This window comes from Streptomyces sp. NRRL WC-3605 (assembly GCF_001509795.1).
GTDB lineage: Bacteria > Actinomycetota > Actinomycetes > Streptomycetales > Streptomycetaceae > Streptomyces > Streptomyces viridochromogenes.
This window is the reverse complement of sequence record NZ_LLZN01000052.1, coordinates 1-98,040: the sequence shown is the minus strand read 5'-3', so window position 1 is coordinate 98,040 and position 98,040 is coordinate 1. Positions and strand designations below refer to the sequence as shown.

The 98,040-nt window shown below is 73.8% G+C and carries 90 protein-coding genes and 2 pseudogenes; 48 read left to right on the top strand and 44 right to left on the bottom strand.

Annotated elements, in window-relative coordinates:
* Positions 1-47: 47 nt before the first annotated feature.
* Together ADL34_RS15600 and ADL34_RS15595 are read right to left on the bottom strand one after the other, a co-directional pair.
* On the bottom strand, positions 48-710 hold the full coding sequence (locus ADL34_RS15600) for a response regulator transcription factor (protein ID WP_062739789.1): 663 nt from the start codon (positions 708-710) through the stop codon (positions 48-50).
* 229 nt (positions 711-939) lie between these two features.
* A complete protein-coding gene (locus ADL34_RS15595; protein WP_079034190.1) occupies positions 940-1,617 on the bottom strand; it encodes a DUF3000 domain-containing protein in 678 nt (225 codons plus the stop codon).
* A gap of 105 nt (positions 1,618-1,722) precedes the next feature.
* Here ADL34_RS15595 and hemE point away from each other — a divergent pair, with 105 nt between their 5' ends.
* Positions 1,723-2,778 carry a uroporphyrinogen decarboxylase gene (hemE, locus tag ADL34_RS15590; RefSeq protein ID WP_062668631.1) on the top strand — a complete coding sequence of 352 codons (1,056 nt, stop codon included), beginning with the start codon at positions 1,723-1,725 and terminating at the stop codon, positions 2,776-2,778.
* Between the two features lie 45 nt (positions 2,779-2,823).
* Here the strand turns inward: hemE and ADL34_RS15585 are convergent, their stop codons facing one another.
* Positions 2,824-3,642: a rhomboid family intramembrane serine protease gene (locus tag ADL34_RS15585; RefSeq protein WP_062668630.1), complete on the bottom strand. Its 819-nt coding sequence runs from the start codon at positions 3,640-3,642 to the stop codon at positions 2,824-2,826.
* A gap of 124 nt (positions 3,643-3,766) precedes the next feature.
* Between ADL34_RS15585 and ADL34_RS15580 the strand changes: the two genes are divergently transcribed.
* Complete coding sequence (locus ADL34_RS15580) at positions 3,767-4,090, top strand: hypothetical protein (protein WP_079034189.1); 324 nt, start codon at positions 3,767-3,769, stop codon at positions 4,088-4,090.
* Positions 4,091-4,110: 20 nt separating this feature from the next.
* On the opposite strand, the gene ADL34_RS15575 is transcribed toward ADL34_RS15580, so the two are convergent.
* A complete protein-coding gene (locus ADL34_RS15575; protein WP_062668629.1) occupies positions 4,111-5,508 on the bottom strand; it encodes an FAD-dependent oxidoreductase in 1,398 nt (465 codons plus the stop codon).
* Between the two features lie 27 nt (positions 5,509-5,535).
* The gene (locus tag ADL34_RS15570) at positions 5,536-6,540 is read right to left on the bottom strand and encodes a DUF4349 domain-containing protein (protein WP_062668628.1); all 1,005 of its coding nucleotides are present in this window, start codon (positions 6,538-6,540) and stop codon (positions 5,536-5,538) included.
* Positions 6,541-6,727: 187 nt separating this feature from the next.
* Between ADL34_RS15570 and hemG the strand changes: the two genes are divergently transcribed.
* Entirely contained in the window at positions 6,728-8,209 is a 1,482-nt protein-coding gene (hemG, locus tag ADL34_RS15565) for a protoporphyrinogen oxidase (protein WP_062668627.1), read from the top strand.
* A gap of 4 nt (positions 8,210-8,213) precedes the next feature.
* A complete protein-coding gene (hemQ, locus tag ADL34_RS15560; protein ID WP_062668626.1) occupies positions 8,214-8,945 on the top strand; it encodes a hydrogen peroxide-dependent heme synthase in 732 nt (243 codons plus the stop codon).
* Positions 8,946-9,009: 64 nt separating this feature from the next.
* Here the strand turns inward: hemQ and ADL34_RS15555 are convergent, their stop codons facing one another.
* The 12 genes from ADL34_RS15555 to zapE all read right to left on the bottom strand — a co-directional run bounded on the left by ADL34_RS15555 (position 9,010) and on the right by zapE (position 22,172).
* Entirely contained in the window at positions 9,010-10,653 is a 1,644-nt protein-coding gene (locus ADL34_RS15555) for an alpha/beta hydrolase (RefSeq protein WP_062668625.1), read from the bottom strand.
* Between the two features lie 104 nt (positions 10,654-10,757).
* Positions 10,758-11,573 carry a TIGR04222 domain-containing membrane protein gene (locus ADL34_RS15550; protein WP_062668624.1) on the bottom strand — a complete coding sequence of 272 codons (816 nt, stop codon included), beginning with the start codon at positions 11,571-11,573 and terminating at the stop codon, positions 10,758-10,760.
* A 102-nt stretch (positions 11,574-11,675) separates the two neighbouring features.
* Positions 11,676-12,485 carry a DUF4142 domain-containing protein gene (locus tag ADL34_RS15545; RefSeq protein ID WP_062668623.1) on the bottom strand — a complete coding sequence of 270 codons (810 nt, stop codon included), beginning with the start codon at positions 12,483-12,485 and terminating at the stop codon, positions 11,676-11,678.
* Between the two features lie 154 nt (positions 12,486-12,639).
* Positions 12,640-13,947: a DUF692 domain-containing protein gene (locus ADL34_RS15540; RefSeq protein ID WP_062668622.1), complete on the bottom strand. Its 1,308-nt coding sequence runs from the start codon at positions 13,945-13,947 to the stop codon at positions 12,640-12,642.
* Positions 13,948-14,115: 168 nt separating this feature from the next.
* Entirely contained in the window at positions 14,116-14,847 is a 732-nt protein-coding gene (locus ADL34_RS15535) for a peptidyl-tRNA hydrolase (RefSeq protein ID WP_062668621.1), read from the bottom strand.
* A 42-nt stretch (positions 14,848-14,889) separates the two neighbouring features.
* Positions 14,890-15,069 carry a hypothetical protein gene (locus tag ADL34_RS15530; protein ID WP_062668620.1) on the bottom strand — a complete coding sequence of 60 codons (180 nt, stop codon included), beginning with the start codon at positions 15,067-15,069 and terminating at the stop codon, positions 14,890-14,892.
* A gap of 18 nt (positions 15,070-15,087) precedes the next feature.
* Positions 15,088-15,948, bottom strand: coding sequence for a polysaccharide deacetylase family protein (locus tag ADL34_RS15525; protein ID WP_062668619.1), 861 nt, complete (start codon positions 15,946-15,948; stop codon positions 15,088-15,090).
* Between the two features lie 125 nt (positions 15,949-16,073).
* Positions 16,074-17,471, bottom strand: a complete 1,398-nt coding sequence (locus tag ADL34_RS15520; RefSeq protein WP_062668618.1) for a PhoX family protein — start codon at positions 17,469-17,471, stop codon at positions 16,074-16,076.
* A gap of 95 nt (positions 17,472-17,566) precedes the next feature.
* Positions 17,567-18,496: a slipin family protein gene (locus ADL34_RS15515; RefSeq protein ID WP_062668617.1), complete on the bottom strand. Its 930-nt coding sequence runs from the start codon at positions 18,494-18,496 to the stop codon at positions 17,567-17,569.
* Between the two features lie 97 nt (positions 18,497-18,593).
* On the bottom strand, positions 18,594-20,060 hold the full coding sequence (locus ADL34_RS15510; RefSeq protein ID WP_062668616.1) for a SulP family inorganic anion transporter: 1,467 nt from the start codon (positions 20,058-20,060) through the stop codon (positions 18,594-18,596).
* Positions 20,057-20,635 carry a carbonic anhydrase gene (locus ADL34_RS15505; protein ID WP_062668615.1) on the bottom strand — a complete coding sequence of 193 codons (579 nt, stop codon included), beginning with the start codon at positions 20,633-20,635 and terminating at the stop codon, positions 20,057-20,059. Before ADL34_RS15505 ends, ADL34_RS15510 begins: the two co-directional genes overlap by 4 nt.
* Before the next feature lie 427 nt (positions 20,636-21,062).
* On the bottom strand, positions 21,063-22,172 hold the full coding sequence (gene zapE / locus ADL34_RS15500) for a cell division protein ZapE (protein WP_062668614.1): 1,110 nt from the start codon (positions 22,170-22,172) through the stop codon (positions 21,063-21,065).
* A gap of 151 nt (positions 22,173-22,323) precedes the next feature.
* On the opposite strand from zapE, the gene ADL34_RS15495 reads away from it, so the two are divergent.
* From ADL34_RS15495 to ADL34_RS15470, 6 genes are all read left to right on the top strand, one after another.
* Positions 22,324-23,130: a pyrimidine reductase family protein gene (locus tag ADL34_RS15495; RefSeq protein WP_062668613.1), complete on the top strand. Its 807-nt coding sequence runs from the start codon at positions 22,324-22,326 to the stop codon at positions 23,128-23,130.
* A gap of 141 nt (positions 23,131-23,271) precedes the next feature.
* Positions 23,272-23,745, top strand: coding sequence for an indole-3-glycerol phosphate synthase (locus ADL34_RS15490; RefSeq protein ID WP_199835578.1), 474 nt, complete (start codon positions 23,272-23,274; stop codon positions 23,743-23,745).
* A 102-nt stretch (positions 23,746-23,847) separates the two neighbouring features.
* Positions 23,848-25,239 carry a UDP-N-acetylmuramate--L-alanine ligase gene (murC, locus tag ADL34_RS15485; RefSeq protein ID WP_062668612.1) on the top strand — a complete coding sequence of 464 codons (1,392 nt, stop codon included), beginning with the start codon at positions 23,848-23,850 and terminating at the stop codon, positions 25,237-25,239.
* Positions 25,240-25,252: 13 nt separating this feature from the next.
* A complete protein-coding gene (gene msrB, locus ADL34_RS15480) occupies positions 25,253-25,660 on the top strand; it encodes a peptide-methionine (R)-S-oxide reductase MsrB (protein WP_062668611.1) in 408 nt (135 codons plus the stop codon).
* 124 nt (positions 25,661-25,784) lie between these two features.
* Positions 25,785-26,531, top strand: coding sequence for a PP2C family protein-serine/threonine phosphatase (locus ADL34_RS15475; RefSeq protein WP_062668610.1), 747 nt, complete (start codon positions 25,785-25,787; stop codon positions 26,529-26,531).
* Positions 26,532-26,582: 51 nt separating this feature from the next.
* The gene (locus ADL34_RS15470) at positions 26,583-27,584 is read left to right on the top strand and encodes an N-acetylglucosamine kinase (protein WP_062668609.1); all 1,002 of its coding nucleotides are present in this window, start codon (positions 26,583-26,585) and stop codon (positions 27,582-27,584) included.
* Positions 27,585-28,045: 461 nt separating this feature from the next.
* On the opposite strand, the gene ADL34_RS15465 is transcribed toward ADL34_RS15470, so the two are convergent.
* Positions 28,046-28,933 carry a MurR/RpiR family transcriptional regulator gene (locus ADL34_RS15465; RefSeq protein ID WP_062668608.1) on the bottom strand — a complete coding sequence of 296 codons (888 nt, stop codon included), beginning with the start codon at positions 28,931-28,933 and terminating at the stop codon, positions 28,046-28,048.
* 90 nt (positions 28,934-29,023) lie between these two features.
* Between ADL34_RS15465 and ADL34_RS15460 the strand changes: the two genes are divergently transcribed.
* Both ADL34_RS15460 and ADL34_RS15455 read left to right on the top strand, forming a co-directional pair.
* A complete protein-coding gene (locus ADL34_RS15460) occupies positions 29,024-29,794 on the top strand; it encodes a sugar isomerase domain-containing protein (RefSeq protein ID WP_062668607.1) in 771 nt (256 codons plus the stop codon).
* A gap of 113 nt (positions 29,795-29,907) precedes the next feature.
* Complete coding sequence (locus ADL34_RS15455; protein ID WP_062668606.1) at positions 29,908-30,489, top strand: hypothetical protein; 582 nt, start codon at positions 29,908-29,910, stop codon at positions 30,487-30,489.
* A 33-nt stretch (positions 30,490-30,522) separates the two neighbouring features.
* Here the strand turns inward: ADL34_RS15455 and ADL34_RS15450 are convergent, their stop codons facing one another.
* Positions 30,523-31,278, bottom strand: coding sequence for a DUF4142 domain-containing protein (locus tag ADL34_RS15450; protein ID WP_062668605.1), 756 nt, complete (start codon positions 31,276-31,278; stop codon positions 30,523-30,525).
* A 138-nt stretch (positions 31,279-31,416) separates the two neighbouring features.
* A complete protein-coding gene (locus ADL34_RS15445; protein ID WP_400093339.1) occupies positions 31,417-32,790 on the bottom strand; it encodes a hypothetical protein in 1,374 nt (457 codons plus the stop codon).
* A gap of 113 nt (positions 32,791-32,903) precedes the next feature.
* Between ADL34_RS15445 and ADL34_RS15440 the strand changes: the two genes are divergently transcribed.
* From ADL34_RS15440 to ADL34_RS15420, 5 genes are all read left to right on the top strand, one after another.
* Positions 32,904-34,130 carry a molybdopterin-dependent oxidoreductase gene (locus ADL34_RS15440; RefSeq protein WP_062668641.1) on the top strand — a complete coding sequence of 409 codons (1,227 nt, stop codon included), beginning with the start codon at positions 32,904-32,906 and terminating at the stop codon, positions 34,128-34,130.
* Positions 34,130-34,588 carry a hypothetical protein gene (locus tag ADL34_RS36095; protein ID WP_062668604.1) on the top strand — a complete coding sequence of 153 codons (459 nt, stop codon included), beginning with the start codon at positions 34,130-34,132 and terminating at the stop codon, positions 34,586-34,588. Before ADL34_RS15440 ends, ADL34_RS36095 begins: the two co-directional genes overlap by 1 nt.
* Before the next feature lie 81 nt (positions 34,589-34,669).
* A complete protein-coding gene (locus ADL34_RS15430) occupies positions 34,670-35,359 on the top strand; it encodes a response regulator transcription factor (protein WP_062668603.1) in 690 nt (229 codons plus the stop codon).
* Positions 35,356-36,810 (top strand): sensor histidine kinase, encoded by a 1,455-nt coding sequence (locus ADL34_RS15425; RefSeq protein WP_062668602.1) that lies wholly within the window; start codon positions 35,356-35,358, stop codon positions 36,808-36,810. Before ADL34_RS15430 ends, ADL34_RS15425 begins: the two co-directional genes overlap by 4 nt.
* 52 nt (positions 36,811-36,862) lie before the next feature.
* Positions 36,863-37,873, top strand: a complete 1,011-nt coding sequence (locus tag ADL34_RS15420) for an NAD-dependent epimerase/dehydratase family protein (RefSeq protein ID WP_062668601.1) — start codon at positions 36,863-36,865, stop codon at positions 37,871-37,873.
* Between the two features lie 32 nt (positions 37,874-37,905).
* Here ADL34_RS15420 and ADL34_RS15415 read toward each other — a convergent pair whose 3' ends face one another.
* Together ADL34_RS15415 and ADL34_RS15410 are read right to left on the bottom strand one after the other, a co-directional pair.
* Entirely contained in the window at positions 37,906-39,018 is a 1,113-nt protein-coding gene (locus tag ADL34_RS15415) for a sensor histidine kinase (protein ID WP_062668600.1), read from the bottom strand.
* 1 nt (position 39,019) lies between these two features.
* A complete protein-coding gene (locus tag ADL34_RS15410; protein ID WP_062668599.1) occupies positions 39,020-39,748 on the bottom strand; it encodes a response regulator in 729 nt (242 codons plus the stop codon).
* Positions 39,749-39,852: 104 nt separating this feature from the next.
* On the opposite strand from ADL34_RS15410, the gene ADL34_RS15405 reads away from it, so the two are divergent.
* The 6 genes from ADL34_RS15405 to ADL34_RS15380 all read left to right on the top strand — a co-directional run bounded on the left by ADL34_RS15405 (position 39,853) and on the right by ADL34_RS15380 (position 44,478).
* Complete coding sequence (locus ADL34_RS15405; RefSeq protein WP_062668598.1) at positions 39,853-40,590, top strand: glycosyltransferase family 2 protein; 738 nt, start codon at positions 39,853-39,855, stop codon at positions 40,588-40,590.
* Complete coding sequence (locus tag ADL34_RS15400) at positions 40,587-41,198, top strand: TIGR04282 family arsenosugar biosynthesis glycosyltransferase (protein ID WP_062668597.1); 612 nt, start codon at positions 40,587-40,589, stop codon at positions 41,196-41,198. The genes ADL34_RS15405 and ADL34_RS15400 overlap by 4 nt, the downstream gene beginning before the upstream one ends.
* Positions 41,195-41,914: a class I SAM-dependent methyltransferase gene (locus tag ADL34_RS15395; protein ID WP_062668596.1), complete on the top strand. Its 720-nt coding sequence runs from the start codon at positions 41,195-41,197 to the stop codon at positions 41,912-41,914. Before ADL34_RS15400 ends, ADL34_RS15395 begins: the two co-directional genes overlap by 4 nt.
* Positions 41,915-41,990: 76 nt before the next feature.
* The gene (locus ADL34_RS15390; RefSeq protein WP_199835577.1) at positions 41,991-43,130 is read left to right on the top strand and encodes an ABC transporter ATP-binding protein; all 1,140 of its coding nucleotides are present in this window, start codon (positions 41,991-41,993) and stop codon (positions 43,128-43,130) included.
* Positions 43,127-43,813, top strand: a complete 687-nt coding sequence (locus ADL34_RS15385; RefSeq protein WP_062668594.1) for an ABC transporter permease — start codon at positions 43,127-43,129, stop codon at positions 43,811-43,813. Before ADL34_RS15390 ends, ADL34_RS15385 begins: the two co-directional genes overlap by 4 nt.
* A complete protein-coding gene (locus ADL34_RS15380) occupies positions 43,810-44,478 on the top strand; it encodes an ABC transporter permease (RefSeq protein ID WP_062668593.1) in 669 nt (222 codons plus the stop codon). The genes ADL34_RS15385 and ADL34_RS15380 overlap by 4 nt, the downstream gene beginning before the upstream one ends.
* A 33-nt stretch (positions 44,479-44,511) precedes the next feature.
* Here ADL34_RS15380 and ADL34_RS15375 read toward each other — a convergent pair whose 3' ends face one another.
* From ADL34_RS15375 to ADL34_RS15360, 4 genes are read right to left on the bottom strand one after another with little or no spacing between them, the layout of a single operon-like run.
* On the bottom strand, positions 44,512-45,114 hold the full coding sequence (locus ADL34_RS15375; RefSeq protein WP_062668592.1) for a GTP-binding protein: 603 nt from the start codon (positions 45,112-45,114) through the stop codon (positions 44,512-44,514).
* A complete protein-coding gene (locus ADL34_RS15370; RefSeq protein WP_062668591.1) occupies positions 45,101-45,526 on the bottom strand; it encodes a DUF742 domain-containing protein in 426 nt (141 codons plus the stop codon). Before ADL34_RS15370 ends, ADL34_RS15375 begins: the two co-directional genes overlap by 14 nt.
* Before the next feature lie 25 nt (positions 45,527-45,551).
* Positions 45,552-46,034 (bottom strand): roadblock/LC7 domain-containing protein, encoded by a 483-nt coding sequence (locus ADL34_RS15365; RefSeq protein ID WP_062668590.1) that lies wholly within the window; start codon positions 46,032-46,034, stop codon positions 45,552-45,554.
* A complete protein-coding gene (locus ADL34_RS15360; protein ID WP_420714259.1) occupies positions 46,031-48,544 on the bottom strand; it encodes an ATP-binding protein in 2,514 nt (837 codons plus the stop codon). Before ADL34_RS15360 ends, ADL34_RS15365 begins: the two co-directional genes overlap by 4 nt.
* 305 nt (positions 48,545-48,849) lie before the next feature.
* Between ADL34_RS15360 and ADL34_RS15355 the strand changes: the two genes are divergently transcribed.
* On the top strand, positions 48,850-49,806 hold the full coding sequence (locus ADL34_RS15355) for an ABC transporter substrate-binding protein (RefSeq protein WP_062668588.1): 957 nt from the start codon (positions 48,850-48,852) through the stop codon (positions 49,804-49,806).
* 73 nt (positions 49,807-49,879) lie between these two features.
* Here the strand turns inward: ADL34_RS15355 and ADL34_RS15350 are convergent, their stop codons facing one another.
* The 6 genes from ADL34_RS15350 to ADL34_RS15325 all read right to left on the bottom strand — a co-directional run bounded on the left by ADL34_RS15350 (position 49,880) and on the right by ADL34_RS15325 (position 55,526).
* Positions 49,880-50,239, bottom strand: a complete 360-nt coding sequence (locus ADL34_RS15350) for a DUF742 domain-containing protein (RefSeq protein ID WP_062668587.1) — start codon at positions 50,237-50,239, stop codon at positions 49,880-49,882.
* Position 50,240: 1 nt separating this feature from the next.
* Complete coding sequence (locus ADL34_RS15345; RefSeq protein WP_062668586.1) at positions 50,241-50,660, bottom strand: roadblock/LC7 domain-containing protein; 420 nt, start codon at positions 50,658-50,660, stop codon at positions 50,241-50,243.
* 11 nt (positions 50,661-50,671) lie between these two features.
* The gene (locus ADL34_RS15340) at positions 50,672-53,035 is read right to left on the bottom strand and encodes a nitrate- and nitrite sensing domain-containing protein (RefSeq protein WP_062668585.1); all 2,364 of its coding nucleotides are present in this window, start codon (positions 53,033-53,035) and stop codon (positions 50,672-50,674) included.
* A 189-nt stretch (positions 53,036-53,224) separates the two neighbouring features.
* Positions 53,225-54,220, bottom strand: coding sequence for a substrate-binding domain-containing protein (locus ADL34_RS15335; RefSeq protein ID WP_062668584.1), 996 nt, complete (start codon positions 54,218-54,220; stop codon positions 53,225-53,227).
* Positions 54,221-54,456: 236 nt separating this feature from the next.
* A complete protein-coding gene (locus tag ADL34_RS15330; RefSeq protein WP_062668640.1) occupies positions 54,457-54,867 on the bottom strand; it encodes a DUF6114 domain-containing protein in 411 nt (136 codons plus the stop codon).
* A complete protein-coding gene (locus tag ADL34_RS15325; RefSeq protein WP_062668583.1) occupies positions 54,867-55,526 on the bottom strand; it encodes a DUF6230 family protein in 660 nt (219 codons plus the stop codon). Before ADL34_RS15325 ends, ADL34_RS15330 begins: the two co-directional genes overlap by 1 nt.
* A gap of 605 nt (positions 55,527-56,131) precedes the next feature.
* On the opposite strand from ADL34_RS15325, the gene ADL34_RS15320 reads away from it, so the two are divergent.
* Positions 56,132-56,785: a hypothetical protein gene (locus ADL34_RS15320; protein WP_062668582.1), complete on the top strand. Its 654-nt coding sequence runs from the start codon at positions 56,132-56,134 to the stop codon at positions 56,783-56,785.
* Positions 56,786-56,803: 18 nt separating this feature from the next.
* Here the strand turns inward: ADL34_RS15320 and ADL34_RS15315 are convergent, their stop codons facing one another.
* Entirely contained in the window at positions 56,804-57,778 is a 975-nt protein-coding gene (locus tag ADL34_RS15315; RefSeq protein ID WP_062668639.1) for a lytic polysaccharide monooxygenase, read from the bottom strand.
* Between the two features lie 451 nt (positions 57,779-58,229).
* Between ADL34_RS15315 and ADL34_RS15310 the strand changes: the two genes are divergently transcribed.
* Positions 58,230-60,035: a S8 family peptidase gene (locus ADL34_RS15310; RefSeq protein ID WP_062668581.1), complete on the top strand. Its 1,806-nt coding sequence runs from the start codon at positions 58,230-58,232 to the stop codon at positions 60,033-60,035.
* A 119-nt stretch (positions 60,036-60,154) separates the two neighbouring features.
* On the opposite strand, the gene ADL34_RS15305 is transcribed toward ADL34_RS15310, so the two are convergent.
* Positions 60,155-60,892: a ScbR family autoregulator-binding transcription factor gene (locus ADL34_RS15305; protein WP_079034188.1), complete on the bottom strand. Its 738-nt coding sequence runs from the start codon at positions 60,890-60,892 to the stop codon at positions 60,155-60,157.
* A gap of 191 nt (positions 60,893-61,083) precedes the next feature.
* Between ADL34_RS15305 and ADL34_RS15300 the strand changes: the two genes are divergently transcribed.
* The 4 genes from ADL34_RS15300 (at position 61,084) to cyc2 (ending at position 66,347) form a co-directional block, all read left to right on the top strand.
* The gene (locus ADL34_RS15300) at positions 61,084-62,025 is read left to right on the top strand and encodes a ScbA/BarX family gamma-butyrolactone biosynthesis protein (RefSeq protein ID WP_062668580.1); all 942 of its coding nucleotides are present in this window, start codon (positions 61,084-61,086) and stop codon (positions 62,023-62,025) included.
* Positions 62,026-62,099: 74 nt separating this feature from the next.
* Positions 62,100-62,747 carry a ScbR family autoregulator-binding transcription factor gene (locus ADL34_RS15295; RefSeq protein WP_062668579.1) on the top strand — a complete coding sequence of 216 codons (648 nt, stop codon included), beginning with the start codon at positions 62,100-62,102 and terminating at the stop codon, positions 62,745-62,747.
* A gap of 22 nt (positions 62,748-62,769) precedes the next feature.
* Positions 62,770-63,957, top strand: a complete 1,188-nt coding sequence (locus ADL34_RS15290) for a damage-control phosphatase ARMT1 family protein (RefSeq protein ID WP_107115647.1) — start codon at positions 62,770-62,772, stop codon at positions 63,955-63,957.
* Positions 63,958-64,184: 227 nt separating this feature from the next.
* Positions 64,185-66,347 (top strand): germacradienol/geosmin synthase Cyc2, encoded by a 2,163-nt coding sequence (cyc2, locus tag ADL34_RS15285; protein WP_062668578.1) that lies wholly within the window; start codon positions 64,185-64,187, stop codon positions 66,345-66,347.
* 47 nt (positions 66,348-66,394) lie between these two features.
* Here the strand turns inward: cyc2 and ADL34_RS15280 are convergent, their stop codons facing one another.
* A complete protein-coding gene (locus ADL34_RS15280; protein WP_179199337.1) occupies positions 66,395-66,874 on the bottom strand; it encodes a nucleoside deaminase in 480 nt (159 codons plus the stop codon).
* A gap of 99 nt (positions 66,875-66,973) precedes the next feature.
* Between ADL34_RS15280 and ADL34_RS15275 the strand changes: the two genes are divergently transcribed.
* The 3 genes from ADL34_RS15275 to ADL34_RS15265 all read left to right on the top strand — a co-directional run bounded on the left by ADL34_RS15275 (position 66,974) and on the right by ADL34_RS15265 (position 69,967).
* The gene (locus tag ADL34_RS15275; RefSeq protein ID WP_062668576.1) at positions 66,974-67,546 is read left to right on the top strand and encodes a PDZ domain-containing protein; all 573 of its coding nucleotides are present in this window, start codon (positions 66,974-66,976) and stop codon (positions 67,544-67,546) included.
* Between the two features lie 309 nt (positions 67,547-67,855).
* Complete coding sequence (locus ADL34_RS15270; RefSeq protein ID WP_062668638.1) at positions 67,856-68,983, top strand: aminopeptidase P family protein; 1,128 nt, start codon at positions 67,856-67,858, stop codon at positions 68,981-68,983.
* Between the two features lie 60 nt (positions 68,984-69,043).
* Positions 69,044-69,967, top strand: a complete 924-nt coding sequence (locus ADL34_RS15265) for an aminoglycoside phosphotransferase family protein (RefSeq protein WP_062668575.1) — start codon at positions 69,044-69,046, stop codon at positions 69,965-69,967.
* Between the two features lie 59 nt (positions 69,968-70,026).
* Here ADL34_RS15265 and treZ read toward each other — a convergent pair whose 3' ends face one another.
* A complete protein-coding gene (treZ, locus tag ADL34_RS15260) occupies positions 70,027-71,772 on the bottom strand; it encodes a malto-oligosyltrehalose trehalohydrolase (RefSeq protein WP_062668574.1) in 1,746 nt (581 codons plus the stop codon).
* 182 nt (positions 71,773-71,954) lie between these two features.
* Here treZ and ADL34_RS15255 point away from each other — a divergent pair, with 182 nt between their 5' ends.
* The 3 genes from ADL34_RS15255 (at position 71,955) to ADL34_RS15245 (ending at position 74,415) form a co-directional block, all read left to right on the top strand.
* Positions 71,955-72,506 (top strand): DUF1707 and FHA domain-containing protein, encoded by a 552-nt coding sequence (locus ADL34_RS15255; protein WP_062668573.1) that lies wholly within the window; start codon positions 71,955-71,957, stop codon positions 72,504-72,506.
* A 143-nt stretch (positions 72,507-72,649) separates the two neighbouring features.
* The gene (locus ADL34_RS15250; RefSeq protein ID WP_062668637.1) at positions 72,650-74,005 is read left to right on the top strand and encodes a M14 family zinc carboxypeptidase; all 1,356 of its coding nucleotides are present in this window, start codon (positions 72,650-72,652) and stop codon (positions 74,003-74,005) included.
* Entirely contained in the window at positions 74,002-74,415 is a 414-nt protein-coding gene (locus tag ADL34_RS15245; protein WP_062668572.1) for an SSI family serine proteinase inhibitor, read from the top strand. The genes ADL34_RS15250 and ADL34_RS15245 overlap by 4 nt, the downstream gene beginning before the upstream one ends.
* Before the next feature lie 54 nt (positions 74,416-74,469).
* On the opposite strand, the gene ADL34_RS15240 is transcribed toward ADL34_RS15245, so the two are convergent.
* The 3 genes from ADL34_RS15240 to glgX form a co-directional block, all read right to left on the bottom strand.
* Entirely contained in the window at positions 74,470-75,720 is a 1,251-nt protein-coding gene (locus tag ADL34_RS15240) for a M14 family zinc carboxypeptidase (RefSeq protein WP_062668571.1), read from the bottom strand.
* Positions 75,721-75,839: 119 nt separating this feature from the next.
* A complete protein-coding gene (gene treY / locus ADL34_RS15235; protein WP_079034186.1) occupies positions 75,840-78,191 on the bottom strand; it encodes a malto-oligosyltrehalose synthase in 2,352 nt (783 codons plus the stop codon).
* A 105-nt stretch (positions 78,192-78,296) separates the two neighbouring features.
* A complete protein-coding gene (glgX, locus tag ADL34_RS15230; RefSeq protein WP_062668636.1) occupies positions 78,297-80,429 on the bottom strand; it encodes a glycogen debranching protein GlgX in 2,133 nt (710 codons plus the stop codon).
* Between the two features lie 183 nt (positions 80,430-80,612).
* Between glgX and ADL34_RS15225 the strand changes: the two genes are divergently transcribed.
* The 4 genes from ADL34_RS15225 (at position 80,613) to ADL34_RS15210 (ending at position 85,097) form a co-directional block, all read left to right on the top strand.
* Positions 80,613-81,431 (top strand): hypothetical protein, encoded by an 819-nt coding sequence (locus tag ADL34_RS15225; RefSeq protein ID WP_062668569.1) that lies wholly within the window; start codon positions 80,613-80,615, stop codon positions 81,429-81,431.
* An 80-nt stretch (positions 81,432-81,511) separates the two neighbouring features.
* Complete coding sequence (locus ADL34_RS15220) at positions 81,512-82,855, top strand: copper amine oxidase (protein WP_062668568.1); 1,344 nt, start codon at positions 81,512-81,514, stop codon at positions 82,853-82,855.
* 102 nt (positions 82,856-82,957) lie between these two features.
* Positions 82,958-84,196 carry an SAV2148 family HEPN domain-containing protein gene (locus tag ADL34_RS15215; RefSeq protein ID WP_062668567.1) on the top strand — a complete coding sequence of 413 codons (1,239 nt, stop codon included), beginning with the start codon at positions 82,958-82,960 and terminating at the stop codon, positions 84,194-84,196.
* A 118-nt stretch (positions 84,197-84,314) separates the two neighbouring features.
* Entirely contained in the window at positions 84,315-85,097 is a 783-nt protein-coding gene (locus ADL34_RS15210; RefSeq protein ID WP_079034185.1) for a 3'-5' exonuclease, read from the top strand.
* 10 nt (positions 85,098-85,107) lie between these two features.
* Here ADL34_RS15210 and ADL34_RS15205 read toward each other — a convergent pair whose 3' ends face one another.
* Positions 85,108-85,971 carry a phosphotransferase enzyme family protein gene (locus ADL34_RS15205; RefSeq protein ID WP_062668566.1) on the bottom strand — a complete coding sequence of 288 codons (864 nt, stop codon included), beginning with the start codon at positions 85,969-85,971 and terminating at the stop codon, positions 85,108-85,110.
* 167 nt (positions 85,972-86,138) lie between these two features.
* Between ADL34_RS15205 and ADL34_RS15200 the strand changes: the two genes are divergently transcribed.
* From ADL34_RS15200 to mgt, 5 genes and pseudogenes are all read left to right on the top strand, one after another.
* On the top strand, positions 86,139-87,074 hold the full coding sequence (locus ADL34_RS15200; RefSeq protein WP_062668565.1) for a carbohydrate ABC transporter permease: 936 nt from the start codon (positions 86,139-86,141) through the stop codon (positions 87,072-87,074).
* Entirely contained in the window at positions 87,071-87,904 is an 834-nt protein-coding gene (locus tag ADL34_RS15195; RefSeq protein WP_062668564.1) for a carbohydrate ABC transporter permease, read from the top strand. Before ADL34_RS15200 ends, ADL34_RS15195 begins: the two co-directional genes overlap by 4 nt.
* On the top strand, positions 87,904-89,178 hold the full coding sequence (locus tag ADL34_RS15190; RefSeq protein ID WP_079034184.1) for an ABC transporter substrate-binding protein: 1,275 nt from the start codon (positions 87,904-87,906) through the stop codon (positions 89,176-89,178). The genes ADL34_RS15195 and ADL34_RS15190 overlap by 1 nt, the downstream gene beginning before the upstream one ends.
* Before the next feature lie 278 nt (positions 89,179-89,456).
* Positions 89,457-90,236 (top strand): 23S rRNA (adenine(2058)-N(6))-methyltransferase Erm(V), encoded by a 780-nt coding sequence (erm(V), locus tag ADL34_RS15185; protein WP_062668563.1) that lies wholly within the window; start codon positions 89,457-89,459, stop codon positions 90,234-90,236.
* Positions 90,237-90,243: 7 nt separating this feature from the next.
* Positions 90,244-91,498: pseudogene (mgt, locus tag ADL34_RS15180) on the top strand (macrolide-inactivating glycosyltransferase).
* 81 nt (positions 91,499-91,579) lie between these two features.
* Here the strand turns inward: mgt and ADL34_RS15175 are convergent.
* A complete protein-coding gene (locus tag ADL34_RS15175; RefSeq protein WP_062668562.1) occupies positions 91,580-93,847 on the bottom strand; it encodes an MMPL family transporter in 2,268 nt (755 codons plus the stop codon).
* 356 nt (positions 93,848-94,203) lie between these two features.
* On the opposite strand from ADL34_RS15175, the gene ADL34_RS15170 reads away from it, so the two are divergent.
* From ADL34_RS15170 to ADL34_RS15160, 3 genes are read left to right on the top strand one after another with little or no spacing between them, the layout of a single operon-like run.
* Positions 94,204-94,752 (top strand): DUF1697 domain-containing protein, encoded by a 549-nt coding sequence (locus ADL34_RS15170; RefSeq protein ID WP_062668561.1) that lies wholly within the window; start codon positions 94,204-94,206, stop codon positions 94,750-94,752.
* Complete coding sequence (locus tag ADL34_RS15165) at positions 94,745-95,116, top strand: DUF4440 domain-containing protein (protein WP_062668560.1); 372 nt, start codon at positions 94,745-94,747, stop codon at positions 95,114-95,116. The genes ADL34_RS15170 and ADL34_RS15165 overlap by 8 nt, the downstream gene beginning before the upstream one ends.
* A gap of 2 nt (positions 95,117-95,118) precedes the next feature.
* Positions 95,119-96,138, top strand: a complete 1,020-nt coding sequence (locus tag ADL34_RS15160) for a ketopantoate reductase family protein (protein ID WP_062668633.1) — start codon at positions 95,119-95,121, stop codon at positions 96,136-96,138.
* A gap of 7 nt (positions 96,139-96,145) precedes the next feature.
* On the opposite strand, the gene ADL34_RS15155 is transcribed toward ADL34_RS15160, so the two are convergent.
* From ADL34_RS15155 to ADL34_RS15145, 3 genes and pseudogenes are all read right to left on the bottom strand, one after another.
* Complete coding sequence (locus ADL34_RS15155) at positions 96,146-96,883, bottom strand: sirohydrochlorin chelatase (RefSeq protein ID WP_062668559.1); 738 nt, start codon at positions 96,881-96,883, stop codon at positions 96,146-96,148.
* A gap of 6 nt (positions 96,884-96,889) precedes the next feature.
* On the bottom strand, positions 96,890-97,783 hold the full coding sequence (locus tag ADL34_RS15150; protein ID WP_062668558.1) for an ABC transporter permease: 894 nt from the start codon (positions 97,781-97,783) through the stop codon (positions 96,890-96,892).
* Positions 97,770-98,040: pseudogene (locus tag ADL34_RS15145) on the bottom strand (ABC transporter ATP-binding protein); the annotation flags it as partial. The gene ADL34_RS15150 and the pseudogene ADL34_RS15145, both read right to left, overlap by 14 nt.

Sequence of the window (98,040 nt, the reverse complement as noted above, 5' to 3'; positions counted from 1 at the left end):
GTTCACCTCGGTGGACGGGCGGGCGGGTCGGCCGGACGGGTGGGGGTTCAGTGGATGATGCCGGTCCGCAGGGCCACGGCGACCATCCCGGCGCGGTCGCCGGTGCCGAGCTTGCGGGCGATGCGGGCGAGGTGGCTCTTGACGGTCAGGGCGGACAGGCCCATCGAGACGCCGATGGCCTTGTTCGACTGGCCCTCCGCCACCAGCCGCAGGACCTCGACCTCGCGGCCGGAGAGTTCGCGGTAGCCGCCCGGGTGGCTCGGGGCACCCGGGTGGCGGCGGTGCATACGGGCGGCGGCGGAGCCGATGGGGGCGGCACCGGGGCGGGTGGGGAGCCCGAGGTTGGTGCGGGTGCCGGTGACGACGTAGCCCTTCACACCGCCCGCGAGGGCGTTGCGTACGGCGCCGATGTCGTCGGCGGCGGAGAGGGCGAGGCCGTTCGGCCAGCCCGCGGCGCGGGTCTCGGACAGCAGGGTGAGGCCGGAGCCGTCGGGGAGGTGGACGTCGGCGACGCAGATGTCGCGGGGGTTGCCGATGCGGGGACGAGCCTCCGCGACGGACGAGGCTTCGATGACGTCGCGCACACCGAGCGCCCAGAGGTGGCGGGTGACGGTGGAGCGGACGCGCGGGTCGGCCACGACCACCATGGCGGTCGGCTTGTTCGGGCGGTAGGCGACCAGGCTTGCGGGCTGCTCGAGGAGAACGGACACCGGGCCTCCTGGGGTGCGGGGACGGCTTTCAAGGTCACAGTCGTCTTCGGCACCAAACCTCTGGCCCTTTAGGGAAAGATCACGATTTAGTGAGTAACAATTGGGGCAATTCGGACAGGTGGTCGATCGTTCGAGACCGATATCGGTTCGATCGAGGGCGGTTTCCTGACCGAAAGTGGCCGTATCGACAAAGTGACGGGCGGGGCGGACCCCTCGGTCCGCCCCGGTGTCAGCGTGCCTGCGGGTCGCGGCGCTGCGGCAGCGTCACCACCGAGGCGTCCCCGGGGCCCGCCGGCGGCAGTCCCGCGACCTGGGCGAGCAGATCGCACCACGACGTCAGATGGGCCGCGGTGTCCGGGACGCCGCCCAGGCCCTCCCGCGGCGTCCACGAGGCGCGGATCTCGATCTGCGAGGCCGCCGGGCGCTCCGACAGCCCCCCGAAGTAGTGAGAGCTCGCCCGGGTCACGGTGCCGCTCGGTTCCCCGTACGACAGCCCGCGCGCCTGGAGCGCGCCGGTCAGCCAGGACCAGCACACCTCGGGCAGCAGCGGATCGGCGGCCATCTCCGGCTCCAGCTCCGCGCGCACCAGCGTCACGAGACGGAACGTCCCCCGCCAGGCGTCGTGCCCGTCCGGGTCGTGCAGCAGCACGAGACGGCCGTCGGCCAGGTCCTGGTCGCCGTCGACGACGGTCGCCTCCAGCGCGTACGCGTACGGGGCGAGACGCTGGGGCGCCTTGGTCTGCTCCACCTCGATCTGCGGGCGCAGCCGGCTGCCGCGCAGGGCCTCCACCGCGGCTCGGAAGGCCGGCGGGGCCGTACTCCGCGCATTGCGCTCCGCCTCTCCGCCGCCCTTCGCGTCATCCGCTCCGCCAGTGCCGTCCGACAGTCTTCCCTGAGCCGCAGCCATGCCGGGAAGATTAAGGGGAACAGGGGCCGCGTGCAGGGAGGGACACCCGGACATCACCGCCGCCCCCGGCGCCCGGCCCTCCCCGGCCGTGCGAGACTTGGGCCCGTGAGTGCCAACCAGACGCCGCCGTCCGCCCCGTACGACTCCGCCTTCCTCAAGGCGTGCCGGCGCGAGCCGGTGCCGCACACGCCGGTGTGGTTCATGCGGCAGGCCGGGCGCTCACTGCCGGAGTACCGCAAGGTCCGCGAGGGCATCGGGATGCTCGACTCCTGCATGCGCCCCGACCTGGTCGCCGAGATCACCCTGCAGCCCGTCCGCCGGCACGGCGTCGACGCGGCGATCTACTTCAGCGACATCGTCGTCCCGCTCAAGGCCATCGGCGTCGACCTCGACATCAAGCCCGGCGTCGGCCCCGTCGTGGAGCAGCCCGTGCGCACCCGCGCCGACCTGGCCCGGCTGCGCGACCTCACCCCCGAGGACGTCTCCTACGTCACCGAGGCCATCGGCCTGCTGACGGCCGAGCTCGGGGCCACCCCGCTCATCGGTTTCGCCGGCGCTCCGTTCACCCTCGCGAGCTACCTCGTCGAGGGCGGTCCGTCCCGCACGTACGAGAACGCCAAGGCGATGATGTACGGCGACCCGGAGCTCTGGGCCGACCTGCTCGACCGGCTCGCGGAGATCACGGCCGCCTTCCTCAAGGTGCAGATCGAGGCCGGCGCCTCCGCCGTGCAGCTCTTCGACTCCTGGGCCGGCGCGCTCGCCCCGGCCGACTACCGGGCCTCGGTGCTGCCCGCGTCCGCGAAGGTCTTCGACGCGGTCGCCGGGTACGGCGTCCCGCGCATCCACTTCGGCGTCGGCACCGGTGAACTGCTGGGCCTCATGGGCGAGGCGGGCGCGGACGTCGTCGGCGTCGACTGGCGCGTCCCGCTCGACGAGGCCGCCCGCCGGGTCGGCCCGGGCAAGGCCCTCCAGGGCAACCTCGACCCGACCGTGCTGTTCGCCGGGACCGAGGCCGTGGAGACGAAGACGCGTGAGGTCCTCGACGCCGCCGCCGGCCTGGAGGGGCACGTGTTCAACCTCGGTCACGGCGTGATGCCGTCCACCGACCCCGACGCCCTGACCCGGCTCGTGGAGTACGTCCACACGCGTACGGCCGTCTGACCTCGCCGCGTTCGGGCCCCCGCAGCGGGCTCGGACCGGCCGCCCTCACCAGCCGGGCCGCGCCCGCCTGCCGAACAGCAGGCCGCCCGGCTCCGGGGGCGGCGGCGTCCCCGGGCGCAGCGGCCAGGCGATGGCCATGCCCGCCAGGAAGCCCACGACATGCGCCGCGTACGCCACCGTGCCCGCGTCCGAGACGCCGTCGCCGTTGGAGTACACGGCCTGGAGCACGAACCAGAAGCCGAGCACCAGCCACGCGGGCAGCCGCAGCGGCAGGAAGACCAGGAACGGCACCAGGACCCACACCCGGGCCCTCGGATACAGCACCAGATAGGCGCCCAGCACCCCCGCGATGGCCCCGGACGCGCCGATCAGCGGTTCCGCCGAGTCGTCGTTGAGCAGAGCGAAGCCGTACGAGGCCGCATAGCCGCAGACGACGTAGAACAGCAGGAACCGCACATGGCCCATGCGGTCCTCGATGTTGTTGCCGAAGATCAGCAGGAACAGCATGTTGCCCAGCAGATGCAGCCAGCCGCCGTGCAGGAACAGCGCGGTGAACACCGACAGCACCGGGGACTTGTCGTACTCCGGCGGGCCGATCACACAGCCCGGGCCGTGCGGCCCGACGGCGACACCGCCCGTGGGGACCACACCGGGCAGCTGACCGTGGATCAGCTCCCGCGGGACGGCCGCGTACTGCTCCAGGAACGCCTGCAGATGGCACAGCTGCGCCAGGCTGCTCTCCCCGGCCACGGAGCCGGCGCCGCCGGGCATGAAGAGGAAGACCAGGACGTTCGCGATGATCAACGCGTAGGTCACACGGGGCGTACGGCTGACGGGGTTGACGTCATGGACGGGGATGACCACGACACATATGTGCCCCCGATCGGTCCGTCGAACCGGTGAACACCGGCGTGTCCCGCCGCGTATGACTCGACAACCGCCCGCGGCACGGGGAAGGCGGGCCGTGGGGACGACGTGAGGACAGGCGATGAGCGACCGAGTTACTCCTGCGATACACGCACTGCCCGACGGGGAGGCCGAGATCGCCGTGGTGCTGCGGCTGCCGTGGGAGGACGTGGCCCGGCTCGGCCAGGACGCCGGGCGTCTCGCGACGCAGATGCAGCGGCCGGTGACCCTGGACGAGGCCGTCAGCCACCGGCTGCGGTCCACGCGGCCCGCCGCGGCGCACGCCAAGCCCGCGGGGGAGCAGCCCGCCGCCATGCCGAGCAGCGCGTCCGTGTCCTCGCTGCCGTCGCGCCCGCCGGCCGAGCAGGCGCGGCAGGCCATCGAGAGGATCAACGGAAGCGCGTGAGCGGCCGGCGGGCCGCCTGCTCAGGAGACGCCGTGCACCGCCTTGGACGCCTTGCGGGCCGCCACCAGGACCGGGTCCCACACCGGTGAGAACGGCGGCGCGTACCCCAGGTCCAGTGACGTCATCTGCTCCACCGTCATCCCGGCCGTGAGCGCCACAGCCGCGATGTCGACGCGCTTGCCCGCGCCCTCGCGGCCGACGATCTGCACACCGAGCAGCCGTCCCGTTCGGCGCTCGGCGAGCATCTTGACCGTCATGGGGGAGGTGCCCGGGTAGTACCCGGCGCGGCTCGTGGACTCGATGGTGGCGGTGACGTACCGCAGGCCGGCCCTGCGCGCGTCCTTCTCGCGCAGGCCCGTGCGGGCGATCTCCAGGTCGCACACCTTGCTGACGGCCGTGCCGACCACCCCGGGGAACGTGGCGTACCCGCCGCCCACGTTGGTGCCGATGATCTGGCCGTGCTTGTTGGCGTGGGTGCCGAGCGGGACGTGGCGCTCCTGGCCGGAGACCAGGTCGAGGACCTCCACGCAGTCGCCGCCGGCGTAGATGTCGGCCTGGCCGCGCACCCGCAGGGACCGGTCGGTCAGCAGCCCGCCGTGCTCGCCCAGCGGCAGGCCCGCCGCGCGCGCCAGGGTGGTCTCCGGGCGGACTCCGATGCCCAGGACGACCACGTCCGCCGGGTACTCGGCGTCCTCGGTGACGACGGCCCGCACGTGCCCGTCGTCACCGGTGAGGATCTTGGTGACCTCGGCGTCGTCCACCATGGTGATGCCGAGCCCTTCCATGGCCTCGTGCACCAGGCGGCCCATGTCCGGGTCCAGCGTCGACATGGGCTCGCTGCCCCGGTTGACGACCGTCACCTCGTAGCCGCGGTTGATCAGGGCCTCGGCCATCTCGACGCCGATGTATCCCGCGCCGACCACCACCGCGCGCCGGCCGCGCGTGCGCGACAGCGTGTCGATCAGGGCCTGCCCGTCGTCCAGGGTCTGCACCCCGTGCACACCGGGCGCGTCGGCACCCGGCATGTCGGGCCGGATCGGCCGCGCCCCGGTCGCGATCACGAGCTTGTCGTACGACGTCCAGGACTCGTCCCCCGAGTCGACGTCACGCGCGCGTACCCGCCGCCCGGCCACGTCGATCTCGGTGACCTCCGTCCGCAGGCGCAGATCGATGTCCCGCGCGCGGTGCTCCTCGGCGGTCCGCGCGATCAGCTGCTCGCGTCGCTCGACGTCGCCGCCCACCCAGTACGGGATGCCGCAGGCCGAGTAGGAGGTGAAGTGGCCGCGTTCGAAGGCCACGATCTCCAGCTCCCCGGCGTCCCTCAGCCGCCGTGCCTGCGACGCCGCGGACATCCCCGCGGCGTCGCCACCGATCACGACCAGCCGTTCCCGCACACCCCGCTCAGCGCTCATGTCCATGCGAACACGCTACGGGCGCCGCGCATTTCACGGCCGCTCGCCACCCTGTTCGCCGCCCGCACGCGTGGCGTCCGGCGCCGGACGCGCCGCCGGCAGCGGCCCGACCGTGCCCAACGGGTCCGGCGCGGCGGACCGGGCCGGCCTGCGCGGCCGCAGGACCCTCACCCACAGCAGCACGAGCAGCGCCGCGACCGCCAGGAACGGCAGCACGGCCCCGAACACCACGGCCAGCCAGCGCAGCATCGTCACGAACGCGTCCCAGCCGCCCGCGAGCGCGTCGAGGAAGCCCGGGTCGTCGTCCTCGGGAGCCGCCTTCTTCACCGGGGTCTCCGACAGGGACAGGGTGATGGTCGCGAGGCTGGTGCGGTCCTTCAGGGACGCCTGCTGGGCGAGCAGCGCCTCCAGGTCGGCCTGCCGGCTGCTCAGTTCGCCCTCCAGCGTCACCACGTCGCTCAGCCTGGTCGCCCGGTCCATCAGCTCCCGGATCCGGGCCACGCTGGCCCGCTGCGAGGTGATGCGGCTCTCCACGTCGACGACCTGGTCGGTGACGTCCTGCGCCTTGGCGCTGCGCTCGACGAGCTTGCCCGTGCCCTCCAGGTCCTCCAGGACCTCGGCGTACTTCTCGACCGGCACCCGCAGGACCACGCGCGTGCGTTCACGGCCGTCGCCGTCCCGGCGGGTGGTCTCGTCGCCGACGAACCCGCCCGCGTTCTCCACCGTGGTGCGGGCCTCGTCCAGCGCCTCGGGCACGTCCTTCACCCGCACGGTCAGCGAGGCGGTGCGGATGATGTGGGTGGCGGCCGCCTTGGGCGCCGTGGAGGGCTGCCTGCGGGAGGCCCCGCCCGACCCGGAGTCGGCGGCGCCGCCCGGGGCGACCCCCTTGGCGTCCGACCTGGCGGCCTCGCCCCCCGCCGCGGAGTCGGAGGAGGCACCGCTGTCGCCGGCGCCGCTGCACCCGGTGAGCGCGAGCGCCCCGGCCAGCAGGAGGCCGGCGAGGGCCTGGACGGATCGTGCGGAACGGCGTGCGCGCATGGCGGGTACCCCCGAGGGCTCGTCGTGGACGACTGACGATCCTTCGACGCCCGGCCCCGCCGGAACGTTGGCGGCGAACGGTCCCGATGAGGTCACGGTCGGGACTCGGCGCGGGCACACCGGGCCCGGCCGGGGTGGGCCGTACGGCCCTGGCGGCGGGGCCGGTGCCGTTTGAGAGAGTGGGATCATGCGCGCGCACACCGAGGAGCACGAGGAGACCCGTACGGGGCCCGGCGGCCGGGTCGTCGTCATCGGCGGCGGCATCGCCGGGCTGGCGGCCGCCCACCGGCTGCTGGCCGGCGGGAGGGACGTCACCGTGCTGGAGACGTCGGACCGCGTCGGCGGCAAGCTGCTGCCCGGCCGGATCGCCGGGGTGCGCGTGGACCTCGGCGCCGAGTCGATGCTCGCCCGCCGCCCCGAGGCCGTCGCCCTCGCCCGCGAGGTGGGCCTCGCCGAGCGGCTCCAGCCGCCCGCCACCGCGACCGCGTCGATCTGGACGCGCGGCGCCCTGCGCCCCATGCCCAAGGGCCATGTGATGGGCGTTCCCGGAACCGCGTCCGCCCTGTCCGGCCTGCTCTCGCAGGAGGGCCTCGCCCGCATCGAGCGCGACGCCGACCTGCCGCGCACCGAGGTCGGCGACGACGTCGCCGTCGGCGCGTACGTCGCGGCCCGCCTCGGCCGCGAGGTCGTCGACCGGCTCGTCGAACCCCTGCTGGGCGGCGTGTACGCGGGCGACGCCTACCGCATCTCGCTGCGCTCCGCCGTCCCCCAGCTCTACCAGGCCGCCCGCACCCACGACTCGCTCACCGAGGCGGTGCGCGGGATCCAGGCCGCGGCCGCCGCCCGGCAGCAGACCGGCCCGGTGTTCATGGGCATCGAGGGCGGCGTCGGACAGCTCCCCCTCGCCGTCGCCGCGTCCGTCCGCGCGCGCGGCGGCGAGATCGTCACCGGCGCGCCGGTCACCGAACTGCGCCGCGAGGGGCCCACCGGATGGCGTGTCGTCGCCGGCGACCGGGTGCTGCGCGCCGACGCCGTCGTCGTCGCCGTGCCCGCCCCGGCCGCCGCGGCACTCCTGCGGGCCGAGGCCCCCGCGGCCGCCGCCGAGCTCGACGCCGTCGAGTACGCCTCCATGGCCCTGGTCACCCTCGCCTACCGGCGCGCCGACGCCGCCGCCCTCCCCGACGGCAGCGGCTTCCTGGTGCCGCCCGTCGACGGCCGCACCATCAAGGCGTCGACGTTCGCGTCCCGCAAATGGGGCTGGATCGCCGACGAGGACCCGGACGTGCTGGTGCTGCGCACCTCCGTCGGCCGGTACGGCGAGACGGAGATCCTGTCCCGCGACGACGCCGACCTCGTCGCCGTCTCCCGGCGCGACCTCCAGGAGGCGACCGGCCTCGACGCCACGCCGCTGGAGACCCGCGTCACCCGCTGGACCGGCGGACTGCCCCAGTACCCCGTCGGCCACCACGCGCGCGTGGCCCGCGTCCGCGCGCGCGTCGCCGAACTCCCCGGCCTGGCCGTGTGCGGCGCCCCGTACGACGGCGTGGGCATCCCGGCCTGCATCGCGAGCGCCTACGCGGCGGTCGACCAGCTGGCCGGAGACCTGAGCGGTGTGCAGCAGCTCACCGCCCACCCGGTGCAGAGTCTGCACGGAGGAGCAGGAGAATGAGGACATGAGTGACGACGCCTCCACCACCGAGACCGGCAGGATCCCGAACAAGGGCAAGCTGGCCAAGGACCTCAACGAGGTCATCCGCTACACCCTCTGGTCGGTCTTCAAGCTGAAGGACGTGCTCCCGGAGGACCGCACGGGCTACGCCGACGAGGTCCAGGAGCTGTTCGACCAGCTCGCCGCCAAGGACGTGACCATCCGCGGCACCTACGACGTCTCCGGTCTGCGCGCCGACGCCGACGTCATGATCTGGTGGCACGCCGAGACCAGCGACCAGCTCCAGGAGGCGTACAACCTCTTCCGCCGCACCCGGCTGGGCCGTGGCCTGGAGCCCGTCTGGTCGAACATGGCGCTGCACCGCCCCGCCGAGTTCAACCGCTCTCACATCCCGGCGTTCCTCGCCGACGAGACGCCCCGCGACTACGTCAGCGTCTACCCCTTCGTGCGCTCCTACGACTGGTACCTGCTGCCCGACGAGGACCGCCGCCGCATGCTCGCCGACCACGGCAAGATGGCCCGCGGCTACCCCGACGTCCGCGCCAACACGGTCGCCTCGTTCTCCCTCGGCGACTACGAGTGGATCCTCGCCTTCGAGGCCGACGAGCTGTACCGCATCGTCGACCTCATGCGTCACCTGCGCGGCTCGGAGGCGCGGAGGCACGTCCGCGAGGAGGTCCCCTTCTACACCGGCCGCCGCAAGTCGGTGGCGGACCTGGTCGCCGGACTGGCCTGACCGGCACGTGACGCACGAAGGCCCGGGGGTTCACCCCGGGCCTTCGTGCGTGTGCGGTGCCTGCTCAGCCGGCGGCCTTCGGCCGCTCACCCGGCTTCGTCGCGGCCGGCCGCTTGGACGTACGCGCGTCGGCGCGCTGCGGTTCGGGCTGCGGGCGTCCCTCGCACGACGCCCGGCGCGCCGGGAGCCGTCCTTCCAGCAGATAGGCGTCGACGTACGCGTTGACGCACTTGTTGGGCCCGTAGGCGATGCCGTGCGTCCCGGCGTTGCGCTCGGTCACCAGCACCGAGCCGGCCAGCCGCCGCTGCATCTCCAGCGCCCCGTCGTACGGCGTGGCCGCGTCCCGCTCGGCCGCCAGGATCAGGATCGGGGGCAGCTCGCCCGGCCCGGTCCGCACGTCCACCGGCTGCTGCCGGGGCGCCTTCCAGAACGCGCACGGCAGGTTCATCCAGGCGTTGTCCCAGGTCTCGAAGGGTGCCACCCGCGCGAGCCGCGTGTTGTCCCGGTCCCACACCCGCCAGTCCGTCGGCCAGGGCGCGTCGTTGCACTCGACGGCCGTGTACACGGCGTTCGTGTTCTCCTCCTCGGCCGCCGCCTCCGTCACCGGTGACGCCAGCTCCACCAGCGGCTTGGCGTCGCCCTTCAGATACGCCGACAGCGCCTGCGCCCGCGAGGGCCAGTAGTCGTCGTAATAGCCGGCCTGCAGGAACGCCTCCTGCAGCTGACCCGGGCCGATCCGCCCGCCGGCCGGCTTCGCGGCCAGCCGCGCCCGCGCCTTGTCGTAGCTGCGCAGCACGGCCTGAGCGGTGCGGCCGAGTCCGTAGTCGGCGTGGTGCCGGGCCACCCACTCCCGGAAGTCCGCCCAGCGGCTCTCGAACGCCACCGACTGGGCGAGGTTGTTGTGGTACCAGATCTGCGCGGGGTCCGGGTTCACCGCCGAGTCGAACACCATGCGCTTCACGTGCGTGGGGAAGAGGTGCGCGTACAGCGCCCCGAAGTAGGTGCCGTACGAGGCGCCCATGAAGTTCAGCTTCGGCTCGCCCAGCGCGGCCCGCAGGACGTCCAGGTCGCGGGCGTTGTTCAGGGAGTTGTAGTGCCGCAGCGCGCTGCCCGCGCGCCGGGCGCAGCCACGCGCGTACGCCTTGGCCCGGGCGACCCGCTCCTTCTTGTACGCCTCGGACGGGTGGACCGGCGCGAGGGTCGGGGCCTTGAGGTACTGCCCGGCATCCTCGCAGGACAGCTTCGCGGACGGGCCGACCCCGCGCGGGGCGTAACCCACCAGGTCGTAGGCGGCCGCCAGGCGCTTCCACGCGGGCAGCACCCCGATGAGCGGGAAGTGCAGCCCCGAGGCGCCCGGACCGCCCGGGTTGTAGACCAGGGCACCCTTGCGCGGCACCCGGTGCTTGCTGTTGCCCGGGTCCCGGTGGGTGGCGCGCACGCGGCTGACGGTGAGCCGGATCTGCTCGCCGTACGGGCGGGTGTAGTCGAGGGGGACGGACACCGTCCCGCACTTCACGTTCGAGGGCAGGCCCTGGCTCTTGGGGCAGGCGCCGAAGTCGATGCCGGCGGTCTCGGCGCGCAGGGCGGCGACCGCGGTGCCGTGTCTCTCGCTCCAGCCGGGGGCGGCCCCGGTGGCTCCCGCCGGTGCGGCGGACAGGGTCGTCAGGAGCAGTGCCCCCGCGGCCGAGTAGAGGGCGGCAGCTCGCATCGCGTATCCCTTCGGTGCACGGCAGCAACAGAAGGGATATTTCGTTCGCGGGTTGAGGAAGTAAAGCACCGCCCGCCGGTGTCGGCGTCAATGCCCCCTATGCGTCACGCGATCCCGGTCGTGTCGCCGCGGTGCCGGTCCGTCCCGTGGGCCGGGTCGCGGTGCGCGAAGGCCGCCCGCAGCTCCGGCTCGCCGACCGCCCGCACGCCGCGTACGGCGACGGCGGTGAGGAAGGTGCGGTCGTCGGAGCCCCGGGAGCCCCGGGCGAGGGAGTGCAGCAGCCGCTGCCCGGCCGGGGAGGCCCACCGAGCGTACGGGGAGATCTCGACGCGGGCGATGGCCAGACAGCTCAGGGTGAGGATGAGGGGGAGCGCGAACCAGAGCGCGACCAGCTGCCCCGGCATGTCCGCGCGGCCGGGCATCAGCAGCGCGGCGGCACCGAGCACGGGCACGGCCAGGGCGGCGAACCGCACCTGGCGCATCGCCGCCGAGATGTCGCGGCGCGGCCCGTCGGGTACGGCGAGGCCCGCGCCCACCAGCCGGTCGGCGAGAGTGCCGACGGCGTCGGCGGCGGCCGCCGCGTCCCGCACCGGCGCTATCCGCGACTGGCCCTCGGGGCCGATGGCCCCGATCACCGAACGCTCCATCTCGTCGCGGCCGCGCGGATCGACCACCGTCGCCCACCCGGTGTGCGCGAGCAGCAGCCGTCGCTGCCGGGCCATCGACACGAGGGTCAGATCGGCGACCCGGCGCGGGCCGCCGGACAGGAACGCGGCCTCGTACAGGGTCAGATCGTGCCGCCGGGCGGCGGGCGCGCCGTTCACGTCCCTGGCCGCGGCGTGTACGGCGGCGAGGCACAGCCGGGTGCAGGCCGTGCCGGCGACGGCCCAGGCCAGCAGCAGGAGGAGGACCCAGAACATGCCGTTTTTCTATGCCAGAAGCACGGCGTGGCGCCATGGTTTGTTCACCATCCGGACACGGATGTGCGAGGTTGTGACGTTCCGGATCGGGACGGACGGCGATCAGGAGGTTCCCGAACCGTCCTGCGGCTCCCGGGTGGTGGGCGGGCGCGGACTGCTGGCCGCCGGAGGCAGCGAGTACGTCGGCGACGGATCCGGGTTCGCCGGCACCGCCGGGGACGGGTCGGCGACCGGGCCGGGCGGCGCCGGGGAGGGGGCGAGCGGAGGGGTGCTGCCGGCGGCCAGGTCCCTCGCCAGCGCCTCGTAGTCGACGTGACCGGTGGCCTCCAGGACCGTGATGTGGTCCAGGACGGTGGTGTTGGCGTCGTCGGCCAGCTTGCGGACCAGCGAGTTGCGGGTGCCGGCGCGCACCTCGGCGACGACCGTGAACACCTTGCCGTGCGCCAGCCGCAGGATGTTCGCGAACTTCTGGTCGAAGTCGGCGCCTTCGGCCTCGCTCAGCTCCATCAGCCACCCGCGCTGCTGCTCCGTCGGCTCGTCGGGCAGCTGGAGGCTGAGCTGGGCGGCCACGTCGCGCACCCGGTCGTCGAGGAACGTGTGCCCCTCGACGAGGTGCCGCCCGGCGGTCCGTACGGCGTCGGTGGAGCCCTTCTGCTGGGCGAGCCGGCCGGCGGGCAGTTCCCACAGGCCGGCGAGCCGGACCTTCGTGATGAAGTCGCGGTCGAGGGCCGACAGGGGGCCGTAGCCGGTCGTGACGCTCTGCGCGTTGAGCACGGCGAGCCCGGTCCCCGCCCGGTCGGCGTACGACCAGACCGGGAAGATCATCGCCGCGAGCGTGGCCACCAGGCCCGTGACGATGAGACCGGTGCCGCTGAGGATGCCTCGGCCCTTGAGGGGAGGTCGCTGTCGCATGAGGTGCCTCCTGTCGCGGCACCGCACGTCAGTGCGCTTCGGGGATGGGATGGGCATATTACTTCGAGCCCACGCCAACTGCCGTCGGCCTGCACGGAATCCGACGTACGGGGATGTACAGGAAGGAAACGCCCGAACGCGTGCGGGATCGCCGTCAGCGGCGCAGCAGTACCCGGCGCGTGGCCCGCGCCAGCCGTACCGCCGGACGGCGCGAACGCGGCTTCGGACCGGACCGCTCCAGCCACCACTCCCGCAGCTCCGCCCCGGCACCGGAGTCCGCCGGCCGCTCCTCGGCGAGCAGGTGCCCGGCGAAGTCCAGCGCGTCCCGCCGGTAGCCGCCGCTCATCGGGTTCCGCTGCGCGTACGCGAGGAACGCCGGCCGGTAGCCGTCCCCGAGGATCGCCGGCAGTTCGGGCGCCACCCTGGCCACCACGTCCGCCCGCTTCCCGGCGAGCGCCCGCGCCTGCACCCCGAGCCGCACCCGGTCGAAGCCCTCCGGCGCCGGGGTCCCCGCGACGAGCGCGGACAGCAGTGCCGTCTGCGCCAGCGCCAGCCGCTCCCGGACCGGCGCGGGGGCCTCGGCGACCACAGGAGCCGCCGTCCGCGCCGGCTCCGCCGGGGCCGCCACCCGCCGGGCTCCGCCGGTCGCCAGCGCCTCCCGGATGCCGTCCAGCTCCCGCTCCAGCTCCGCCGGCTCGGGGAAGTTCTCGTCGCGTTCCAGCAGGACCCCCGGCGGGGACACCCGCGACGCGAGGTCCGTCAGGATGTCGAGGACCGGCCGGGGCACCGGGTGGGCGTGGCTGTCGTGCCAGACCCCGTCGCGCTCGAAGCCGCCCGCCACGTGCACGTACGCGATGGCCTCCAGCGGCAGTTCGGCGAGCGCCTTCGCGGGGTCCTCGCCCCGGTTGACGTGGTTGGTGTGCAGATTGGCCACGTCGATCAGCAGCCGTACGCCGGTGCGGTCGGCCAGCTCGTACAGGAACTGGCCCTCCGTCATCTCCTCGCCCGGCCAGGAGAACAGGGCCGCGATGTTCTCCACGGCGAGCGGCACCGGCAGCGCGTCCTGCGCGATCCGCACGTTCTCGCACAGCACGTCCAGGGCGTCCCGGGTGCGCGGGACCGGCAGGAGGTGGCCCGCCTCCAGGCGCGGGGAGGCGGTCAGCGCGCCGCCGGCCCGGACGAACGCGATGTGCTCGGTGACCAGCGGCGAGTCCAAGGCCTGAGCCCGCTCGGCGAGCGCGGTCAGCCGCCCCTCGTCGGGCCGTTCGGCGCCGCCCAGGCCGAGGGAGACGCCGTGCGGGACCACGGTCACCCCGCGCTCCCGCAGCCGCAGCAGGGACTCCGGCAGATGCCCGGGGCAGACGTTCTCGGCGACCGTCTCGACCCAGTCGATGCCCGGCATGCGCTCCACGGCGTCCGCGATCTCCGGACGCCACCCGATCCCGGTCCCCAGCCGCACCATCGTCCCCACCTCCGCCTCGTGCCGGTCCGCCGCCCGCCTCCCCGGGCGTGCCGGACGTGACGGGGGTATGGCCCCGCGCGGACCCGCCCGAACCCTCGGGGAGCCACCTTCAGAGCAACATTTGAGGTTCGCCGCCCCCGTCCCGTACGCGGGGGACGCCCGGAACGTTCAGGCGCCGGGCGCCCGGCGCAGCGCGGGGTGGTCGGCGACGACCGTGCAGGAGCCCGGCGCGATCTCCGTGAACCCGGCGTCCCGCACCAGCGGCAGGCCGGACTCCGTCAGCTCCCGCCAGCGCGCCGGGTCCGCGGTCCGCACGGCCAGCGGGAACCCGGCCGCGCGCCAGGCGTCCCGCTCCGCGTCCGGCAGCTCCCACCAGGCGAGCTGCGCCGCGTGGCCGGTCTGCGCCATCGCCTTGCCGGCCGACATGTCGAGATCGGGGTTGAGCCACAGCACCGGCTCGGCGGGCCCGGCGGCCAGCGGCGGCTCCGGGTCGTCGAGGTCGGTGCCGGAGACCTGGAGCTTCGCCAGGTCCTTCGGCCAGCCGTCCAGCGGGACCGGCGGGAACACCCGCACCTCCGCGGACTTGCCGGTGACGGTGATGCCGGGCAGCTCCTGGGCGCGCCGCCACTCGGCGCCCCGCGCCCGCCGCACGACCTTGCGGATCCGCGCGTCCTCCCAGTTCCGGACGGCCCCGGCCCACTCGCCCCCGCCGAGGGAGCGCTCGTCGCTCAGGAACACCAGGACGGCCCGCGCCGACGTCTCCAGCGCGTCGGTGCGGGCCGGGGGAGCGGCACGCTCGATCCGTACGACCAGGGGCAGGACGAACTGCGGGGCGCTGTCGCGCGCCTCCGACTCGGAGCGGAAGGGGCTGTCACCGGCGGGCGTGGGCTCACTGTTCACGCGGTCCAGTCTGCCAACCCGGCGCGCGGGCCGACGACGCGGTCAGCCGGAGCAGGCCGTGCGCTGCGCCTCCTGCCACTCGCAGACCGGGCACAGCGTGATGCCCTTGTACGACTCCGGGTACTCCGTCGGCTCCCGGCACAGCACACACTCCGCGTACGGCGGCCCGTCCGCCTCCGGCGGCTTCACCCCGTCGGCGATCGTGCAGTAGTCCTCGCTCATGCCTCCAGGGTAGGACGGTCAGCGGCGGCCGCCCGAGGCGCCGATCAGCTCGGACACCTTCACGAACCGGAAGCCCTTCCCGCGCAGCTCCGGCACCACCTCGCGCACCACGCGCTCGGTCGTCGGGGCCGCGCTCAGCGTGCAGTGCAGCACCACCACGGACCCGGGCCGCACCCCGTCCAGAACCTCCCGGGCGACCGCCCCGGCGTCCGTGGCGAAGGCGTCCCCGCTCACCACGTCCCACTGCACGGCCGTGACACCTGCCGGGGTCAGGGCGCGCAGCGCCCGTGTGTCGTGGCAGCCGCCGGGGAAGCGGAAGTACGGCATCGGATCGGGCACGCCGGCCTCGCGGAAGGCGGCGTAGGCCCGCTCGACGTCGGTGCGCATCCGCTCCTCGTCCACGGTCGGCAGGCCGTAGCAGTCCTCCGTGAAGGCGTAGTGGCTGTAGGAGTGGTTGGCGATCTCGAAGAGGGGGTCCCGGCCGAGGGAGCGGGCCTGCCGCGGGTACTGCTCGGCCCACCGGCCCGTCATGAACACCGTGGCCGGAACCTTCAGCTCCCGCAGGGCCGCGATGAGCCCCGGGTTGTCGAACCGCTCGCCCCGCGCGGCGCGCGGGCCCTGGTCGGCGGTCATGTCGGCGTCGAAGGTCAGGGCGACGGCCCGGTCACCGGTGCGGGGACCGTGCTCGAAGACCGGGGTCAGGCCGGCCGGGCCGGGGGCGAGGGTCGGCGGCCCGGCCGCGGGTGAGGCGGAGGCGACGGCGGGGCCGGCGGTGGCGCGCGGCGCGCGGACCGGCTGCGGTGCCGAGCACGCGGCGAGTGCGGTGAGCGCCGTGCCGAGGGCGCAGACGGCGGCGATCCGCCGGACGCGAATGATCACCGCTCGACAATATGAGGATCAGATGGACATTCCGGTGCGCCGGCGGGGGTGCCGGGCCGGAGTCACCCGGCCGGTCGGTGGGGGCGCCGGGTGGCACCCACGCCGGCCGGCCGGGTCCGCCAGGGTCAGCGGCGCCAGGGTCCCGTCACCGCGAACGTGGTCCCGGGGTCGTAGCAGTTGACGTACATGGTGCCGCCGTCGGGGGAGAAGGTGACACCGGCGAACTCGCCCCACTCCGGATCGTCCGGGGTGTTGATGTTCTGGGCGTTGCGCGCCATCGCGTACACCTCCCCGCGCCGGGTCACACCGAAGACGTGCTGGGCGCCGTTGCCGTCCTCGCACACCATCAGGCCGCCGCTGGGGGCGAGGCAGATGTTGTCGGGGGACTCGCCGGGGAGCTGGACGTCCGTGTCGGGGCCGAAGACGATCACCAGGGTGAGCCGGCGCTCGGTGGGGTCGTAGCGCCAGATCTGCCCGTAGTGGTCCGCCGCCGAGCCGTCGGAGCGGCGGGCGAACGAGGAGACGAAGTACACCGACCGCCCGCCCCAGTAGCAGCCCTCGAGCTTCTGCGCGTGGGTGATGCCCTTCGGGCCGAAGTCCTGGAAGCGGATGGGGGTCCCGGCGGCGAGCGGGTCGGGCACGTCCACCCACTCGATGCGGTCGAACGTGGTGCCCGTCTCCTGGATCGTGGACAGGTCCGGCACGCCCGGCACCCGCATGGCCTGCAGGCGCCCGCCGGCGCGCAGCGAGCCGAGGCCGCCGTGCGGCCGTTCGGGCAGGAAGCGGTAGAACAGCCCGAACGGCCGCTCGAACGCGTCCTCGGTCTCGTAGACGACCCCGCGCCGGGGATCGACCGCGACGGCCTCGTGCTGGAAGCGGCCCATGGCGGTGAGCGGGACCGCGCCCGAGCGGTGCGGGTCGTCCGGGTCGACCTCGAAGATGAAGCCGTGGTCCTTGGTGTAGCCGTTGGTGCCGGCCTTGTCCTCGGTCTCCTCGCAGGTCAGCCAGGTGCCCCAAGGGGTGGGCCCGCCCGCGCAGTTGACGGCGGTGCCGGCGATGGCGACCCGCTCGGACAGCACGTGGTCGTGCCGGTCCAGGGTCAGCGCCGTACAGCCGCCCTTGCCCTCCGGGTCGTAGGTCAGGCCCTTGACGGTGGGGACGGCGATCGCGGCGTCCGCGCGGTTCTCGTGGTTGCGGACCAGGTGGACGCGGCCGGAGCGGGCGCCGAAGGCGGACATGCCGTCGCAGTGGGAGGGGACCTCGCCCTCGCCGGAGCGGAGCTGGTCGCCCTCGCGGGAGAGCACCCGGTAAGAGAAACCTTTTGGCAGGTCGAGCAGGCCGTTCGGGTCGGGGACCAGCGGGCCGTAGCCGGAGTGGCCCAGGTTCTGGGCGGCGGCGGTGCCGGTGAAGAGTTCGGCGACGTTGCCGGCGAAGGCGATGGAGACACCCAACGCGCCGGTACGGGCCAGGATCTGACGGCGGGTCGAGCCGGAGCCGCCGGGTGCGGACGCGGTTGCGGACATGGGGGGGAACAACCTTCCTGCTGGCGGACAGGAGATGTGACCCAGCCGTGTCTATCACCTGGCGGGACTCGCGGGAACCACGCGTGTAGCTCGTGTCACTTCCCTTGCGCGTCACCGATGATGTCGTCGATCGTCCGTTCGACCGGACGCTCCGGGGGCGGTTCGACGGCCTTCGGCGCGTCCTCGGCCGGCGGGTCCTCGGCCTCCGGCGGGTCCCCGGCCGGGCGGGCGGCGGGCGCGGGCGCAGGGGCCTGGCGCTCCCCGTGGTCCTCGCCGCGCTCCAGGAAGCGCAGCAGCTCCACCGGGATCGGCAGGACCAGCGTGGAGTTCTTCTCCGCGGCCACCGCCATCACCGTCTGCAGCAGCCGCAGCTGGAGCGCGGAGGGGGTCTCGGCCATCTGCCGGGCCGCGTCGGCCAGTTTCCGGGAGGCCTGGAGCTCGGCGTCCGCGTTGATGATCCGGGCCCGCCGCTCGCGGTCCGCCTCGGCCTGGCGGGCCATCGAGCGCTTCATCGACTCCGGCAGCGACACGTCCTTGATCTCGACGCGGTCCACCTGCACGCCCCAGCCGATCGCCGGGCTGTCGATCATCAGCTCCAGGCCCTGGTTGAGCTTCTCCCGGTTGGAGAGCAGGTCGTCCAGGTCGCTCTTGCCGATGATCGAGCGCAGCGACGTCTGCGCCATCTGGGAGACCGCGTACTTGTAGTCCTCGACCGTGATCAGGGCGCTCGCGGCGTCGACCACCTTGAAGTAGACGACCGCGTCCACCCGCACGGTCACGTTGTCCCGGGTGATGCCCTCCTGGCCCGGCACCGGCAGCGTCACGATCTGCATGTTGACCTTGTGCAGCCGGTCCACGAAAGGAACGATCATCGTGAACCCGGGAGTGCGCACGTCCCCGGCGAGCCGCCCGAGCCGCAGCACCACCCCGCGCTCGTACTGCTTGACCACACGGGCCGCCGCGGCCACGTAGACCACTCCGGCGGCGGCCACTCCGGCGGCGGCGCCCAGCAGCTCCTCGACCATGTCGACCTCCTCGCGGAGAGGTCCGTTCCGCGCCTCTCTGCAACGATATGCCCGCCCGTCGCCGTGGGGCCACAAGGCGACCGACGGGCGAGCGCGCTCAGCGCGCGGTGAGGCGTACGGGCGTGGTGCCCGCCGCGCTGTGCCGCTCGGCCCAGTTCTCCAGGGCCGTACGGCAGGCGTGGTCGAGGTGGTGCAGGCCCGACAGGTCGAGCTCCACCGGCCGGTCCTGCGGCAGGGCCTCCAGGCTGTCGAGGATCTTCGGCAGCCGCAGGAACGTCGCGTTGCCCGACAGCTGCGCCCGGACCGGCCCGGCACCCAGGTCCCGCACCTCGAGCCGGACGTGCGAGGCCCCCCAGGCGGCCTTGGCCACCGACAGGGCGAGACCGATCAGCACACCCTCGAACATGTTCAGCGCGACGATCGACACCGCCGTGGTGACGAGGATCAGCGCCTCGCCCCGCTCACCCCGCCACAGGGTCAGCAGCCCCCGGAACGGGATCAGCTTCCAGCCCGCGTGCAGCAGGACCCCGGCCAGCGCGGGCAGCGGCAGCAGCCCCAGCGCGGCGGGCAGCAGCGCCGCGAACAGCAGCAGCCAGACGCCGTGCAGGACACGCGCCGCCCGGGTCCGCGCCCCCGCCCGCACATTGGCCGAGCTGCGCACGATGACCGCCGTCATCGGCAGGGCGCCGAGCAGACCGCAGACGGCGTTGCCCGTGCCCTGCGCCATCAGCTCCTGGTCGTAGCGGGTGCGGGGCCCGTCGTGCATCCGGTCGACGGCCGCGGCGCTGAACAGCGACTCGGCGGAGGCGATCAGGGTGAAGGCGATGATCGTGCCGCAGACCGCCGGGTCGGCCAGGACGCCGAGCGCCTCCGCGCCGGGCGGCTGGACGGCGTCCAGCAGGCCCTCGACCTCGACCGTGGCGACCGGCAGCGAGAGGGCGGCCGCGGCGGCCGTCGCCAGCGCGACGGCCGCGAGCGGGCCGGGGACCGCGCGCACCCGGCGCGGCATCCGCGGCCACAGCACCAGGACGGCGACGGTACCGGCACCCAGCCCGATCGAGGCCAGCGTCTCCGTGTCCCCGGCGGCCCGGGCGAGCGTGCCGGGCAGCCCGGCCATCCGCTCGGTGCCCGAGGCGGGCGCCTCCGCGTCCGCGACCGAGTAGAGCTGCCCGGCGATCAGCACGAGACCGATGCCGGCCAGCATGCCCTCGACGACGGACACCGAGATGGCCCGGAACCAGCGGCCCAGCCGCAGGGCCCCCATGAGGATCTGGAGCAGGCCGGTGGCGAGCACCAGGACGCCGAGGGCCGGCAGCCCGAACTCCCGCACCGCCTCCAGCACCAGCACGGTCAGCCCGGCGGCGGGACCGGAGACCTGCAGGGTGCTGCCGCGCATCAGGCCGGTGACGACGCCGCCCACGATGCCGGTGACGAGCCCCAGCTCGGCGGGGACCCCGGAGGCGACGGCCACCCCGACGCACAGCGGCAGCGCGACCAGGAACACCACCAGGGAGGCGGCGAGGTCCCGCCGTATGTGGGGGAACGCGGCGCGCCGGGCGGTCACAGCGCCTCGAAGGCGTCGGTGGCGGGGTCGTGGACCCGCACGGTCCCGCGGTGCACCTCGTAGTACCAGGCGTGCACGGTGAGCAGGCCCGCCGTGAGCCGTCCGGCGACGCACGGGTACGAGCGCAGCCGCAGCACCTGGGCCAGCACATGCGCCTGGACGCCCTCGGCGACCTCGGGGTCCTCCGGGGTGCCGGCCGGGGGCGGCGCCGCGTGCGCCAGCCAGTCGCGCACAGCCGGGACGGCGTCCAGGTCGTCGCCGCGCACCAGCGCGCCCACCGCTCCGCAGTGGGAGTGGCCGCAGACCACGACGTCACGTACGCCGAGGACCTCCACGGCGTACTCGATGGTGGCGGCCTCGCCGGTGGGCTGCCCGGAGCCGTACGGGGGGACGATGTTGCCCGCGGTGCGCAGCTCGAAGAGCTCGCCGGGCCGGGCGCCCGTGATCAGGGCCGGTACGACCCGGGAGTCGGAACAGGTGATGAAGAGGACCTGGGGTGACTGTCCTGCGGCCAGCGGGGCGAACTCCTCAGGGCGCTGTCCGAACATACGGGCGTTGTCGATGAGGGGCTGCATGAGTGGTGACTCCTCCTGGCGCGTCTCGGCGGGCGCGTCGGGGTGTGCGTGACAGAGGTGGGGGGACCGCCTTCCGCACCGCCTCGGGGAGATCGTCCCCCGGGTGGGTCTTGGCCTTTGCTTCACGGGCCGTATGCGCGGATGCGAAGAAGGCGGCGGGTGCGAGGAGAGGGGGTGCGGACCGGCAGGGGGCCAGGAGGGGAAGACCGGTCGTGGTCGTCCGACCTCCGAACATGCGCCCCCTTCCGGCCCGTGCGCACCCCATGCACCGGCCAACGGCTGGTCAACCGTTGGTCAAGGAAGAAGGTAACCCGGCGATGTTGTTTGCACGCTCAACCTGACGCCCCATGCCGCGAAGCGCCTCAAAGGTGAGGGTGAAATGGCCTGAACTCCCGCTGTGCGCCGGAGGGTTGCGCCGAGGCGGCCGTCAGTCGGCCACGAGCCCCCGCGCGTCGCGGGCCAGCGCGGTCAGCCGGGAGATGGCGCGGAAGTACTTCTTGCGGTAGCCGCCGTTCAGCATCTCCTCGCTGAACAGCCGGTCGAAGGGCAGCCCGGAGGCCAGGACCGGGACCTCGCGGTCGTAGAGCCGGTCGGCGAGCACCACCAGCCGCAGGGCGGTGGACTGGTCCGGGACCGGCTGCACCCCGGTGAGGCACACCGCCTTCAGGCCGTCCGTCAGCGCGCCGTAGCGGCTCGGGTGGACCCGGGCCAGGTGGTCCAGCAGCCGGGGGAAGTCGTCGAGCGAGGCGCCCTCGGTGGCGTACGCCGCCCGGGTCACCTGGTCGTCCGAGAACGGGGCCGGGGCCTGCGGCAGGCCGCGGTGGCGGTAGTCCTCGCCGTCGATGCGCAGCGCGCGGAAGTGGGCGGACAGACCCTGGATCTCGCGCAGGAAGTCGGCCGCCGCGAAGCGGCCCTCGCCGAGCTTGCCGGGCAGGGTGTTGGAGGTGGCGGCGAGCGCGACCCCCGCGTCGACCAGCTTGCCGAGCAGGGTGGAGACGAGGACGGTGTCGCCCGGGTCGTCCAGCTCGAACTCGTCGATGCAGAGCAGACGGTGGCCGGAGAGCGTCTGCACGGTCTGCTGGAAGCCGAGGGCGCCGACCAGGTTCGTCAGCTCCACGAAGGTGCCGAACGCCTTCAGGGACGGCTCGGCCGGGGTGGCGTGCCACAGGGAGGCGAGCAGATGGGTCTTGCCGACGCCGTAGCCGCCGTCGAGGTAGACACCGCGGGGTCCCGCCGGGGCCTTGGGCGCCTTCGCGCGGCCGAAGCCGAGCAGGCCGCGCCGGGGCCTGCCGCCGCCGCTCGCGTGGGCGCCGCCGAGCCCTCCGGCGAAGGACTCCAGGACCTGGACCGCCTCGGTCTGGCTGGGCTGGTTCGGGTCCGGGATGTACGTGCCGAAGCGGACCGAGTCGAAGCGGGGCGGCGGCACCATCTCGGCGACCAGCCGGTCCGCCGGTACGTGCGGCTCGCGGGCGCACAGGGAGAGCGGGCTCGCTTCGGCTATCGGGCTCGGCTGGGACGCGGCGGAGGAGGACGACACGGTTCACCATGGTAGGGCCTGCCCGGCGCACCCAGGCGTCCGCCCGGACGGCGTCCACGCCGGTGACGTGCGCGAGCGCGCGTGCGGAGGGCGGGGCGGTGGCGCGGGCGGTGGCCGGGGCGGCGGAGGTGGCCGTGCCACACTCCTTGCCATGCGACGCCTGTTCCCTGTGACCGACGAGACGACGCCGAGCGCTTCCGGGGGGAGCGGATCCGGGGCCGGCCGGGAGTGGAGCCTGGCCGAGCTCGCCGCCGCGTACGCCTACCCGGACGCCGGACCCGGCGAGGCGACCCCGTGGCTGCGCGGCAACATGGTGTCCACCCTCGACGGGGCCGCCCAGCACGAGGGGCGGTCGCAGCCCATCTCCTGTGCCGCCGACATGCGGATCTTCGGCACCTTGCGGGCGCTCGCGGACGTCGTGGTCGCCGGTGCGGAAACGGTCCGCCAGGAGGGGTACCGCCCCGCTCGGGCGCGGGCCGAGTTCGCCGGGGCGCGGGCCGCCGCCGGACAGGGGCCCGCCCCCGCCATCGCGGTGATCAGCGCGAGCCTCGACCTGGACTTCGGTCTGCCGCTGTTCACCTCGCCCCTCGTGCCGACCCTGGTGCTGACCGGCGCCGCCGCGCCGGCGGACCGGGTCGCGGAGGCGGAGTGGTCGGGTGCCCGGGTGGTGGTCGCCGGTGACGGCGCAGGCGTCGATCCGGCCCGTGCCGTGGCCGCCCTCGCCGGGCTCGGCCACACCCGGCTGCTGACCGAGGGCGGTCCCCGGCTGCTCGGGCAGTTCGTGGCGGCCGGGGTGCTCGACGAACTGTGCCTGACGATCTCGCCGATGCTCACCGCCGGGGACGCCCAGCGCATCGCCGGCGGACCCGCGGTGGCCGTGCCGCGGCGGTTCGAGCTGGCGTCCCTGCTGGAGGAGGACGGCTTCCTGTTCGGCCGCTACCGGCGGCCGCGAGGTTAGGTCCGGCGCGAGAGGGGTTCTCTGATCCATGGCCCGGGAAACGGCGGAATAGGTCGTTCCGCTTGGCTTCGGCCGGGCAGACTACATTGCGCAGTCCCCGTGCCAGCACGGGGAAGGATGGTTTCCGCAGAAGGGGCGCCGGTGTTCACAAGCGTACTGATGATCGAGAAGGCCCTGACGTCCGCCGACGTGGAGTTCGTCACCACCTTGCACGGCGACGAGGAGGTCGCCTTCCACGTGCTGCTCCAGCCGCGCGGCGAGCAGGCCGACCGGCTGCTGCGCGCCATCGACGACATCGCGCTCGGCGAGCTGGACGAGGCGGTGCGCGAGGGCGAGACCCCCGAGGGCGAGGAGGCCCTGAGCACGGGCGAGCGCGCCCTGGAGGTGTCGCTCACCGCCCTGCGCACCGCCGGGGCGCAGGCCGAGGGCCGGCTGCTGGAGGACCATCCGCTGGACGCGCTCAAGGACGTCGTGCGCGAGGTCGGGGCGGACGAGGTCATCGTGCTGACCGACCCGCACTACGTGGAGGAGTTCTTCCACCGGGACTGGGCCTCGCGGGCCCGGCACAAGGTGGGCGTGCCGGTGCTGAAGCTGTTCTCGCACAGCAAGGCGTAGCGGCACCCCTGCGCGGACGCCGTGAGCGCCCCTGGGCGGTGGGCCCGCCGCCTGCTAATAGGCTGGGGCCTCACCGTCGTATCGCACTCCTGGGAGACACGCATGGCACCCGGCCTTCCCCCCGCCATGGACCGACCGCACTTCATCGGCATCGGCGGGGCCGGCATGTCGGGCATCGCGAAGATCCTCGCGCAGCGTGGGGCCGCGGTGGCCGGCAGCGACGCCAAGGAGTCCGCGACCGCCGAGGCGCTGCGGGCGCTCGGCGTCACCGTGCACATCGGGCACGCCGCGGAGCACCTCGCCGACGACGCCAGCTGTGTCGTGGTGTCGTCGGCGATCCGGCAGGACAACCCCGAGCTGGCCCGCGCCGCCGAGCTGGGTGTCCCCGTGGTGCACCGTTCCGACGCGCTCGCCGCGCTGATGGACGGGCTGCGCCCGATCGCCGTCGCCGGCACCCACGGCAAGACGACCACCACCTCCATGCTGGCCGTCTCCCTCACCGAGCTGGGCCTGCGGCCGTCGTACGCCATCGGCGGCGACCTGGACGCCCCGGGCTCCAACGCGCTTCACGGCGACGGCGACATCTTCGTCGCCGAGGCGGACGAATCGGACCGCAGCTTCCACAAGTACGCCCCCGACGTCGCGATCGTCCTCAACGTCGAGCTCGACCACCACGCGAACTACGCGTCGCTGGAGGAGATCTACGACTCCTTCGTGACGTTCGCCGACCGGATCACCGAGGGCGGCACCCTGGTGATCTCCGCCGACCAGGACGGCGCACGGGAGCTCACCCGCCGCGTCGCCGGGCGCGGGCCGCGCGTCGTGACGTACGGCGAGGCGCCCGACGCCGACGTGCGGGTGCTGTCCGTGGTGCCGCAGGGCCTCAAGAGCGAGGTCACCGTCCTCCTGGACGGGCGGGAGCTCACCTTCACGGTGTCCGTCCCGGGCCGCCACTACGCCCTGAACGCCGTCGCCGCCCTCGCGGCGGGCGCGGCGCTCGGCGTCCCGGCCGCCGAGCTGGCCCCCGCGATCGCCGCGTACACCGGCGTGAAGCGGCGCCTCCAGCTCAAGGGCGAGGCCGCCGGCGCCCAGGTCATCGACTCCTACGCCCACCACCCGACCGAGATGACGGCCGACCTGCAGGCCATGCGGGCCGCCGCCGGAGACGCCCGCATCCTGGTCGTCTACCAGCCCCACCTCTTCTCCCGCACCCAGGAGCTCGGCAAGGAGATGGGCGAGGCCCTGGCCCTGGCCGACGCCTCGCTGGTCCTGGACATCTACCCGGCCCGCGAGGACCCGATCCCCGGCATCACCAGCGAGCTGGTCGTCGACGCCGCCCGCGCGGCCGGCGCCGACGTGACCCCTGTGCACGACAAGGGCGAGGTGCCCTCGCTGGTCGCGGGAATGACGAAGCCCGGTGATCTCGTTCTCACCATGGGCGCGGGCGATGTCACCGACCTCGGCCCGCTCATCCTGGACCGCCTGTCGAAGTGAGGGGCACACACCCATGTCGTACGACGTAGAGAAGCCGGACGAGGAGTGGCGCGCGGAACTGAGCCCGGCCGAGTACGCCGTGCTGCGCCAGGCCGGTACGGAACCCGCCTTCACCGGTGAGTACACCGACACCAAGACCGAGGGCGTCTACTCCTGTCGCGCCTGCGGGGCCGAGCTGTTCACCTCGACCACCAAGTTCGAGTCGCACTGCGGCTGGCCGTCCTTCTACGACCCGAAGGACACCGACGCGGTGGAGCTGATCGAGGACCGCTCGCACGGGATGGTGCGCACCGAGGTGCGGTGCGCCCGGTGCGGGTCGCACCTCGGGCACGTCTTCGAGGGCGAGGGGTATCCGACGCCGACCGACCAGCGGTACTGCATCAACAGCATCTCGCTGCGGCTGACGCCGGCCGAGAGCTGACAGCCGGGCACGTGCGGCCGGGGCCCGACCCCGGCCGCACGTGCGCCCGGGCCGAAGACCTTCCTATGCTCGTAGCAGGCCCCTTTGCGGGCGGTGCGCCAGGTACGGAAGGCGGTGGCGCCGCATGCCGTACGCCGCGGTGAGCGCGATCACCCATCCCGGACTGCTGCGCGAGCGCAACGAGGACAGCCTGGCCGTCGGCCCGTGGACGCTGTGCGCCACGGTGACCGAGAGCCCGCAGACCCTGGTCTTCCCGCTCGGCACCCCCCTCGTCGTGGCCGTCGCCGACGGGCTCGGCGGGCATCCCGGCGGTGACCTGGCCAGTTCGCTGGTCGTGCGCCGGATCTCGATGCTCGGACCCGCCCTCGGCAGCGAGGTCGCCGTGCGCGACGCCCTGAACGCCTGCAACCGGGCCGTCTTCCAGGCCGCCGGCGGCGACGAGCAGACCGAGCTGACCGCGATGGGGACGACGGTCGCCGGCGTCGTGGTCGGCGAGGACAGCGTGCTCGTGTTCAACGTGGGCGACAGCCAGGTCCTCGCGGCGGACGGCGACGGCCTGCGGCAGGTCAGCGTCGACGACAACCCGCCGCATCCGCCCGGCCGTACGACGTCCCTGGTCACCCAGTGCCTCGGGGGCTCACCCACCTTCCGCGAGGTCCATCCGCACGTCAGCACCGAACCCCTCGTGCCCGGCACGCGGTACGTGGTGTGCTCGGACGGTCTGACGGACCCGGTGCCCCCCGGCACGGTGGACGCGATCCTGCGCGAGCACGACGACGGCCGGGCCGCGTTCGAACTGTGGCGGGCCGCGATCGAGGCGGGCGGGCCCGACAACATCACCGTCGCGGTGCTGCGCTTCGGCGACGAGTAGCACGGCACACTCCTTGTCCCGGCGCCCACCGGTCCTTCACGATGGGCGCCGATGACTCTCGATCAGGTGGGTGCGGCCGCGTACGTCGTCGGCGTGGACGCCGGGGGCACCCGCACCCGGGCCGTCCTGGCGCCCCTGGCGGGCGGCGCTCCCCTCGGCCAGGGGCGGGGCGGGCCGGGGAACGCGCTGAGCGTGTCCGAGGCCGACCTCACCGCCCATCTCGCCGCCGCGCTGGCCGAAGCCGTCCCGCCGGAGCTGCGGGGCCGGGTGGTGGCCGTCGCGGGCGGCTTCGCCGGGGCATCGCGGCTGGCGCCCGACGACCCCGGGCAGCTGCGCGCGCACGCCGCCCTCACCGCCGCGCTGCACCAGCTGGGCATCACCGCCGCGGCCGTCGAGATCCACAGTGACGGAGAGGCCGCGTTCGCCTCCGCGCCGGGCGGCCCCGCCGACGGGATCGCCGTCATCGCCGGTACGGGCGCCGTCGCCGTGCGCATCACCGGGCGGGTCTGCCGCGCCACCGCGGGCGGTGACGGCTGGCTGCTCGGCGACGACGGCGCCGGGTTCTGGATCGGGCGCGAGGCGGTGCGGGCCGCCCTGCGGGCGGCGGACGGCCGGGGCGGGCCGACGGCGCTGACCGGTGCGGTCGGCCACTCCCTCGGGGTACCCCCGGACGTACTGCCGCCCGTCCCGTACGACGACGCCGGCTGGGACCGGGAGCACCGGGAGGCGTACCGGATGCGGCTGCTGCCCGCCGTGCTGGGGCGGCACCCGGTGCGGCTGGCCGAACTCGCGCCGCTGGTGGCCGCTGCCGCACTGGAGGGCGACGCCGTGGCCTGCGCCGTCCTGGCGGCGGCGGCCGGCCACCTGACGGACCTCGTGCGGGCCCTCGCCCCCCGCGCCGGTGAACGCGTCGTCCTCACCGGCGGCCTGCTGGGCCCCACCGGCCCCCTGACCCCTGCGCTCCTCGACCGACTGCGTCCGCTGGGACTCACCCCAGACCTGGCAACGGACGGCTGCCGGGGGGCGCTGGCGCTGGCGCGCCTGGCGGTCTGAGAGCCGCGGGCGCCGGTCGCGCCGAGGGGTGGGACGGGATCGCTCGGGGGTGGCGAGGCGACGCGGCGGGTGCGTCCGCTGGGACCGTCTCCCTGGCCCGGCCGGGGCGGCTGCCGGGATGTGCGCCCGGTGGGCGGGGTGCGGGCGGGTGCCGGCGGTGGCGCCGGCGCGGCCGGTTGTGCGAGGGCTGGGGACCGGTCGGCCGGGTGCGGGTCGCGTGCCGTGCGGTCGGGTGGGGTTGCTCAGGGGTGGTGACGCGTCGGCTGCGACTTTTACCCGGCCCGGTGGGGAGGGCTCCGCCCGCCCGGCGCACGTCTCGCCAGGGCGGGGGTGGGGGACGTGTCGGGTGTGTCCCGGTGCGGGATGTGCGCGGCCCGCCGGGGAGGTGGCTGGCGAGGCTCGTCCCGGCAGGGGGGTGGCGGGTGCCGGGCCGGCTGGTCGGCGGGGCACGGTGCCGTTCGTCAGCGGGGGCGGCCGGGTGGGAGGCGGTGCTGAGGGGCGATGTGGTCGGTCAGGGTCAGGGACGTGCTCGCCCGCCGGTAGGAGAGCTGGGCCACGCGGACGTACAGGCAGTCGATCAGGACGAGGACCGAGTGCCGGGCGCCGATGCCGCCGCTGCGGAAGCTCGTCTCGGAGGTGGCCGAGACGAGGCGGACGTCGGCCGCCTCGGCGAGCGGTGAGCGCGGGGCGGAGGTGAGGGCGATCGTGGTGGCGCCGCGCTCCCGGGCCAGCTCGAACGGCTCCAGCGTCTCCCGGGTCGCCCCGGAGTGCGAGATGCCGATCGCCACGTCGGCCGGGGTGAGCAGGGCGGCGGAGGTGGCAGCCGCGTGCACCTCCGTCCAGCCGCGCACCGCGCAGCCGATGCGGAACAGCCGCATCTCCGTCTCGCGTGCGACGGCGCCGCTGCCGCCGACGCCGTAGACGTCGATCCGCCGGGCCCGCGCCGTGGCCCGGGCGGCCCGCTCCAGCGCGTCGAGGTCGATGCCCTCGACGGTCTGCCGCACCGCCCGCAGGTCCGCCGCGCCGACGACCCGCACCACCTTCTCCAGACTGTCGTCGGGGTAGATGTCCGGGCCGATCTCCGCCGTCCCCCAGTCCGTGCCCGCCGCGCCCCGCCCGCGCTCCGCGGCCAGCTCCATCAGCAGCTGCTGGTACGAGTCGAGCCCGACCGCCCGGCAGAACCGGGTCACCGTGGCCTGCGAGGTGCCGGTGCGGCGGCCCAGCTCGGCCGCCGAGCAGCGCGTGACCGCCGCCGGATCGGCGAGGACCAGCTCGCCGACCTTCCTCAGCGACCCGCTGAGGTGGGGCAGTTCGGCACGGATCAGCGCGGTGACGTCCGTCGGGGGCATGGCCCGAAGGTAGCAGTCGGCGGTAGCGTTCGGTTCAACGATTCATCCATGGGCTGCAACTTGGTGGATTCATTCATCGCGGGAGGGTTCATGTCCGACGCGTCCGTGAGCGCCGAGCGTTTCGTGCACGAGAGCAGAGGCGTCCTCGACCGCCTCACCGGGTCAGCGTCCGTACGGGAGGACGTGGCCCGCGCCGCCGGGCTCATCGCCGGGTGCGTCCGGGACGACGGGGTCGTCCAGGCGTTCGGCACCGGCCACTCCCAGGCCGTCGCCCTCGAGATCGCGGGGCGCGCCGGGGGACTGGTGCCCACCAACCGGCTGAGCATCGCCGACCTCGTCCTGTACGGCGGCGAGTCCCCGGCCGTCCTCGACGACCCGCTCCTGGAGCGCCGGGCGGGGGTCGCCGCGCGCATCTACGACCTGGCCGCCCCCCGCCCCCAGGACCTGTTCGTCGTGATCTCCAACTCCGGCGTCAACAACGTCGTCGTGGAGATGGCCCTGCACGCCAAGGAGCGCGGGCACGCCGTCCTCGCCCTGACCTCCCTGGCCCACACCCGCGCCGTCCCGGCGGGCCACGCGAGCGGCCGCAAGCTCGCCGACATCGCCGACGTCGTCCTCGACAACGCGGCCCCGCGCGGGGACGCCCTGCTGGAGCTGCCCGGCGGCGGCGCCGTGTGCGCCCTTTCCACGCTCACCAGCGTCCTGCTCGTGCAGATGGCCGTGGCCGAGGCGTCCGCCCTGCTCCTCGCCGCCGGGGAACGCCCGCCGGTCTATGTCTCGGCCAATGTGCCGGGCGGCTACGAGGGCAATCTGGAGCTGGAGAAGCGGTACGCCGGACGCATCCGCCGCACCGCGGGCTGACTGCCCCGAACGGCCCCCCGCCGGGCGCCGGCCAGGGCCGTTCGGGTACATGCGGAGCCCCTCGAATGGGCGCACACTGGAGGGGTGCTGTCGGTGCTCAAGGGGGTGTCGGCATGGCGGCGTCCGAGTGCACGAAGGTACGGCTGTGGCGGTGGCGGCGCAATCCGCTGAAGCGCCGCAGCGATGTCGTCGAGGCGTGGGTCGTCCTGTGCGCCTGGCTGCTCGCGGTGCTGGGCGGCGTCTTCGCCGGCCTCTGGGCGGCGGACGCCGTCGTCGGCTCCGCCGAGCGCGTCCGCGCCGAGACCCGTCAGGTGACCGCCGTCCTGGTGCGGGACGCCGAGGAGCCGGGGCCCGCCCGCGTGACCGCCGACCACCTGGTGTGGGCCCCGGTCCGCTGGACCGACCCGGACGGCAGGACCCGCACCGACGAGGCACGGGTCCCGCCGAAGGCGAAGGCCGGCGGCAAGGTGGACGTGTGGACCGACCGGCAGGGCCGCGTCGTCAACGAGCCGCTGTCCGGGGCCGAGACGACGCTGCACGCCGTCTCCGGTGGCCTGCTCGCCGGCGGGGGCGCGGCCGGTCTCGTCCTGGGCGCCGGCTGGGTGGTGCGCCTGGTGATGGAGCGGCGGCGCCTGGAGGAGTGGGCCGCGGAGTGGGAGCGGCTGGACACGCCCTGGGGCTGGAAGACCGGCTGAGCGGTGGTGCCCCCGCCGGGCGGGGGCACCGGGTCACTTGACGTCCGCGCTGGGCAGCGCCGCGGGGGACTTGGTGTCCAGGTTCTCCAGGCCCAGGCCCTTGGGGATGCTGAGCGTGAGGACCGGCGCGCCCGGCTGCGGCGGGGGCGGGGTCAACTGGTCCTTGGGGAGCTTCGGGGGCGTGGTCTGCTGGAAGTTGTTCTGGTCGAAGTTGACCAGCCCGGTCTTCTCCAGGACCGTGATGTGGTCGAGCACGGTGTCGTTCGCGAGGTCGGCCAGCTGGCGCACCATGGTGTTCTGCGTGTTCGCCCGGATCTTCGCGATGACCGGGAAGATCTGACCGTGGGTCACCCGCATGATCGCCACGCCCGTCGCGTCGAACTCCTTGCCCTGCTTGGAGTCCACCGTCGCGACGAACTGCTGCTGCTGAGGGCTCGCCTGGTTCGGCAGCGTGATGTTCATCTGCGAAGCGATCTTGCGGCAGGCCAGGTCGAGGCGGGCGTGACCGACCACCAGGTGCTTGCCGGCCTCCTTCATCGCCGGTGTGGTGCCCCGCTGCATCGCCATCATGCCCAGGGGGTGCTCCCAGAGCCCCGCCGCCCGCACCTTGACCACGAAGTCACGGTCCGCCTCGGTCAGCGGCCCCCACTGCGTGTTGGCGATGATGCGGTCCTGGCTGGCGGAGGTGGTCTGCACACCCAGCATGGCGGGGTAGGCGAGGGCGGAGAGGGTCAGGACCAGGGCGCCTCCCACAAAGACGGTGCCAACCATGCGGCGCGAGACGGGCATCGTGCCTCCAGACGTGAACGGCTCGTACCCCCAGAGGTACGGACGGGACGGCGAGAACAATCACCGCTGCGGGAAAAACTTACGATCCGCTGTGCGACGTGCGTCACACGGCCCCCTGCCCGCCGTGCCGGGGCCGTCTCACCAGCCCGTCAGCAGCAGATGGTTGACAAGCAGCGCCAGCAGCGCCTGGGCCGCCAGCCAGCCCCGGGCCCCGGTCAGGAACGCCGTCGCGGGCAGCAGCCACAGGGCGAACGGCAGCCAGATCCGCTCCGTCTCCGCCTTGCTCATCCCGGACAGGTCGGCGACGAGCAGCGCGGCCAGCGCGGCGAGGACGAGGACCGCGAGACGGGCGTCGGCGGTGCGTTCCCGGCGTACGAGGAAGCCCCCGGCCCGGCGCAGGCCCGCCACCGTCGCCACTCCCACCACCGCCACCAGGCAGGCCAGGTTGGCCCACACCCAGTACACCTGCGGCCGCTCGCCGCCGACGCCCTGGTAGTAGCGGGTGACCAGCAGGTCGTACGCGTCCCACCAGTAGAAGCCGAACGCCGTGAACACCAGCGGCACCACGGCGCACCCCGCCAGGACGAACGGCAGCGCCCGGAGCCGTGCCGGCCCCAGCCACAGCACGGCCGCACCGATCACCACGAGCAGTGTCAGCCCGTACGACAGATAGACGGCGAGGCCGGCCAGGAGCCCCGCGGCCAGGCCCGCCGGGCGGGTCCGGTGCCCGGTCACCGCCAGCGCGAGGAACGCCAGCGCCCACGCCGCGACCGCCGCGAAGTACGCGTCGGCCGACGTGCCCAGCCACACCGCGCCCGGCACCAGGACGAGGAACGGGGCCGCGCGCCGGGCGTGCCGCTCGGAGGCGAGCGCCCGGACGGCGACGAGGACGGCGACCGCCGCCGTGGTGCCGAGGGTGATGCACCAGGCCCCCGCCCACGCCCCGCCGCCCAGACCGGCCCGGTCCAGGAACACGAACGTGAGCGTGGCCGCCGGCGGGTGCCCGGCGACATGCGCGGGCCAGTGGTCCGGTGTGCCCAGCAGGATGTGCCCGGTGAAGTCACGCAAGGTGGCCGGGATGTCCTGGAAGCTGCCCACGGCCCGGAGGTACTCGTGCCGTGTCGTCAGCCGGCCGGCGACCCCCCGCTGCCAGCCGTCGACCAGCGCCAGCGACCAGGTCCAGGCCAGGGCGGCCCCCCACACGGCGGCGAGCAGCCGGCGCCAGGGCAGCCGGGTGGCCAGGGCCGGCCCGTACGCCACCACGGCGACCGCGACGAGGAGTGCGGCCGGGGTGCCCGGACCGGCGTGCGGATGCCAGGTCGCGAGCAGCGGCGGCCATTTGACGTGCAGGGTGGCGTCACGGTGCTCCACGACGGTCCCGGCGACCGCCGCCACCGCGAACAGGAGGACGGCGGCGCCGGCCGCGTACAGGTCGCGGCGCGGCGCGCGGCGCTCGCCGGGGCGGCCGGCCGGGCGGGTGCCGGGGGTCTCGGGCAGCAGATCAGGGGTCACGTCAGCACGCTAGGACGTCCGGGGTCCGCCCCCCGTGTGACAAGCGGGGACGTCAGCGTTCCGTCATGGTTCGCCTCACGCCCCGCGCGGCCGGCGCCGCCTACGGTCGGCACATGGCACGGTCCCCCTTCGCCCCCTCGTACTGGCGCAGTCCGCTGCGCGGACCCTGGCTGACGTCCGTGCTCGGCGTCGTCCTGCTCGGCGGGATCACGGTGCTGTTCGTGACCGGCCTGCTGTCGTACGCCGCCTACAACCCCGGCCTGTCGCCGGTGAACGACAAGACCCCCGGCAAGGGCCTCCTCGGCTTCTACCTCTTCCCGTGGCCGACCGGGCCGCGCTGGCTGTACCGGCTCACCCAGGGCGTCCACGTCACCCTCGGCATCACCCTGATCCCGGTGCTGCTGGCCAAGCTGTGGTCGGTCGTCCCCCTGCTGTTCCGGCTGCCCCCCGCCCGGTCCGTCGCCCACGCGCTGGAGCGCCTCTCGCTGCTGTTCCTGGTCGGCGGGGTGCTGTTCGAGTTCGTGACGGGCGTGCTGAACATCCAGCTGGACTACGTCTTCCCGGGGTCCTTCTACCCGCTGCACTTCTACGGGGCGTGGGTCTTCTTCTCCGCGTTCGTCGTCCATGTGCTGCTCAGGGCGCCCGCGGCATGGCGCGGTCTGCGGGAGCTGCGGGAGGAGCCGGACGGGCTGGTGGCGCCGGAGCCCGCCGAGCCGACCGTCTCACGGCGCGGCGCCCTCGCCTTCGTCGGGGGTGGCTCCGCGTTGCTGTTCGCCACCACGGTGGGGCAGAACTTCGACGGGGTGCCGCGCCGGACCGCCCTGCTCGCCCCGCACGGCGGCGCCGAACCGGGCAGCGGACCGGGCGCCTTCCAGATCAACAAGACGGCCCGGTACGCCGGGATCAGCGCGGCCGAGACGTCCGATGAGGCGTGGCGGCTCGTGGTGACGGGCCGCGCCGGCCGCACCGTCCGCCTCTCCCGCGCCGACCTGCTCGCCCTGCCGCAGCACGAAGCGGCCCTGCCGATCGCCTGCGTGGAGGGCTGGTCCACCTCCGACCAGCGATGGCGCGGGGTGCGGCTGCGGGACCTGGCGTCGCTCGCCGGTGACGAGGGAGCCCCGCCCGACGTCCTCGTCGAGTCCCTCCAGCGGCACGGGGCCTTCCGGCGGGCGGCCCTGCGCGCCGACCAGGTCGCCGACCCGCGCAGCCTGCTCGCCCTCGCCGTCAACGGCGCCGAGCTCACCCTCGACCACGGGTATCCGGCCCGGGTCGTCGTGCCCGCCGCGCCCGGTGTGCTGAACACCAAGTGGGTGGCACGGCTGACCTTCGAGGACCTGTGATGCGCCGGCGACGCCCGCCCCTCGGCAGCCCCCTGCACCTGCTCCTGCTCGCCTGCTCCTTCGCGCTCACGGCGTACGCGGGCGTGCGGCTGCTCGAGGAGGACCCGTTCGCGGTCGCGCTGTGGTTCGTGGGCGCGGCCGTCCTCCACGACCTCGTCCTCGTGCCGCTGTACGGGGCGGCGGACCGGGCGCTGCTGCGGGGCATGGAACGCTCCGGGCACCGCGACCGCACGATGTACGTCCGGGTGCCCGCAGCGCTGTCGCTGCTGCTCCTGCTGGTGTGGTTCCCGCTGATCACCGGCCGGGTCGCGGACCGTTACGCGCGTGCCACGGGCCTGTCCCCGGACGGCTTCCTCGCCCGCTGGCTCCTGATCACGGCCGTGCTGTGCGGAGGTTCGGCGGCGGTGTACGCCCTGCGTCACCACCGGCCGCGCGCGGAGGAGCCGCCCGGCGCGTGAAAGCTGTCGGCCACCTGTCGATCCGGCCCCGCGGCGCACCCGCCCCTCGGCGTGGCGCACCAAGTGCCGCACTATGAAAGGGTGGAGAACGTACGCCTGCTCGTCGTGGACGACGATCCGCCCATCGCCGACCTCGTCGCGACCGTCGCCCGCTACGAGGGCTGGGAGGCGGTCACCGCCAACTCCGGTGCGGAGGCGCTGCGCAGGGCCGCCGAGTTCCACCCGGACATCGTGGTGCTCGACCTGATGCTGCCCGACGTCGACGGCTTCGGGGTCCTGGACCGGCTGCGGGCGGGCGGGCGGATGGTGCCCGTGGTGTTCCTGACCGCCCGCGACGGCGTCGCCGACCGGGTCGCCGGACTCACCCGCGGCGGCGACGACTACCTCGTCAAACCGTTCGCCGTCGAGGAGCTGATGGCGCGGCTGCGCACCGTGCTGCGGCGCAGCACGGGCCCCGGCTTCCGGCGTTCCGTGCTCCGGGTCGCCGACCTGACGATGGACGAGGACACCCGCGAGGTCCGGCGCGGCGACCGGCTGCTCACCCTCACCCCGACCGAGTACGAGGTGCTGCGCTATCTGATGCGCAGGTCGCCGGCCGTGCTCACCAAGGCCCAGATCCTCGACCACGTCTGGGAGTACGGCTTCGGCGGCCGCTCCAACGTCGTCGAACTCGTCGTCAGCCGGCTGCGCCGCAAGCTGGACGACACCGGCGCTCCGCTGATCCACACCGTGCGCGGCTTCGGCTACGTCGTCCGGGAGGCGCCGGCGTGATCGCGCGGCTGCGCCGGGCCTACCGCGCGATGCGCCTCGGGACCCGGCTGGCGCTCGGCCTCGCCGTGCTGTCGCTGACGGTGTTCGCGGTGGTCGGCACCGCGCTGACCACGTACATGCGCGACTATCTGGCCGCGCAGCTCGACACCCAGCTGGCGCACGGGCAGATCGCCCAGTCCAAGTCCCTCGCCGACCACGGCACGCTCGACGGCAAGAAGTACTACAGCTGGTTCTACGCCGTGTACGACGTGACGGACGGCAGGGCCGTGCTGCGCACCCCCGAGGACCCCGCCGATCTCCCCGAGGACGTGGGCGACTTCACCGCGCTGGCCCGCGCGCAGGCCGGCGCACACCGGGAGGTGCTGCGCACCGCGCGCCTGCGGGGCGAGGGCGAGTACCGGCTGCGGGCCTGCGAGGTCGAGCCCGGTGTGGTCCTGGTCAGCGCCGCGCCCCTGGACGGCATCGAGGACACCGTCGGCCGGCTGATCACCCTTCAGGCCGTCACCTTCGGGCTGGCGCTGGCCGCCCTGGTGGCCCTCGGCCGGGGCATGCTGCGACGCGGACTGAAACCGCTCGGCGACATGGCGCACACCGCGCGGGACATCACCTCGCACGACCTGACCGACTCCGCGCGGCTGCCGGTGCGGCACGACCGGCGCGGCGGCGGACCCGAGGTGGAGGAACTGCGCACCGCGTTCAACATGATGCTGGAGCACATCGACGACTCGCTGGCCGTACGGGCGGAGGCGGAGAGGCGGCTGCGTCGGTTCGTCGCCGACGCCTCGCACGAACTGCGCACCCCCCTGATGTCGGTGCGCGGCTACGCCGACCTGTTCCAGTACGCCGCCGCCAACGCCCCCGAGGAGCGTGAGCGGCATCTCGCGCGGCTGCGCGCCGAGGCCGCCCGGATGGGCGTCCTCCTCGACGACCTGCTGCTGCTCGCCCGGCTCGACGCCGCCGACGTGGAGACGCCCCTGCGCCCGGTGGAGGCCGACCTGGTGGACCTGGTCGGACAGGCGGCGGACGCCTTCCGGGCCACCCGCCCCGGCCACCCGCTCACGGTCGTCCCCGGCCCCGGCCCGGTGCCGCTGCGCCTGGACCCGCAGCGCATCCGTCAGGTCCTGGACAACCTCCTCACCAACGCGGCCGTCCACACCCCGCCCGGCACCCCGGTGTCGGTCGCCGTGTCCGTCGCGGACGGCACCGCACAGGTCTCCGTCACCGACGCCGGGCCCGGCATACCACCCGCCGACGCCGCACGCGTCTTCGACCGCTTCTACCGCGTCGACAAGGCCCGCAGCCGCGACCGCGGCGGCAGCGGACTCGGGCTCGCCGTCGCCCGGTCCCTGGTCGAGGCCCACGGCGGCCGGATCACCGTCTCCGCGGAGCCGGGGAGGACCCGCTTCACGGTGACGCTCCCGACGACCGCCCCGGCTCTTACGAACCCATGACATGAGGGCCGCGTGACGGCTCCGGGGAGCGGCGGCGCCCTAGCGTGGGCGCATGCGTGTACTGGTCACCGGCGGCGCCGGATTCATCGGGTCCCCCATCGTCCGGGCGCTCGCCGCCCACGGGCACGAACCCGTCGTGTACGACGTCCGCACCGATCCAGCGGCCGACGTCCGCGACCCCGGCGCCGTAGGGCGCGCCCTCGCCGGTGTCGACGCGGTGTGCCACCAGGCGGCCATGGTCGGCCTCGGCACCGGCTTCTCGGACGCCCCGGAATACGTCTCCCGCAACGACCTCGGCACGGCCGTGCTCCTCACGGAGATGGCGGAGGCGGGGGTGCGCCGGCTGGTGCTGGCCGGGTCGATGGTCGTGTACGGCGAGGGCCGCTACACCTGCGCCCGGCACGGGGTCGTCCGGCCCGGCCCGCGCACCGTCGCCGCCCTGGACGCGGGCCGCTTCGAGCCGCCCTGCCCGGTCTGCGGCGCCGACCTGAGCCCCGGGCTGGTGGGAGAGGACGCCCCGGCCGACCCGCGCAACGTGTACGCGACGACCAAGCTGGCCCAGGAGCATCTGGCGGCCGCCTGGGCGCGCGCGACCGGCGGCACCGCGGTGTCGCTGCGCTACCACAACGTCTACGGGCCGGGCATGCCCCGCGACACCCCGTACGCCGGGGTCGCGTCCTTCTTCCGCTCCTCCCTCGCGCGCGGGGAGGCGCCCCGTGTCTTCGAGGACGGGCGTCAGCGGCGGGACTTCGTCCATGTGCGCGACGTGGCCGCCGCGAACGTGGCCGCGCTGGAGGCGACCGGCGGGGACCTGGCGCCGGGCGTGCTGACCGCGTACAACACCGGGAGCGGGGAGCCGCACACCGTCGGCGAGATGGCCCACGCCCTCGCGGCCGCCCACGGCGGCCCCCAGCCGATGGTGACGGGGGAGTACCGGCTCGGGGACGTCCGGCACATCACGGCGGACTCCGCGCGGCTGCGCGCCGAGCTCGGCTGGAAGCCGCAGGTGTCCTTCACCGAGGGGATGGGCGAGTTCGCCGGGGCGGACCCGCGCGACGGGTGACCGCCCCCACCGGCCGGTGGTGCTGCACGCGTTCAGGAAGCGGCGGCGGGCAGCACCACCTCGAAGCGGCAGCCGCCGGGGACGTTCCGTACGGTCGCCCGGCCCTCGTGCGCCTCGACGATGCCCCGCACGATGGCGAGTCCGAGCCCGGCGCCCGCCGGGGGCGTCCGGGCGTGCGTCCCGCGCCAGCCCGTGTCGAAGACGCGCGGCAGATCCTCGTCCGGGATGCCGCCGCAGCCGTCGGTCACGGACAGCACCACGCCGTCGCGGGAGCGTTCGGCGGTGACCGCGACCGTGCCGTCCGCCGGGGTCCGGCGGATGGCGTTGACCAGCAGATTGCCCAGCACCCGGCTCATCTCCCGGCCGTCCACCCGCACCGGCAGCGCCTCCACCCGGCCGCCGACGAGCCGTACGCCGTGCTCCCTGGCCAGCGCGTCCGCGCCCGAGATCGCGTCGCCCACCAGGTCGTACAGGGACATCCGGGCGAACGACAGCTTCAGCGTGCCGGCGTGGATCCGGGACAGCTCGAACAGGTCGCCGACCATGCCGTCGAGGCGTTCGACCTCCATCCGGATCTGCTTCAGATAGCGGTCCGGGTCGGTGGCCACGCCGTCCTCCAGGGCCTCCGCCATCGCGCGCAGCCCCGCCAGCGGGGTGCGCAGGTCGTGGGAGATCCAGGCGACCAGTTCGCGCCGCGAGGACTCCAGCGCGCGCTCGCGCTCCCGGGACTCCGCGAGCCGGACGCTGGTCGCCTCCAGCTCCCGGCTCAGCGCGGCGAGTTCGGCCGTGGCGGGCCCGTCCGGGGAGGTGAACGCCCCGCCGTCGCCGAAGGAGCGGGCGGCGAGCGCCAGGGCGTGGCTGCGGGCGGCGACCCAGCGGCCCAGCAGCAGTGCGGTCGCCAGGGAGACGACCGCGGCCATCGCCACGACGGTCGTGACGACGCTCAGGTCGTGCCCGGACAGGAACATCGCCTGCGCCACGGCGAGCGTGCCCGCCAGCATGGCGGTGACGCCGACGCCCGCGACGACGGCGAGGTGCGTGATCAGCGAGCGCCGCCTGATCAGCAGCAGCACGCAGGCGCCCAGGACGCCCGCCGCCGCGGCGCCCAGGAACGCGAACAGGGCGATGAGCAGGGTGTCGCGCACGTCAGCCCTCCTCGGCGGGGGCGGCGCCGTCGGTGTCGAAGCGGTAGCCGACGCCCCACACCGTCTGGATCAGCCGCGGCCGTCCCGGGTCGTCCTCGACCTTGCCGCGCAGCCGGCGCACATGGACGGTGACCGTCGACAGGTCGCCGAAGTCCCAGCCCCACACCTCGCGCATGAGGTCCTCACGGCTGAACACCCTGCCGCGATGGCGCAGGAAGAACGTCAGCAGGTCGAACTCTCGTATCGTCAGCGCGAGTTCGGCCCCGTTCTTGGTCGCGCGGCGGGCCGCCGGGTCCACCGACAGGCCCGCGGCGCCCAGGACGCCGGACGGCTGCGCGGGGCGGGCGCGCCGCAGCACGGACCCGACGCGCAGCACGAGTTCGCGAGGGCTGAACGGCTTGGTGACGTAGTCGTCCGCCCCGACCTCCAGGCCGAGGATGCGGTCGTCCTCGTCGCCGCGCGCGGTCAGCATGATCACCGGCACCGGCCCCTGCCCGCGCATCCGGCGGCACACCTCGAGGCCGTCCATGCCGGGGAGCATCAGATCGAGGACGACGAGGTCCGGGCGGCGCGCGGCGGCCGCCGCGAGGGCGGCGGGCCCGTCGCCCGCCCGGTCCACCACGTACCCGGCGCGGTCCAGGTACCCGGAGACGATCTCTGCCACGGTCGGATCGTCGTCCACGACGAGGACCCGCGCCCCGGCCCCGCCGCTCGGCTCTTGCTGCTTCATGCGGCCAGCCTCGCACCCTCCGCGCGCGCGGAGCGCCGCCCGGACCGCGACGTCCGCGTTCCGTAAGGAGCCGCAGTCCGAAATGTCAGGTTCGCGCTCGTAGGGTGAAAGCCGTGACGATCTCCTCACCCCGAGCCACCCCCGCGGACCCGGCACCCGTCGACATCGTGCTGCCCTGCCTCGACGAGGCCGAGGCGCTGCCCTGGGTCCTGGAACGCGTCCCGCCCGGCTGGCGGGCGCTCGTCGTGGACAACGGCTCCACCGACGGCTCCGCGGAACTCGCGGCCCGCCTCGGCGCCACCGTCGTGCGCGAGACGCGGCGCGGCTTCGGCGCCGCCTGCCACGCGGGCCTGACCGCCGCCACCGCCGGCATCGTCTGCTTCTGCGACTGCGACGCCTCCCTCGACCCCGGCGACCTGGTGCCGTTCGTCGAACGCGTCGCGGCCGGCGAGGCCGACCTGGTCCTCGGCCGCCGCCGACCCGAGCGGCGGGGTGCCTGGCCGCCGCACGCCCGCGCCGCCAACCTCGCCCTCACCCGGCTGCTGCGCCGCCGCACCGGGCTGCGGCTGCGCGACCTCGGCCCGCTGCGCGCCGCCCGCCGCGAGGAACTGCTCGCCCTTGACCTGACCGACCGGCGCAGCGGCTACCCCCTGCAGATGGTGGTCCGGGCCGCCGACGCCGGCTGGCGCGTCACCGAGGACGACGTGCCCTACCGGCCCCGCGCCGGCGCCTCCAAGGTCACCGGGACCTGGCGCGGCACCTGGCACGCGGTCCGCGACATGAGCCGCGTGCTGGCCGAGGAACCCGCCGCACCCGGCGTCCGGGAAGGGGCCCGCCCGTGACGACCCTCCTCGTCATCGCCAAGGAACCGCGCCCCGGCCGGGTCAAGACCCGGCTCACCCCGCCCTACACCCCCGAAGAGGCCGCCGCGCTCGCCGAAGCCGCCCTCGCGGACACCCTGGACACCGTCGCCCGCACCCCCGCCCGGCGCCGCGTCCTCGTCCTCGACGGCACGCCCGGCCCCTGGCTGCCGCCCGGCTTCGACGTCGTCCCGCAGGGCACGGGCGGCCTCGACGAACGGCTCGCCGCCGCGTTCGCCGCCTGCGACGGCCCGGCCCTGCTCATCGGCATGGACACCCCGCAGGTCACCCCCGAGCTGCTCACCGTCGACTGGGCGGACTGCGACGCGTACTTCGGCCGCGCACGCGACGGCGGGTTCTGGGCGCTGGGCCTGGCCGAACCCGACCCGGGCCGGCTGCGGGGCGTCCCCATGTCGCAGTCGTACACGGGCGCCGCCCAGCGCGCCCGGCTCGCCGGACTGCGGGTGCGGGACCTGCCCAGCCTGCGGGACGTCGACACCGCGCACGACGCCGGCCTGGTCGCCGCCGCGGCCCCCGGCGGACGGTTCGCCAGGGCCCTGGCCCGCCTCGCCCCGGCGGCCCGCCGATGAGCGGGCTCAAGGCGGCGGCGGCCCCCGCGGACCCGGTCGCCTCCTGGTCCGCCGACCCGTACGCACGCGCTCTCGGCCGCGGACGCGGCCCCCTCTTCCTGCGGCGGGCCGACGGCTGGCTGCTGCCGCTGGACGTGGAACGCTGGTGCGCCGACGCCGACGCGGTGGACCGCGAGGTGCTGCGGCGCTGCGAGGGCGCGGTGCTCGACGTCGGCTGCGGCCCCGGACGGCTCGTCGCCGCCCTGGCCCGGCAGGGCCGTACGGTCCTCGGCATCGACGTCAGCGACGCCGCCGTCGCCCGCACCGCGCGGCTCGGCGGTCCCGCGCTGCACCGCTCCGTCTTCGATCCGCTGCCCGGCGAGGGTCGTTGGGGCACCGCCCTGCTCCTCGACGGCAACATCGGCATCGGCGGCGACCCGGTGGCCCTGCTGGAGCGCCTCGCCCGGCTCGTGCGCCCCGGAGGGCTGTTGCTCGCCGAGACCGTGCCCCACCTCGATCTCGACGAGCGCGTCCAGGTCCACGTCACCGACGCGCGGGGTGCCGAGGGCCCCCTCTTCCCCTGGGCCCGCCTCGGCACGCCCGCCCTGCTCCGGCACGGCGCGCGGGCCGGATGGAGCCCCGCCGGACAGTGGACGGTGGACGGCCGGGCCTTCGCCGCGCTGCGCGTCCACGCGATACCGGACCAGCGCAAAGGTGCCGCAACACAAGACGTCTAGACTCGGGCCCCATCGGCCCGGGCCCCGTGGGTCACACGCGGGCGAAACCTGCCAGACCCGAAGGGTATTCGGCGTTTTGATACGGATAGATTCAGTCACCAAGCGATACCCGGACGGCACGGTGGCGGTCGACCGGCTGTCGCTGGAGATACCCGACCGTTCGATCACCGTCCTCGTGGGACCGTCGGGCTGCGGCAAGACGACCACGCTGCGGATGATCAACCGGATGGTCGAGCCCAGCGAGGGCACCATCCTCCTCGATGGCGTGGACATCCAGCAGCAGCCGGTCAACACCCTGCGCCGGTCGATGGGTTACGTCATCCAGAACGCGGGCCTCTTCCAGCACCGCACGATCCTCGACAACATCGCGACCGTGCCCCGCCTGCTCGGCTGGGGCAAGGAGAAGTCCCGCGCCCGGGCCCGGGAGCTGATGGAACGCGTCGGCCTCGACGGCTCCCTCGCCAAGCGCTACCCGTACCAGCTCTCCGGCGGCCAGCAACAGCGCGTCGGCGTCGCCCGCGCCCTCGCCGCCGACCCGCCGGTACTGCTGATGGACGAGCCGTTCTCGGCCGTCGACCCCGTGGTGCGCAAGGGACTCCAGGACGAACTCCTGCGCATCCAGGAGGAGCTGGGCAAGACCATCGTCTTCGTCACCCACGACATCGACGAGGCCGTCAAACTCGGCACCATGGTCGCCGTGATGCGCACCGGCGGTCACCTGGCCCAGTTCGCCCCGCCCGCCGAACTGCTCACCGACCCCGCCGACGCGTTCGTCGAGGACTTCCTCGGCGCCGACCGCGGCATCCGCCGGCTGTCCTTCTTCTCCTCGGCCGGCCTCGACCTGCTCATCGGGCCGATCGTGGCCGTCGACGCCTCGGCCGAGCAGATCGCCGCAGCCGGCCGCGCGGGCGCGCCCTACCTCCTCGTCGTCGACACCGACGGCCGCCCCGTCGGCTGGGGCGACCCCGCCGAACTCGCCGCCGGGGCGATCGACACCGACGGACTCCTGTCGCACGGACGGCCGTTCACCGCGGGCGGCGACTCCCTGCGGGCCGCCCTGGACTGCGCGGTGCTCTCGCCGACCGGCTGGGCCGTCGCCGTGGACGGCGAGGGACGGGCCACCGGGGTCGTCTCGCAGACGTCCATCGGCGAGGCGATCCGCGGCGCGCACGCCGGCCGCGCCACCGCCGGCACGGCCCAGAAGGTCGCCCCGTGAACGACCTCTTCGACATGCCGAGCTACCTGGAGCACAGCTTCCTCGGCCTCGTGGGGCTGCATCTGCGCGAGGCGCTCGTGCCGGTGCTGGCCGGGCTCGTCCTGGCGCTGCCGCTCGCCCAGTTGTGCGTCCGGTTCCGCTGGCTGTACCCGCCCGTGCTGTGGGTGACGACCGTGCTCTACGCCATCCCGTCGCTGGCGTTCTTCGTCGTCCTCATCGACTACACCGGGCTGAGCGAGCTGACGGTGATGATCCCGCTGGCCGTCTACAGCCTGGTCGTGCTCGTCCCGGCCATCGTGGACGGGGTGCGCTCGGTCCCGCAGGAGACGCTGGCCGCGGCAACCGCCATGGGCCTGGGCCCCGTACGCCGCTACCTCCAGGTGCAGTTGCCCATCGCCGCGCCCGCCATCCTCGCCGGACTGCGGGTCGCGGCCGTCTCCAGCATCTCCCTCGTCAGCGTCGGCATGCTCATCGGCAACGAGGGCGCCCTCGGCAACATGCTCGACGCCGGACTGAAGTACAACCAGCCCCGGCTGGTCTGGCTGTCCGTGATCTCCACCGCCGTCCTCGCCATCCTCGTGGACGCCCTGCTGATCGTCCTGCGGGTGTGGGTGACGCCCTGGATGCCGCGCGGCGCCGGCCGGGGCACACGGCCCGTCCTCGCGAAGGGAGCCGCCCGGTGAACATCCTGAACTACGCCGACGCGTTCTTCGGCGACAGCGCCCACTGGCAGGACTACGACGGCATCCCGGTCCGGCTCGGCGAGCACGTCCAGTACACGCTGATGGCCCTCGGCATCGCCGCCGCCATCGGACTCCCCGTCGGACTGCTCACCGGCCACACCGGGCGCGGCGGCAACGTGCTCGCCCTCATCGCCACGTCCGGCCGCGCGCTGCCCAGCTTCGGCCTGATGGTGCTCATGTTCATCCTCCTGGGCCTCGGCATGGCGCCGGTGATGATCCCGCTGGTGGTGCTCGCCGTCCCGCCCATCCTGGTCACCACCAACGAGGCGATGCGGTCCCTGGACCCGGCGCCCGTGGACGCGGCGCGCGGCATGGGCATGGGCGAGGCGCAGGTGCTGTTCCGGGTCGAACTGCCCACGGCGCTCCCGCTGATCCTCAGCGGGCTGCGCTCCGCCGCCATCCAGATCGTCTCGACGGCCACGATCGCCGCGTACGTCAGCTTCGGGGGCCTCGGCCGCTACATCGTCGACGGCCTCTACCAGCGGGACTACGAGAAGGTGGTGGGCGGCGCCACGCTGGTGGCCGGGCTCGCGGTGGCCACCTTGCTGGTGTTCTGGGCGGTGGCCCGGCTCGCCGTCTCCCGGGGCGTCCGCAGGCCGGGCTAGCCCCACGGCGGGCCGCCCGGCGGCGGCCCGCCGTCAGCCCTCCGTGCGCGCCAGGGCCAGTTCCAGGACGACGAGCAGGGCGTCCCGCACCGAGCCGGTCTCCCGGGCGTCGAACACGACGACGGGGACGCCCTCGCTGACGTCGAGCGCCCAGCGGACCTCGTCCAGGGTGTGCTCGACCCGGCCGTCGAAGGCGTTGACGGCGACCGCGAAGGGGATGCCCTTGTGCTCGAAGTAGTCGACGGCGGCGAAGCAGTCGTCCAGGCGCCGGGTGTCGACGATGACGAGGGCGCCGACCGCGCCCTCGACCAGGTCGTCCCACATGAACCCGAACCGCTCCTGCCCGGGCGTGCCGAACAGGTACAGCTTCAGGGTCGGGTCGATGGTGATGCAGCCGAAGTCCATGGCGACCGTCGTCGTGGACTTCTGCGGGGTGTGCGTGAGGTCGTCGACGCCCGCCGCGACCTCCGTGATGGCCGCCTCCGTGGTCAGCGGCTCGATCTCGGATATCGCCCCCACGGCGGTGGTCTTGCCCACGCCGAAGCCGCCCGCGATCACCATCTTGACCGGCAGCGGCGGCCGTGCCGTCGCCGACGTTCCGGCCGTGGCGCCGGCGGCCGTTTCAGTCGCTGTCACTGAGGACCCCTCGTGCGTCGGGGATGGCGCGCAGGCCCTCGATGACCCTGCGCAGGACGGAGGCGTCGTGGACGACGCCGGAGTCGGGCACGTGCACCGTCAGCCGGCCCTCGTCGCGCAGGTCCTCGGCGAGGACCCGCACCACGTTCAGATGCAGCCGCAGCCGTGCCGCGATCTCCGCGAGGGACTGCGGCAGCCGGCACACGGCGACGATGTCGCGCCGCTCGAAGGCGAGCCGGTCGAGCCCGTCCAAGCCCTCGGCGGTGGCCACCACCTGGGTCTCCACGGGCATCGCCCGGTCGCCCGTGGTGTCCGCGACCCGGCCGGCGGTGAGCAGGAACGGCCGCACGGCGGACGCCTGCCCGACCGGTTCCGGGCCGCTCGGCTCCGGCGGTGGGATGTCGTCCGCCATGGGGTGTCCGCTCCTTCCGGCCCGGTCAGCGGGCGGAGGCCGCACCGACGCTGTTCTTCAGCTCCAGGACGAGCTGCGGGCTCAGGGCGGCTCCGGCCCGGTTCGCGAACACCGTCATCTCGTAGGCGATGTTGCCGAGCTTGGCCTCCTTGTCGGTGACCACGCCGAGGACGGCGCCGCTGCCGATCGCCGAGACCAGCACATGGCCGCCGTCCAGGTCGATGATGACCTTGTTGAGCGCCCCGAGACCATAGTTGCCGGACGCGCCCGCGGCCAGGCTCGTGATCCCCGAGACGATCGCCGCGAGCCGCTCGGAGTCGGCCTGCTGCCGCAGCTCCGACACCGCGATGAGCAGCCCGTCCGAGGAGACGGCGATGGCGTCCACGACACCCGCCGTCTCGGTCGCGAAGCGATTCAGCAACCAGGTGAAGTCGGCCGCGGCGGCCGCCAGTTCGGCTGACGAGGCATCCGTGCCTCCTGCCGGGGTGCCACCTGTCGACGTGCTCACTGCTCCGCTCCTTCCGGGGGGTCGTTCTGGTCCTGGGCTGGGGGGTTCTGGGCCGGGACCGGGACGGCCCCGCTCTCGCGGTGCGCGCGCTCCACGGCGGCCTCGAACGCGTCGAGTTCGTCGCGTACGGCGTCGGCGTCGACGACCCGGGGCCGGTCCGGCACGACGGCCGCCCGGTCGTCGCCCGCCGCGCCCTTGCGCAGGGTCGCGCCCCGGACCCGCCGCCGCAGCGGGCGGGCGGAGGACGGGGCGCCGGGACCGGCCGGGGCCTCTCCGGAGCGGGGTGCGGGCACGACGGGGCCCGGGCTCGCGCCGGTCCGGGTCGCGCCGTCGGCGGGGTCCCGGTCGCCGGCGCGGGCGTGGTCGGCGGGTTCCGCCGGGTCCGCGGGGCGCTTGGAGCGCCGGGGGAGGGGGTCGAGTCCGTCGGGGTCCACCGGTACGGCGTCCCCGCGTACGGGCGGCGCGGGCACCGGGCCGGTGGTGGCGGCGCCCGACGGCCCGGGGGCGGGCCGCGCGGTGCCGGCCAGGGCCGACAGGGCCGGGGTGGACGTCGTCGCCGTCGTGCTGCCGGTCACCAGGCGGGCCGAGGGGATCGTCACCTCGGCCGTGACACCGCCGCCCGGGGTGCGGGACAGGACGACGCCGATCTTCCAGCGGCGCGCGAGCGTGCCGACCACGAACAGGCCGAGCACCTTCGTCGGGACGAGGTCGAGCCGTTCGCGGCGGATCAGGCGGGCGTTCTCCTCCGCCAGGCGCTCGGCGCTCATGCCCAGGCCGTGGTCGCTGACCACGATGACCGCGTCGTCGCCGTCCGTCGCCACCGTCACCTCGACGGGGCTGTCGGCCGGCGAGAACGACACGGCGTTCTCCAGGAGTTCTGCCACCATCAGCGTGAGGTCGCCGATGACCTCCGGCTCCAGGACCGCTTCGGACCGCGCCCGCAGCTCCACCCGCTGGAAGCCCTCGATCTGGCCGAGCGCCGCGCGTACGACGTTGGTGAGCGAGGTGGGACCGGCGTCCAGGGCGGCCTCGTGGATGCCGGCCAACAGCATCAGGCTGTCGGCGTTGCGCCGCAGGCGGACCGCGATGTGGTCGATGGAGTAGAGGCGTTCGAGCAGCGCGGGATCGGTCTCGCCGCGCTCCACCGCGTCGATCAGGGTGAGCTGACGAGACGTCAGGTTGCTGACGCGGCGGCCGACGTTGCCGAACATCTCGGCGACGTTGCGCCGGCTGAGCACCTGCCGCTCCAGCAGCGCGGCCGCGGTGGTCTGCACGTCGTTGAAGGTCTCGGCGAGCTCGCCGATCTCGTCGCGCGCGGTGACCGGCATCCCCCGCAGCCGGGGCGGCCCCTCGTCCTCGGCGTCGTCGTCCGCGACCCGCGCCAGCTCGCGCCGGGCCACGTCGGCGACCTGCCGCGCGGCACCGGTGAGCGCGACCACCGGCCGCACCACGGAACGCCGTACGAGCACGGCGAGGACCAGCCACAGCGCGAAGCCCAGCAGCGCGGCGCCGAGGAGCAGCAGCGCTCGCCACGCGGCCGTCTCGGACGCGTCCTCGGCCCCGTCGGCGATCTGGTCGATCAGCGAGGTCGTGATCGACAGCCGGGTCCTCGCCTGGTCGCGGTAGGAGTCGTAGGAGTCGAGGGCGCGGTCGAGCGACTCGCGGACCTCGGCGGGGGAGCCGGCCTGCGCCGCGCCCGGGTCGATCTGCAGCTCGGCGAACTCCCGGCTGATGACGGACTGCGCGGGGGTGTACCGGATCCCGGCGAACGTGTCGGCCTGGGCCTCGGTGGCGAAGCGGGTGAACCGCTCGGCCTGGTGCGTGAACTCGTCGTAGGCGCCGATCGCGCCGATGACCTCGATGAGCGCGTTGGAGTCGCCGGTCGACGCGGAGAAGACGGCCGTCTCGAACTCGCTGTGCGCGGCGGCCGACCGCAGCAGTGAGTCCAGCAGGTTGCCGGTGAACGTGGTGGCGAGCTCGGGGTTGCGGTCCAGGGCCAGGCCGTCGATCAGCTGGCCGGAGGCGTCGGTGTACGCCGGGTCGATGTTGCTGGCCGGCAGGTATCCGTCCTCGACGGTGTCCCGCAGCCCGGCGAGGCCCTCGACGTTCTTCAGGGCCTGGGCCTCGGTCTCCGGCAGCCGTTCGCCGAACGCCTCACGCACCCGCCCGACCTGGGTGTCCACCCGGTCCTGCGCGGCGCGGTAGGCGGACGCCGAGGGCTCGCCGCCGCCCGCCGCCTCGTGCCGTACGGAGAGCAGCACGGCCTGCTGGTGCTCGGCGGCCAGCCTGTCGACGAGTTTCGCGACCTCGACGCTCTCGCGGACCAGCCGGGCGGCGTTCGACGCCTCGCGCGACTGCCCGGTCTGTTCGGCGATGAGGTAGGCCAGCAGGGCCGCGACGACCGTCAGCGGCACGCCCACCAGGAGGTTCAGCTTGTGCCGGAAGGGCCAGCGGTCGGGGTGACCGCGCATCCGGCGGGGGCGGGGTCCGCCTGCCTCGCTCGTGGACACCGGGATTCCTCCTTCGTGGGCGCCGCACCGGGTGCGCACGCCTCACGTGACCGCTGTTGCTGACTTCCGATCGGTTCTGTGCGGGACAGTACCGTCCCTTCGGTGCTGTGACCGGAACTGTACGTCAAGATTCCGTTACACGACCTGAGCGCCCCGATCGTCCGGCCTTCACAACCCTGACAACTCCCTGACACATTGCGAATTTTGAGTCCGATCGGTGACCTGGCAGCCCTTGACTGACCGAGAACCCGCTGGATTGGATCAGTGGAAAAGCTCTCCCAACCCCACGGACCGGAACGGGAATCGTGACTTTCACCGCCCTGCGCAGCAGCTCCCTCAGGAACCATCCCGGCGCGGCCGCCCTCGCGCTCGCGGCCGCCGCGGCGCTGCTGACGGGATGTTCCTCCTCCGACGACAAGTCCGACCCCCTCGCCGAGGACAAGCCGAGCGGCGACACCGTCGTCGTCGGCTCGAACAACTTCGCCGAGAGCGTCCTGATCGCCGACCTCTACGGCGAGGCCCTCAAGGCCAAGGGCATCAAGGTCAGTTACAAGCCCAACATCGGCAGCCGCGAGACCACCTACGGCCTGCTCAAGAACGGCTCCGTCACGGTCCTGCCGGAGTACAACGGCTCGCTGCTCGCCTACCTCGACCCGAAGGCGCCGCAGGAGTCCGCCGAGGCCGTCAACACCGCGGTCAAGAGCAAGCTGGACGCCAAGCTCACCCTGCTGGAGTCCTCCCCGGCCGAGGACAAGGACTCCGTCAGCGTCAACGCCGAGACGGCGAAGAAGTACGACCTGACCGCCGACTCCACCCTCGCGGACCTCAAGGAGGCGGCGCCGCAGCTGCTGATCGGCGGCTCGCCCGAGTTCCAGACCCGCCACCAGGGACTGAAGGGCCTGGAGGCCGAGTACGGCCTGAAGTTCAAGTCCTTCAAGGCCCTGGACGCGGGTGGCCCGCTGACCCAGGCGGCCCTGACGAAGAACACCGTGCAGGCCGCGGACATCTTCACCACGGACCCCACCATCACCAAGGAGGGCTTCGTCGTCCTCAAGGACCCGAAGAACCTCTTCGGGTTCGCCAACGTGACCCCGCTCGTGTACAAGAGCGGTCTGTCCGAGGAGGGCGTCGCGGCGCTCAACGCCGTCTCCGCCAAGCTGGACACCAAGACGCTCCTCGACCTGGACTCCCAGGTCCAGCTGGAGAACAAGGACCCGCTCGACGTGGCCAAGGCCTGGCTGAAGTCGGCCGGCCTGGCCTGACGACACCCCCGGCGCGCCGGTGACGGGCGGGAGCCCTCACCGGCGCGTCCGCGTGTCCGGGCCGCCCGCGCCCTCAGAGCCGGTCGAGGCCGTCCCGCACCTTCTTCAGCAGCCCCGGTCCGGCCGTGCCCGGCGTCACCGGCCGCGGACGGTGCACGGTGATCAGTCCGGCCTCCAGCAGATCGCACAGCATGATCGCGACGACGCTCACCGGCAGGTCCAGCCGGGCCGCGAGCTCCGCGACGGCGACCGGGCGGGCGCAGCGCCGGAGGATGCGCACCTGCTCGGGCTGCGGGCGCGGCGCCCGCTCCGGCGGCGGGTCGACCGCCGTCACCCGTGTGATCAGGGTGAAGTCGCCACGGCTGGGCCGGGTCCGGCCGCCCGTGAGGGTGAAGGGACGTACCAGCCGGCCCGCCGTATGGTCTGGGCCCACCTCACGCACCCGGGCCGACGTGGGCCCTCGGTGCCGCCGACAGATGCTCACCGATCTTCTTCACCAGCATGTTCATCTGGTACGCCACCACCCCGACGTCGGCGCCCTGGTTGGTCAGGACGACCAGATGGGCGCCCGGTCCCGCCGTGGTCAGGATGAGATAGCTCTGGGCCATCTCGATCAGCGCCTGGCGCACCGGACCGCCCCGGAAGTCCATGCTGACGCCCTTGCTCAGACTCATCAGGCCGGACGCGGTCGCCGCCAGCCGCTCGGCGTCGTCGCGCAGGAAGCCCGTCGACTTGCTCACCACCAGCCCGTCCTCGGAGAGCACGACGGCGTGGTTGACGCCGGCGACCCGCTCGACGAGTCCGGTGAGCAACTGGTCGAGCTGGGTGTCGGTGGCGGGGGAGGGGCGTGTCATGGCGGAGTCCTTCATGAGCGGTCGGACGGGCTGGCGGGCGTGGGGGACGTGGGGGAAGTGCGGGCGCCGGACGGGGCGGGGGCGCGGTCCGGCGGGTCGGCGGGGTGGTCGTCGTCGGCGGGTTCGGAGCCTTCCTCGGCGCGGGCCCGCAGGGTGCCGCGCTGGAAACCGCCGAGGGAGGAGGCGGCCCGCTCGGCCGTGAAGTCGTCGTCCCCGCAGTCCTCCCCGCCGGCGGGCGGGGCCTCGTCGCGCGGGCCCGCGGGGGGAGCGGCCCGCCGCACCCGGCGCGGCAGGGGCGTCAGCTCCTCCTCCGGGTCCGGCCGGCGGGCGGCGGGCACCTCGGGGTGCTCCTCCTGGCCGAGGACGTCCGCGCCGGGGACCTGCGTGCCGTGGCCCTCCTCGACGGGGCCCTCGTCCTTGTCGGGGCCCTCGTCCTTGTCGTCCGGCACGTCCGTCACCACGACCTCGTGCGGGACGAGCACGATCGCCGTGGTGCCGCCGTACGGCGAGGGGCGCAGGGTGACCGTGATCCCGTGCCGCCGGGCGAGCCGCGCGATCACGAACATGCCGAGCCGCAGATCGTCGGCGAGCGCCACCACGTCGAACTTCGGCGCCTCGGCCAACTGGCCGTTGAACGCGGTGTAGTCCTCCTCGGACAGGCCGAGCCCCCGGTCCTCGACCTCCACGGCCAGCCCCTTGGCGACCATGGCGGCCCGCACCGCGACCGGCGCGGGCGCCGGCGAGTACAGCGTCGCGTTCTCGATCAGCTCGGCCAGCAGATGGATGAGGTCGGCGACCGCGGGCGGCGCGACGTGCACCTCCTCCTCGGTGTGCACCTGGACCCGCCGGTACTCGGCGACCTCGCCGACGGCGCTGCGCAGGATGTCGATCAGGGCGACCGGCTCGCTCCAGCTGCGGCCGGGCCGCTCGCCGCTGATGATCACGAGGTTCTCCTGGTACCGGCGCAGCTGGCTGGCCGTGGAGTCCAGGGCGTACAGCCCCTTGAGCACATCGGGGTCCTCGTGCGCGCGCTCCAGCGCGTCCAGTTCGGTCAGCTGCAGATTGACCAGGTTCTGGCTCTGCCGGGCGATGCCCAGGATGACCTTCTGGAACCCCCGCCGGGTGTCCGCGAGTTCGACGGCGGTGTGCACGGCGGTGCGCTGTGCGGTGTTGAACGCCTGCGCCACCTCGCCGAGTTCGTCGCGGCCGTAGTCCAGCGGCGGCGTCGCCAGCTCCACGTCGACCTTCTCGCCCCGCTCCAGCCGGGCCACCACGTCGGGCAGCCGCTCCTCGGCGAGCGCGAGGGTGGCCTCCCGCAGGCCGCGCAGCCGCCGCGACAGCGAGCGGGTGATCCGCCAGGACACCGCGAGGCACAGCAGCACCGCCACCAGACCGCCCGCGCTGAGCAGCGCGGCGGTGAGCAGCAGCCCGCGCGCGTCGTCCGCGCTGCGGTCCAGCAGGGCGGACGTCTGCCCGCGGATGAGATCCGTGTACGCGTCGGAGACCTGGAGCAGCGCGGTCCGCCACTCCTTCTGCACCCGCGGGATCACGACCTCGCCGCCGTCCTCCGTGGGGCGGGCGGCGAGCACCCGGTCCTCGATGGACTCCAGGGTGCGCCACTGCGGGCCGCGCAGGATCCGCTCGGTCCGCTCCTTCGCGTCGCCGGTCAGCGACGGGAGGATCTGGTCGACGACGAGCCAGCGCCGGGTGCCGACCAGCTTCCCGAACTCCGTCCACGTCGTGGCGTCCATCCGCCCCGAGGGACCCGCGAGGGTCAGCAGCGCGTCCTCCTGGGACATCAGCTCCGCCGCGTGCTCCAGCGAGACCAGCGGCGCGGCCTGCGAGGTCAGCTCGCCGTCGTCGACCTGGGACAGCTCCCGGAAGACATGGATCTGGTCGTCGATGATCGACGTGTACTGGCCGAGCGCCTGCGCGGGTGTGATGTCGGTGGGGTGGTCCACCTGGCCCCGGTAGTACTCCAGGCTGCCCGCCGACCCGACGACCGAGTACAGCTGGTCCTTGATCCGTGCGGGGGCCCGCTTGATGTCGTCCGACCGGTCGAGGAGTTCGGCGACGGCCTCGTCCGTACGGGCACGCTGGTCGTCGAGCGCGTCACGGGCCGCCTTCTGCCGCGAGGCCAGCCACACCGCCGAGTAGCTGCGCTCCCGTTGGAGGGCGAGGGTGGCCTCGGTGCCCATGGCCCCGGTCGACTCGCTCAGCCGGGTCTGCGCCCGCAGCCGCATCCCCTCGGAGAACATCTGGACCGTGGTCACACTCCACACGGCGGCGAGCGTCACCCCGGGCACCAGGGCCAGCAGGAGCAGGGAGAGGCGGATGGAGCCGAGGCGGCGCCGGGGACCTGTCCGTGGAGACATCGTCGTCCTTGGGCGTTCAGCGTTGGGTGGAGGCGGGCAGCGCGGGGGTGGGTGGGCCGTACGGGGACCGGCGCCGGGGGTGACGGCGCGGCCGGTACGGCGCGGGGGGTGCGCAGGATGCTATCCGCACATGTGACCGTCCGTGTCACGCGTGACGAAACTTTGGCACCACCGCGCGAAGTGTCCGGTTCACCGGGTCCCGGCGCCGGCGAACCGGGCGACCGCGGCCACGTTCTTCCTGGTGACGAAGGCCGGACCGGTGAGCACCGGTTTCTCCCCGCCGCCGAGGGTGTTGCCGTTGGCCCGGTACAGCCACAGCGCGTCGACGGCGAGATAGCCCTGCAGATAGGGCTGCTGGTCCACGGCGAAGCGCACGTCGCCGGACCGGATCGCCGGCACGAGGTCCTCGCTGAGGTCGAAGGTCGCGACCCGCGCCCTGCTGCGGGCGTCCCGCGCCGAGCGCACCGCGGCCAGCGCGAACTGGGCTCCGTTGGCGACGACTTCGTCGATGGTCGGGTCCTGGCCGAGCCGGGCCGCGACGGCCGCGGTGACGGCGTCCAGGTCGGTTCCGTCGACGTACAGGTTCTCGCTCTCCCCGCCGAACGCCTTCTTCACGCCCGCGCAGCGGGCCTCCAGGGACACGTTGCCGCGCTCGTGGACGACGCACAGGGCGTGCCGCGCCCCCAGCTCGTCCAGCCGGTCGCCGACGGCCCGGCCCGCGACGCTCTCGTCCTGGCCGAAGAAGCCGAACAGGCCGGCCGAACGCCAGGTGTCGATGCCGGAGTTGAGGCCGACGACCGGGATTCCGGCCGCCCGCGCCTCGGCGACGGCCCGGCCCATCGCCCCCGGTTTCGCCAGGGTCACCGCGATGCCGTCGACCCGCTGCCGGACCACGTCCCGCATCAGGGCGGCCTGTCCGGCCGGGTCGGCGTCACTGGCGTACGTCAGCGCGACGCCGTCCTTCGCGGCGGCCGCCTCGGCGCCCCTGCGCACCAGGTCCCAGAAGGCGTCGCCCTCCCCGCCGTGGGTGATCAGGGCGATCCTCGGCCCGGCGGGCCCGCCCGCCGCGACCGTGGTGTCATCGTCGCCGGTCCCGCCGCCGGAGCACCCGGCCAGGACCAGACAGACGGTGGCCGTCCATATCGCGACCCGACGGGAGGCGGACGACGGGCGTGGGGTGTTCATGGTGGTGCGGCACCTCGCTGTGCGGCCGAGCAGGAGGAACGGACGGGAGCACGACCGGCGTCGCACGGCTCGGGTCCGCCGGCCCGCTGAACTCCCGCTCGGGCGGAGCCAATCGCGTGCGGCCACCGGTAGTCAAGTGCGTCACCACACGGGGTGAGCCGCCGCCGCCACATCGTGATGAACCGCCCGTGCGGGCACGCCCGGACCCGCGGCCCTCCCGGCGTGCCCGCGTGCGCTCAGCCCGCCTCCACGGGGGCGCGCCGGCGTTCCCGCCGGCTCCCGCGCGGCTCCTGGTCCGGCAGCCAGCCGAACACCAGGCAGCTGCCGACCACCCCGAGAAGCAGCCCGACCAGGAACCCGCCGAGGTTGGAGGTGAGCCAGGTCCCCAGGGAGACCAGGACCCCGGTGATCGAGTAGAAGAGCCTCTGTGCGGGGTTGAACAGGGTCAGCAGACCCAGCAGCACCATCAGCACGGGCAGCAGGTACCCGGCCAGCCCCTGCATGCCGATGTGCAGGACGACCTTCAGCGAGGCCTTCATGGTGAGCAGGATCCAGGCCCCGCCGAACGCCAGCAGCAGCCCGCCCCAGAAGGGCCGGCCATACCGCCACCGGCGGAAGGCGGCCCGCTTGCCCGCGGCCCCGTCCATCAGCACCCCGAGCCGCTGAACCGCAGCTTCAGTCCGGGCAGCTTGAACACACCCGCGGTGGTGGCGTAGTTGGTCTGCCGCAGGTTCGCGATCCGCACCGTGTCGGCCTGCTGGCTGAAGACGCCGATGGGACCCTTCACCCCGGCCTTGGTCAGGGTGCTCGCGTCGTTGCCGATCTCGATGTTGTTGAACGCGGCGTCGCCGGACAGCTCCGTGGAGTCGGTGGTCAGATCGCTGGCGGTCACCTTCTCGGCGCCGCTGCCCGCGGTGATGAGCAGGTTCGTGCCGCCGAGGTCGACGCTCTGGCAGAGCTTGGTGAGGGTGGCGTTCTTGATGGCGGAGGTGACGATCAGGACCTGGCCGCCGGTGTCGCCCTCGTTGGGGCTGCCCGGGGCCATCTCGTCGAGACCGCCGAACTGCTCGAAGCCGGTGCCGTTCAGCTCCGTCGCCGTGACCGTGAACGGCATGCCGGAGATGGCGAACTGCACACCCAGCGCCCCCTCGGCGGTGAGCACCGCGAGGCCGGCGGCGACCAGGGTGGCGGGCACCGCCATCACGGCGGCCCGGCGGGCCCGGACGCGCCCGCGGCGCACGGAACCGCTTTCCGGCTGCTCGGGGGTGTCACCGGAGGACGAGGTGACGTCGGAGGACGAGGCCATGACTGCTCCCAGGTGCGAAGGACACGGGTAGGGCATCAGCGGCACGTTGTCCTGGCGCGGACAGCGCCCGCGGCGCACGTCTCCTCGCGTCTCCCGGCGGATGCAAGGGCTTTCACGTACTCCGCAGTAGCCAAAGCGGGAAGTTACCGGTGGTTACACCCGAGGGTCAAGGCAGTTGTGGAAAAACGGTGTCGATGCTGTGCCACCGGTGCCCGGCGGGCCGCCCGCGACCTCGCGAGGCATCCGCCGGCGCAACAACTCCCGTACAAATGCTTGACGCTGACGGTCACTCAGGTCTACAACTTCCGCAGGTTCCCCCTGGATCCGTGGCGCCGGATCCCCGTCGCGTGGCCCTTGCCCGCGCTCCCGGAACGCATCTCCTTCACACGCACTCCGCTTCCGCGAGGTCTTCCCCGCGCACCGTCACGGGTCGCTCCCCCCCCTCGACCCGTGCCGGGCCGCCGCCTGTCCCCGACGTACGGAGAAGGCGCCAGGGGCATGCGGCGGCGCACCAGCACCCCCCACGGCCCCCCACAGGGCTCCCCGACTCCCCGGGCGACCTGAACCGCCCGGGGCTCCCCCTACGAAAGTCGAGGTACACCCGCATGCGCACCCGCACCCTCACGACCCTGGCCGGCGCCGTCGCCGCGCTCACCCTCCCGTTCGCCGTCCCCGCCTCCGCCGTCGACGGCGCCGTGCTCACCGTCGGGTCCCCCGACGGCGCGGCGGTCGCCGCCGGTGACGTCCTCACCGCCCCGCTGGCCGCCGGCAGCAACGCGACCTTCTACTCCAGCGCCACCGGTACCAGCGGCCTGACCTGCACGTCGTCCCAGTTCATCGCCGCCGTGACCGACAACCCGGCCGCGCCCGGCACCGCCACGGAGTCGGTCACCGCGCACACCTTCGACGCCGCCAGCTGTTCCACGAACGTGGTGGGCGTCCTCGGCGTCACCAGCATCACGGTCAACAACCTGCCGTACGACTCCACCGTCGCCTCGGACGGCACGGTCACCGTCACGCCGCCCGCGGGCTCCACCGTGCGCACCACCGTCGTGCTGCGCACCCTGCTGGGCAGCGTCAACTGCGTCTACCAGGCGCCGGGGCTGACGGGCACCGCGAGCAACGACGACCACACGATCACCTTCAACCGCCAGCAGTTCAGCAAGGTCTCCGGCTCGTCGCTGTGCTTCGCCAACGGCTACTTCACCGCCAAGTACGCCCCCGTGAACGCCGACGGCGAAGTGGTCTACGTCAACTAGGCTCCAGCAGACCGCAGTTCACCTGCGGCGCAGACGCAGGGCCAGTGCGGCGCCGCCGGTGAGCAGCAGCACCGCGGCGGCGCCGCCCGCGACCAGCGGCGCCGAGGCCCCCGAACCGGACGTGCCGGTGGACGCCACCGGTGTACCGGCGGGGGCCTCGGCGGCGCGCGGGGCGCCCGAGGCGGCCTTCCCGGCGGCCCCGGCGGCCCCGGTGGCGGAGGCCGTGGGCGAGGCCGAGGAGGTTGCCCTCTTCGTGGGCTTCGCGCTGCCCGGGGCGCGCTGCGTGCTCCGCCCCGACCCCGCGCCGCCCGTCGCCGTGCCCGCGCCGCCACCGCCTCCCGCCGCGGCCGGGAACACCACGTCGGAGCACGAGTAGTAGGTGTCCGGCGTACTGGTGTTGCGCCACACCGTGTACAGCACATGGCGGCCCGAGCGGTCGGAGGGCAGCTTCGCCGTGATCCGGTACGCCCCGTTCGTCAGTGCCGGGTCCTTGATCGAGGCGAACGGGCGGTCCGGCAGATCCGACCAGGTCAGCGGTCGCGACGGGTCGTAGCCGGCCTTGGTGAGGTAGAGCTGGAACGTGCCGGTGTGCGGGATCGTCGAGGAGTACCGCATCGTCAGGGTGGCGCCGGGGGTCAGCCGGGTCGACGGCCAGTCGGACCGCGCGAGGTCGAGGCCCCGGTAGGCGGGCAGCCCTCCGCTGCACAGTCCGCCGTCGGGCACGACCTGCCGGTCCCGTCCGTTCACGTTCGCGATCCGCAGGTTGTCCCAGGCCGTGAAGGGTGCCCCGTTGGCCGCGACGGCCGCCCGGCACGCCGCCGACCGGGCGGCGGCACCGCCCTCGGGAGAGCAGGCGTACACCCGGCTCACCGGATCGGTCGGCGCCCCGTGCGCCTGAGCGGGCCCCGCCGCCCACACCGTGAGCAGCGGCGGCACGGCGACGGCGGCCGCGAGAGCGGCGCGATGCGAACTGATCCAGGGCATCCGGGACATCCGGAACGACTCCTCGGCCGACGGCAACGGTCCTTGTGCAGTACGGGAATCCGGCCCGGCGTGTTCAGCGCCCGACGAGCCGGGGCAAAGCCCGCCATTACCGGTCGGGTACCGGACATCGAGGGTGGGTTTCCGGCCTGGTCGAGGGTTTCCCCTGTATTCCGATGACCTTCTCTTTGCCTATCGTTCGACCACAGCTGGCCCACAGGTCACCCCGCAGGGGCCCAGCTCGCGCCAGGCCGGCCGCCGCGCCCCGCACGTCGCACCGCCCCCACCGCACGTCGCACCACCCCCACCCACTCACGCCTTCGACGCGTCCCCCAAGCCACGCCTTCGACGTGTCCCCCCCCCAGCCACGCCTTCCTGCGTACCCCCCGCCGCTTCGACGACGAAGCGATTCGACCGCCGCTCCGCGCTGCCCGGAGTACGGCCGGCCACGAAAGGCACTCCCTTGCGCACCTCTGCGTCCCTCAGACGGAAGCTGATATCCGTCGCCGCGGTCTCCGCGACCCTCCTCACGGCCGCCACCACCGTCGCCGCCGCCCAGGAACCCGCACCCCACGCCCCCACCGCCGTCCCCACGGCCCGGACCGAGGCCGCACCCGGTACCCCGGCCGAGCGTCTGATCGTCGGCTACAAGTCCGGTGCCGCCGAGGCCACGTCGAACAAGGCCGCCCGGGCCGACGCCGCCGCCAAGGGCGACACGGCGGGCGAGAGCCTCGACTTCGAGCGCCGCCTCGGCTCCGGCGCCGCCCTCGTCGGCCTCGGCGGCGACGCCACCACGAAGGACGTCGCCGACGTCGTCTCCGCGTACCGGGCCGACCCCCAGGTCGCCTACGTCGTACCGGACCGGCTGAACAAGCCGCAGGCCACGCCGAACGACACCGAGTACGCCAAGCAGTGGGACCTGTTCGAGACGACCGCGGGCATGCGGGTGCCGGGCGCCTGGGACGTCGCCACCGGCACCGGCGTGACCGTGGCCGTCATCGACACCGGCTACGTCGCGCACTCCGACCTCGCGGCGAACATCGTGCCCGGCTACGACTTCATCTCCGACGCCACGGTCGCCAACGACGGCAACGGCCGGGACAGCGACCCGTCCGACCCGGGCGACTGGACCGCCGCCGACGAGTGCCAGTCCGGCGACCCGGCGTACGGCTCCTCCTGGCACGGCACCCACGTCGCCGGCACGATCGCCGCCGTCACCGGCAACGGCAAGGGCGTCGCTGGCATCGCGCACGGCGCCAAGGTCTCCCCGCTGCGCGTCCTCGGCAAGTGCGGCGGCTACGACTCCGACATCATCGACGCGATCACCTGGGCGTCCGGCGGCACGGTCTCCGGTGTCCCGGCCAACACGAACGTCGCCAAGGTCATCAACATGAGCCTGGGCGGCGGCGGTTCCTGCACCACCGCGACGCAGAGCGCGATCAACGCCGCCGTCGGCCGCGGCACCACGGTCGTCGTCGCCGCGGGCAACAGCAACGCCAACGCCTCGAACTACTCGCCGGCCTCCTGCGCCAACGTCGTCAGCGTGGCCGCCACCGACCGGCAGGGCAACCGCTCCTACTACTCCAACTACGGCACGGTCGTCGACGTCGCCGCACCCGGCGGCGAGACCGACTCGGTGACCTCGAACGGCATCCTGTCCACGCTGAACTCCGGCACCAAGGGCCCGTCCACCGAGAACTACGCCTACTACCAGGGCACCAGCATGGCCGCCCCGCACATCGCGGGCCTCGCCGCCCTGATGAAGTCGGCGAACGCGTCGTTGACCCCGGCGCAGATCGAGTCCGCGATCAAGGCCAACGCCCGCACGCTGCCCGGCACCTGCTCCGGCGGCTGCGGCGCCGGTCTCGCGGACGCGGCGAAGACGGTGCAGGCGGTGAGCGGCTCCGGCGGCTCCACGGGGGGCACCACCTTCACCAGCACCACCGCGCTGTCCATCCCGGACGCCGGTTCCGCGGTCGAGTCCCCGATCACGGTGTCCGGCCGCGGCGGCAACGCCCCCTCGGCCCTGCGGGTCGCCGTGGACATCACCCACACCTACCGCGGCGACCTGGTCGTCGACCTGGTCGCCCCGGACGGTTCGACGTACCGCCTGAAGTCCTCTAGCGGCTCGGACTCCGCGGACGACGTCAAGGCGACCTACACGGTGAACGCGTCCACCGAGACCGCCGACGGCACCTGGAAGCTGCGGGTCCGTGACACGGCCGCGCAGGACACGGGCCGGCTCAACGGCTGGAGCCTGACCTTCTGAGCCGACGGTGACCGGACGTCCCCCCGAGGGACGCCATGAGCGGGCGGGCCGGCCGATGCGGATGGGGCATCGGCCGGCCCGCCGTCCTTTTCACCGCCGGGCGCCCCGCCCGGAAACCGTCACTCCGGTCCGATGCGATCACGGTCCGTGTCAGGCGTGCCCACGCCGGAGGCCGGCGCCTCCGGCGCCTCCGGCGCGTCCGTCGCGTCAGTCGCGTCCGTCGCGTCGAGGGCGGCGAGCACCCGCAGTCCGCGGTCCGGCTCCCGGTCGATACCGGTGAGGAGGCCCGGCACCGCGATGCCCGGCAGCAGATGTCCCCACAACTGCGAGATGCGCTCCGCCAGATCCTCCCGGCCGGTCAGCGCCCGGGACATCAGCTGGATGCCGGCGAACGAGCCGACCAGCAGCTCCACCGTCTGCCTCGGCCGCACGGTGGGCAGCAACTCACCCTGCGCCAGCGCCTGTTCCAGTACGACGACCAGCAGGTCCGCCCACTGCCGGAACGCCCCGGAGTGGTCGACTCCGGACGGCGCGCTCTGGTCCACGGCGAGCCGCACGCTCCCCTTGAGCAGCGCGTTGTGCCGCAGCCGCTGCCCGAACACGAAGGTCATGTCGACGACTTCCTGCAGCTTGCAGGGCTGCGGGGGCACCGTCCCGAACGCGATCTGCTCGTCCAGCACGGCCTGCGCGAGCGACTCCTTGGAGGGGAAGTGGAAGTACAGGGCGCCCTTGGTCACCGCGGCGCGGTCCAGGACCATCGAGATGGTCGTGGCGGCGTACCCGTGCTCGTCGAAGACCGCCCCGGCCGCCTCCAGGATCACCTGCCGCGTTCTGATGGCGCGCTCCTGCCTCGCCATAACAGCCCCTTCATCACCGCGAGTCGGCCTGTGCGCCCCGCGTGCGCCGGAGCGGTGGGGCACGGACGAGCGACCCGCGGCCGCATTGAAAACAAACCGGTCGCCTCGTACTCTAACGCTCGCGGCACGGGCACCTCGCCGCCTGTTCAGCGCACCGTACGGGCACACACAGGGGGACCCAAGGAGGGGACATGCCACCTTCGCGGCCACTCGCCACGACCCCGCTCGCCGGACTCCCCACGGCGCCCGACGGAATGACGGCCACGGTACCCCGGCAGCTCGTCCACCGGGCTTCCGTAGCCGAAACGTTTCTCACGGGGGCGGTCGCGACCGGTGCCGACTCCTTCGACGTCTTCGCCGAGTGGCCGCGCACCCACCAGCTGCTGGTCTCGCCCGACCGGTCGGCCTACCAGCCGCTGCTCGTCGCGGAGACCGTCCGCCAGGCCGGCACCCTGCTCGCCCACACCGCCTACGACGTCCCGCTCGGACACCACTTCGTGCTGCGCGAGTTGGGCATCGGCATCCGGCCCGACCTCCTCACCGTCGGCCCCGCGCCCGCCGAACCCCTCCTGCGCGTCACCGTCACCGACGTCACACTCCGCGGCGGCCGGCCCGCCGGATTCCGCTACGCGGCCGACGTGCTGCTCGGCTCCACGAGCGTGGCGACCGCACGGGTGGCGGCGACCTGGACGAGCGAGGCCGTCTACCGGCGGCTGCGCGGCGGCCGTTCCGCCGCCACCGTGCCCGTCCTCCCCCTCCCGCCGGGCCTGCCGCCCGACGCCGTGGGCCGCGCCTCGGCCGCCGACGTCGTCCTGGCCCCGGCCACCGCTCCAGGCCGCCGGCAGCTGCGCGTCGATACCGGGCATGCTGTTTTCTTCGATCATCCCCTCGACCACGTCCCCGGGATGCTCCTGCTGGAGGCCGCCTGTCAGGTCCTCGCCGCCGACCCCGTGAGCGGCGGACGGACCCCGGTCTCCTTCTCCTGCCTCTTCCACCGGTACGCCGAACTCGACCTGCCCGTCTGGATGGAGCGGACCGAGGCGGCGGGTCCGGACGGCGACGGCGTCCGTGTCACGGCCCGTCAGAAAGATGCCACGGTATTCGAGTGTGGGGTGGGGACGGAGGGGCGCTGAGATATCGTGTGCAGGGAGTAAGAAACAAACGGCATGTCCCGTTCTTTTCCGCCCCCTTCAGGAGTGTCCCCCCGATGGCGAGGCAGCTACGCGCCGAACAGACCCGCACCACGATCCTCACAGCCGCCGCCGAACTGTTCGACCGTCATGGCTATGAATGCACCAGTCTGAGCGACATCGTCGAACAGGCCCAGGTCACCAAGGGGGCCCTGTACTTCCACTTCGCGGCGAAGGAGGATCTCGCCCAGGCCATCATGGAACTCCAGTCGCGGGCGTCCCGGCAGGTCGCCGCCGAGATGGAGGGCCGCGGCTACTCCTCCCTCGAGGCCCTGATACGCACGACGTTCGGCATCACCCGCCTGTCCGTCGAGGGCCCCATCCCGCGCGCCGGGCTGCGCCTGGCCACCGGGGGAGTGCTGATCCGCCCGCCCCTGCGGCACCCGTTCACCGAGCTGCTGGACATCACCACCCGCCGGCTCGTGTGCGCCGCCCAGGAGTCCGACCTGCACCCGGACGTCGACGCCGAGGCCGCCGCGCACGCCCTGGTCTGCTTCTTCGTCGGTACCCGCGTAGTCGGCCGCTCCACGGAGAGCGTCGCCCGCCAGCCCCGCCGCGTGGCCGAGATGTGGCACCTGATGATCCGGGGACTGGTCCCGGTGCCCCGCCGCGCCCGCTACCTCACCCTCGCGACACAGCTGGAACGGGAGATCAGAGCCGTCTGACCCGGGCGGTACGGTGAGGCGCATGCCCGCACGGTCCGACGCCCCGCTCCCGCCCGTCCTCCTCGCCGACGAGCCGGGCTCCTTCCCGCACGGCGTCCTCGCCGAACGGCACCCCGCGATCATCCGCCAGGTCCGGGACGCCCTCCCCTACGGCCCCGAGCAGCGCCGCGCCCTGGACGCACTGCTCGCGAACTGCCTCGACGGCGTGATCGAACCGCTCCCCGCCGGCGCCCACGACCGGGACCGCTGGACGGCCTGGGGCGCGGACACCCACACCGGCCGGTCGTGGTTCGACGTGCCCTGGCTGTGGTCCGAGAGCTGGTTCTACCGCCGTCTCCTCGACGCCGTCGGCTACTTCACCCCCGGCCCCTGGCAGGGCATCGACCCGTTCCGCCCGTCCAAGACGGCCGAACTCGACTCGCCCGAGACCGGCGAGGAACTGGCCGCCCTCGACGCCCTCGCCGACCGGCCCCCGGCCGAACAGGACCGCGCGCTGCTGCACGGCTCACTCTGGGGCAACCGCGCCGACCTCAGCTTCCGGCTGGGGGCCGCGGGCGACCCGTCCGACTCCGGCACCCCGCCCCTGGTGGCAGACGACAGCGATGTCCTCTGGTCGCTGCTGCCGCCCTCCGGCACCGCCACCGTCTGCCTGATCGCCGACAACGCCGGCCGCGAACTCGTCCCCGACCTGCTGCTCATCGCCCGGCTCCTCACCGAGGGTCGAGCCGCCCGGGTCCTGCTGCACGTCAAGCCGCAGCCGTACTACGTCTCCGACGCCACGCACGCCGACGTCCTCGACGCCCTGCGCCGGCTCGTCACCGCGCCGGGTGCCGCCGCCGGGCACGGGCGCGTCCTGTGGGAGGCGCTGGGCGACGGCCGGCTGACCGTGCGCGCCCACCCCTTCTCCTGCGCCCCGCTGCCGTACGCGGACATGCCCGCCGACCTCCGCGGGGAACTGGCCTCGGCGACCCTCACCCTCCTCAAGGGCGACCTCAACTACCGCCGTCTCGTGGGGGACCGGCGGTGGCCGCCCACCACGCCCTTCGCCGAGGTCACCGCCCACTTCCCCGGCCCGGTCGCGGCCCTGCGGACGCTGAAGTCGGAGGTGGTCACCGGTCTGGACGCCGGTACGGAGGCCGCGCTGGTGACCGCCGAGGGGCAGAAGTGGCGGACGGCCGGGACGCACGCCCTGATCCAGGTGCGGGCCTGACGGAAGCGGTCGACCTGACGGGACGCGCTTGACCTGACGCAGGCAGCCGGGCAGCCGGGCAGCCGGGCGGCCGGTCCGGCGGACGGTGGGCCCGCCGCGCGCCCGTGGCCGCCCCCGGGCGCCACAACACCCGCCCGGGACGCCCGCTTTCGCCCCCGTTTCACGCGATGGTGTGATCATGTGCGGCCCGGAGGATGCCCGCCGAACGCCCTGGGTAGGGCCGGGCCATGACGCAGCAGCCCTTCGAACTCCCGCACTTCTACATGCCGTATCCCGCGCGGCTCAATCCGCACGTCGACGAGGCCCGCGCCCACTCGACGGCGTGGGCGCGCGAGATGGGCATGCTGGAGGGCTCCGGGATCTGGGAGCAGTCCGACCTCGACGCGCACGACTACGGCCTGCTCTGCGCCTACACCCACCCCGAGTGCGACGGACCCGCGCTGTCCCTCATCACGGACTGGTACGTGTGGGTCTTCTTCTTCGACGACCACTTCCTGGACATGTACAAGCGCACCCAGGACCGCGCCGCCGGCAAGGCCCACCTCGACCGGCTCGCCCTCTTCATGCCGATGGACCCGGCCACCCCCATGCCCGAGCCGGAGAACCCCGTGGAGGCCGGACTCGCCGACCTGTGGACGCGGACCGTCCCGGCGATGTCCGCGAACTGGCGCCGCCGCTTCGCCGTCGCCACCGAGCACCTGCTCAACGAGTCCATGTGGGAGCTGTCCAACATCAACGAGGGGCGAATCGCCAACCCCGTCGAGTACATCGAGATGCGCCGCAAGGTGGGAGGCGCCCCCTGGTCCGCCGGTCTGGTGGAGTACGCGCGGGCCGAGGTGCCCGCCGCCGTCGCCGACTCCCGGCCGATGCGGGTGCTGATGGAGACGTTCTCCGATGCCGTGCACCTGCGCAACGACCTCTTCTCCTACCAGCGCGAGGTCGAGGACGAGGGCGAACTCAGCAACGGCGTCCTGGTCCTGGAGACCTTCTTCGGCTGCACCACCCAGGAGGCAGCCGACATGGTCAACGACGTCCTCACCTCACGGCTCCACCAGTTCGAGCACACCGCCCTCACCGAGGTGCCCGCGGTCGCCCTGGAGAAAGGGCTCACCCCCGACGAGGTCGCCGCCGTCGCCGCCTACACCCTGGGCCTGCAGGACTGGCAGTCCGGCGGCCACGAATGGCACATGCGCTCCAGCCGGTACATGAACGCGCGCGCCCGCACCACCCGGCCCTGGCACGGACTCACCGGCCCCGGCACGTCCGCCGCCGACGTCGGCGCCCTGCTCGCCTCGGCCGGGGCGGAACGGGCGCGCGCCCACACCCACGTGCCGTACCAGCGGGTCGGACCGTCCGTGATCCCCGACTTCCACATGCCCTACCAGGTGGAACTGTGCCCGCATCTGCCGGGCGCCCGGCAGCGGCTCGTGGAGTGGTCGCACCGCATGGGCATCCTCCAGGAGGGCGTCTGGGACGAGGACCGGCTCGCCGCCGCCGACCTCGCCCTGTGCTCGGCGGGCCTGGACCCCGACGCCACCGAGGAGGCCCTCGACCTCAGCGCCCACTGGCTGGCCTGGGGCACCTACGGCGACGACTACTACCCCCTCGTCTTCGGCAACCGCCGCGATCTGGCCGCCGCCAGGCTCACCACCGAGCGCCTGGCCGCCTGCATGCCCGTCGACGGCGGTGACGTTCCGCTGGTCCCGTCCAACGCGATGGAGCGCGCGCTGATCGACCTGTGGACCCGTACGACGGCGGAGATGACGCCCGAGCAGCGCCGCACCTTCAGGAACGCGGTCAACTCGATGACCGAGAGCTGGCTGTGGGAGCTGCACAACCAGCTCCTGCACCGCGTCCCGGACCCCGTCGACTACCTGGAGATGCGCCGGTCCACCTTCGGCTCCGACCTCACCATGGCGATGTGCCGCATGGGCCACGGCCCCGCGGTGCCCCCGGAGGTGTACCGCAGCGGCCCGGTGCGGTCCCTGGAGAACGCCGCCATGGACTACGCCTGCCTGCTCAACGACGTCTTCTCGTACCAGAAGGAGATCCAGTACGAGGGCGAGGTCCACAACGCCATCCTGGTCGTGCAGAACTTCTTCGGCTGCGACTACCCGGCCGCGCTCACCGTGGTGCAGGACCTGATGAACCAGCGGATGCAGCAGTTCGAGCATGTCATCGCGCACGAACTGCCGGTCGTGTACGACGACTTCCAGCTCTCCGAGGAGGCACGGGACGCCATGGCGACCTATGTGACCGACCTGCAGAACTGGATGGCGGGCATCCTCAACTGGCATCGCAGCGTGGACCGTTACAAGGCCGACTACCTGGCCCGGCGCGCCCACGGCTTTCTGCCGGACCGGCCGCCCGCCGTGCCCGCCCTCGGCTGACCCGGACGCCCCCGCCCTGTCGCGATCAGGACGGGGGCCGTCCCGTCTCAGTACTCCTCGCGGTGGGGTGCGGCCCGCCACGCGTCGAACGGCTCCGTACGGCCCGGCAGGTCCAGCCGCTCCAGCGACAGCGGCCAGGGCACACCGTCCCGCGGGGCGAACAGCTCGTGCAGCGCCGCGTCGTCGAAGCCGGCCGCCGCGGCGTCGTGCCGGTCGGCGCAGTACACGACCCGGTCCAGGCGCGCCCACAGGGCCGCGGTCAGGCACATCGGGCACGGCTCGCACGACACGATCAGCGCACAGCCCTCCAGCGAGGCCCTGCCCAGCACCGCGCACGCGGCCCGCACCGCGCACACCTCGGCGTGCGCGGTGGGGTCGAGGCCGGCGGTGACGCGGTTGGTGCCCGTGGCGACCACCTCGCCGTCCCGGACGACCAGGGCGCCGAACGGGCCACCGCCCTCGGCCACGCTCTCCGTGGCCAGCGCGACGGCCCGCCGCGTCCACTCATGCTCGGCTCGCGTCGGCACGGTCACTCCTCGGGGTGGGGGGGGACGGCGGTCAGTCTCACTCGATCGTGGCTCGTCGTGCGCCGGTGCGCAGGGTAGTCACCTGCCGGAGGCGATCCGATGGAACAGACTGCGTTGCGACCCAAGCCCATGCCTGGTCAGGGGCCCACCGACAAGGACCGGGCGGACGGGGGCGCCCGGCGCCCGCACGCCGCGCCCCGCCGGCGCGGGCGGCGCCTGGCGAACCTCGCCGTCGCGGTCCTCGCGGCCCTGGTCCTCGTCCTGGCGGGCGTCGGGCTCGGCACCGTCGGCAGCACGGTGATCGGCATGAGGGAACTCGCCGCGCTCCAGAGCCGGAGCGCCCCCGGCCCCAGCGCGACGCGGCCCGCCGTCCCGGCACCGGCCACCACGTCCCCCGCGCCGGCCACCGGCGCGACGCTCGGGCTGGAGGCCGTCGACGCACGCGGGCCGGGTGCCCTGGTCGTCGCCGTCCATGTCCCCGGCCCCGGCTACACGGCGGGTCTCGTGCGCGGAGACGTCGTCCTCGCGCTCGGCCGGTCCCGCGTCGACGACGCGGCGTCCCTGGCGCGAGCGGTCTCCCGCGCCCGCCCCGGCCGCGGGATCACCCTGACGGTCCGCCACAGCAACGGCACCCGCCAGCACCTGACGGCCGTCCCGGGCATCACGACATGACCACCCGCACGGCGCATCACCCCGGCAGCGGCGCTCGCGAGCCGGGGCGAGGTCCGCACCCCGGCCCGCGAGGCACCCAGCACCCGGTCCCGGCGCGGTGCCCCCGGACCACGGGGGCACCGACCGTCCCGAGCCGCCGCCGGACGCGCATTCACCGGCGCCCAGCCGCCCGGACCGCACGCTCCGGCCGTCCCCGCCCACCGGCCCCGGCGGAACCGGTCGCCGAGGTTCCCGTGACCGGCTCGCGTGGCGTGTCCCGGGCGGGCAGGATGCTGCCCGTACTCCTTTCACGTGACCTGGGAGGCCCGGATGAGCGGCACCGCGCCCGCGCCCTTCACCGCCGACGACTACCGGGCCCGGATGGAGCGTGCCGTCGGGGCCGCCGCGAGCGCCGGGCTCGCCGGGCTCCTGGTGGCGCCCGGACCGGACATGGTGTGGCTCACCGGGTACTCCCCGCCCGCCGACACCGAGCGGCTCACCCTGCTGGTCCTCACCGCGGACCACGGGCCCGTCCTCGTCGTGCCCGCCCTGGAGGCCCCGGACGCGGCGAAGGCCACCGGTGCGCCCGTGACGACCCTGCGCGACTGGACCGACGGCCAGGACCCCTACGCGGCCACCGCCGCCCTCCTGGACGCGAGCGGCCGGTTCGGCATCAGCGACAACGCCTGGGCGATGCATCTGCTCGCCCTCCAGCGGGCCCTGCCCGGCACCTCGTACGCCTCCCTCACCGACGCGCTGCCGATGCTGCGGGCCGTCAAGGACGCGGCGGAGCTGGAGCTGCTGGCCGCCGCGGGCGCCGCCGCGGACGCGGCCTTCGAGGAGATCCGCGCGGTGCCCTTCGGCGGGCGCCGGGAGTCCGAGGTGGCGGCCGACCTCGCGGAGCTGCTGCGGCGCTTCGGGCACTCCCAGGTCGACTTCACCATCGTCGCCTCCGGCCCGAACGGCGCCGACCCGCACCACGAGGCCGGCGACCGGACGATCGAGCGGGGCGACATGGTCGTCCTCGACTTCGGCGGCCTGAGGGACGGCTACGGCTCCGACACGTCCCGCACGGTCCACGTCGGACCGCCCACCGACGAGGAGCGCCGCGTCCACGACCTCGTGCGCGCCGCCCAGGAGGCCGGGTACCGGGCCGTCCGGCCGGGCGCGGCCTGCCAGGACGTCGACCGGGCCGCCCGCGCCGTCATCGACGAGGCCGGCTACGGGCCGTACTTCATCCACCGCACCGGTCACGGCATCGGCGTCACCACGCACGAGCCGCCGTACATGATCGAGGGCGAGGAACAGCCCCTGGTGCCCGGCATGTGCTTCTCCGTCGAGCCGGGCGTCTACCTGCCCGGCCGCTTCGGCGTGCGCATCGAGGACATCGTCACCGTCACCGAGGACGGCGCCCGGCGCCTCAACGACACCACCCGGGAGCTGGTGATCGTCGACTGACCGGTGACCCGCCCCGGAGCAAGGAGCCCCCGTCCACCCCCGAGCGACAACGGCGCGCCCATGACCCAGGCACCGACACCCACCGCGGACACCGTCCGCCGACTGGTCCGTTCCCTGATCGAGGACCGCGCCGGCGGCGCGGCCGGCCCCGAGATCCGGCCCGCGTCCCCGGGCGCCGACCCCACCACCTGGCTGGTCGGCACCCGCCATGTGCTGCGGCTCGCCCTCGACCGGGAGGCCGCCGTCCGCCAGCGCCGCGAACTGCGGCTGCGCGAGCTGGTCCGCCCGCACGTGCCCGTCGCCGTGCCGACCAGCGTCGCCCACGGCGAGTGGGCGCCCGGCCTGACCTACAGCCTCGACACCCGGATGCCCGGCGCCCCGGGCACCGAGAACAAGGTGTCCGCGCTCGGCGAGGCCGACCTGTCCGGGCTGCTCACCGGCCTGCACCAGATCTCCGTACGGCAGGCCGAGACGCTCGGCGTGCCGCGCGCCGCCCCGCGCTCGCTGGAGGCCCTGCGCCGCACCGCCGAGGGCGCCACGGACCGGCTGGCCGCCGCCGACGAGTTCGACGCCGAGCGCCTGCGGCAGCTGACGCGGCCCGCTGCCGTGCAGCTCGGGGCGCAGCCGAGTGCCGCCGTCCTCGTCCACCACGCGCTCACCGGCGACCACCTCGTCGTCAGCGCCGACGGCAGGGTGCGCGGCGTCCTCGGCTGGGACGGCACCGTCGTGGGCGATCCCGCCGAGGACATCGCGGGGCTCGCGCTCGCCGTGGGCTCACCGGCCGCCGTCCGCGCCGCCACCCTCGCGGGGTACGGCGCCCGCCCCTGCCTGCGCGGCCTCTGGCTGGCCCGCTGCGACGCGATCGTGCGTCTGGCGGCCCGCCTGGACGGGCAGGGCACGACCCCCCTGCCCGTGCTGCGCACCTGGCTGCGCAACGCCTGGGAGGCGATCCTGCTGGAGCGGGTCACGGACGGCGAGCCCTAGCCCTGAGACCGGGAGCCCTGAGACCCCGAGCCCTGGGATCTCATGGCCCTGAGATCCGGTCAGGACTGGAGCAGGACCACCCCCGACTCGCCCGGCACCTGCAGCACCCCGTCCGCCCCAGGCGCTTCCACCGGCTCCCACGCGGCGAGGACCTCCGCCTTGCGCGGGCCCAGCGGGATCGCCGCCGGGCGGTCGGAGAGGTTCACGGCCACCCGGACGTCCCCGCGCCGGAAGGCGAGCCAGCGGGCCTGCTCGTCGTAGGCGACCTTGGTGTCGGCGAGGTCGGGGTCGGTGAGGTCGGGCTGTTCGTGGCGCAGGGCGATCAGGCGCCGGTACCAGGCGAGCACGCGCGCGTGCGGCTCGCGGCCGGGCTCGGACCAGTCCAGGCAGGAGCGCTCCCGGGTCGCCGGGTCCTGCGGGTCCGGCACGTCTTCCTCGGCCCAGCCGTGCGCGGCGAACTCCCGCCGCCTGCCCCGCCGTACGGCCTCGGCCAGCTCGGGGTCGGTGTGGTCGGTGAAGAACTGCCAGGGCGTGCCCGCCGCCCACTCCTCGCCCTGGAACAGCATCGGCGTGAACGGCGCCGTCAGCGTCAGCGTGGCCGCGCAGGCCAGCAGCCCGGGGGAGAGCAGGGCGGCGAGCCGGTCGCCCTGGGCGCGGTTGCCGACCTGGTCGTGGGTCTGGCTGTAACCGAGCAGCCGGTGCCCGCCCACCCGCGTACGGTCCAGCGGGCGTCCGTGGCCGCGGCCCCGGAAGCTGGACCAGGTGCCGTCGTGGAAGTAGCCGCCGGTCAGGGTCTTGGCCACGGCGGCGAGGGGCGCCCGCGCGAAGTCGGCGTAGTAGCCCTGGGACTCGCCGGTCAGAGCCGTGTGCAGGGCGTGGTGGAAGTCGTCGTTCCACTGGGCGTGCAGGCCGAGCCCGCCGTTCTCGCGCGCGGTGATCAGCCGCGGGTCGTTCAGGTCGGTCTCCGCGATCAGCGACAGCGGACGGCCCAGCTCGGCGGCGAGCGCGTCGACGGCCGTCGACAGCTCCTCCAGGAAGTGGCACGCGCGCGTGTCCACCAGCGCGTGCACCGCGTCCAGCCGCAGTCCGTCGAGCCGGTAGTCCCGCAGCCAGGCCAGCGCGCTGCCGACGAGGAAGGCGCGCACCTCGTCCGAGCCGGGTGCGTCCAGGTTGACGGCGGCGCCCCAGGGCGTCTGGTGCCGGTCGGTCAGATACGGCCCGAAGGCGGGCAGGTAGTTGCCGGAGGGGCCGAAGTGGTTGTGGACCACGTCCAGGACCACGCCGAGCCCCAGCGCGTGCGCCCGGTCGACGAAGCGTTTCAGCGCCTCGGGGCCGCCGTACGGCTCGTGCACCGCCCACAGCGAGACCCCCTCGTACCCCCAGCCGTGCCGGCCGGGGAAGGGCGTCAGCGGCATCAACTCGACGTGTGTCACGCCCAGTTCCGCGAGGTGCCCGAGCCGGTCCGCGGCGGCGTCCAGGGTGCCCTCGCGCGTGTACGTGCCCACGTGCAGCTCGTACAGGACCGCGCCGGGCAGCGGCCGGCCCGCCCAGTCGGCGCGCCACTCGTACCGCGCGGGGTCGACGACCGCGCTCAGCCCGTCCGGGCCGTCCGGCTGCCGGCGCGACCGCGGATCGGGCAGCACCGGCCCGTCGTCCAGCGCGAAGCCGTAGCGGCTGCCGTCCCGCGCGTCCGCCTCCCCCCGCCACCAACCCGCACGCTCCGGATCGGGCTCCAACGCGCGCGTGGCGCCGTCGCAATGGAGCGTGACCCGGTCGGCCTCTGGTGCCCACACCTCGAACTGCACGGACGGTTCCCCTTCGTCTGCTCACGGTGACATAGCCCGTCCATGGTGCTCCACCGCAGATCGATCCGCTGCGGGATCCGCCCTTTCGCGGCGGACGGCGTGCCGCGCGCCCCGCCGCCCACCCCGGCTGCCGTTTCCCCGTTTTCTGGACAGCCGGGACGCGCTGACCGACAATCGGCACCGTGACGTCGTCCTTCGAGTTCCACACGTACCCCGCGCGGCTGTCCGACGCGGAGCGCGACAAGGCGCTGAAGGTGCTCCGCGACGGCGTCGCGATGGGCCGGCTGTCGCACGACACGTTCGTCCGGCGCATGGAGCTGGCCCTCGCCGCCCGCCGCTCGGACGAACTCCTCGCGCTCACCGCGGACCTGCCTTCGCAGGGGCGGCTGTCCCGCATGGTGTTCGGCACCGTCGAGGCGGTCTCCGGCTTCACCGTGCGGCTGCGCCGCGCCTGGCAGGCCGAGCGGCTGCCCAAGCTGCTGCTGCCCCACCCCGCGACCGGGCATCCGCTGCGGATAGGCCGCGACCCCGCCAACGGGCTGCGGCTCACGCACGAGACGGTGTCCCGGGTGCACGCCGAACTGAGCCACCAGGCCGGCCTGTGGGTGCTGCGCGACCTCGGCTCCACCAACGGCACCACGGTCAACGGGCGCCGTGTCATCGGTGCCGTCGTCGTCCGGGAGGGCGACCAGATCGGCTTCGGGCGGATGGCGTTCCGCCTCGCCGCGCACTGACGGGAGACCGGTCGTGGCCCCGGCCGGGTGACCCAAGTCGCTTTGTCTGTAGCGGTGTTGACGTACACCGCAAGTCGTGACTGACTGTGCGTACACCATGCACACCAGGTGAACCGACGGCACCACATTCGTGGAGGTGTGCCCTGCCGCCCCTCCTGCGTTATCCGACCGTCGACGAGCTCGGGGCGCGAGCGGCCTCGCTCGTCGCCCGCCATCCCCGGCAGGCGCGGTTGCGCCGGGTCGGGACCTCACGCGCCGGTACGCCCCTGTGGCTGCTGTCCGTCGGCCACGGCGGCCGCCAGGCCCTCGTCGTGGCCGGGCCGCACGCCAACGAGCCGGTGGGCGGCGCCACCGTCCTGCGCCTCGCCGAGCGGGTGCTGGCCGACCCCCGGCTGCACGAGGGCGCCGACGCCACGTGGAACCTGCTGCTCTGCCTGGACCCCGACGGCCTGCGCCGCAACGAGGGCTGGCTGCGCGGCCCGTACGCCCTCGGCGACTACTTCCGGCGGTTCTTCCGGCCCGGCTTCCTGGAGCAGCCCGAGTGGCTGCCCGACGGCGAGGACGCCGTGACGCTGCCCGAGACCCGCACCCTGCTCGCGCTCCAGGACGAGCTGCGGCCCTTCCTGCAGTGCTCGCTGCACGGCGTCGACGTCGGCGGCGGCTTCGTCGAGCTGACCCACGACCTGCCCGGCCTCGCCCAGCGCGTCGCGCACAGCGCCGCCCGCCTGGGCATCCCGCGCGAGCTCGGGCCGTACGACACCCTGTACTGGCCGGAGCTGGGTCCCGCCGTCTACCGCATCCCGCGGCCCCGACGCGGAGACCTGGCCGCCGCCATCACCGAGGCGGCCGTGGAGTCGACCTGGTTCCACCCGCATCGGTACGGCACCGTCACGGCGGTCGTCGAGGCCCCCATGTGGGGGGTGGCGGCGGTGGAGGACGGCGCCGCGCCCACCGACGAGGAAACGGTTTTGCGCAGGGTGAGCCACACCTTGCGCGACGACACCCGGGTCCTGGAACGGCTTCTGGAGCGCCTGCGCCCCCATCTGCCGGCCGGCCCCGAGACGGCCCGGCTGCTCGCCCCGGTCGACGACTATTTACTGGTCTGCCCGGGCCTCGCCGACACCTGGGACCCCGATGTCCAGGACCCCGTGGGCACCCACCCGCTGCCCCTGCTGAGCACCGCCCATCTGGCCGCCCTGCGCATCGCCGGACGGCGGCTCGCCCTGCGCACCGCCGGACTGCTGCACCAGCTCGTCACCGGCGCCGGCCGCGACCCGGCGGGCGTGCTGCCCGAGCTGGAGAGGTGGCTCGACGCCTGGTGCGACGACTACCGCGACGGGTGCGGGGCCCGCTGGATCCCGGTCGCCCGCCAGGTCGAGTACCAGTCGCGCGTGGTGCTCTCGGCGTTTGAACTCGCCCACCGGCACGCGTCCGGACGATCCCGTTCGGGTGAGTCGGGCTGGAACACCGGGGCCACCGTGCCGATGCATCGGGAATGACCCGACGCACCACACTCGCACGAGGCGGCCTCCTCGCGGCCGCCGCCGCCCTGGTCCTCGGCGCCGCCGCACCCCACGCGACGGCCCGGCAGGCGGACTCCGGCAACTGGCTCTTCGTCACCGTCACCCAGGGCGACGGCCGGCACGGCGAACGCCCCGGCCGGCTCCTGCTCTGCGACCCGCCGCAGGGCCACGCCGAGGCGGCCGAGGCCTGCGCGCAGCTGGACGCGGTGGACGGCGACATCCGCAGGCTCGAACGGCGCGACACCTACTGCCCCATGGTCTACGCGCCCGTCACCGCCCACGCGCGGGGCGAGTGGAACGGCCACCCGGTCGACTACCGCGAGACCTTCGCCAACGGGTGCGGCCTGAAGGCGCGCACCGGCGCCGTCTTCGCCGTCGAGGACTGACCGCACGGCCCGCACGGCCCGCACGCCCGCACGGCACGCGCGTGTACCGGCGGCTCAGTCCGACCGGTCGCGCGCGTGCAGCGCCGCCGCGAACACCGTGCGGGACTGGTGCTCGACCTGGTGCTCCAACGGCACCCAGCGGGCCCGGAACCGCTCGGCGAACGCCTCGCTCCAGGCCGCCACCAGCTGGTCCAGACGCTGGGCCCCCCGGTCGTCGGCCTCCCGCAGCACCCGCAGCAGCATCGCCGCCGCCCGCAGCGGCAGCCGCCGCCCGAACGCGTCCACGCTCCCGATGTACGCCATGGTGCCGTCGGCGGGCGGGGTGCGCGTCCAGTCCGCCGCGAGCCCCGGCACCAGCTCCAGCGCCCACCGCGCCGCCCGCAGCAGCGGGCCGTCGACGCCCGTCAGCCGGGGGTGCGCCTGCGCCAGGACCAGCTCCACCTCCAGCGCGTCCCGCAGCAGCCGGGCCGCCAGCCGCCGCATCGCCCGGTCCGGCGCCGGATGCGGGGCCGGGTCGTCCACCAGGTCGCTGGCCCACATCGGCACCTCCACCACCGCCGTCAGCCCGCCGTAACGGTGCACGTGGTACCAGGTGCTGCTGCGCGCGTCGTCCGGCATGCTCGGATACGCCGCCCGCGCGCCCGGCGCCGGCATCACGTGCACCCCCGGACCGGACGCCGGCCAGCCCACCGCGTCCGACGCGCCGGTCTCCACCGGGATGTGCAGCTGCGCCGCCGACTTCGCGAACGGCTCGGCGAGGCCGGGGACGTCCCGGGTCAGCTGCACCCAGCTGCCGCCCAGGTCGGTGCCGTGCAGGGTCACCTGGAGGTACGGCCGCAGCTCGTCGATGACCGCCGTCAGCGCCCGGGTCTCGGGCGGCAGCCGGCCGGGCGGCAGCGTCGCCGGCGCCCACTCCGGCTGCTCCGGGGCGGCGGGCCGGAAGAACCCGCGGTGGTAGTCGTACAGGCTGCGCGGGGCCGGGGTGACGTGCAGGCTCGCCCCGTCGGGGTCCGCGCACAGCAGGAGGTGCCAGGACACGTCCGCCCGCAACTCGCGCTCCAGGAGCACCCGTTCGGCGATCGCCAGCAGCGCGGGACCGCCGGAGGGCTCGTTGGCGTGGGCGCCCGCGACCACCAGGACGGCCCGTGCGGCATGGCCGATCGACAGCAGGTGCAGGGGCCTGCCGGCCCGGGAGACCCCCACCTGCCGCAGCGTGCACAGCGCGGGGCGGTGGGCGGCCAGCGAGCGGGCCGACCGCACCAGCTCGGCGGGTGTGGGGTAGCGCAGCTCCGTCAGGGAACTCACCCCCGTCACGTCCGCCCGGCGTCGCCTTCCGCAGTACCCCACGGTCTCGTTGAGCTGTCAAGGAGCACACGGGGAGCCCGCCGGGGGCGCCCGGAGGCACCACCGGCCGGCGTCGCCCCTCACTCCCCGGCGCGTTCCAGCAACGCCACCGGCAGCCGCTCGAGGAGCTGCTCGACGCGCGCGTGCCCGGTGTACTCCCGCTCAGGGTCCAGCACGTCGACCCAGCGGCCCGGCGGCAGCGCGAGCTTGGTGTCCCGCCAGCCGCCGTCCCGCGCCAGCCGCAGCGACAGCCGGGTGACGGCGGTCAGCACCTCGCCCGACCGCACGAACGCCACGCAGTGCCCGGCCGCCGGGCCCTCGGCGACGAGCGGCTCGTACGACGCCGCGTCGCCGAACAGCTCCGGGCGCCGCCTGCGCAGCCGCAGCGCCGCCGCCGTCACCGCGCCCTTGTCGCCCGGATCGGCCGGCGGGAAGGCCACGGCCCGGCGGTTGTCCGGGTCCACCAGCGCCCGGTACTCGGCCTCCGTGCCCTGGTAGACGTCCGGCACGCCCGGCATCGTCAGCTGCGTCAGGGCCATGCCGAGCACATTGGCCCGGACGTGGGGCTCCAGGCCGCGCCGGAAGGCCGTCACACGCTCGCCGGGCACCCCGCACGGCCCCGCGGCCACGAACGCGGCCACCGCCTCCTCGTACGGCGGCTCCTGCTCCGTCCAGCTGGTGAACAGGCCCGCCTCCCGGACGTGCTTGAGCAGGGCACCCTGGACGCGGTCGGCGTCCGCCCCGCCCAGCCCGAACACCGTCTGCCAGGCCGCCCACGCCAGCTGCGCGTCCGGGACGCCCTCGCCGTCCCGGGTCACCTCCGCCACGACGTCCGCCCAGTCCCGGGGGCACTCGGTGAGCACGGCCAGCGCGGCCCGCACGTCGGCGCTGCGCTTGGTGTCGTGCGTGGACACCACCGTCCCCGTCAGCGGCCAGTCGCGCTGCACGCGCGCGCAGTACGCGTGGAACCGGTCCGGCGACACGGAGGGGCTGCCCGGGTCGCCACCCACCTCCGTCGCCGACAGCAGCGCCACATGCCGGTAGAACGCGGTGTCCTCCACCGACTTGGCCCGCAGTGCCGACGACGTCTGCGCGAACCGCGTCCGGAACTCCACGGCGGCCGGCCCGTCCCCGGCCCGCCCGAGCACCAGGTCGCGGACCACGTCCACGGCGCCCGCCTCCTCGGGCACGGCGAAGGCCCGCCGCGCGTCGGCGGCGGCCTCCTCGGTGAGCACGAGGGAGGCGTCGGCCGAGGCGTACGGGCGGTAGACGTCCATCCGGACCAGCAGCTCCTGCAGGGCGGTGCGCAGCGCCCAGGGCGCCCGGTCGCGCAGCGCCGGGTCCGGGGAGGTGTCGCAGACCCGGTGCGCAGCCCGCGTCAGCCGGTCGACCTCCGCGGCCAGCTCATGGGTGAGCACCTTGTACCCGGCCCGCCGCACCGTGGCGTCCCAGTCGCCGCCCCGGTCGGTCTGCGGAGCCGCGAACCGCCGGTAGGCACCCAGCAGTTCCCCGTACCCGCCCGGGTCGGTGAACAGGCCGTCGACGTGACGCAGGGCGTCGTAGCCGGTGGTGCCGGCGACCGGCCAGGCGGCCGGCAGATGCTCCCGGTCGGACAGGATCTTCTCCACGACGGTCCAGCGCCCGCCGGTCGCCTCGTGCAGCCGCCGCAGATACCCGTCGGGGTCGGCGAGACCGTCCGGGTGGTCGACGCGCAGCCCGTCCACCACGCCCTCGTGCAGCAGCTGGAGGATCTTGGCATGGGTGGCCTCGAACACCTCGGGGTCCTCCACCCGCACCCCGATCAGCTCCGAGATGGAGAAGAACCGCCGGTAGTTCAGTTCGGTCCGGGCCAGCCGCCACCACGCCAGCCGGTACCACTGGGCGTCGAGCAGCCGGGGCAGCGGCAGGTCTCCGGTGCCCTCCCGGAGCGGGAACACATGGTCGTGGTAGCGCAGGACGTCGCCGTCCACCACGAGATCGTCCAGCACCTGCCCGAGCGGGCCGCCGAGCACCGGGAGCAGCACCCGGCCGTCCTGCGCCTCCCAGTCGATGTCGAACCAGCGCGCGTAGCGGGACGCGGAGCCCTCGCGCAGCACCTCCCACAGGGCGCGGTTGTGGCGCGGGGCCATCGCCATGTGGTTCGGCACGATGTCCAGCACCAGGCCGAGGCCGTGCTCCCGGGCGGTGCGCGACAGGGCGCGCAGCCCGTCCTCGCCGCCCAGCTCCTCGCGCACGCGCGCGTGGTCCACGACGTCGTAGCCGTGCCCCGACCCCGGAACCGCCTCCAGGACGGGGGACAGGTGCAGATGCGAGACGCCGAGCGAGGACAGGTACGGCACGGCCTCGGCCGCGGCCGAGAAGGGGAACGAGGGCTGCAGCTGCAGCCGGTAGGTGGCGGTCGGCACCATCGGTTCGGGTCGCTCAGGTGTCATGCAGAGCTACGTACCCCTCTGGCCGCCCTTCGTGTCATCCCCGGCCGCCACGTGGGCCCACGCGCGGGTGCAGCCCGGCCGCACCGGACCGCACCCGCGCCCCGCCTACACCGGCCGCTGGAGCACCGTCAGGCTGCGGTCCACGAGCGTCAGCCGCTCCCCGGCCTGCACCTTGGGCCCGGTGCCGGGCGGCACCCCGTCCGGGCGGGCGGTGTCCACCACCACCTGCCACTGCCGGCCGTGGTCGACCGGCACGACGAAGTCCAGCGTCTTCGGGGAGGCGTTGAACATCAGCAGGAACGAGTCGTCCGCGATCCGCTCCCCGCGCGGTCCGGGCTCGGAGATCGCGTTCCCGTTGAGGAACACCGTCAGCGCCGACGCCTGCGCCCGGTCCCAGTCCCGCTGGGCCATCTCCTTGCCCTCCGGGGTGAACCAGGCGATGTCCGACAGGTCGTCGTGGGTGCCCTCCACGGGCCGCCCGTGGAAGAAGCGGCGCCTGCGGAACACCGGGTGCTCGCGGCGCATGCCCACCATCGCGCGCGTGAAGGCGAGCAGCTCCCGCGCCGGGCCGTCCTCCTCTTCCGCGCCGGGCCCCGGCCACCGCACCCAGGACAGCTCGCTGTCCTGGCAGTAGGCGTTGTTGTTGCCGCGCTGGGTGCGGGCGAACTCGTCGCCGTGACTGATCATCGGCACGCCCTGGGACAGCATGAGCGTGGCGATGAAGTTGCGCATCTGCCGGGCCCGCAGCGCCAGCACGTCCGGGTCGTCGGTCTCGCCCTCGGCGCCGCAGTTCCAGGACCGGTTGTGGCTCTCGCCGTCGCGGTTGTCCTCGCCGTTGGCGTCGTTGTGCTTCTCGTTGTACGCCACGAGGTCGTGCAGGGTGAAGCCGTCGTGGCAGGTCACGAAGTTGATGGAGGCCAGCGGGCGGCGCCCGTCGTCCTGGTACAGGTCCGAGGAACCGGTCAGCCGGGAGGCGAACTCCGCGAGCGTGCGCGGCTCGCCCCGCCACAGGTCCCGCACGGTGTCGCGGTACTTGCCGTTCCACTCGGTCCACAGCGGCGGGAAGTTGCCCACCTGGTAGCCGCCCTCGCCGACGTCCCAGGGCTCCGCGATCAGCTTCACCTGGGAGACCACCGGGTCCTGCTGCACCAGGTCGAAGAACGACGACAGCCGGTCCACCTCGTGGAACTGGCGTGCGAGCGTCGCCGCTAGGTCGAAGCGGAAGCCGTCGACGTGCATCTCGGTGACCCAGTACCGCAGCGAGTCCATGATCAGCTGGAGCACGTGCGGGGACCGCATGAGCAGCGAGTTCCCGGTGCCGGTGGTGTCCATGTAGTACCGCGGGTCGTCCGTCAGCCGGTAGTACTGGGGGTTGTCCAGGCCGCGGAACGACAGCGTCGGCCCCAGGTGGTTCCCCTCCGCCGTGTGGTTGTAGACGACGTCGAGGATGACCTCGATACCGGCCTCGTGCAGCGCCCGCACCGCCGACTTGAACTCCAGGACCTGCTGGCCGCGGTCGCCCCAGGAGGCGTACGCGTTGTGCGGGGCGAAGAAGCCGATCGTGTTGTAGCCCCAGTAGTTGTTCAGGCCCATGTCGACCAGCCGGTGGTCGTTCACGAACTGGTGGACCGGCATCAGCTCCAGCGCCGTCACGCCCAGCTCGGTCAGGTGCTCGATCAGCGCCGGGTGCGCGAGGCCCGCGTAGGTGCCGCGCAGCTCCTCCGGCAGCCCCGGATGGCGCATCGTCAGGCCCTTCACATGGGCCTCGTAGATCACCGTGTGGTGGTACTCGGTACGCGGGCGCCGGTCGTCGCCCCAGTCGAAGTACGGGTTCACCACGACGGACGACATCGTCTGCGGCGCCGAGTCGAGGTCGTTGCGCCGGTCGGGTTCGCCGAAGTGGTAGCCGTAGACCTCCTCGCCCCAGCGGATCGAGCCGCTGACCGCCTTCGCGTACGGGTCGAGGAGCAGCTTGGCCGAGTTGCAGCGCAGCCCCCGCTCCGGGGCGTACGGACCGTGCACCCGGAATCCGTACCGCTGCCCCGGCATGACGCCCGGCACGTACGCGTGGCGTACGAAGGCGTCGCTCTCCCGCAGTTCCACCGCCGTCTCCGAGCCGTCGTCGTGCAGCAGACACAGCTCTACTCGGTCCGCGGCCTCCGTGAAGACCGCGAAATTGGTCCCGGCGCCGTCGTACGTGGCACCGAGTGGATATGCCTCTCCAGGCCAGACCTGCATGGACACGACTCTTTCAGCTCGACCCCGCCGTCGGGGGCGCCTTGACGTCGAGTCTCCCCGAAAGTGAGGGAACCACCCCCGCCTTACGTCCCTCTTACCGGTCGACCAGTGCATACACCCGTATGCCGAAACGTGTGGGGCAATCACATACTCCCGATGACCTGGGGGAGTAGGGGGAAAGACGTGCGCGACATAGTGCGCCGCCATCTGGGAAAGGTGGTGGCCGGTACGGCCGTCGCGGTGGCGGGGACCGCCGTGATGGTCGGGATCACCCTGCCGGGTACGGCGGGTGCCGGTGAACAGGGGAACACCACGGGGCAGGCGGCGGCCGGGCAACAGGGGGCCGCGGGACAGGGCGCGGGCGCTGTGGCGCCGGGCGTCGTGGAGGAGGCCCCGGAGGAGGGCGACAAGGGCGTCGGCGACGACCCGCTGACCGACGACGAGACCGAGCGTGCCGCCCAGCTCGCGGCGAGCGCGCAGCTGCGCACCGCCGGGGAGAACGTGGCCGGGGACCGCGGCGCCCAGCGCCTCGGCGTCGAGCTCGCCGAACCGGACGGCGGCGCGACGGACCGCGCGGGCGGGCCGCGCCGGGCCGAGGTGTCGTTCTACGACTACAAGACGGACGCGCTCGTCACCCGGACCGTCGACCTCGGCACCGGCAAGGTCGAGCGGACCGTCACCGAGCACGGCGTCCAGCCGCCCCTGAGCCGGGCCGAGTACGCCGAGGCCGCGAAGCTGCTCATCGCCCACCCGCTGGGCGCGGGCATGAAGGCGGACTACAAGGACGCCACCGGCAAGGCGCTCACCTCGCCGGACCAGCTGCTGCTCAACGGCGCCGTGTACCGGGCCACGCCGGGCGGCCAGCCCGCCGCTCTCGACCGGTGCGGCGAGCACCGCTGCGTGCGGCTGTTCCCGAAGGTGAAGAACGGGCCCTGGATCGACGCCCGGTCCTTCGTCATCGACCTGAGCGCCCGCCAGGTCGCCCGCCTCGGCAGCCGCTGAGACCCGCTCCGCCGCTCCACCGGGCCCGACCCGCCCGGACACCACGTACTCGCATCTCCTGCAAGAGGAGTCACCTCGTCATGCGTGCAAACAGTTCGACCAGCGGTTCCCGCCCGAGGAGAGGGGCCCGGGCCCGCAGGAGCGCCGCCGTCGGCGTGTCCCTGGCCGCCCTGGCCGCCGGCGCCACGACCGGCGCGTCCACCGCCACCGCCCAGCCGCGGGCCGCCGCCGCGGCGGCCGCCGACTGCAGCGCCGCCTACCGCATCGAGCAGAAGCTCAGCAGCGGCACCACGTGGCGCATGTGCTGGCGCTACGACGGCAAGGCCGGTCTGGTCCTGGAGAAGATCTCCTACCAGCCCAAGGGCGAGACCAAGCCCATCAAGGTGCTCAACAGCGCCCGGCTCGGCCAGATCCACGTCCCGTACGACGACGGCAGCGTCGAGTACGACGACCTGACGGGCTTCGGCTTCGCCCAGGGCCTGATGCCCCTGAAGGCCACCGAGTGCCCGGGCGGCACGATCAAGACAGTCAAGGTCCCCGAGGCGTGGGACCCGCAGAACCCGAACGTCAAGGGTCTGTGCACCACGACCCGTTCACGGGGCCACGCCTACCGGATGCAGGGCGACACCGCGAACAAGGTCTACCAGGCGCAGGGCAAGGACCTGCTCGTGTACACGGTCAACCAGGTCGGCTGGTACGAGTACATGACCGAGTGGCGCTTCCAGGACGACGGCACGGTCACCATGAACGTCGGCGCCACCGGCAGCCTGTCCTACGACGACTACGACGCCGGGGACGGCCGGGGCTGGCCCATCGGCAAGGGCGACCGCGCCAAGGCCACCAGCCACAGCCACAACGTCTTCTGGCGCCTCGACTTCGCCCTGGACGGCTCCACCAAGAACCGCGTCGAGCAGTACGACTCGACGGTGACGGCACCCGCCTCCGGCGACCGCGCGCCGAAGACGAGGACGAGCGTCACCAAGGTCGCCAAGGAACTCGCCGGCGACGCCAAGGCGTACCGCTGGTGGCGGATGGTCAGCGCCACCGGCAAGAACAAGGACGGCCACGCCCGTTCGTACGAGATCGTCCCCGGCGTCAGCACCAAGTACCCGGGCCGCGCGTACACCAAGCACGACCTGTACGTCACCGAGTACGCCGCATGCGAGAAGTTCGCGACCCACAACCCCGGTTGCGGCAACGGGTACCCCAAGTCCGTGGACAAGTGGGTGGGCGGGCAGGCCCTCAAGCACCCGATCACCTGGATGAACGTCGGCTTCCACCACATCGCCCGCGACGAGGACCAGCAGCCGATGCCGGTCCACTGGCAGGGATTCTCCATCGTGCCGCGCGACGTGACGGCCATGAACCCGCTCACGCCGAGCGAGCTCGCATGGCAGAACGGCCACTGGCAGCCGCGCAGTTGAGAAACGACCTGTCCATCCGGCTGCACCGCCCGCCGCTCCCGGAGTACCCTTCCTTGATCGTTGGGACGGGGAGTGCTCGGGGGAGCGGAAGGCGGTGCGCGGGTGGGCTCGGGAGGGCTGGAGTTGCCCCCTGGTGACGAGGGTCACGAGGGGAACTCCCCGGACGTCCCGCCCGGCACGGTGTCCCTGGCCCGGCCGATGGAGACCAGCTCCATCGGCCCGGAGCTGGACTGGGACCCCGAGGCCTGGCGCGAGGTGCGCACCCGCGCCCAGCGGGCCGGACGCGCCTACATCTGGCTGAACCTCGTCGAACAGCGGCTGCGGGCCGTCGTGGCCGCCGTGCTGCGGCCCGTCTACGAACCCGTCCACGGCGACGACTGGGTGGTGGCCGCCGCAGGGCCGGCCGGCCAGGAGTGGGTCCAGCGCGCGGTCGCCGTACGGGAGGTCAGCCGCCGCAAGGGCTATCTGCTCGACCCGGCCGACGACAACGTCCTCAGCTTCCTCACGCTGCCCCAGCTGCGCGAGCTGATGGTGCAGCACTGGCCGTGCTTCGAGCCGTACCTCGACGACCGCCGGGACGTCGAACTCGCCCTGGACGAGCTCGAGGTGACCCGCAACGTGGTCTCGCGCAACCGCGCCCTGTCCGAGGCCGTCCTCAACCAGGCCGAACGGGCCTCCGCCCGCCTCCTGGAGGCGCTCGGCACGGGCGGGGACGTGCCGTCGGCCCGCCGGCTGCCCATCGACGCCGTCGAGGACCTGGTCGGCGACCGCTACTCCGACGTCGTCGCGGTGCACTCCGACCGGGTGCGGCTGCTGCGCCGGTTCCCCGCCGAGGACATCTTCGGCGGAGCCCGCCGGCTCGACGCCCTCGGCATCGGCCTCAACCTGCTGGTGCAGAACTTCTCCGGGCGCCGGCTGGTCCGGCTCGCGGAGGCGGGCTGCCGGGTGCGGCTGCTGTTCCTCAACCCGGCCTCCAGCGCGGTCAAGCGGCGCGAGCGGGAACTGGGCATCAAGCGCGGCGAGCTGAGCCGCGCGGTGGAGATGAACATCCTGCACATGCGCCGGGTGCGGTCACGGCTGCGCGACCCGGGCGCCTTCGAGATCCAGGTCTTCGACGAGACGCCCCGCTTCACGGCCTACCTCGTGGACGGCGACGGCGCCGACGGCATCGCGGTCGTCCAGAACTACCTGCGGCGCACACGCGGCATGGAGGCGCCGGTCCTGGTGCTGCGCAACGGCAGCAGGGTCGTCAAGTCGGACGAGATCGACGAGGGCGGGCTCTTCCCCACCTACCGCGAGGAGTTCGAGGTCATGTGGGCGGATTCGCGCCCCGTGTCCTGAACTGTCCCGCAGGGCGAGAAGTGTCCCACCGGGCAAGCGGAACGCGGTCCTCGGGTTGTCAGTGGCCCATGGGAAGGTGGAGACCACTGGGGGACGCACCACAAGAAGGGGGACCGCCATGGGCTGGCACCGTGAGCTGCTGATCGGCTTCGACCTGGAGACGACCGGGACCGATCCGCGCGAGGCGCGCATCGTCACGGCCGCCGTCGTCGAGGTCAGGGACGGCGAGCTCCTGGGGCACCGGCAGTGGCTGGCCGACCCGGGCGTCCCGATCCCGGCGGAGGCGGTCGCCGTCCACGGCGTCAGCAACGAGCGCGCGGCCGCCGAGGGCCGCCCCGCCGACCAGGTCGCCGACGCCCTCGCCGACGTCCTGGTGGCGTACTGGAAGACGGGCGTCCCGGTCGTCGCCTACAACGCGGCCTTCGATCTGAGCCTGCTCTCCGCCGAGCTGCGCCGGCACGGCCTGCCGTCGCTGCGCGAGCGCCTCGGCGGCCTCGACCCGGCCCCCGTCGTCGACCCGTACACCATCGACCGCCGGGTCGACCGCTACCGCCGCGGCAAGCGCAACCTCGAAGCGGTCTGCCGGGAGTACGGCGTGGAGCTCGCCTCCGCCCACGACGCCTTCGCCGACGCGCTCGCCGCCGCCCGCCTGGCGGGCGCGATAGCCGCCCGCCACCCCAAGATCGCGTCCCTCGGGCCGGCGGAGCTGCACCGCCGCCAGATCGAGTGGTACGCCGAGTGGGCGGCGGACTTCCAGAGCTTCCTGCGCGGCAAGGGCGACCCGACGGCGGTCGTCGACGGCACCTGGCCGGTCCGGGAGCCGGAAACCCCGGCGGCGGGCCCGGCCGCGGCCGCCCGCCCGGTGCCCGGCGAGGTCCAGATCCCGGCGGACCGGTCCTGAGAGCCCCACGTCAGAACGGGTACCAGCGCACCGTCTCGTCCCCGTCCCGCAGGGACGCCACCCGCCGCCGGAACTCCTCCAGTGCCTTCGGGTTGCCCGGCGCGTGCTGCGCCACCCACGCGCAGCTCGCCGTCTCCCGCGCCCCGCGCAGCACCGCGCACCCGTCCCAGGCGCGCACGTCCCAGCCGTACGTCTCCACGAACGCCTCGTAGGCCGCCGCGGGCAGTCCGTACCGGTCGCGGGAGAGCGCCATGACCACCAGGTCGTGCTCGCGCAGATCGGCGGAGAACGTCTCCAGGTCGACCAGGACCGGCCCGTCCGGGCCCACGTGCACATTGCGCGGCAGCGCGTCCCCGTGGATCGGCCCCGGCGTCAGACGGGGCGTCAGGCGCGCGGCGGCCTCGGCGAAGCCGTCCCGGCGCTCCCGCAGGTACGCGGCGTCCGCCGGATCGATCGCGTCGCCCGCCAGCCGCAGCCAGCGCTCCACGCCGCCCAGCAGCTCACGCGGCGGCAGGGCGAACGGCGGCGCCGGCAGGGCGTGCACGGTCCGCAGCAGCGCGGCCAGGTCCCGGGGCTCGGCCGGCCGTACCGCGTCCGGAAGTCGGTGCCACACCGTCACCGGGTGCCCGTCCACCAGCAGCGCCTCGGCGGAGGCGGCACGGACGGCGGGGACCCCGGCCTCCGCGAGCCACACCGCGATCCTCAGCTCGCGCCGCGCCCGCTCCAGCAACTCGGCGTCCCGGCCCACCTTGACGACCAGGTCACCGGCGGCGAACACCGCGTTCTCCCCGAGGGACAGCAGCCGCGCGTCCCCGGCCGGGGCGGGCAGGACCCCCGCCGCCGCCAGCACCTCGCGCGCCCGTGCCTCGTCCATCGCCCGCCTCCCTGGGTCGTACGCCTTCGCGAACGGCGGGCGCATTCCCGCCATTCGCGCCCAGTCTCGCATTTCCACAGGTCGGCCGCGTGCGGGCGGTCTTGACGGGGTACGGCGCCTTCACGACCATGACGAGGCCGTCCTAGCCGTGCGAAGGGGCTGATGCCGTGACCTCGGTGACCGAGGCCGAGAGGCCGGCCGCCCGCGCGCCCCGCCCCGGCGGCGACGGGCGCGTCACGGACCGCGGCGCCTGGTTCCTGGTGCTGCCCGCGCTCATCCCCATCCTGATCCTCAGCGTCGGCCCGCTGCTGTACGGCATCCTGCTGTCCTTCACCGACGCCCAGTCCGGACGCACCGAGGCCACCCGGTGGATCGGCGGGCTCAACTTCCAGGACCTGCTGCACGACACGCTGTTCTGGGAGTCGTTCCGCATCGGCCTGGTCTGGGCGGTCGCCGTCACCGTGCCGCAGTTCCTGCTGGCCCTCGGCCTCGCCCTGCTGCTCAACCAGGACCTGCGGCTGCGCTGGCTGGCCCGCGCCCTCGCGATCGTCCCGTGGGCCATGCCCGAGGTCGTCGTCGGCGTCATGTGGCGGCTGGTCTACGCCCCCGACGCCGGCATCCTCAACGAGACCCTGCGCGACCTGGGCCTCGGCGACGGCCGGGACTGGCTGAGCGGACTCGGCACGGCCCTGCCCGCCGTGGTCGTGGTCGGCGTCTGGGCCGGGATGCCCACCACCACGGTGGCCCTGCTCGCCGGTCTGCAGAACACCCCGCGCGAACTGCACGAGGCGGCCGCCGTCGACGGCGCCGGCGCCTGGCGCCGCTTCCGCACGGTCACCTGGCCCGCGCTGAGACCGGTGGCCCTGTCCATCACCGCGCTCAACCTGATCTGGAACTTCAACTCCTTCGCCCTGGTCTACGTCCTCACCAGCGGAGGACCCGGCGGCCGCACCCGGCTGCCGATGCTCTTCGCGTACGAAGAGGCGTTCCGGTACGGGCAGTTCGGCTACGCGGCGGCGATGGGATGTGTGATGGTCGCGGCGGTCTCGGTCCTGCTCGCGGTCCTCCTGGCGGGCCGGCTCCGGGGCGGTGACACGGCATGAGGACCAGCCGGACCGGCCGCGCCGGGCAGTACGCCGCCCTGCTCGCCTATCTCGTCTTCCTGGCGTTCCCCTTCCTGTGGCTGGTCTCCACCGCCTTCAAACCCCCACGGGAACTGGCCAGTCTGCACCCCACCTGGATTCCGGAGGACCCGACGCTCGCCAACTTCCGGCAGGCGTTCGACGAACAGCCCCTGCTGGACGCCGCCCTGAACTCCCTGGCCGCAGCCCTCGGCACCGCCGTGATCGCCGTGCTCCTCGCGACCCCGATGGCGTACGTCATGGCGCGCCGCAGGACCCGGCTCGCGCGGGCCGCGATCGGCTGGGTGGTCGTCAGCCAGGCGTTCCCGCTGGTCCTGGTGATCATCCCGCTGTTCCTGGTGCTGAGGAACCTGCGGCTGATCGACTCGATGACGGGGCTGGTCATGGTCTACGTGGTGTGGGCGCTGCCGTTCGCGCTGTGGATGCTCGTCGGCTACGTCCGCGCGGTGCCCCGGGAGCTGGAGGAGGCGGCGGCGGTCGACGGGGCCGGACGGCTGCGGACCCTCGTCTCGGTGACGGCGCCCTTGCTGGCGCCCGGCCTGGTGGCGACGGCCCTGTTCGCGTTCGTCACCGCCTGGAACGAGTTCTTCTTCGCGCTGGTGCTGCTGAAGACCCCGGAGAAGCAGACCCTCCCGGTCGTCCTCACCCACTTCATCGGCGCGGAGGGCGTCGCGGACCTCGGGCCGCTGGCCGCCGCCGCGTTCCTCGCGACACTGCCGTCCCTGGTGGTGTTCGCGCTCATCCAGCGGCGGATCACGGGCGGCATGCTCACCGGGGCGGTGAAGAGCTGATGCGCGCACGACTGCTGTGGCTGCTCGTCCTGGCCCTGCTGGCCGCCGGCTGCGGCGGGGACGGCGACACGGACGGTCCGGTCACCCTGCGCTTCCAGTCACTGGCCTGGCAGGAGGAGTCCGTCCGGGTCAACAAGGAGCTGGTGGCCGAGTGGAACGCCACCCACCCGGACGTCAAGGTCGAATACGTGCAGGGCAGTTGGGACAGCGTCCACGACCAGCTCCTGACCTCCTTCGAGGGCGGCGAGGCACCGGACATCATCCACGACGCCTCCGACGACCTCGCCGACTTCGCCTACGGCGGCTATCTCGCCGACCTGAGCGGCCTGCTCCCCGAACGGCTCACCGAGGACATCCCCCGGCACAGCTGGGAGACGACGACCTTCGGGGACGGCGTCTACGGCGTGCCCTTCCTCCAGGAACCACGGGTGCTCATCGCCAACGCCACCTGGCTCGACGAAGCGGGCGTGCGCATTCCCACCCCCGAACACCCCTGGACCTGGCGGGAGTTCCGGGAGATCACCGACCGGCTGAGCGGCGACGGCCGGTCCGGGGTCGCCTGGCCGCTGAAGGAACCCGTCTCCGTCAGCCTCAACCTGTCGCTGTCCGCCGGCGGCCGGCTCTTCCACCGGGGCGCCGACGGCAAGGTGACCGTGCGCTTCGAGGAGGGCGACGCGGTGATGCCGCGCACGGTCCACGACCAGGTCGCCACCGACGGCAGCGCCGCCCCGAGCACCCTGGGCAGCGGCGGCTCCGACACCCTGCCCGGCTTCTTCGGCGGCCGGTACGCGATGGTGCCGCTGGGCTTCTCCTACCGGCAGCAGATCGTGCAGCAGGCGCCCGAGGGCTTCGACTGGCGGGTCCTGCCCGCCCCGGCCGGCGCCGACGGCCTCACCCAGGGCGTCAGCCCGCAGACGCTGTCCGTCGCCGAGGACAGCCCGCACCGCGAGGAGGCCGCCGCGTTCATCGACTTCCTGCTGCGGCCGAAGAACATGGTGCGGCTGGCGCTCGGCGACTGGATGCTGCCGACCGGCACGCAGGCCCTGAAGGACCCGGCCCTGCACACGACCGAGCACGACTGGGCCACCGGCACCGCCCTCGCCGGCCGGCTGCGCCCGGCGCCCGCCCAGTCCGTGCGCGGCTACCCGGAGTTCAAGGACAAGGTCGCCACCCCGGCCTTCCAGGAGTACTACAGCGGGGCCATCGGCCTCGCCGAGCTGCGCACCCGCCTGGAACGCGACGGCAACCTGGTCCTCGCCCGCTACCAGCGCTGACAAAAATCCCTTTGCGCGCGGCCTGCGCACCTGCCTAGCGTGCGGTCCATGGCAGCGAACAACGCGATCACCCGCACCGGTTTCGGCCGGGGCTGTGCGCACTCCGTACGGATGCGCCGTGGCCCCGGAGCCCTGACCGGCCCGGGGAGCCGCACCGCCCGCTGATCGCTGATCGCTGATCGCGCGCGGACCCGCTGTCCTCCCTTCTTCCTCCTGTCTTCCGGTCAGGGCCTTCGGCTGCCCTTCTCCCTCTCCACGGAAGACAAGGACCGCAGGCCATGGCCCGCCCCAGCCGCGCTTCCCGCGCGCTCTCGCAGAACTTCCTCGCCGACCGCGCCGCCGCCGGACAGCTCGCCCGGCTCGCCGCGCCCCACGGCCGCCCCGTCCCGCTGCTGCTCGAAGTCGGCGCCGGACAAGGCGCGTTGACCGAGCTGCTCGCCCTGCGCTGCCGCACCCTCCTCGCCTACGAGATCGACCCGCGACTCGTCCCCGCCCTGCGCGCGCGCTTCGCGGGCACCCCGCACGTCCGCGTCCTCGGCGAGGACTTCCTGCGCGCGAGGGCGCCGCGCACACCGTTCTCCGTCGCCGGGAACGTGCCCTTCTCGCGTACCGCCGACGTCGTCGACTGGTGTCTGCGGGCCCCGCACCTCACCGACGCCACCCTGCTCACCCAGCTGGAGTACGCCCGCAAGCGCACCGGCGACTACGGCAGCTGGACCCGGCTGACCGTGCTGACCTGGCCCCGGCACGAGTGGCGGCTGGCCGGACGGGTCGGGCGCCACAGCTTCCGGCCCGTGCCCCGGGTGGACGGCGGGATCGTCCGGATCGAGCGACGCCGCACCCCGCTCGTCGCGCCCGGCGCGTACGCGGGCTGGCGGGAACTGGTCGAGCTCGGCTTCTCCGGGGTCGGCGGCTCACTGCACGCCTCGCTGCGGCGGGCCCGGCCGAGGCGGCGGGTGGACGCGGCGTTCCGGGCGGCGGGGCTCGGCCGGGACGTCCTGGTGGGGGAGGTGCCGCCGTGGACCTGGCTGAGGCTGCACGAGGTGCTGGCGTCGTGACCACAGGTTGCACGAGACGTATCGTCTCGTCTATGGTCGGACCCATGACCAGTCCCGCGCACATCGCCATGTTCTCCATCGCCGCCCACGGACACGTGAACCCCAGCCTCGAGGTGATCCGAGAACTCGTGGCGCGCGGGCACCGCGTCACCTACGCCGTTCCGCCGGTCTTCGCAGAGAAGGTCGCCGCGACCGGCGCCGAGCCGAAGTCCTGGACCTCCACGCTGCCCGGTCCCGACGCCGACCCGGAGGCGTGGGGGAGCACCCTGCTGGACAACGTCGAGCCGTTCCTGGCCGACGCGATCCAGGCCCTCCCGCAGCTGATCGAGGCGTACGAGGGCGACGAGCCCGACCTCGTCCTGCACGACATCACCTCCTATCCGGCCCGCGTCCTCGCGCACCGCTGGGGCGTGCCCGCCGTCTCGCTGTCCCCGAACCTCGTCGCCTGGGAGGGCTACGAGGAGGAGATCGCCGAACCCATGTGGGCCGAACCGAAGAAGACGGAGCGCGGGCAGGCGTACTACCGGCGCTTCGAGAACTGGCTCAAGGAGAACGGCGTCGACCTGCACCCCGACCCGTTCGTCGGCCGCCCCGACCGCTCGATCGTCCTCATCCCGCGCGCCCTCCAGCCGAACGCCGACCGGGTCGACGAGCGGGTGTACTCCTTCGTCGGCGCCTGCCAGGGCGACCGCACCACCGAGGGTGGCTGGCAGCGCCCGGCCGGCGCCGAGAAGGTCGCGCTCGTCTCCCTCGGCTCGGCGTTCACCAAGCAGCCGGCGTTCTACCGGGAGTGCGTGCGGGCCTTCGCCGGACTGCCCGGCTGGCACCTGGTGCTCCAGGTCGGCCGGCACGTCGACCCCGCCGAACTCGGGGAGATCCCCCCGAACGTCGAGGTGCGCGACTGGGTCCCGCAGCTGGCGATCCTCAAGCAGGCCGACCTGTTCGTCACCCACGCCGGCGCGGGCGGCAGCCAGGAGGGCCTGGCCACGGCCACCCCGATGATCGCCGTACCGCAGGCCGTGGACCAGTTCGGCAACGCCGACATGCTCCAGGCTCTCGGTGTCGCCCGGCACCTCCCGACCGGGGAGGCCACCGCGGAGGCCCTGCGCGAGACGGCCCTCGCCCTCACCGGCGACCCCGAGGTCGCCCGGCGCCTGAAGGACATCCAGGCCGAGATGGCCCAGGAAGGCGGCACCCGCCGAGCCGCCGACCTGATCGAGACCGAGCTGGACGCCGCCCGTGCGTCCCGCGCCGGGGCATGACGCGGCGAGGGCCCGCCGGCTCCCTGAGGAGTCGGCGGGCCCCGGTGTCCGGACGAACGAACGGGCGGACGGACGGGCGGGTCAGACGGGGACCCGCTCGCCCCGGTCGTCGTGCGACGCGTCCCGCGTCACGGCCTCCGGTGCCTCGTCGTGGGTCAGGTCCGGAAGCCGGTGCAGCCACTTCGGCAGGTACCAGTTGCGCTCGCCCAGCAGCGCCATCACCGCCGGGAGCAGCACGCCCCGGATGATCGTGGCGTCGATCAGGACCGCCGCCGCGAGGCCCACGCCCATCTGCTTCATGGACTGCATCGACAGGGTGCCGAAGATCGCGAAGACGGCGACCATGATGACGGCGGCGCTGGTGACGACGCCGGCCGTGGTGACCACGCCGTGCTGGATGGCGTCCTTCGTCGTCCGGCCGCGCAGCCGCGCCTCACGGATCCGCGAGACCACGAACACGTGGTAGTCCATCGACAGGCCGAACAGGATCACGAAGAGGAACAGCGGCAGCCAGGTGATGATGGCGCCCACGCCCTCCGCGCCCACCAGGGAGGCGCCCCAGCCGTGCTGGAAGACGGCGACCAGGATGCCGTACGCCGCGCCCACCGACAGCAGGTTGAGCACGATCGAGGTGGCGGCGATCGTCAGGGACCGGAAGGACAGCAGCATCAGGCCGAAGGCGAAGATGACGACGAACGCGAAGACCGGGACGACCGCTCCGGCCAGCTGGTCGTTGAAGTCCTTCGACCCCGCGACCTGACCGGTGATCGGTGCCTCGAGGCCGTCGACCTTGCCGAGCGTGGCCGGGCGGACCTCGTCGCGGAGCTTGTCCAGGCTCGCGCCCGCCTTGTCCAGGTCGGAGCCGCCGACCAGCGGGACGTAGACGAAGGCGACGTTCTGCGCGTCGTGCAGCCTGATGTCGACCGGGCCGCGCGAGGCGCCCGAACTGACCGCCTGCTCACGGAAGGCGGCGAGCGCCGACTTCACCTCGGGGGCGTTGATGTCGTCCGCCTTGACGACGACCTCGGCCGGCTCGGAGCCGCCCGGGAAGGCCTCGTTGACCCGGTTGTACGTCTGCACGATCGGCAGCGAGTCGCCGAACTCCTGGTCCAGCGTGAGGTTCTGGGTCTTCATGCCGACGGCGGGCGCGGCGACGGCGAGCAGCGCGCCGGCCGCCACGACCACCGAGACGACCGGGCGGGCCAGCACCGCCTTGAGCACGGCCGACCAGAAGCGGCTCTCCCGGTTCACCCGGCCCTTGTTGCGGCGCAGCCGGCTCTGCGGGTGCAGGAACGGGATCTTGCCCTTCTCGACGCGCCCGCCGAGCAGCGAAAGCAGCGCCGGCAGCACGGTCACCGAGCCGACCATGGCGACCGCCACGACCATCAGCGAGGCCAGCCCCATCGCCTCGAACTCGGCGAGACCGGTGAACAGCATGCCCGCCATCGCCACGCACACCGTGACACCCGAGACGATGATCGCGTGGCCACTCGTGGCGGCGGCGACCCGCAGGGCCGTCCGCGCGTCCCGGCCCGCCTCGCGCTCCTCGCGCTCGCGGCGCAGGTAGAACAGGCAGTAGTCGACGCCGACGGCCAGACCGACCAGCAGCATCACGGAGTTCGCGGTGTCGGACATCGGCATGACGTGGCTGACGAGGCCCATCAGGCCCATCGTCGCCATGATCGCGGTGATGGCCAGCAGTACCGGCAGCAGAGCCGCCACGATCGCGCCGAAGGCGATGAGCAGAATGCCGAGGGCCACCGGAACCGCGGAGTACTCGGCCTTCTGGAAGTCGTCCCCGAACGCGTCGTCGAACGTCTTCATCATGCTGGCGCCGCCGATCTCCTCGATCCGCAGCGACCCGTGGTCCTTCTGCACCTCCTCGACGGCCTTCAGCACGGGCTCGACGCGCTCCCCGGCGGTGTCGGAGTCCCCGCGCATGTCGAACTGCACCAGCGCGCTGCGGCCGTCCTCGGAGAGGGTCTTCGTGTCGTACGGGGACGTCACGTCCCGGACCTCGCCGGTGCCCTCCACGGCCTTCACGACCGCGTCGACCGCATCGCGGAACGCCGGGTCGGTGGCCTTCAGCGACCCGCCCTTCGCCTGGATCAGGACGCTCTCACCGGCCGGCTCCTCGATGCCGGCGTCCTCGATGATCCGCGCGGCGGTGTGCGTCTCCCCCTTGAGCTGGTCGCTGTCCGTCACGTCGACCCGGCCCGCCGCCGAACCGAGGCCCATCGCCAGGGCGACGAACAGCACCCAGATCCCGACGGCGGTCCATCGATGCCGGGCGCTCCAGCCGCCGGCGCGAGCGGCGAGCCCTCGCACTCGCGTCTCCGTGTTCCCCATGAGGGCCTGCCCCCTGTGGTCGCGGCGACGACCCCCTGCCGTCACCTTTCGTCTCTCGACGCTATGGGCCGGGAGGAACGGTCTCGTCGTGCTGCCCGGTGAAGTACGGCGGGCGGACCTCATCCCCTCGTACGCCGGGCCCTCCGCTCAGGGGAGGACGACGGCCCCTTACATCTATCCGGGGCGGTCGGGGGCACCGATCAGGGATCAACTTCCGGGACGAGTGGGGACGACCGGGACGCAGGAGCTTGTGCTTCGTGCTGACCGGTAAGTAACTTACGGTTGCGGCCGTCGTGCCCACCCCCACGGGGCACGACGGCCGTACGAACGCCCGCGCACCGCCATAAGGTGGCCGGATGACGACGACGTACGCGGCGCTGCTGCGCGGAATCAACGTGGGCGGCAGCCGGAAGGTCCCCATGGCCGACCTGCGCACCCTGCTGACCGGCCTCGGACTCGACGGCGTCCGCACCCACCTGCAGAGCGGGCAGGCCGTGTTCACCGCCGCCCGCGGCGACGAGGACTCCCTCGGCGCGGACATCACCCGGGCGATCGAGGAGCGCTTCGGCTTCTCCGTAGAGGTCATCGTCCGCGACCACGCCTATCTGAAGTCGGTGGCCGACGCCTGCCCGTTCCCCGCGGACACGCTGGAGGGCAGACAGCTCCACGTCACCTATTTCTCCGCGCCCGTGGACGCCGCGCGCTTCGCCGAGATCGACCCGGCCGCGTATCTGCCGGAGGAGTTCCGGCTCGGCGACCGCGCGCTGTACCTGTACGTCCCGGACGGCCTCGGCCGCTCCAAGCTCGCCGAGGCCCTGGCGCGCCCCCGGCTCACCAAGGGCCTGATCGCGACCAGCCGCAACTGGAACACCGTCGTGAAACTCGTGGAGATGACCGGTGCCTGACCGCGACCCGGCCGTCCAGGCCGCCATCGAGGGCGAGCTGAGACTGCTCGACCCCGAGGTCCGCCGCTCCCCGGACCTCCTCGGGGCCCTGCTGCACCCGCAGTTCCACGAGTTCGGCTCCTCCGGCCGGCGCTGGGACCGGGTGTCGACGATGGCCCGGCTGCCCCTGGACACCGACCCGCACCGGTACGTCGTCACCTCGCCCATCCAGGGCGTCCGGCTCGCCCCCGACGTCGTCCACCTCGTCTTCGACACCGAACGCGACGGGCTCCGTGCCCACCGCAGCTCGCTGTGGCGGCGGACGGACACCGGCTGGCAGATGTACTTCCACCAAGGAACGCCGTACGGCGGGGAAGAGGCATGAGCGTGCGTTACGTCATCATCGGGGCCGGAGCCGTCGGAGGAGTCGTCGGCGGACGGCTCGCGGAGGCCGGGCACGAGGTCGTCCTCGTGGCGCGCGGCGCCCACCACGACGCCCTACGGGACCACGGCCTGCGGCTCAGGGTCCCCGAGGGCGAACCCACCCTGCACATACCCGTCGTCGACGGCCCGGACGCACTCGGCGAACTGCGCCCCGACGACGTCCTCGTCCTCGCCGTGAAGACCCAGGACACCGAGGCGGCGCTGCGCGCCTGGGGCCCGGCACCGGTCGCCGGCGGCGGTACGGCCGCCGAGCGGCTGCCCCTGGTCTGCGCGCAGAACGGCGTCGAGAGCCAGCGCCTGGCCCTGCGGCTGTTCCGGCGCGTGTACGGCGTCTGCGTCTGGCTGCCCTGCACCTACGTCGAACCGGGCGTGGTCTCCGCCGCCGGCACCCCCCTCACCGGCATCCTGCACCTCGGCCGCCATCCGCACGGCACCGACGAGACCGCCCGCCTCATCGCCGCCGACCTGGAGAAGTCCCACTTCGAGGCGCCGGTCGTGCCCGACGTGGCGCGCTGGCAGTACGCCAAACTGCTGGCCAACCTCGGCAACGCGGTCGAGGCGCTGACCGGGCCCGTCGCCGGCGAGGAGGCGACCGGCCTGCTGCGGCGCGTGCAGGAGGAGGGCGCGGCCGTCCTGGAGGCCGCCGGGATCGCGTACGCGAGCCCCGAGGAGCAGCGGGCCGTCCGCGGCGACAAGGTCACCCTCGTCCCCCTCGACGGCGTCCCGCGCGGCGGCGGCTCCTCGTGGCAGTCCCTCGCCCGGGGCACCGGCACGATCGAGTCCGACTACCTCAACGGCGAGATCGCCCTGCTGGGCCGCCTGCACGGCGTACCGACACCGCTGAACGAACTCCTCCAGCACCTCGCCGGCACCTTCGCGCGCGAGCGCCGGAAGCCGGGGTCGATGCCGGTGGCGGAGCTGGTGCGGCGCGCGGACGAGGCGGCCGCCCGCACCGACGGCTGACCCGGCCTCAGGCGCCGAGCGCCGTCAGCACCGGCCTGCGGGCCGCGTCGTACCGGTGCAGCAGCAGCCGCGCCACCTCGGGCGCCGCCCCCAGCACGTCCGCGAGGACGTCCGCGCCGGCCGCGCCCCGCGCGATCCGGTCCGGCAGCCGGCCCGGCGCCAGCACGTACGGCGCCACGGCCACCCGCGCACAGCCGAGGGCGCGCAGTTCACGGACGGCGTCCTCGGTGCGCGGAAGGGCAGCGGAGGCGAACGCAGGCCGCACGGCGCACCAACCGGTGTGCCGCCACTCCCGCGCGATTTCTGCGATCACTGCGATCGCCTCCGGGTCGGTGGACCCCGCCGAGGCCAGCACGACCCCGGTCGAGGACTTGTCGGCGGGCGTGAGGCCCGCCTCGTACAGCCGCCGCTCCAGGGCCGCGAGGAGCAGCGGCGACGGGCCGAGCACCTCCGCCTGCCGGACGCGCAGCCTGGCGGGCGCCTCCCGCAGCACCGCCGGGATGTCGGCCTTCGCGTGGAAGGCGCGCGTCAGCAGCAGGGGCAGCGCCACGACGTCCCGGACGCCCTCGGCGGCCAGCGACTGAAGCACGCCCCCCACGGACGGCACGTTGAAGTCCAGGAAGCCGGTCTCCACGCGCAGTCCCGGGCGCAGCGCGCGCACCCGCCGGACGAGGGCGTGCACGGTCGCGGCATGCCGAGGGTCTCGGCTGCCGTGGGCGACGACGAGGAGGACCGGCCGGGTCATGGGAGTTCAGCTCCTTGCCAGCAGACCGCGGCCGCGCAGCACCCGGCGCTCCAGCGGACTGAAGATCAGCAGGTCGATGGCGATGCCGACGACCAGGATGAGCAGGATGGCGAAGAAGACCATGGGCATGGAGCTGGTGTTGCGGCCGTTCTCCAGGAGCTGGCCGAGGCCCACGCCCAGGTCGGGGGAGGAGGCGATGATCTCCGCGGCCATCAGCGACCGCCAGGAGAACGCCCAGCCCTGCTTCAGCCCCGCCAGATAGCCGGGCAGCGCCGCCGGCATCACCACGTGCCACGTGCCCTTCAGACCCGTCGCGCCGAGCGTGCGGCCGGCCCGCAGGAACAGCGGCGGGACCTGGTCGACGCCCGAGACCAGCCCGTTGGCGATCGAGGGCACCGCGCCCAGCAGGATCACGGCGAACATCATCCGGTCGTTCAGGCCCAGCCAGATCACGGCGGGCGGCACCCAGGCCACGGACGGCAGCGACTGCAGGCCGGACAGGATCGGGCCGATCGCCGCGCGCACGAACCGCACCCGCGCCACCACGAGCCCGAGCGGGGTGCCGATCGCGAGCGCCAGCAGGAAGCCGAGCAGACCGCGCGAGACCGACGTCCAGATGTACTGGTGGAGGGTGCCCTCCAGCCACGAGGCGCGCAGCTCGTCCCACACGGCGGACGGCGGCGGCAGCTTGGTCGGGTCGTCGGCGATCCCCGAGGACACCAGGAACTGCCAGAACGCCAGCACCAGCAGGACGGCGACGACCGGCGGCAGGACCTTCTGCGTGAGGGTCCGGTGGAACGGCGTGCGGCCGCTGTCCACCGTCTCCAGGGCGTCCAGGCCCGCCTCGAGTCCGGCGAGATCGGTGCCGTCCTTGGCGGCGGTCGTCTCAGTGCTGGCCATGGCGGCGGATCTCCCCACGCAGTTCTTCGGTGATCTCCCGGGACAGCTCGGCGACCTCGGCGTCCTCGATGCGGCGCGGCTGCGGGATGCCGACCGTCCACTCGCGGGCCACGCGGCCGGGACGTGACGAGAGCAGGACGACCCGCTGGGCGAGCTTCACGGCCTCGCGGACGTTGTGCGTCACGAAGAGGACGGAGACGCCGGTCTCCCGCCAGATGCGGGTGAGTTCGTCGTGCAGCACGTCCCGGGTGATGGCG

Excerpts from the sequence above, each read along its gene's own strand:
- ADL34_RS15595 (WP_079034190.1), bottom strand. The coding sequence starts at position 1,617 with ATGGCTGCGGCTCAGGGAAGACTGTCGGACGGCACTGGCGGAGCGGAT.
- ADL34_RS15580 (WP_079034189.1), top strand. The coding sequence starts at position 3,767 with ATGAGCGACCGAGTTACTCCTGCGATACACGCACTGCCCGACGGGGAG.
- ADL34_RS15575 (WP_062668629.1), bottom strand. The coding sequence starts at position 5,508 with ATGGACATGAGCGCTGAGCGGGGTGTGCGGGAACGGCTGGTCGTGATC.
- ADL34_RS15570 (WP_062668628.1), bottom strand. The coding sequence starts at position 6,540 with ATGCGCGCACGCCGTTCCGCACGATCCGTCCAGGCCCTCGCCGGCCTC.
- hemG (WP_062668627.1), top strand. The coding sequence starts at position 6,728 with ATGCGCGCGCACACCGAGGAGCACGAGGAGACCCGTACGGGGCCCGGC.
- hemQ (WP_062668626.1), top strand. The coding sequence starts at position 8,214 with ATGAGTGACGACGCCTCCACCACCGAGACCGGCAGGATCCCGAACAAG.
- ADL34_RS15555 (WP_062668625.1), bottom strand. The coding sequence starts at position 10,653 with ATGCGAGCTGCCGCCCTCTACTCGGCCGCGGGGGCACTGCTCCTGACG.
- ADL34_RS15550 (WP_062668624.1), bottom strand. The coding sequence starts at position 11,573 with ATGTTCTGGGTCCTCCTCCTGCTGCTGGCCTGGGCCGTCGCCGGCACG.
- ADL34_RS15545 (WP_062668623.1), bottom strand. The coding sequence starts at position 12,485 with ATGCGACAGCGACCTCCCCTCAAGGGCCGAGGCATCCTCAGCGGCACC.
- ADL34_RS15540 (WP_062668622.1), bottom strand. The coding sequence starts at position 13,947 with ATGGTGCGGCTGGGGACCGGGATCGGGTGGCGTCCGGAGATCGCGGAC.
- ADL34_RS15530 (WP_062668620.1), bottom strand. The coding sequence starts at position 15,069 with ATGAGCGAGGACTACTGCACGATCGCCGACGGGGTGAAGCCGCCGGAG.
- ADL34_RS15520 (WP_062668618.1), bottom strand. The coding sequence starts at position 17,471 with ATGTCCGCAACCGCGTCCGCACCCGGCGGCTCCGGCTCGACCCGCCGT.
- ADL34_RS15515 (WP_062668617.1), bottom strand. The coding sequence starts at position 18,496 with ATGGTCGAGGAGCTGCTGGGCGCCGCCGCCGGAGTGGCCGCCGCCGGA.
- ADL34_RS15505 (WP_062668615.1), bottom strand. The coding sequence starts at position 20,635 with ATGCAGCCCCTCATCGACAACGCCCGTATGTTCGGACAGCGCCCTGAG.
- ADL34_RS15495 (WP_062668613.1), top strand. The coding sequence starts at position 22,324 with ATGCGACGCCTGTTCCCTGTGACCGACGAGACGACGCCGAGCGCTTCC.
- murC (WP_062668612.1), top strand. The coding sequence starts at position 23,848 with ATGGCACCCGGCCTTCCCCCCGCCATGGACCGACCGCACTTCATCGGC.
- msrB (WP_062668611.1), top strand. The coding sequence starts at position 25,253 with ATGTCGTACGACGTAGAGAAGCCGGACGAGGAGTGGCGCGCGGAACTG.
- ADL34_RS15475 (WP_062668610.1), top strand. The coding sequence starts at position 25,785 with ATGCCGTACGCCGCGGTGAGCGCGATCACCCATCCCGGACTGCTGCGC.
- ADL34_RS15470 (WP_062668609.1), top strand. The coding sequence starts at position 26,583 with ATGACTCTCGATCAGGTGGGTGCGGCCGCGTACGTCGTCGGCGTGGAC.
- ADL34_RS15465 (WP_062668608.1), bottom strand. The coding sequence starts at position 28,933 with ATGCCCCCGACGGACGTCACCGCGCTGATCCGTGCCGAACTGCCCCAC.
- ADL34_RS15460 (WP_062668607.1), top strand. The coding sequence starts at position 29,024 with ATGTCCGACGCGTCCGTGAGCGCCGAGCGTTTCGTGCACGAGAGCAGA.
- ADL34_RS15455 (WP_062668606.1), top strand. The coding sequence starts at position 29,908 with ATGGCGGCGTCCGAGTGCACGAAGGTACGGCTGTGGCGGTGGCGGCGC.
- ADL34_RS15450 (WP_062668605.1), bottom strand. The coding sequence starts at position 31,278 with ATGCCCGTCTCGCGCCGCATGGTTGGCACCGTCTTTGTGGGAGGCGCC.
- ADL34_RS15440 (WP_062668641.1), top strand. The coding sequence starts at position 32,904 with ATGGCACGGTCCCCCTTCGCCCCCTCGTACTGGCGCAGTCCGCTGCGC.
- ADL34_RS36095 (WP_062668604.1), top strand. The coding sequence starts at position 34,130 with ATGCGCCGGCGACGCCCGCCCCTCGGCAGCCCCCTGCACCTGCTCCTG.
- ADL34_RS15420 (WP_062668601.1), top strand. The coding sequence starts at position 36,863 with ATGCGTGTACTGGTCACCGGCGGCGCCGGATTCATCGGGTCCCCCATC.
- ADL34_RS15410 (WP_062668599.1), bottom strand. The coding sequence starts at position 39,748 with ATGAAGCAGCAAGAGCCGAGCGGCGGGGCCGGGGCGCGGGTCCTCGTC.
- ADL34_RS15395 (WP_062668596.1), top strand. The coding sequence starts at position 41,195 with ATGAGCGGGCTCAAGGCGGCGGCGGCCCCCGCGGACCCGGTCGCCTCC.
- ADL34_RS15370 (WP_062668591.1), bottom strand. The coding sequence starts at position 45,526 with ATGGCGGACGACATCCCACCGCCGGAGCCGAGCGGCCCGGAACCGGTC.
- ADL34_RS15345 (WP_062668586.1), bottom strand. The coding sequence starts at position 50,660 with ATGACACGCCCCTCCCCCGCCACCGACACCCAGCTCGACCAGTTGCTC.
- ADL34_RS15340 (WP_062668585.1), bottom strand. The coding sequence starts at position 53,035 with ATGTCTCCACGGACAGGTCCCCGGCGCCGCCTCGGCTCCATCCGCCTC.
- ADL34_RS15335 (WP_062668584.1), bottom strand. The coding sequence starts at position 54,220 with ATGAACACCCCACGCCCGTCGTCCGCCTCCCGTCGGGTCGCGATATGG.
- ADL34_RS15330 (WP_062668640.1), bottom strand. The coding sequence starts at position 54,867 with ATGGACGGGGCCGCGGGCAAGCGGGCCGCCTTCCGCCGGTGGCGGTAT.
- ADL34_RS15325 (WP_062668583.1), bottom strand. The coding sequence starts at position 55,526 with ATGGCCTCGTCCTCCGACGTCACCTCGTCCTCCGGTGACACCCCCGAG.
- ADL34_RS15320 (WP_062668582.1), top strand. The coding sequence starts at position 56,132 with ATGCGCACCCGCACCCTCACGACCCTGGCCGGCGCCGTCGCCGCGCTC.
- ADL34_RS15315 (WP_062668639.1), bottom strand. The coding sequence starts at position 57,778 with ATGTCCCGGATGCCCTGGATCAGTTCGCATCGCGCCGCTCTCGCGGCC.
- ADL34_RS15305 (WP_079034188.1), bottom strand. The coding sequence starts at position 60,892 with ATGGCGAGGCAGGAGCGCGCCATCAGAACGCGGCAGGTGATCCTGGAG.
- ADL34_RS15300 (WP_062668580.1), top strand. The coding sequence starts at position 61,084 with ATGCCACCTTCGCGGCCACTCGCCACGACCCCGCTCGCCGGACTCCCC.
- ADL34_RS15295 (WP_062668579.1), top strand. The coding sequence starts at position 62,100 with ATGGCGAGGCAGCTACGCGCCGAACAGACCCGCACCACGATCCTCACA.
- ADL34_RS15290 (WP_107115647.1), top strand. The coding sequence starts at position 62,770 with ATGCCCGCACGGTCCGACGCCCCGCTCCCGCCCGTCCTCCTCGCCGAC.
- cyc2 (WP_062668578.1), top strand. The coding sequence starts at position 64,185 with ATGACGCAGCAGCCCTTCGAACTCCCGCACTTCTACATGCCGTATCCC.
- ADL34_RS15275 (WP_062668576.1), top strand. The coding sequence starts at position 66,974 with ATGGAACAGACTGCGTTGCGACCCAAGCCCATGCCTGGTCAGGGGCCC.
- ADL34_RS15270 (WP_062668638.1), top strand. The coding sequence starts at position 67,856 with ATGAGCGGCACCGCGCCCGCGCCCTTCACCGCCGACGACTACCGGGCC.
- ADL34_RS15265 (WP_062668575.1), top strand. The coding sequence starts at position 69,044 with ATGACCCAGGCACCGACACCCACCGCGGACACCGTCCGCCGACTGGTC.
- ADL34_RS15245 (WP_062668572.1), top strand. The coding sequence starts at position 74,002 with ATGACCCGACGCACCACACTCGCACGAGGCGGCCTCCTCGCGGCCGCC.
- treY (WP_079034186.1), bottom strand. The coding sequence starts at position 78,191 with ATGACACCTGAGCGACCCGAACCGATGGTGCCGACCGCCACCTACCGG.
- glgX (WP_062668636.1), bottom strand. The coding sequence starts at position 80,429 with ATGCAGGTCTGGCCTGGAGAGGCATATCCACTCGGTGCCACGTACGAC.
- ADL34_RS15220 (WP_062668568.1), top strand. The coding sequence starts at position 81,512 with ATGCGTGCAAACAGTTCGACCAGCGGTTCCCGCCCGAGGAGAGGGGCC.
- ADL34_RS15210 (WP_079034185.1), top strand. The coding sequence starts at position 84,315 with ATGGGCTGGCACCGTGAGCTGCTGATCGGCTTCGACCTGGAGACGACC.
- ADL34_RS15205 (WP_062668566.1), bottom strand. The coding sequence starts at position 85,971 with ATGGACGAGGCACGGGCGCGCGAGGTGCTGGCGGCGGCGGGGGTCCTG.
- ADL34_RS15195 (WP_062668564.1), top strand. The coding sequence starts at position 87,071 with ATGAGGACCAGCCGGACCGGCCGCGCCGGGCAGTACGCCGCCCTGCTC.
- ADL34_RS15190 (WP_079034184.1), top strand. The coding sequence starts at position 87,904 with ATGCGCGCACGACTGCTGTGGCTGCTCGTCCTGGCCCTGCTGGCCGCC.
- ADL34_RS15175 (WP_062668562.1), bottom strand. The coding sequence starts at position 93,847 with ATGGGGAACACGGAGACGCGAGTGCGAGGGCTCGCCGCTCGCGCCGGC.
- ADL34_RS15170 (WP_062668561.1), top strand. The coding sequence starts at position 94,204 with ATGACGACGACGTACGCGGCGCTGCTGCGCGGAATCAACGTGGGCGGC.
- ADL34_RS15155 (WP_062668559.1), bottom strand. The coding sequence starts at position 96,883 with ATGACCCGGCCGGTCCTCCTCGTCGTCGCCCACGGCAGCCGAGACCCT.
- ADL34_RS15150 (WP_062668558.1), bottom strand. The coding sequence starts at position 97,783 with ATGGCCAGCACTGAGACGACCGCCGCCAAGGACGGCACCGATCTCGCC.